The sequence below is a fragment of the Occallatibacter gabretensis genome (genome assembly GCF_001449115.1).
Lineage (GTDB): Bacteria > Acidobacteriota > Terriglobia > Terriglobales > Acidobacteriaceae > Telmatobacter > Telmatobacter gabretensis.
In genome coordinates, this window is the sequence record NZ_LAIJ01000009.1 from 518,285 (window position 1) to 633,627 (window position 115,343).

Genomic DNA, 115,343 nt, shown 5'->3' on the forward strand with positions numbered 1-115,343 from the left:
ATCGCTCCTGCCCGCATTCCCCGGCCTCGACGCACAACACCAGGCCTTCGACTACGGAGTAAAAATCGCCGGCTGCACAGTCCACTTCGTCGACGAGCATCTCGACCACGGCATCATCATCCTCCAGCGCGCCATCCCCGTCCTCGACAAAGACACAGCCGAATCCCTCTCCGCCCGCATCCTTATCGAAGAACACCTAGCCTACAGTGAAGCCATCGCCCGCGTAGCCAGCGGCCAATACGAAATCCAGAGCCGACGCTACATCAAAAAAATATAGGTTTGGCATCCTGAGCGAAGTTTGGCCACTCTGCGGCCAAACGAGTCGAAGCCGGGGTCCCCAACGACAGTTCTTCGTCGATGGGGTGGGAAGGACCTGAGGTTGTTCTTGCCTTTGCGTTTCGCCCACCCCGCCACCACAATTACTTGCAGGAGAAACCACGCTCCCAAGCCGAATCCGGAAGAAGGCACACAATGAACATACTGTTATGGGTCCTGCAAGCCCTCGCCGCGCTCCTGTACGGATCGTCGGGCGTCATGAAGGTCTTCATGTTCGACAAGATAAGCCACGACGTCCCATCCTTTGGCGCCTTGCCGCGAAAAGTCTGGATGACCCTGGGCATCCTGGAACTCGTATGCACAGTCGGACTCATCGTTCCTGACGCCTTCCATTGGCACCCGCCGCTGACCATCCTCGCTGCCACGCTCCTGGCGGTTGAAAGCCTCTTGTTCATCTGGGTGCACATCAAGTACCGCGAGGTCGCGCCGACAATCATGAGCGCCGTTCTCGGCCTCATCGTAGCGTTCATCGCCTATGGCCGATTGGTTCTGTACCCGATCCTCTAACCCGCTGGCTGTCTCCCAAAGGTCCTGTTCAGGCCTGACACGAAGTTGTCGAAAACGAGACTTTACGGGCGCTTCACAAAAGTTCGTCTGAAAGGGTAATTTCTATTTCATGAGTCGAGCGATCTGCATCGCGGCCTTATTTTCGTCCCTCCTTCTGTTAGCGCAGGAGAAGCCTGCGGGGCCAACCGCCATCAACCCGTTCCCCGATTCGGACTTCACACTCCGCGACCGCGGCGTGAAACCACAGAAAGGTAGGGTCGTGCTGGGCCCAATGGAAAGCGACGGCAAGGGAGGAACTAAAGGCTCCTTCGCGGTATATGGAGGCGCATCCATGATTCAAGTTTTAAGCCTGTCGTTCAGTGGCGACGGAAAGATGTTAGCGGTTGGAAGTACACCCGGGCATGTAGACGTGTGGGACATTGAAAAGCGAACAAAGCTCTTCTCATTAGACGGAGGCACTACGGTTGCATTGAGTCCGGATGGTCGCCTGCTTGCGAAGGATGGAAACGGAATCGAGATTTGCGACGCGGCGACGGGCAAACTGATCAGGAGAATTCCGTGGTCCATCACAACCTCAACTCCAGGCGTTCAGCGAATGATCAAGAAGCTGGAGTTCAATGCTGCGGGAAGCCAGTTGGAGGTCTCCTCAAACGGTGAAAATGATTTAGTTTTCGGTGTTTCTTCCGGCCAGTTGGTAGCCACTCTCACAAGCACTCAGCAGGGGCAGTTTTCACGGGACGGGACGGTCTTTGTTGGCGGCAACGGAAGACACTTAATTGCATGGAGTACGAACGATTGGAGCAAGGTTAGCGATGTGCCGAATGGCCCCGACTACGTCACGCAAATTGCTGCTTTCCCCGAGAAAGACCTCGCGATTGTAGGAGGCCCGAACAGTGCCCGCCTTGTCCATATCAGTTCGGGAGAAGACGTTGCACAGGTGGGATCGGGATACACGAATTTTGCCGCATTCAATCAAGACGGGACTTTGGTTTTCGCCTACACGGGTGGCGGCTTCGGTGTTTGGGATACCAGTGGAAAACAACATTGCCACAAGGAAGGTCTCGGCAATGGCACCGCCGCAATCAGTTCTGATGGTCGCTGGCTAGCCGCGGCAATGGTGGACGGTGGTACGAATGTAGCGATCTGGAATCTCAAAAACCTAACAGGTGTTTGTGGCAGCTCGGCTCCATGACGGACCCGTGACCGCAATTTCTTATATTGTCCGCTTGTCATGTCTCCGCAGATCCTGTGCCCTCACTCGAGGCTGTCTCGTTCAGTTCCACTGAGTGCTTCCACCCGGATGATCCGCGTTCGTGAAAAACGGCGTTTTCGGTAGCTCCGAAGAAGGATACTTTCCGCCCGCCTCGAAAGTGATCCTTTGTGAAACTGCACCTATCGAATATTCAATCGCTGACCGCAGAAAAATTACCTCTCCGACGCAGGCTTTTAGTTACCCTCATCCAAAGGAGGCACGCAATCATGAAAAACCTCTTCGATGCAACGGTGGCAAACGAAGTAAAGACCCGCCTGGGAAAATTGGAGCCGCAAACTGATAGGCTCTGGGGCCAGATGACGGTGGCGCAGATGCTGGCACATTGCGCAATGAGTATGCAGTGGGCAGTGGGAGAACTCGTGCCCGAAAAGGGACCGCTCCCCGCGCGTGTGATGGGGCGTCTGGTCAAGCCAATGGTATTGCGCAACGACGACCTGATGCGAAAGCATTCGCCGACGATCAAAAGCCTCATCGTGACTGGCGAACGGGACTTCAGCAAGGAACGCGAGCAGTTATCAGCGCTGATTGACAAGTTTGTGGCAGGCGGCGCAGCAGCTTGTACAAAGAATCCGCACAGTTTCTTTGGCAAGATGACGCCCGAGGAGTGGTCAATCTTAATGTACAAACACCTCGACCATCATCTGCGCCAGTTCGGCGTCTGACCATTACTAGGCGCGCTTCTCCACAACAACATGCACGCTGTCACCAATGTCCTTATATAACGAGTCGAGAAGTTCCCGCTTGATCGGCAGCTTGTGGCGGCCATCTCCCAACGCCATAAATGAACTCTGAAAGGCCACGCCATCCACGGTCCCAGTAACTTTCACCAGACCGCGAGTCCCGAACACTTCCACAGACAATGGCCAAATGACGTAGGTCCAGCCGCCAGGCTTCTCACTCTTCTGTACTGTGGCATCAAAAGTATGTTTCCCCATGATTTCATTCCTCCTCTGTCGTGCGCGGACGCCCCACTCATTCCCGCATGCAAGCTAAGAGTTAAAAGCTAACAGGCTCTTATCGAGAAACATCCGGGATAAGCGAGAACCTAGAGCGTTTGTCGAAAACGACACCAACAGTGAAAAGAATGTTGGCTAAGAACAAGGTCTGACCATGCCAGTCCGAAAGTGGACTCATCAGCTTTGGCGGCACGCCCACCGAACAAAAATCGATCCACTGAGCCACAAAGAAAATCCATAACAAAGACAACGCCACTTTTCGGTTCCAAAGAGCTAAAAGGAATATTGGATAGGACATGGTTAATGAAAGATCAACAAGCACAGCCCGCAATGTGTCGAATCCAATTCCCAGCACAGCAAAACAGCCAAAGAGGGTCTGTCCGAGAAAAATTATCGCCGCGAGCAAATACAAAAGCAGGCTCATGATGTAACGCGCCTTAGACATTCCTATCCCTTGAGTGACAACCATTCTCCCACCACCAAGCTAAAAGCTAGGAGCTGAAAGCTGCCCCTCCCTCTTCCCCACCACCGCACTCGCCAGACAATTCCCCAGCACATTCAGCATCGTCCGCCCCATATCAATCACCGTATCCACACCCAGGATCAGCAGAATCGGGCCACTCGGCAACCCAATACTCGCCGCAGTGGCCAGCAGCACCACCAGCACGGCTCGCGGAACCCCAGCCACACCCTTACTCGCCACCATCAGCACCAGCAGCATTTCAATCTGCCGCCCCACACTCAGATGAATCCCCGCCGCCTGCGCCACAAACACAGCCGCCATCGACAAATACAAACTCGATCCGGTCAAATTAAAGCTGTACCCCGTCGGAATCACAAACGACACAATCCATCGCGGAACCCCGAACTCCTCCATCCGCTCCATCGCCAGCGGCAGCGCAGCCTCGCTCGTCGTCGTTGCAAACCCAATCGCCGCCGGCTCACCCGCCGCCTGCAAAAACCTCCGCACCGGAATCCGGAAAATCCAAAGCGTCGGCAGCATCACCAGCAGCAGAAACACCGCCAGCCCCGCATAAAACGTGCCTACCAGCTTGGCCAGCGGCAGCAGCGTCCCCACGCCCATCTTCCCCACCGTATACGCAATCGCCGCACCCGCCGCCAGCGGAGCCAGGTACATAATGATCTTCGTCAGCCGGAACATCACCGCCGCCAGCCCCTCCAGCACACCCATCAGCGGCGCACGCTTCTCTTTACTCACCAGCGCCAGCGCCACACCAAACAGCAGCGCAAATACCGCCACCTGCAAAATCTGATCCTGTGCCACAGCCTGCGCAATATTCTCCGGAAAAATATGCAGCACAAACTCCTGCCACCCCTGCGGCACGGCAGCAGCCTGCACAGCCACTCCCGCCTCCGCAGGCACAGCCAACCCCCACCCAGCGCCGCTCAAATTCATCGCCACCGCGCCAATCAGCAGCCCCAGCGTCGTCACCACTTCGAAATAGATCAGCGCCTTCACCGCCACGCGCCCCACGGACTTCAGATCGCTATGCCCCGCAATTCCCGTCGTCATCGTGGCAAACAACAGCGGAGCCACAATCATCTTCACCAGCCGCAGAAACAGGTCCCCCGGCAGCCGCACCTGCGCCGCAACCGCAGGCGCATCCACTCCCAGCTCCACGCCGGCCACCATCGCCAGAAACGTCCACACCATCAGCGAAGGCCGCCGCACCGCAAACACAATCAGCGCCGCCACACCTACCCAGCGCACAGCCACGCCCGTCTCGTGCAACCCCATCAGCCCGCACGCCGCACCAGCCGCCAGCAGCAATACGCCGCCCACAAGCGCAACCCTCTCCAGATAAGCAATCTTCGCCATGCGTCCATCTTACTGAGCAAGGTTCATCCCTTCGGGAACATTCCCGCCCGTCCAAACGTAACAGGAGATATGAAGACCCTCCGGATCGCCGCCGGCCTCGCTATCTTCGCCTGTAACTGGGCTGCCTTTTCTCAGTCGAATGTCGAATGCGGCCAAACGCTGAATGGTCAACTCCAGTCAGGCGCGGTACTCACAATCGACTCACGGCCTGCGGGCATCGAGATAGTCGGCACAGACCAGGAGGGGATTCGTGTCTCATGCAAGGCCGACGACACCTATAGCGCCACTCACACCCATCTTCGCTTGTCTGGAACTCCCTCTCAATCCAAGCTCACCATCGACGGAGAACATCTCAACCACAACAACATCCAGATCCATATCGAGGTGCCTCGCAAGATCAATCTGCGCGCCCAGATGCCAGCCGGGCAAGTAACGGTAAACGAAATCGTCGGAGATAAAGACATCGAACTCTACGCCGGACAGATCACGATCACTGCTGCGCACAAGTGGGACTACAAAAATGTAGATGTCTCCGTCAATATCGGCCAGGTAAACGCACAGGTTTACGGCGAGGACAGCGGCGGATTTTTCCGCAGCATCAAAAAGCAAAACACAGACGGCGAGTACAAACTGCACGCGCACGTAACCACAGGGCAAATTGATCTGCTCGGCAAGAGCCCGCACGCACCGGGGCCACAATAGCACCCGTTCCAATAGCGATTACGTCACCTGCAACCTGTCACCTCTTCAACCCCATCGCCTCCGCAATCACATCCGTATACTTCAACCCCGTCCCCGTATTCAACAACACCACACGATCCGTCTGGGCCAGAAATCGTTCCCTCACCAGCCGCTCATAAGCCGGCATCATGCTCGCACCCTCGGGGCACAGCATCATTCCCTCTTCGCGAGCCCACTCGCCCAGCCCCGCAAAAATCTCCGGATCCGTCACCGCAACAGCCGTCCCGCCACTCTCGCGAAGTATCTTCAACATCACCGCATCGCCATACGGCTTCGGCACTCGCAGCCCCGCAGCCAGCGTCTCCGCGCCCTGCCACATCTGGCTCACATTCGCGCCTTCTTCAAACGCCTTCACCATCGGCGCGCAGCCCGCCGCCTGCACCGCAATCATCTTCGGTCGTTTGCTTCCAGCCTTAACCCACCCCAGCTGCTCCATCTCTTCAAACGCCTTCCATATCCCAATCAGTCCCACGCCCCCGCCCGTCGGGTAAAACACCGCATCGGGATACTCCCATCCAAGCTGCTCCACCAGCTCATATCCCATCGTCTTCTTGCCCTCTACGCGGAAAGGCTCCTTCATCGTCGAAACCTCAAACCATCCCTCGGCATCCTTGCGCTCAGCCACCATCCGCCCGCAGTCGGAAATCAACCCATCCACCAGCGTCACGTGCGCACCATACGCCACCGTCTCCACATAATTGGCAAACGGCACATCCTTCGGCATAAAGATATGCGCCTCCATCCCCGCCCGCGCCGCATACGCTGCCAGCGCGCTCCCCGCATTCCCCGCAGAAGGCGCAGCCAGCTTCTTGAGGCCATAATGCTTGGCCATCGTCACAGCCATAGCCATCCCGCGAGCCTTAAACGTCCCCGTAGGATTTACGCCCTCATCCTTCACCAGTACATTCGGATAGCGCCTGCTCGCCAGCATCGGCGTCCAGCCCTCGCCCAGCGTCACCGGCTCAGCATCCGGCAGGGCCACACTCGCATAGCGCCACATCCCCACCGCCTGCGGATTAATAGCCTCACGCGGCGTCGGCCCCAAATCATACTGCACAAACAGTGACCCCGCCGGCAAGTCACCCTTCTCCACACAAACCGGGCAAACCGTCTGCGGACTCTCCGCGCTCACATGCGCCCCGCAGCGCACGCATTCCAGATAAGCAATCTTCGCCATGCCTCCATCTTATTTTGTCCGCCGCCCCACGCTGCGCTTCTCCGCGCAATCGCATCCGCCGGACGTTGCCTGAGGCCGAAATCTCTCGCGGCCAGAACTAAAATTTCCTGGGCGGCTTGTAGAATCCAGGTCTGGCCGTTCGTCGTTATAGTGAAGGCCGGCCAGAAGCCGGCCGAAAAGATCATTTCAAGGAGAAGACATGCCGCTATATCTGAGTACTATTCAACTCCCCGACAACTTTGACCCTTCCACAGTGGACGAAGCGATGATGCGCGATATGGCCGCGCTCGGCCAGGAGATGGAGGCCGCCGGTGTTGTCACGAAGTTCGCCGGCGGCCTGAGCCCGGCGAGCAGCGCTAAGTCGCTGCGGTTCCAACCCGATGGCGACGTGCTCGTCACTGACGGGCCATATGTCGAGGCCAAAGAACATGTAGGCGGTATCTCGATCGTGGAATGCGCAGATCTCGACGAGGCGGTAGCCTGGGCGCTCAAAGGCGCCAAAGTGTGCCGTGCTTCGGGCGAGGTGCGAGAGATATTCTTCCAACCGTCAGCCGAGTAGCAACTGAGCAGCAGTCCTGAACGAACAGATGAAGGCCGGTGAGCAGCGACGGCGCTGGAACGCTACACGGGAAAGCGCTTCTTTGCGGAGGGAACCCCGCCACGTTCCTTCGAGCTCATCAGCACGCAAACAACGTCGACCGGCATTGTCCTCATTCACTACAAGGTCGCCGGGCCTTTGAAGAACCGACCATAAGGAGCAGCGCAATGCGTTTCATGATGATGGTGATACCGAAAGGATACGAGTCGGCCCCGCCGGATGCCGTTCCTACGGCAGCAGCGGTGGCAAAGATGATGGAGTACAACAAGGCCCTGCAGAAGGCGGGAGTTCTGCTCGCGCTCGACGGGCTGTTTCCGCCCTCGACCGGAGCACGTGTTTCGTATGCGGACGGCAAGGCGACGGTGACAGACGGCCCGTTTGCCGAGGCGAAAGAAGTCGTCGGTGGCTACTGGATTATTCAGGTCCGCTCGCGCGAAGAGGCCATTGAATGGGCCAGACGTGCTCCCATGTCCAACAACGAGGTAATCGAAGTTCGCCAGATTCACGAGATGACCGACTTCCCAAAGGACATTCAGAAGGCGGCTGAAGGCTTTGAAAACCTCACGCACTCGGGCTCGACGGAGTGAAGGACATTCATAAGACGATTGAGGCCGTGTGGAAGATCGAGTCCACACGGCTCATCGCCGCCATTGCTCGAGTCACCCGCGATATCGGCATCGCAGAAGAACTGGCCCAGGACGCGCTGGTGACTGCGCTCGAACTCTGGCCCGAAGAAGGCATCCCCGAAAATCCCGGCGCGTGGCTGATGACAGCGGCCAAACGGCGCGCCATCGATTTGTTGCGCCGTGGCCGCATGCTCGCACAAAAGCACGAAGACATCGCCCGCGAACTTGAAGGTCAACAGCAGCAGCTCGGAGATGCGTTGGAGCACTCACTGGATCAGGTGATCGATGATGACATCCTGCGGCTCATCTTCACCGCGTGTCATCCCGTGCTCACTGTGGAAGCACGCATCGCGCTCACATTGCGTCTCATCGGCGGCCTCACCACGCCGGAGATCGCCCGAGCCTGCCTTGTATCCGAGAAGACAATGGGGCAGCGCATCTTTCGCGCGAAGAAGATCCTCTCGGAAGCGCATGTTCCCTTTGAAACTCCGCGCGGCGACGAGTTGCGCGGCAGGGTAGAGTCGGTACTTCTAGTGGTCTACCTTATCTTCAACGAGGGATACACCGCGACATCAGGAGAGGAATGGATGCGGGCTGCGCTCGCGGAAGAGGCGCTGCGTCTCGGACGCATGCTGGCGCAGCTCTTATCCCGGGAATCGGAGGCCCATGCGTTGCTCGCGCTGATGGAGTTGCAGGCATCGCGTACTGCAGCCCGCCGGGGCAGAAACGGTGAGGCAGTCTTATTGCTGGACCAGAACCGGTCTTTGTGGGACTACGCGCAGATTCAGCGTGGAATGAGTTCGCTTGAAAACGCGCGGAGGCTTGGTGGCGGCGCCAGGCCCTACGCCTTGCAGGCAGCCATCGCTGCATGCCACATGCGCGCCCGCACAGCCCAGGAGACAGACTGGGGCGCGATCGTTCTTCTCTACGACGCCTTGATGCAGACCAGCCCGTCACCGATCGTGGCGCTGAATCGCGCGGTCGCGGTCGGTATGGCGGAAGGCCCGGCGGCTGGACTCGATGCGCTCGATGCAGTGGCCACGCTTGACGGTGGCTCTGCGTTGGCTGGATATCATCTGTTCCCCAGTGTTCGCGGAGACCTGCTGATGAAGATGGGCCGGTTCGCCGAGGCGCGTGAAGAAATCCAGCGCGCAATCACAATGACGCAAAATCTACGGGAGCAGGAGCTGCTGGCGAACAGGCTGAAGCAGATGGACGACGTTCGTGAGTAAGAGTTTCCGGACCAACGTTCGTCCTCGCCTGCCTGTGCGAGAATTGGCCACGAACGGAAACACGATGATCTTTCGTCCAGCTGAATTGTTGTTCGGCCAATCGACGGCTGGACTCGTTCCAGCCATCGCAGCCCCGCTCTCCGCGCCAGTGCAGCCTGCAAAATGATCGATCCAGCTGATCTCGCTTCAGTGGCCAGGGCGTGGTTTGGCGCCCCGATCACGCTCGCTAAAGATTCAGAGCTCAGACCGCTCGCGGGCTCATGCAGTTTTACAACGGACTCGCCCCAGCATATCGACATCACCATTTTCTAGGCCTGTTCTCGTCAGTCCTTACATGGAAGGTGCAATGGACGCAGCAACCGGCGACGCATCGACAAACTTGCGAATTAAGGCGACAGTGTACGCCGGACGTTCTTCCATCAGCCAATGACCGGAACCGGGAACAACTTCCTCCCGCACGTTGTTCGCTACATGGCGCATGATTACTGCCTGAAGCGGCCCGAAGGATTTTTCTCCTCCCACCGCCATGACAGGCATAGTCAGCTTCGTCTGCTCGAAAACCTTGTTATCTTTTGCGTCCTGGGCAAAGGCAGTAAATTGCGCGAACCCAGCCCGCATACCTCCGGGCTGCGCGTACGTGGCAGCAAAGAAATTTCTGGTTGCTTCGTCCGGCTTCCCCGGATCGCCTGTGAAGTCGTTCCATATGCGATCGAAATAGATGCGCTCGCGTCCGGCCACCAGGCGCTCCGCGTCTGGACCGTGAAAGTTGAAATGCCACACTCCGGGATTTTGCAGGATCTCGCTCCAGGGTTCGATTCCCGGGATGGGTGCGTCCATTACCACTAGTCGTTCCACCTTCGTTGGGTAGGTCGCGGCATAGGCATAGGCCACCATGTTGCCGATATCGTGTGCGACGACGAAGGTCTTGTCGTATCCAAGGGTCGTCACGACGGCGCGCATATCCGCGGCTTGCGTCTTTTTGTCATAGCCGCCATCCGGCTTGGAGGATCGGCCAATACCGCGCAGGTCTGGAACAATGACGGTGTGGTCCTTCATCAAGTCGTCTGCGAGAGGTGCCCAGGAATCGCTGTTCTCGGCATAGCCATGAATCAGCAACACAACAGGCCCCGTCCCTCCCCAGCGAACGAAGATATCCGCTCCGGCAGGGCTATGAATTGTCTTCGCCTGGAAGCTGGAGGGTAGCGATGGTTGGCCATGACATTTCATTACGACCACGATGCAGAGCATTGCTGCAAAGGCACGACATTTCATGAAAGCCTCCAGATGTTGCCAGAACGGGATTCCTTTGAAAACCAGAAATCATCTTCGTGGTCGTGCAACGATTACATGTGACCAAAAGATACTTTCGAACCAGCGCCGAGGGCGTCATCCGCTACATGCCCCAAAGACCACGGGTGTATTGACTATAGGACACAAGAAGCCCCTTCGCTGGTAGATTTGTGCTCAGCCTATTGGCTTGGTCCAGGATCATGTCGGAATAGCTCAGCCCACGAGTTTGATCTAAACTTACTCTATGACCGATCGGACGTCGTACATGGCAAACACGCGAGGAATAGCGGTGAGCGTTGAGCCAACTTACCTTGAGACGAGATCATCGCCGGACAGCTCGCAGTATTTTTGGGCTTATCGAGTGATCATCGAGAATCAGGGACGGGAAACGGTGCACCTGCTGAGCCGACACTGGATGATCACGAATGCGCGTGGAGAATTGACCGAGGTCAAAGGACCGGGTGTTGTCGGGGAGCAACCGTTCCTCAAGCCGGGAGAGAGCTTTGAATATATGAGTGGCGCGCCTCTTAACACGCCGTCGGGGATGATGGGCGGGGCTTATCAAATGGAGACTGATAGCGGAGAGCGTTTTGACATTGAAATACCGACGTTCTCGCTGGATCGTCCGAATCAAGACGTATTTCTGAACTGAGAAATAGATGTCGTAAGTTAAGCCGCAGCGGCTCTAGAAACGCAGTTTGGCCTGAAGGCAACAGTTGAGCCAGGGGTTATTCAGCCGGAAAGGCGACTATTAGGCCAGGCGGCGAGAAGCCCGTTCTAACCAGGCCCCCGCCGCCAGCCTCAGCTGTATCTCGTGCATGACGATCGTCAAAACGTCAACTTCCTATTTCGCCTGCACCAGCCCCGCAACAACTGCCGCAATTTTATCGAGTATCTGGTTCCAGCCTTCCAATTGACCGCTATTTTTCGCGCTCTCCATCGGTTCATTTCCAATGTGGGTAAGTTTCGTCTGGCCGTTTCCGAGATCCTCAAAGATGGTCACGTCGTACGCACCGTCTATGGCCTCATGTTCTATTCCTAATTCCGCAGGCTCGATCTTGTTTCCCTTCGAGTCCGAAAAGTACATGTCGGAAACGATCTTCTCGTGCAGAACAATCTCGTGGTATTCAACCGCATTCCAGAACTCCTGCCCATCCGGCGTCTTCATGCAGAAGAGAGATTTTCCCCCAACGCGAAAATCCATCTTGCAAACGGGCGCAGTAAAGCCCTTCGGTCCCCACCACTGCATCACGTACTTCGGGTCTGTCCACGCCTTCCAAACCAACTCGCGTGGGGCATCAAAAACTCGTGTGACAACCATCCGCTCAATTTCGCTAACCGTGTTTTCTGTCATCTCTGACCTCCTCTTTTTTCATTTGATTTACAACTATTTCCAGTTTGTCGAAGCTCTCTTCCCAGAATCGGCGATAGTTAAATGCCCAGTCGCTGACTGTCTTAATCGCCTCTGGCCTAAGCGTGCACACACTCTCTCGTCCACACTTCGTCTTGATCACAATCCGCGCCCGCACCAGGCAGGCGATATGTTTTGAAATCATCTGCTGCGAGAGTGCAAACGGCTCCGTCAACCCATGCACAGAGGCAGGCCCATGTGAGAGTCGTTCGATCATCGCTCTACGGGTGGGATCAGACAAAGCCGCAAATGTTGTATTTAACCTATCCACAACCAAATGGTAGTGGGTTTTCTGCCAATGTCAAGTATGAATTTTGCGATTCCTGTCTGATCGCGACGAATCGTAAATCGCGGAGTCACTCATCGAGGCCTATTGGTACCGATATGTCGCCTTATCATCGGCAACTCCCCGAATCGTCGAAGTATGGCACGCCATTTCGTAACAACATCGGACCTGCTTTTTGCGCGGGCGCCCCATCCTAGGCGCGCCTTTTGCGCCTGGGGTGGAATAGCACTCCCCTCAATCCACCACCACCGATGTCATCCTGAACGTAGCCGTTTTTCATGCGGAGTGAAGGATCTGCGGTTGTCCTTGCCTTTGCTTTTGTGAGTTCTACCACAACCCACGAGCGCCATGAGTAGTATCGAATCTTTTTCACTGATTAGGAATTCGATGAGCTTCCAGTTGTGCGCGCAGGCGATAGGCTCAATTGGTAAACGGAAGAGCGTTTCTCGGTATTAATCTGATTGATCGCCTGAAGTGCGACTTTGCAGGGGCGATAACTGCTGACCTCTTCAGATATGCTGATCGAGTGATCTCTATAAGGCCTTCCTGGCCGTTCTTCGCAATAGCGCTCTATGCATCGATTGGGCTGGCACCGGCACAGAACACGCCCATTAAGAAGGCCGCGATGGAGGTTTGCGCGGACTATTCGGGTGTTGGAGATTTGGTCCAAGCCACTGTCTTTAGCGATGGCTACCAAGTCGTTATCACTCGTCGCTCAGGTCAAACGATGGAACTTAGTGAACGACAATCTGCGTCGGCTACACGTGCAGTCTCCAAATGCCATCTCGCTATATCTGCCAATTCTGAGAAGGCTGGGATTGCTTTCGCGACGGCGTCGGGCATCTTTGTGCGGTTGATCGATCTATCCCGAGGCGAATTCGCACAAAGCGTCGAAGTTGCTCACGTATTTCCCATTCAGTTCGATATATATGGGCTGGGGTTCATCGGTCGCACCAGCCAGTTAGCCATCTCTCAAGCTCACTACCAGCCGACAGGCGAACCGGAAATCATCACTCAACAAGTTAACAGTTCAGGAATCCTGGAACAGGATAGACACCGCGCCACAGGCTATGCCTACAGCGAGATCTATGCGTCTTCCTATGATTACGGAAGAGACCGCGTATGGTTTTTGTGTCCCCCGGTATCCGCCAGAATTGATAGACAACCGCGATGCACACTCACTTCTGCTTCTCTTACTTCAAATGATGAGCCTGCTTTAGAGGTTCCACCACCGCCCGACGATAGAGTAATCGGCAGTGGTCAACCGAACCTTGGGTCACCGTCTGATGACTCTATTGCGATGCTCGCATGGCACCGACTTTGGGTTTACAGCTTTGCTTCTAAAGCATTCCGTCAGATGAATACCCCGGAGACGGCCCGTCACATTAGATGGTCTGAATTTCCTAGGGCACCGAAGTTCACAGCAGACGGTCGCTATGCAGCTATACCCGTCGACATGTCACATGGATTCTTATTTGAAGAGGGCGGAGTATCCCATGGCACGAAGATATTGTTGGTGGACATGAACGCTCTCTCGATCATTGAGACAGTCCAACCAGAGCACGAGCAATCTTTAGTGGACTTCGCAGTGCGCAATGACGGAGACTCGCTAACATTGGCTACCAATTGGGGCAAAGATTGGCAGGTATCGAGGACGCCACTTGCGCGCCCTCTAAAGTGACATGGCGCCGAGCTCGGCATATGCTCGACTTTGCGTCGCCAACTCGAGTTCAACCTCACCTCTTAGAGCGTCAACTTCGAAAACCATCCGAATCAGTAACGAGAAGTCGGGCTTGACGCCAGTGATCATTCCTGGCGGCAAGCCCGTTTACCGGCACCAAGCTCAAATTGTGCAAACGTAGTAGTGATCGATCAACCGCCGGACCTTGCCCGCACACTCTTCTCCAAAGCCGTTTTCTGAACTTGGTGGCTGCGTGTGTTGGGCCATTGGCAGTGCAATTTCATCGGACACGTCATGGATCAGGAATGTGTTTGGCCCCCCGGCGAGTCCGACGGACCAGTCATAAACGACGAAGCTTTCATCAGTCGACCTTGGCGAATTGCCAAGCTGACCGACTCCGAAGCCTGCTGTGAGCCCAAGATGTACAAAATCTGCGCCCCAGTTGATCGGTCGCCACAACAACACAGGGAGGACAAGTATCAAAAGGACCGAGGCTCCTCTTCGCGGGCGTTTCCTGATGACGCAATAAACAGCTAAGGCTAGGATTACGATTGCGGCTACCCCGTAACCTAGCACTGAAAGCGGGATTAGGACAAAGCTGACCGAACCCGGAAGCTGGCAGAGGATCGTCAGTACGGTAACCATCGTCAGAGACATGATCGCCGGTTTGAGCGACAAGCCATCCTGCCCCGTGAGGGTGCCTTTCAGATCCATGAAGTTAAAGATAACCGTTCTCGTGACCTTGCTCACCCAAACATGTTCAATCGGTATCGGTAAGTCAGCTTATCGTCAGCGACGCCCCGAATCGTCGAAGTATGGCACGCCATTTCGTAACAACATCGGACCTGCTTTTTGCCTTTTCCGTGGCCTCTTTTTTCCTCTTTCGCGTGATCTTTGTTTTCTTGTCAAGAGGCAAATCAAAAAATAATTTCTAACTCATTGATTCTAAAGCGCAAAAAACTTCGTCCAGTTTGCACATAATTAAATGCCGATTTCGTATCATTGAAATAAGCAGAAAAAACAGAAGCCTTGGACGCCTCTTCGTGGGGAACGGAGACGTGCGTCCGGGGCTTTCTGTTTTTCAGCTCCGCCGCGGCCACCCGTTGCCCGCAACCACGGTTCCTCGGGCTTGCACGGCGGACAAATTCTGATCCCGGCGCTTCTGATAGCCACAGGGCTTCGCGCCGGGACGAAAAGAGGAATCCTCGTCATGGCAAATATCTTCGTCAGCATAGAAAAAGGCATCGAAATCGGGGCACAGGACGCCCTCAAGTGGGTCTCCGGAGCCAGCAAAGCGCTCACCGTCGCACCCACCGTCGTTGCCGCTCTCGGCACCCTCTTCGGTCAGATTGAAGCGCCAATCGCCGACGTGGCCGCCGCAGCCGTCAACCCCCTCAATATCTCGCTCGACATCCAGACCGTCAACGACCTCAAGACCGTCTGGCCCGACATCAAGCAATTCCTGACCTCCATCGGCGTCAAGCTCTAGCCTAGGGCGGCACGAAATCGGGTGCCCCATTCATGCGCGGCTTTTCGCGCATGGGTTGGGGTGGCACTCCCGTCCGCTCTGCCATGAAGGCTTGTCATCCTGAACCAAGCCGTTTTTCAGGCGGATCGGGGTCCCCACGGACAGGTCTTCGTCCGTGGGGTGAGGGAGTCGAAGGACCTGCTTTTGTCTTTTCTGTCAGCTGCAACCTGTAACCCGGAGCATTCCAATGAATCCACTCATCACCAACATCTGGAACCACCCGCGCACCTCCGCCGCCGGCCTTCTCATCGCCGTCGTCAGCATCGGAGGCGTTCTCTCCCAGCAGGGCGTAACGCTGGGCCATGCCGGAACCGGCACCGTCGTCACCCTCGCCACAGCCATCGCCTCGGCCCTCCTCGGTCTGCTCGCCCGCGACCCCAATCAGACGTCGGGCCAGTCGTCCGTGAATCGCATCGCAACAACTTAGCCGCAATAAAGAGGGGGGAGGGGGACCCCTCCCCCACCCCCATTGCACTCAAAGTTGTGCAAAAGACAACTGCCCAGTTGCACAGTCCCGAAATGAAGATTGCATAAAGATTTCTATAAGAACTGTGCGGCTGGCCGTAATCAACACAAAATAAATACCTTCAGAATCAGAGTTGCACAGGATAACTGAGGCAATCGTCCAAAATCGAACAGCTATGTATTTTGACTCTTCGCCTCACCCAGCACCAGCTTCACCGTCATCTGCTTCCGTCCGCGCACCACCGTCACGCTCACCGTATCGCCGGCCTGGTGCTTATCCATAATCGCGTTGATGTCCTGCGGATTCGTCACCTGCTGCCCATCAATCGCCACAATCAGGTCGCCGCCAAGGATGATCGGCTGATTCCCCAGGTACCGCTGCTGCGTGCCGCCATGCAATCCGGCCTTCTCCGCTCCGCCGCCTGGAATTACTCTCTGAATCAGCACGCCGTAATCCGCCGAAAGGCCCATCGCCTCGGCCAGATCCGGCCCGATCGGGTAGCTCAAAATCCCCAGCTCCGGCCGCCGCACATGCCCGTACCGAGTTAAATCCGCCAGCACCGCTTTTGCCGTGTTGATCGGAATCGCAAACCCGATGCCCGAACTCTGCTCCGCGCCATTGGAAGCAATCATCGTGTTGATCCCAATCACCTCGCCCCGCGAGTTCAGCAGCGGCCCACCCGAGTTGCCCGGATTAATCGCCGCATCCGTCTGGATCGCATCCTCAATCGGCGCGCCCTCGCCGCCGCGTATGCTCCGGATGGAGCTGATGATTCCGCGCGTCATGGTTCCGCTCAACCCGAAGGGATTGCCAATGGCATAGACCTTCTGTCCCACAGCAAGATCCGTTGAATCCGCCAGCGTCACCGGCTGCAGATTCGGCGCATTGATCTGCAACAACGCCAGATCATGTGTCCGGTCAGAACCGATAACCGTCGCCGAATACTTGTGCTTGTTGCTCAGCTGCACTTCAATCCCGCGGTTCGCCTCCGCCACCACGTGATAGTTCGTCAGCACGTGCCCCGCGCGATCCAGAACGAAGCCCGAACCTTGACCCTGCTGCGGCACCGCACCGTAGAAAAAATTAAAGGTCAGGTTCGTCGCCGTAATATTCACCACGCTCGGCAACACCCGCTTATAAATGGCGATATTGTTCTGCTCTTCGGTGTCATACTCCGGCGCGGCATGCGCCTCAGTCAGCTCCAGCGGTGAATTACCGCCGCTCGTCTTCAGCAGTCCCAACGAACGCAGATCGCCCGAAACATGCGCCGTCACGTACCAGAAGCCGCCCACCAGCAGCAGAATCAAAAGAATTCGGCGCAATCTCATCCCTCGTACCTCGAAGCAGTCATTTGTAACTTCATCTAAATTGTAATGAACCCACTATATTGAACCCAGTTTTCATGAGCCAGATGCGCTCTCAGCTTTCAGCATCTGCCATACTTCCGCCACTCGCGATTCCAACGCCCCTTTATCGCCCGCATTCTCAATCACAAAATCCGCCCGCGCAATCTTTTCAACATCCGGAATCTGCCGGCTCATCCGCACCCGCGCATCAGCCTCAGCCCCAACGCGGCACGCATCATCTTTTCCAGAGCAAACCCGCTCCACATACCGCGCAATCTTCACCGCATCCGCCGCCGTCACCACAATCACGCGATCAAAGCGGTTGCGCCAATCCGCAAGCACGCCCTCTGATTCACCACGCGCCCGCGCATCGCGCTCCACCTCAAAGATCAGCGCCGACTCAACAATTGCCACAGCCTTCGCATCCCGCGCAAAGATTTCTTCTATCCACTTGCGCTGCGCCGCAATCGCCGCCGGATGCACAATCGCATTCAGTTCATTCAGCCGACCGCCACGAAACGCCATATCTGCCAGCTTCGCTCGATTCAGCCGCCCATCCGTGCCCACAACATCCGCACCGAAAACACGCACAATCTCTGCATACACTATCTGGCCCGGCTCCATCAGCGCGCGCCCCATCTCATCGGCCTCGATGACGTGGGCGCCCAGTTCGCGCAGCAGAGCCGCAACTGTTGTCTTACCGCTGCCCAGCCCGCCAGTCAGGCCCACACGCAACATGTGCTAGAGTCCTCGCCGCATCCGGGCCGCCCGCACCGTGTTCGACATCAGCATCGCAATCGTCAGCAATCCCACGCCACCCGGGACCGGCGTATACGCCCCCGACACCTCAAAGGCCGCTGGATGCACATCGCCTATCACCACGCTTCCACGCTTGGCAAACGCCGCCTCACGCTTCGCATTCCCTGCAAAGAACTTTTCAAACTCCGCCGGATCCGTGACGCGATTGATGCCCACATCAATAATCGTCGCACCAGGCTTCACCATCTCCAGCGTAACGAAGCCGGGCCGCCCGATCGCCGCCACAAGAATATCCGCCCCGCGTGTCACCGCAGCCAAGTCGCGCGTCTTCGAGTGGCAAATCGTAACCGTCGCATTCTCATGCAGCAGCAGCATCGCCGCCGGCTTGCCCACAATATCGCTGCGGCCCACCACCACAGCGTTCGCGCCAGCAATCGGAATTCCGCTGCGCTTCAAAATTTCAATCACTCCCGCAGGCGTGCACGGAGCCAGTGCCGGACGCCCCGCCTGCAGCCGTCCCGCATTCACAGGGTGGAATCCATCCACATCCTTCGCCGGGTCAACCGCATCCAGCAGCACCTTTGCATCCACCTGCTTAGGCAACGGAAGCTGCACGAGGATCCCATCAATATCGTCACGGGAATTCAACGCAGCAATCAAGTCCAGCATGTCTTCTGTCGTCACCGTCTCCGGCGGCGTAATCAGATCGCTGTATAACCCCAGCTCCTCGCAGGCCTGTACCTTGCTGCGGACATAAATTTCAGACGCCGGCACATGTCCCACCAGCACCGCCGCCAATCCAGGACGCACTCCGCGCCGCGCCAGCTCCTTTACTTCTTCCGCAACTTCCTGCTTGATCTGGGCCGCAATCGGGGCTCCATCGAGAATCTTCGGCATTGTTCAGGCTCCAGCACCCATCCTAAATCGCCGCATGAGCTCCAATCTTGAGGGGAAACACTCTCGCCCGTCTCAAGGCGTATCGGGCGCAACTCTGCTACACTAACCAAGGCGCGTCGAAGGGCCTTGTGGCATATACCAGGAGCCGCGGTTCTTAAGGCAGCGCAATCTGCAAAGCAAGTTCGGGGAGTGGCTCAGCCTGGTAGAGCACCTGGTTCGGGACCAGGGGGTCGGAGGTTCGAATCCTCTCTCCCCGACCATTCATATAAAGGGCTTGAGCCCGCCAGCAAATCTTTAAATTTTCACTTGCATTAGACTCGGCCGTACTGCGTCTCCTCCTTATCCTTCTGCTTAAGCAGCACACGGGCATTCATCTTCTTTACTTCCAACTTGGCATATGGGTTGTACGCCCCTCTTTCGGAGCGTTGGGATTGGCGTGAACACAAAGAATGCGGCATTGCCAGTTCCCTACTCTTGGCTATATCCGCTAGTGCATGCTTCACAACTCTCGCAGATTTGTTATCAGTGTGAGAGTACCCCCAGATATCCTCCAATTCGCGCTTTATTGCTCCCCGAACTCACCAACTGTATGAATGCGAGAGCATCATTACCCATTCGCCGGTTGAGGTAACTGTCGTAAATCGCAACGTTGAGATAAGCGAGGGATATCTGGCCCTTAGACGGTTGGTAGTTTACAAATGCCTTGACATTGTCGTTCAGATATCCAGAGCACTTGGCAAGCCGCAGGCGATTGTCAGAGATTGTCCCGAGCCGAAAAATTGGAGGGCCCGCGATTCATCGCGTTGTTTTTACTCGAGGGGAAGATTTCAGGATGGTCCGTGCCAAGCACAGAGTTTTGGAGGGCCCGTATCGCTTATGGTTCAGTGGAAACGCTAGGAACTCTGCGAGAAAACCTTTGGGCAACTTCCCATAGAAAATCTCATCGGCGTCTTTATATTTCGGCAGACATCAGCGGACATGCAACAAATCTATCTTGAAATTTAAAACAAGTGAAAACGGTTTCTCACCGGATTTCACATGCAATCATGCCTTGCAATTGATTGCTAGTTTTTCAAGAACAAAATGTCACCTTCCTGCGCGCCCCTATAAGTAAGTATAAAGCTAAATCTTTATTAATTTTTTAGTAATACGGCACGCAATAACTACTTCGGAACAACCGAGGAGCTAGTTCCTGCATCTCTAACCTCTCGCTCTTGTTTTTGATCATGTATGTCTATAATATGTATGAAAACAATACAGCGAGTCGGAGTTATCTGTATAAAGGATACGCTGATCCGCAATTTAAAAAAACTTCAAACTCAATGATGTATTTGGAAATGAAGTTGCATTCCATCAACGCTGGTATCTCTTTGTGTGTTGCATTTCTGCAAGTACGATTTAAGATCGATGTTTAAACAATTCTTTCCGGGCCATGTGGGATGAAAGGACCTTCTCCATCGTTCTGCGAAACAAAGAAAAGTGCAAGGGCAACATCGTGTTGGCAAGATAAACGGCAATCGGAAGTATGGCTCACCGGGTTCTTGTTTTGTGTGTAGCAACCGATGAAGTAAGAAAGCAGAACGTTTAAGAAGCTAAGGTTCATTTTAAGGAGAACTTGTGGCCACTGATCTTTCTTCCATGCATGTACGCATGCTTTTGTCAGAAGAAGGTAAGACTTATGCGGCATGGGAATTGCCTGAGCCGGTATATATACAGCACCCGGATGTTCCATGGGAGTCTTGGCGTTATCGTTACGCGAAACGAGCTGTCGATGTTCTAGGCGCGTCCGTAATGCTTATGTTTTGCGCACTCCCGTCAGTCGCAATTGCAGCCGGGGTCCGTCTCTCCTCAAAAGGACCTGTTTTTTATCGGGAAGAACGCATCGGCCGCGGAGGCCTCCCTTTCCGGATCTGGAAATTTCGCTCTATGCGGCCGAAAGGCACCGGGAATACGGCCTGCGACGTGGATGGTCAGTGGCGCATTTCCAAGGGCAAGTGCGGCCCGGCGGACCCGCGTATAACGCGTTTCGGCGAATTTCTGCGTAAGTGGAGCCTCGACGAACTGCCGCAGCTGATCAATGTACTGCGTGGCGAAATGTCGCTGGTGGGACCGCGGCCCATTATTCAATCTGAAACCGGCTTCTACCGCGACCTGCTCCCGTTTTATCTGGCGGCAACGCCGGGGCTGTCAGGACTGTGGCAAGTTTCCGGACGCAGCACGCTTGATTACGAAAAGCGAATCAAGCTGGATGCGTTCTATATGCAGACGTGGAGTCTGACTACGGACTTCTATCTGATCGCACGCACCGTATCCGCCGTATTGAGTCAGGCAGGAGCCTGCTGATCCGCATTTACGCGTGATATTGCGGTCCGATACCACATGCACGACAAAGACCTCCCGTTCCAGGAGGTCTTTTGTCGTGATGATCCGCCATCTCTATAGAACATTGATGGCAGCGGCGCCCAGCGCAAGCTGCGAAAAGATTTGCGTCCAGTCCATAAAGGTGCGCAATTTGGTCATACGCAGCGTCTTGTCTGGCACAACGATAGTATCCCCTGGGTTCAGCTGTAGTTGATCAAATGTACTTGCACTCAACGCGCCAAAGGTTTTCCTCACCGTGGGCCGGCTAACCACAGAGCCGTCGGCGCGGATGATGAAGCTGTAATGAGAATCTGCGTTGCGGTTCGGTCCACCGGCAAGCCGCAGATAATGTCCTACTGTCTGGCCTCCCTGATAGACAAAGGAGTTCTGGTTGTAAACCGCACCCACTATATTGATAGTCGCCGGAGTAGCAGGCACTGTAAACCGGTCGCCATTCTCCAGCGCTAATGCAGGAACATCCTCGATGGTCTGATTGACCGCTTTGAACTGCAGCACAATTCTGCCCGTGGCACGAATCTGGCTAAGACGCCCAATCAACTCCTGTGTCACTTCCCGCGAGGCCGCTACATCAAGAGAATTTGATGCGCCGCTCCCGGCAACAGCAAGCTGCTGCGTCCCGCGATTCGACTCCGTACTGACCGTCTGCACGTATTCATCCAGGCGCTGCTGCTGCAGCTTGCGTGTCGACTCGCGATCGAATTCCGAGCCATAGAGATAGGCGTTCTTGGTTAGACCTCCAGCGCGGCGGGCCACATCGCGCAGCGTTTCACCAGGCTTGACACTGTAAATGCCCGAGTGAACGAATTCGCCTTCAAGGTCTACATACTTGGTCTGCTCATCCAGAGGAACCTGAATGTCGCTCTGGGAAAAGATAGTGACCGTATCTCCCTGTTCGAGAGCCAGGTTCTGAGTGGCATCATGTTCCAGCACCAGCTTGCCCAGATCGAAGGCAACCAGACTCGTCCTCATCGTATTGGGATCTCTACGCTCAATCACCGCGTAGTCCCAATTGATCTCCTGCGGTGTCAGCCGTACGGTATTCCGCTTGATTGTGGGTTCCTCTACAGGCATGAGTCCGTGGCTGATCTGCGCGGCAACAGACCCAGAGCCCCCCATCGATCCTTGCCTGGCGCTCCCTGGCTGCTGGTTGTTCTGCAGGTCATCGGGTAAAACTCCCTGCGGATAATTCTGCGGAGAACTCTGTTGGTAATTCTGCGGATAATTCTGAGAATTACTTTGCAACCCGTACGGACCGTAGAGCCCATACGGAGAATTGATGGCATTCTGAGGATTCTGCACTCTCCCAGTTGAATCCCGTAGTGGAATAGGCTCAGTTCCTGTCGGGCTGCGTTGAGTGGAGATAAACGGCTCGAACTCAGGCGCGGGCAGGCCTAGAAGGCTCCGCTGCCACCAGTATTCGCGGCTCAGCAACGAGGCCCGGTCGGGAATCAAGTCACTTAAATGCATTCCCTCATGCCAACCGAAGCGTCCAGGATTAGCCACATTGCCGCGCAGTATCACTGTCTTCTGATAGGCGGGCACAATGGGATAGATGCGCACAATATCCCCCTCCGCCAGCGGAGTCGCTAGACCAGCCACATCGAAGCTTGCTTCCATAGCCTGGCGGTATTGGTGATTGTCCACACGTTCAATGGAGATGCGCGTCTGGGAAGCGGTAGTGCTGGTCTTCCCCGCTGCTTCAATCAATGCGCCCAGCGTATCTCCCTCGCGGAGTTCGTAAATGGCTGGCGCGCGGATGCTACCCGTAATCGCAGCCTGCGGTCCCGCCGGAGGAACATAGAGCACATCCTCTGGTAGAAGCCGCACATCCTGCGATTTATCGCCGTGAATCAGCAGCGCATATAGGTCGAAGTCCGCTACCGTCTTTCCGGCGCGCTTTAGTTCAATATGGCGCAGCGATCCTTGTGGAGCAGGTCCGCCACTGGCGAACAGCGCGTCCACCAGCGTGCTGACTGCGCTGATGGTATAGACACCGGGGCGTCGAGCCACGCCCGTCACATAGATCTGCATCTGGCGAATACGGCCAAGGTCGACGGAGAGATCAAAGTTGCGAAATATTTTACCGACTGCCTGGCGCAGATGCAGATCGAGAGCCGAGAAAGGCTGCCCCGCTACGTGCACCTGGCCTACCTGAGGAAGATAGATATTCCCCGAGCGGTCCACCAGAAGGTTACCGGTGTAATTGATCTGTCCCCAAATGCGCACACGCAGCTCATCATCCGGTTCAATGACATATTCAGGAGTGGCAGGCGCAAGGTCATTCGGAGAAAACGTTGTAGGAACATTGCGAAACAGATTGGCGCCATAAATCGGGAGCATCTGCCCGGTGGTGGCCGCCACAAAACGCTGGAACTCCGTTGGCTGATCCGGCGGCAACTGTTGGGTCTGCCGGTTGCGGTTTCCCTGCTGTCCGAGAAGATTTCCCTGCCCAGCACTCTCCTGCCCGGGAACACCTAGCGTCTGCGGACCCTGCAGGCCGGGCTGCTGACCCCGTATTTGCTGCTGCAGATTCGGTTGCTGCTGGCTCCCCTGCTGGTTTTGAGCGCAAGTGCCGTTGGCAATATCCGCTGGGTCAGCGCAGTCTGAGGAGGAGTAAGGCGACTGCTCGTCTGACGGATAGCCATTCGGATAGCCATTCGGAGTCGAATTTTGCGAAAACGATGCGGGTAAGCCGAGAAGCGGCAAAAGCGCTGCAAGTACATACAAATGCGGCTTTTTCAACATAGATATATCCTAATGCCCTATAGCGGGATTCGATCCGCCGCACCCATTGGTATGCCTTTCAAGGGGCTTTTTATCAAGTAAAGACACCCTGTACGCAAGCTGATCGTGCACGGTTGCTCGGATTCCGCAATAAACATTTAAAATATCTGCTTCGCATAGCTTCGCGCCAGATACATGGTGCCATTTTGGGATGCCCAGACTCATAGCTTGCAATAGCAGAACCGGGCGCTCACGCCGGAAGCGGCAAGCAGTTGCGGCCCTGTAAGATGCTCATAGATGCAGGTGGCACACCGATGGCAATCGGCGGTATGCATTCGCCTGGCCCTATGCTCGAAGACGCTAAAAAGGGATGACTTATACGACAGGAATGAATAGAAGTGCTACAAACGAGCCTGTTCTGGTTACCGGTGGCGCAGGTTTCATCGGATCCAACTTCGTTTTGCAGTGGGTGCGGGCGGGCGGCGCAGCCATCAACCTGGATCTTGAGACCTACGCGGGCAACCCAGCGAATCTGAATGAGCTGAATGGCAATCCTCGCCATCTTCTCATCCGCGGAGATATCTGCGACGCCATGCTTGTCCGGTCCCTGCTAGCTCAGCACCAGCCGTGCGCCGTGATTCATTTCGCTGCGGAAAGCCACGTGGACCGCTCCATCGTCTCGCCAGGCGAGTTTATCCGTACGAATGTTCAGGGAACCTTTACGCTACTGGAGGAGGCCAAGGCATACTGGCAGGCACTGGGCGAAAGCCGGCGCGATCAATTCCGCTTCCTGCATGTCTCCACCGACGAAGTATATGGATCGCTTGCGCCGGATGATCCTGCTTTTACTGAAACCACGCCCTACGCGCCGAATAGCCCCTACGCAGCCTCAAAAGCAGCTTCGGACCACCTTGTCCGCGCCTACTTTCACACCTACGGTCTGCCTGCGCTCACAACCAACTGCTCCAATAATTACGGTCCCCTGCAGTTCCCGGAGAAACTGATTCCGCTCGTGATTCTGCATGCGCTTGAGGGCAAGCCGCTGCCGGTTTACGGTGATGGCGCCAACGTGCGTGACTGGCTCTTTGTCGGCGACCATTGCTCCGCGATTCGTACGGTGCTCGAGCACGGCAGGCTGGGCGAGACCTACAACATCGGAGGCAACAGCGAGCGCAAAAATATTGAAGTGGTGCGCGCCATCTGCGCCTTGCTCGATGAATTGCAGCCAGCAGCCAGCAAGCACGAGGAATTAATCACCTTTGTAAAGGATCGCCCCGGGCACGATCGCCGCTACGCCATCAACGCCGAAAAAATCCGCAGTGAGCTCGGCTGGCAACCTTCCGTCAGCTTTGAACAGGGCCTGCGTCAAACCGTCGAGTGGTACCTTGCCAACCAAGCATGGGTCGAAAATATCCGTACCGGAGCATATCGGGAGTGGATTCAGCGCAACTACGAAAAGAGAGAAGGGAAATGAAAGGCATCATCCTCGCCGGCGGCTCCGGATCGCGTCTTTACCCGGTCACGCATGTGGTCTCCAAGCAGCTTTTGCCGGTCTATGACAAGCCGATGATTTATTACCCTCTCACCACGCTTATGCTTGCGGGTATTCGAGAGATTCTCATTATCTCCACTCCCGAAGACACAGGACGCTTTGCGCAGTTGCTCGGAAACGGAAGTCAATGGGGTCTAAGCCTGAGCTATGCAGTGCAACCAAGTCCCGATGGTCTGGCGCAAGCATTCGTGATCGGTAAGGACTTCATCGCCAACGACACGTGTGCGCTCGTGCTGGGCGACAACATCTTCTACGGTCAGTTCTTCTCCTCGCAGCTCAAAAATGCAGCCGCCATTGAAGACGGCGCCACTGTCTTTGCATATCGCGTGCAGGACCCTGAGCGCTACGGTGTCGTCGAGTTCGACGCAAACGGCCAAGCCGTCAGCATTGAGGAAAAGCCCGAGCATCCCAAGTCACACTACGCCGTCACCGGCCTCTACTTTTACGATCACCGGGTCGTTGAGATGGCCTCGGAGCTCCGGCCCTCGCCGCGCGGAGAGCTTGAGATTACCGACCTTAACCGTCTCTATCTCGAAGCGGGCAAGCTCAGTGTGCAGGTGATGGGTCGCGGCATGGCATGGCTCGACACCGGCACGCATGACTCGCTCTTTGAAGCAGCACTCTATGTACAGGCCATTCAGCACAGGCAGGGGCTCAAGATCGCCTGTCCGGAAGAAATAGCCTATCGGCTCGGCTACATCAGCGCAGAAGACCTGAAGCGCCTTGCGCACCCAATTCGCAAGAATGGTTATGGCCAGTACCTACTCTCGCTTTGTGACGAGATTTACCCCGCAGCGGAGGATAGCGGATTATGAAGATGGTCGAAACCGAGTTGCCTGGCGTTTGGCTTATTACACCGAGCATCTTCAGCGACAATCGCGGATCTTTTCTTGAAACATGGAACCTGAAGCGTTTTGAAGACTACGGCCTGCCCATCCACTGGGTGCAGGATAATTTTTCCGTTTCCAACCGCAACGTAATTCGCGGCATTCACTATCAGATCATTCAGCCACAGGCCAAACTGGTGCGTGTTACGCAAGGCGCCGTACTGGATATTGCCGTCGATCTTCGCCGCGGCTCGCCGTTTTTCGGTCGCCATGTCACTTTGGAGTTAAGTGCGGAAAATGGCCATATGGTCTATATCCCGATTGGCTTCGGACATGGCTTTGCCGCACTCACCGAGACTGTGGGCTTCGCCTACAAAGTCACCGATTACTACTGTCCGCAAGGCGAGCGCACGATCGTCTGGAATGACCCCCAACTGAATATTCCGTGGCCTGTCTCTGCCGATGACGCCATCGTCTCCGCCAAAGATCGGCTGGGCAGCGCGCTCACCGATGCCGAGGTCTTTCCATGAGCGGACCGCGCATCCTGCTACTGGGTGCAAATGGTCAGCTTGGCCATGAGCTCACGCACAGCTTCGCAAGCGCAGGAGAGCTCGTTGCACAGGATCGCCACACTACCGATCTCACCTCGGAAGAGCAGCTGCGTGCCGCCATCCGCGCTGCAGATCCGGATCTAATTCTGAATGCAGCGGCCTATACCGCTGTCGACCGCGCCGAATCCGAACCCGAACTCGCACATGCCATAAACGCGCACGCTCCCCGCGTTCTGGCTGAGGAAGCTGCGCGTTGCAATAGCCTTCTTGTGCATTACTCCACGGATTATGTCTTTGACGGCTCAAAAGCAGGCCCCTGGTCGGAGGAGGATGCGCCCCATCCGCTCAATATCTATGGCGCATCCAAGCTTGCCGGTGAAGAAGCCATTCGCCAGGTCGGCAGCAAGCATCTCATCTTTCGCACTAGCTGGGTCTATGCGCCGCACGGCCGCAATTTCCTGCTCACTATGCTTCGTCTCGGTCAGGACCGTGACCGCCTCAGCATCGTCAATGATCAGATCGGTGCTCCTACGACGGCGACAGCGCTCGCCCAGGCAACACGCTCTATCACTGACGGCATATTTGCATCGCAGTTCGGCACGGCTCAGCAATGGTCTGGTCTGTATCACATGAGCTGTGGCGGCCACACCTCCTGGCACGGCTTTGCAGAGGCCATCTTCACCCATGCTGAAGAGTTGGAGCTTCTCCATAAAGCAAAGCCGCAGGTTATTCCCATTCCATCTTCGGAATATCCCACCCCCGCCCGACGCCCAAAAAATTCAATTCTCTCGAATCGCAAGTTGCAGCAGACCTTCGGAATCGAGTTGCCGGATTGGCACTCTGCGTTGCAGACAACGCTGCTCAGTATGCAGGATAAAAGCAGTTTTACCGCAGGCCGGTAAGCCACTGAGGATCGTTAAAACATTCAACGTGAATGGAGTTCATTCTCATGCAGATGATTCGCAAAGCCTCCTTTATCTTTCTTCTGATGCTTTCTCCTACGCTTTTTGCTCAGGCGCCACAGGCTCTCACGCTGCAAGGAGATTATGAGTTCACTCACGATCCCTCCATCGCACGCGAGGGTGACACCTACTATGTCTTTGCCACGGGGCATGCTCCGGGCGGTGGTCAGTTCGCCGTTCGCTGCTCGCACAATCTCACGGAATGGAAGCTGTGCGGCCATATCTTCAATGAGATTCCGGAGTGGATTCGTAATGTCAGTCCAAAGACAAAAGAGCTATGGGCACCTGACGTCTCCTACTTCAATGGAAAATTCCATCTGTACTATGCTTATTCCGCCTTCGGTGTAAACACCTCTGGTATCGCGCTCGCAACAAACGAAACCCTAGACCCCACAAGCCCGAAATATGCGTGGAAGGATGAGGGTCTGGTTCTGAAGTCCATAGAAAACGATGATTTCAACGCTATCGATCCCAATATTGTGCTCGATAGCAAAGGGCAACCATGGCTGAGCCTGGGAAGTTTCTGGGGCGGAATCAAGATGCGGCGGATCGATCCTGCCACAGGGAAGCTCGATCCTGCCGATAGCACTGTCTATTCGCTGGCTTCTCGCGTGCGCCCCGCAAACCCTGAGCCAGCCAGGCCCGGCCTGCCTTCCGATTGGCAGGCCATTGAAGCGCCATTCATCGTGCATCATGGAGACTTCTATTACCTCTTTGTCTCCTTCGATCTCTGCTGCCGGGGAACAAAGAGCACCTATCGCACCATGGTCGGACGTGCAAAAAAAGTGACCGGCCCGTATCTCGACGCGAATGGCACACCCATGCTGCAGGGAGGCGGAACGGAACTACTCAAGGCCAATGGGCGCTGGCTCGGGCCCGGCGGAGAATCCGTCTTGCAGCGTCCGGAGGGTGACATCATCGTCTTTCACGCCTATGACGCAGTCACAGGTAGACCCGCCCTGCAGATCTCCACTCTCACCTGGGATCTTGGCTGGCCGCATGCCGCTCTTCAGGAGCCGTCAAAATAACGGTCCAGCAGTGCGTACCTCTACCAGAGAAAGGTGCCGACAGAGTCACCACTCAACGTAGCGGTAAGGCTGTCTCCGTGAGAGCGGATCTGAAACGTCTGCGAACGGCGCCCCGGATTGGCCACGATCAGCACATGCTTTCCATCCGGAGTCTTGAAGGCAACATCAGGAAGTCCCGAAGTTGAAGTCGACCAAATGCGCACCGATCCCGGGCGTACAAACTTGGAGGCGTGCGCAATCACATACCAGGCAACATTCTTCGTAACGTTGTTTCCATCCAACGTGACCGCGCCTTCACACATCGGGCAGCCGCCGTTGTCCGTATGCGGACCGAACTTTGGATCCGCCGCCAGGTTCCAAAGCAATACATTGCTGCTCCAATTCCTGGGTGCAGCAATCACCAATCGCGCCACTGCCTCCGCAACCGGCAAAGGCGCGGCCTCACCCTTATCAATGACCATCTGCTCGGTAAAGTAGAGGTGTTTCTCCGGGTATGCCTCATGCACCTGCGATAGCGCACCCATCTCGCCGCCGTAGAGATGAAACGCAGAACCGTCTACATATTGCCGGGCCTCCGGATCATTCAAAATCGTCAACGGATAATCCGGCCTGTCGCAGTTATGGTCATACACTTGAATCTTTGTCGCAATTCCTGCCTTGTGGAAAGCCGGACCCAGCGACTCTTTGATGAATACGGCTGCATCTGCCGCATCCAAAACCATGCTCGGAGTATTGTTGGGATTCAGCGGCTCATTTTGAAGCGTGATCGCATCCAGGTGTATGCCAAGGCTGGCCATGGCGTGCAGATACGTTACAAAGTATTGCGCGTATGTCTTGTAGTATTCGCGCCGCAGGCTGCCTCCCTTCAGCGCGTCGCTTGTCTTCATCCACGCAGGCGCTGACCACGGCGAACCCAGTATTTTGATCTTCGGATTGATGGCCAGAATCTCTTTCAGCACCGGTACAACCGTCGTGCTATCGGGGCCGAGATCAAATTTTGCAAGATTCGGGTCTGTATCGCCGGCCGCAAGGTCGTCATATGTAAACGCATGGTCGTTCATGTCGGATGAGCCGATGCTGATGCGAAGGTAGCTGACGGCAATGTCATCCGCGCCAGTGCCGACCAGCTGCTGCAGAAACTCCTTGCGCTCCTGCGGTCCCATCTTCATCAGAAGCTGCGCACTGCCGCCTGTCAGTGAGAATCCGAAACCATCCATCGACTGATAACTGCGAGCATCATCGATCAGAATTGCCGGAAGATTGCTATCCGATTTCTCAAAGCGCAAAGGAGTGTTCTGCCGCACCAACAGAGACGATCGATCTGCCGTGGTGAGCCAGAGTGTAACGCCCTTGGACTCCTGAGCAGGTAACGGAAGGACAATTAACACAAGAAGCAGAAAGGCTGGACAAGACCAGAACATGAATCGCCTCATGCTGACAAACTGGCACATGAACAAGGTAGCTGTCTCATTGGATAGCTTCTGCGATCCGGAATATTTCATCAATGCATCTCTTCTCATTTAAGAAATAAGCAACACGAAGACTTCATTTTATTCTTAGACATACTTTAGATATTCCTTGTACACAGCACAACCGAATTTAGAGTCAGCAGCAAATTGCCCGCCAATTCAGCCGTCATCTCCCCTCCACAAGAAAAACAATGGTCATAACCACGCCGTCCGTGTTCTAGTGAATTACACGCTCGCCAGTCACCTTTCGAGAGAGTCAATCATCATGCCGAATCTTTACGCCCTGCTTGTCGCCATCGACGTTTATCCTGCCGGTATTCCGCCACTAAATGGATGCATCAATGACGCCGATGCCATGGAGCAACTGCTTCGCACACGCTTCTCCGATGCAACTCTGCATCTGGTCCGCCTTAACAATGCCGATGCCAAACGGCAAAATATCATCGACTCATTCCGCAGCCACCTCGGCCAGGCTTCCGGGAATGACATCGCGCTCTTCTTCTATGCGGGTCATGGCTCGCAGGTCCCAACCGGCGGCCTCTTTGCCGCCATTGAGCCCAGCGGCATGAACTCCTCCATCGTCTGCTTTGACAGCCGCACCAACGGCGTTCCCGATCTGGTCGATAAGGACATGGGCGTGCTCATCTCGGAGGTCACAGCCAAAGGCGTCCATCTCACCACCATCTTTGACTCTTGCCATTCCGGCTCCATGGACCGCGACCTGCCTTCCACTGAGATTCAGGCCGACGCTCAAGCCACGACCATGGGCTTTGGTCCGTCCAAGAAAAAGGCCGCCGTGCGAAAAGTCCCTCGGCGTGCAGACCCGCAGGCTATCAACGACTACCTCGTCAACCCTTCCACCCTGGAAACCGCCATCCGTGACTCTCCCACTCCGCCACAGCCTGTAAGCTCGATCACGCTGGCTTCCACCGTGAATTATGTCCCGGATCAGTGCGGACTTCACATTCTCCTCGCGGCCTGCGAGACAGACGAAACCGCAAACGAGTACTACGACATTGAAGCCAACAAGCTCCACGGAGCTTTCACCTTTTTCCTTACCCAAACGCTCACCAACGCCAAAGACGCCTTGAGCTACCGCGAGCTGGTTCACCTGGTTCGCGCCACAATGGACGGCAAAGTCGCGCCGCAAACTCCCAAGCTGGAGTCTTCCGGCAACGACGCGATGTTCAGCAATCTCTTTCTCAGCCTCACGCCCACTGTGTGGACGGACTACGCCATCGCCGGCCTCTCCAATCTCACCAACCAGTGGCAGCTTGATCGCGGCGCATTGATGAGCGTTTCGATCGGCGCCCGCTACGCCCTTTATCCCACCACCGCACCCAATTCCGATCTCGCCGACGCCGGAAAGGCTGTCGGACTGGCCACCGTCACATCTGTTACTCCCGCCACATCCATACTTCAGCTTGATCCCGGCGTGCAACTCGATTCAGAGGCCCAATACAAGGCCGTTCCCACCTCATCGTCCGCGCTCAGCCACATCGACACATGGAAGCAGCGCCTCACGCTCACCAATCCCAATACGCAAATTCCCGCAACCGCACTCGATTTCCTGGTTATCGCTTATCCCGGCACGCCGGACCAGCAGGAGCTGCACTGCCCGCCCCACAAGCGAGTCGAACTGACTTACCGCAACGTCCCAGCCGGCCAGGATAATCGCCCGTTTTACTCCGGAAGCATTACAAATAAGCACAATGTTCCGCTCACCGTCGCGCTCCTCGCATTTTCGGGCGACTACAGCATATCCACCGCGCTTCTCGATGCCGAAACGCAACGCCTCGATCCCGGCCAGACCGTTTACCTTCACTCCGGCACGCCGCTCCACTGCTCTGTTCCGGGCACCGCGAAAGACACCACTGACGAGATGCTTCTCGTTATCTCCACGGACTGGTTTGACGCGACCGTCTTCAAGCTCGACTCTCTCAACACCGCGGCACCGCCCAGTCCCACGCGCTCCATGTATTCCAATCCGCTGCCGCAGCAAGACTTTACCACCTGGCGCGTCACATTTCACACCACACGGAGCTGACGCCGATGAGTAGTACCACGCCTCCTGTCTTCTTCTTTACTTTTGCCGATCCCGATCAGCAGTCGGATGTCGCGCTGCCCTCGCTTCAAAGTGAAGAAGCGGGCATCCGCAGCGCGCTGGCTTCCGGGGAACAGGCCGGTAGCTGGGAGTTCGTCTCCGGCTTTCACGCTTGCCGCAAGAACCTGTTTGAGACCTTCCGCAATAACCGTGTCGCCATCTTCCATTTCGGAGGTCACTCCAATCAGCAGAGCCTCTGGCTTCCCGCTGAAACTCCTGGCAATCAGATCGTCGACGGCGTTCTGCTCGAAGAGTTTCTCGTTTCGCAGCCCAGCCTGCAGCTTGCCTTCTTTAATTCCTGTGAGAACCAGGAATGGGCCGCCAAAGTCGCTACCCGCGTCCCCTTCGTCATTGCTTCCGTCGCCAAGCTCGATGACGTCATCGCCGGCCACTTCGCCGCTGCCTTCTATGGCTACCTCGCCACCGGAAGCACCTTGGACGACGCTTTCTCTCAAGCCGCCGGCGATGTCATGGGTACGCACCAGACAAGCCTCGGCAACTGGGTGGACAAATACAAACAGCACCCTCCGCAGTTCCGCACATTTGACGAGGCGGAGGCATTCCCTACCCCCGCACAGGCCACATTCCCCTGGGTCGCAGTCAAACGTCCCGGCGCTTCCTCCTCCGGTTCCTGGCGCCTCGCAGACGTTGCGCATGATCCACTCGTCGGCCTGCCACCGCTCGCACCCGGCTATTACAAGGATCTTCCGAAACAGCCCTATGTCACCATCAAGGGCCACACCAAAGAGAATGCGCCGCTTTTCTTCGGCCGTTCCACAGAGATTCGCGCCATAGCCGACTGGGCGCTCGGCGCTTGCGATCCCGCGCGCCCCATTAGCCTCTTTTACGGGCAATCTGGTGTCGGCAAATCCTCTCTCCTCAATGCCGGCCTGCTTCCGCGCCTCCCCGCCGATTGCCGCTACGCCTATCGCCGCCGCAATCGCAACCTCATCGACGATCTCTACAGCGCCATCGCAGAAGTCATCGCCTCTCAGCCGCCTGCTCCGGGCGCGCCCGCGCCCGAAGCAACGCAAGACCCGGCCGTACGCGAAACCCAGGTCCGCACGTGGCTCAGTCCTCCCCAACGCTCCCTCATCATTCTCGATCAGGTGGAAGAAGCCATCACACACGCCACCACCTCGGGCAATTCTATCGATAGCGAATTGCGCGCCTTCGCCAATCACGTCCGTCAGCTCTTCTCTCAAGCCCCATCCAACTCATCTGCTCGCCTGCTGCTGAGCTTCCGCAAGGAATATCTCGCTGAAATCCGTGGCTACTTTGCCGAAGGCAGCACGGACAACTCGCCCGATCTTCTCGATCACTTCTGGCTCGATCGTCTAGATCACGATGCCATCGTTCAGGTCGTCACCGGCCCGGCTTATCTCCGCTTCGCGGACGATCAAAACAAGACCATCTTCCCGTATAAAATCGTCTTCCCCGAAGGCGACCGTGTCCCAAACCTGATTGCCGATGATCTTCTTAAGGGCGATTCTTCCATCGCCACCGTGCTGCAGATCGTGCTCAATCAGCTCTGGGACGCCACGCAGCCAGATGCAAACGGTATACACAGCTATACCGTCGAGCTCTACGAGAATCTCGCCATCCGTCAGAATCCTCTTCTGGGTTTCTACGAGCAACAGCTCGCCGAGCTCTACGGCCCGGCTGAAACCAAAGCTGCCCCGCAGAGCAAAATCAAAACAGAGCCGGGTGAAATCAAAGCCGCCTCGCAGGGACTCGAGCTTGATCTCCTTTACGCGCATACCTCGGAGCTTGGAACCTCGCGCCGTCGCTCGCTGGATGATCTCAAAAACGATTACGCGAATCTCGGCGAACTTGGCCTCAGCCTCGACCAACTCCTAACCGCGAACATCGATAAATATCTGCTCACGCAGCCGGCGCGCGATCCCGGCGGTATGCAGACCGCAATCGACAATCACTCAACCGCCCTTACCCACGACACGCTTGCCCCGCTTATCCGCCGCGACTTCGCGCTCTCCGAGCTTCCTGGCGCACGCGCACGACGACTACTCGAAAACCGTGGGCGTGAGTGGTCCGGCGGCAGAAAAGGAATTGTCCTCGACCGCGCCGATCTGCGTACGGTCACACGCGGTCTGCCTCACATGCGGGCCGTAACTCCAGACGAGCAGCGTCTTATTGGCCACAGCCGTACCGCCCGCCGCCGAGCCTTCCTTCGATCCTTCCTTCTTCTCCTGCTGCTGCCGGTGCTTGCCGTAGGAACGCTTGCCATATACGTCACCCGAGTGCACCAACAGGAGCAGGACACCATAAACCTGGCCTCCAATTACGCGAGCAATAGCAGTAACCAGGTTCTCGCTATCGCAGAAGGCATGGAATCCGTACGGCTCCAGCAAGGTGGCGCCTTTTGGCTGCGCCTTAACTTCCTGGGGGCCATCAAAGATACAAATAAGGAGATCATTTCCAATCTGCAACAGGCGCTCCAGTTCCGCGAGGTCTATCGTGCGCAGATCGATACCTCAATGGTCGATCTCGATCAGTGCGCCGTCGCGCTCGACCAGCATGATCGCCCGCTTGTGACCAGCCGCAATGGCACAACGTTGTTGGGTGGCAATCCCGTGTCAGCGCTCCAGGATCAGTCCGTTTGCGATCCTGCCAGCGGTGTCATTGCTCAAATCAGTGCAGACGGCTGGAATCTCTCAGTCTGGCGCGCAGGAAAGACGCAGACTTTCCGTCTCGCAGATGAGCTGGCAGGTCCGATGGCTATCCAGCCCGGAGGAACGACGATTGTCTATGGTTCCGGAGCGGGCAGCAATCCAGCAGACAAGTCAATTATTCTCGTCGATCTCTCTACCGGCCAGAAAATTCACCAGATTCAAGGAGTCGACACAGGAAACCGTGTCATGCTCAGCCCCAGCGGACAGTATCTGGTACAGGACAGCAACGGCACGGGCCTCGATTATGTGAACCTTTCGCAACCCTCGCCTCGGGCTGCCTCTCTTACCGGCAAGAACGCGATGGGAAGATTCGTCGGCGTTGTTGGTGGGCAGCAAGTTGTAGCTTTCGGCGGCAAAGGTTTCAGTCCTTCCGAAAAGATGAACCCTGAGTTCAATGATCTGCAGGTCTACCGCCTCAGTGACGGAAAGCTCCTTAACTATGAGACCGGGATCTATGAGGGCAATTCCAGTTGGAGCGGCTATGAAGCCGTCACGCTCTCGCCCGATGGCCGCATGCTTGCTTCTTATAGCAGCATTTCTCTCGGACAGATCGATCTCTGGGCCGTACCCTCCACGCTTGACGCTGCCGAGTCCGGCGGCATGGCGTCCGTCGATCCCGAGCTAAAGCACATGCGCGAAGACCCTGAAAACGAAGGCTCACCAGCGCATCTGGCAAGCTTCAGTGTTCCTCAGGGCATCTGGAACATCATCGGAATTTCGCCCGATCTGCGGTATGTGACCACGGCGGAACTCGAACAAATTCCTGCCGATCAAAACCAGTCGGACTCGAAACAGGCTAAGCAGGCCGCCTTCGTTCATGTCTGGGCTATTCACTCCTATACAAAGAAAGAGCTCCAGCAGATCAAATTTCCTGTGCCGCTCTTCGACATCGGCTGCAAGCTTATCGGCACCTTTATCGATGACATGGCTGCCAACCCAACCATGGTCAGCGGCACCGAGAATATTGACTACCACGCCCTCAGCGCATCCTGTAAGCAAAGGATTAAACAAGAGGGCGTCATGACGAAGGCTACAAAGGCCGGCGACAGTATATCTGCTCCTGAAAAACCGAAATCAACTCCTGCTCCATCCAAGCCTCAGACAAATTCGGCTCCATCCAAGCCCGAATCGGTTACAGATGCGCAGCGGCAGTTGAAAACCGCTCGGCAAGAGGCACGGAAAGCGGCCCGACAAGCTGCTCAACAAAAATAGGAGCTTTGCAACTGAATATGCGAGTTATCCTGTGCTGCTGTGCTTCCGAAGTTATTTTCTTTGTGCAGGTTGCGGACGTCTGCACAGTTTCTACGCAAATCTTTATGTGATCTTCATTTGGGAACTGTGCAGCTTATTCAGTCACGAATATGCCTTACGACCCAGAAATGCACACATTATGGTGCAGCAGGGATGGGGGAGGGGTACCGTACCGTCCCCCAACAAAACGGCCCGAATCCGCGATGGGTTCGGGCCGTTTCTTCCTGCTGATTATGAGTGTGACAGAAAACCCCTTAATGGTACGCAAACTTTCTTGGGGCGGAGGACGGTACGAAAGGACAATGGACGAAAGTAATGTATTGCCGAGGGACAAAGATAAGACAAATGCAGCAAGTTAGCGCTGCGCGTGGCGGGTTAGCTGGTTGGCGAAAATCAGGTCCTTCGACTCACCAACCCAAGCTCAGGATGACACGGCATTTGGAACGTTGAAGGGAGGGGACACCCAGCCTTAGCCACCGGTCCTGTTACGGGGATCGCGGTTGACTGATGGCTCAATCGTCAGTACGGGCCCATCCGCACCTTGTTCGTCCAATGGATAAATGGGCGATCCTTCAGGCAGCACCTGCGCCAGGTAACCGCTGCCTGCCGGCTGCAAAAACGTATACGTCACTGTTGCTCCACCAGCGAGGGTCACCGGCGAGGTCGGCTTTGGCGAAAGGATGCTCTCGGTTGCCGGCGTCAGCACCAGCAGGGTACCTGCGCTGCCTGCATTCACAAACTCGATCTCGTTCCCCGCGGCAACACCAACCTGCGGCGGCTGCGCCCCGCGGTAATCACCGTCCTGCACAATCTCCACAACTATCTTGATCATTTTTTCCCTCCGGTTATCTTCATGGAATAGTTGTCCCCCATCACAAGCGGAGCATTCGGATCGCTGCGAAGCGAGTGGAACGTTGGACTCGCCCTAGCGTAGTTGACCGGGTAGCCAAGCTGCAACGCCTTAGTAAGGAATTCCAAGGCCTCCTTCCGCATACCCAGCACCTCGTAGGCCTCTGCAACGCTTTCCGCCGTGTCCGGGTCCTTTGGCGCAAGCGCAATCGACTTCCGCAGCAGCGGCAAAGCGCGCTCTGTCTCGTGCAGGCTTGCGTAGTACTTACCCAGCATAGAGATCGTATACGCGTCATCCGGGGTGCGCTTCTTCTCTTCTTCCGCCAGCACTACAGCTTTCTTGAACGCCTCCGCTGCCTCGGTCTCATGCTTTCCGTCTGCCGCATAGGCCTCCGCCAGGTTGCCCCATGAGTCGAACTGGTTCGGCGCAACGTCCGTTGCACGCTTATACGTGGCAATCGCACTCGCAAAATCGCTCTTCCGGTAAAATACCTGTCCCAGCGCCATGATCGGATCGGCTCGTGGATCGAGATCGACTGACTTCTGCAGCGCTTTCTGCGCCTCGTCGAGCCGGGCTTCCTTCAGATAAACCAGCCCAAGGTTGTAAAGCACCCGCGCATTCTCCGACGTCTTTTCGAGCGCGTCCTTCAAACTCTTCTCCGCACCGGTGAAATCCCCTGTATCAATCTGCATCGCGCCCATCAGATAGGGCCAGCGCCAGTTTTCATCGTCCAGGTCCATCGCCTGCTGGAACTCTTTCCTCGCATCCTCTGTGCGCCCCTGCTTCCGATATGCGTTCGCCAGCAATCCATGCGCATCCGCGCTTTTCGGGTCCAGATTCGCCGCCTTCTCGAGCTCCTCTATTCCGATATCAGACTTTCCCTGGGCTGCATGAATCATTCCTGAGGTCATCTGCACGGCCGCCAGGCTTGCATTCATCGTCATGGCCTTCGCGCTGGCTGCGTTTGCCTCATCGGCCCACCTGGCTTCGCTCGTGTCCTCATACTTTCGCCAGTAAGCCCGCGCCAGTCCGGCCTCCGCCAGAGCGTCCTTCGGCTCGCTCTTCAGAGCGGACAAATACAAGTCGATCGCCTTCTCCGTATACCCTGGCTTGTCATATCGCGCCAGTGCTTCGTTCGCATCCAGGTAATCCTGGTAGCCGGGATGCACTACTGAAACGCCCACTTGCTTTACCTTGGTCCACATCTGGGTTCCGAAGACAAAAGTGAGTCCAATCGCAACCCAGACCCACTTCCGCGCGAATCCCCAGAAGCCTTTTTCTTTTTCCTCTTTCTCCTTCTTCGCCTTCTTGTCTCGCTTATCCGGCTCTGGCTTTATTTGAAGCACCGCAGCCAACTCTGCGCCCATCTGCGCCGCGCTTGCGTATCGCAGCCGCGCATCGGTTTCCGTGGCTCGCTTCACAATTCCCGCCAACTGCTGCGGCACAGCCGTGACCGGAGCCACCGATCCTGTTGTCAGAAATCTGAGCAGCACGCCCATCGAATAGAGATCGCTCTGCGCCGTTGCCGCATTTCCCGCCGCGACCTCGGGAGCCATATATGCCGGCGTCCCGCTCCATCCCGTCCCCGCCAGCAGATTCTGGCTCAGCCCAAAGTCCATCAGCAGCACGCGCCCGCTCTGATCCCGCATCGCATTGCCCGGCTTGATGTCTCTGTGCAGCAGCCCCGCCGCGTGAACCGCGCCCAGCGCATCGCACAACGCTCCAACTGTCGCCGCCGCATTGCGCTCATCCATCACGCCCTGCGCCGCAATCAGCGCATTGAGCGTTTGCCCGCGCACAAACTCGCTCCAGAAGCCCACGCGTCCCTCGCGCCGATCCACTCCATACACCGGGACAATATTTGGATGATGCACCTTTGCCATGGCGCGGGCTTCGGCCACCATGGTCGTGAACTCCAGCTCCGGGTCCATTCCGCGCGGCAGCAGCAGCTTCAGCGCCACTTCCCGCTCCAGAACCGGGTCCCATGCGCGATACACCTCGCCGAACCCGCCCCGCCCCAGCACCTGCAGAAGCTGAAAATCTCCCCATGCCTTCAGTTGTCCGGAAATTTGTCCAGCATCAGGGCCACCGAGCTTCTCCGTCGTTCCGCCTTGCGCGCCACCCACCAGCACCGAATCTGGCGCGCGGGTCGCATCCGGGTCCGGCGCACGCGTAGCATCCGCGTCGCGCGACACATCCTGCGACTGCGTCACTTCCGGCGAAGGAACCTCGGCCATCAGCGCCTTTCCACAACGGTCTTGCTCAGAAATTCCCGCCTTATGTTCCTAGAAAAAGAAGGATTAGATAAACAGCAGGATGAAATGTAGAATACACCCGACTCGCATTCATCCTCACCGGAGACGTCTAATGCCCACCACCCTGACTCTGCACTTTGAAACCGCGCCTGGAACAGACGCCGCCGCTCTCGCCGCCCAGCTTCAATCCGGTCTCGCCGCGCTGCCCGATGTCGAGCGCGCCGGCGCGCAACCAGTCGCCACCCGCGACCTTGGCGCAACGGAAATGGCCATCATGGGCTTCCTCACCGTCGCGCCCATTGTTCTCACCAAAGCCGCCACCATCATCGACGCCCTCAAGCAGGTGGTGCAGTCTTCTGAGGGTCTGCGCAACGCCATCGTTGAAATCCACGGCCGCAAGATCCCCGTCGCCGAGCTTCAGCCATCTGATATCGCCACCGCTGCCCCTGCAGCTTCCGCCTCATAATAGGGATACGATCTTTTCATGGCGTCTTCCACACACAGGCCCGTTCTCACGTACTCGAACACCGAGGGCTCGCATTCCTTTCCGCTCAACCGGCATACCGTCACCATCGGCCGCCATGCCGATCAGGATCTCGTTCTCGCCGACACTTTCGTCTCCCGCCGCCATGCTGTCATCCGCGAAACCTCCGCCGGCTATGAGATCGAAGATCTAGACAGTTCTCACGGCACCTATCTCAACGGCACGCGCATTCAATCCGTCGTGCTGCGCTCCGGGGACGTTCTGCAGTTCGGCTCGCCCGGAGCCATGAAGATTCGATTCCACGCCTTTGCCTCCAACACCGAGCCCTTTCACCTCGCCATCGCAAGCGATCTCCTTACAACTCTCGGGCAGATCTCCACGCGCGAGCGCACCCCCGCGCAGGAGATGGGCCAGCTCAACTTCCTGCTCAACGCGGCACGCAAGCTTAACGCCGGCTCCGCCACACAGGACATTCTCCACGCGCTGCTTCAGATCTCTATCCAACTCACCAACGTCGAGCGCGGCTTCGCCTTTCTTCTCGATCCCGATTCCGGCGCGGCTCACCACGCATCGCTTCACCTCGCCCTCGGCCTCAGCTCCACCGGCGAGTTTCTGCACGAAGACTCCACCATCTCCCGCTCCGCGATCCAGCAGGCCGTCGAAAGCTCTTCCAAATTCACCATCAGCGATACCTGGGCCGCCATGCAGGCCGCGGCCTCGGATAGCATCCTTGCCAATTCCATCCGCTGCATCTACTGCATCCCACTCCGCCGTCGTGCCACCGGCTCGGAAGTACCGCAGCTGCTCGGCGTCCTTTATCTCGACAGCCGCGCTTCGGCAGGCCGCCTGGACACTCTCGATCACGAGCTCCTCGACGCCATCTCCACTGAGGCCGCCAACCTGCTCAACAATGCTCTGCTGGTGGAAAATGAGCTCAAAGCCCGCAAAGCCGCGGAAGAGCTGGCCATCGCCGCGCGCATTCATGCCGGCCTTATGCCCGCCAATCTGCCGAGCATCCAGTACGCGTCACTGCAGGCCCGCACCATTCCCTGCCGCGATATCGGCGGCGACTTCTACGACGCGATCCCGCTGCCGGATTCACTTGGCCTGGTCATTGCGGATGTCTCCGGCAAAGGCGTGCCGGCGTCCATCGTAGCTGCGACACTCCAGGGCATTATTCATGCGCAGATGCTCACTGGACAGCCGCTCGCTGAGATCGCAGCTTTGGTCAACCGCTTCCTTACCGCGCGCAGCCTGGAAAAATACGCCACGCTGGTCCTGATGAAGCTTTATCCCGACGGCCTGCTGGAATACATCAACTGCGGCCACATTCCGCCGCTGCACATCACGGCCACGGGCGCGCAGCCGCTGCCGGAAAGCAATCTCGTCGTCGGCCTCATCGCCGAGGCAAGCTACTCCTCCGGTCAGATTCGTCTCGCGCCCAATGAGCGGATTCTGCTCTCTACAGACGGCATCGTCGAAGCAGAAAACGGCGTCGAGGAGCAGTTCGGAGATGCGCGCTTTCATAGCGCCGCCCATCTCGAACGCATCGATGCCATTCTTCACCTGGTCTTTGAATTTCAGGGCTCCTCGCCCGCGCAGGACGATTGCACTTTGCTCGACGTCCGCTATCTCGGCTAGTTCCTACTCCGTCCGCAGCGCCTTCGACGGGTCGATACTCGCTGCGCGCCGTGCTGGAACAAATGCCGCCACCGCAGCCACCACGCAAATCGCAAGCACGCCGGAGACATACACCACGGGATCGACAATGGAGACGCCGAAAAGCTGGCTCCTCACTGCGCGCGCGGTCAGCAGTGCAATGGGGATCGTGACGCCCACTGCGCACCCGGCCAGGATCAGCGTCTCGCGCAAAATCAGCTGCACCACTGTTCCACGCTGCGCACCCAGAGCCATCCGAATGCCAATTTCTCGCGTGCGCTGTGCTGTCGAATAAGCCAGGATGCCATAGAGCCCAATCCCCGTCAGCAGCGCGGCAATTCCTCCAAAGATCGCAGCCAGCCACGCCATTGCACGCTGGTCCTGAATGCTCCCGTCAATCGCCTGCGTCATCGGCTTGATGTCATTCACAATCAGCTTGGGATCGATATTCGCCACAGCTGCGCGAATCCCGTTTGCAGCCGTCTGCGGCGCCTGCCACGTTCGCACATAGTAGGTAAGCCCCGCGGCTCTGCTCTGCTGCAGATAGTGCATATAGCAGGTCGGAGCTGCAGGATCGCGCACGCTGGCATGCTTCACGTCTCCCACCACGCCCACAACCACTGTATCCACAGACGCGCGGTTTTTGTTGCCGGGGCGATTCACATGTTGTCCCAGCGCGGCCTGCGCATTCGCAAAGTAATGCTTCACAAAACTTTCATTCACTACGGAAACCTTTTGCGATGTCGCCGTATCGCCGGCATTCAACATGCGCCCGGCAATCAGCGGAACACCCAGCGACTCGAGGTACCCGCTGCTGACCCACGGCAGCTCCACGTCATACTCCTCGTTCGGCTTCGCCTTATAACCGCTCACCTCTACGTCGCCCTCGACACCGTCGCCGACCAGATCCTCGTCGTTCGTGGCGCCCACTGCGCGTACGCCCGGCAGTGCGGCAATCGCATCCAGCGCGCGCTGCTCCACAGGCGCTACGCCCGAAGCCGGATAGCCTGCTATCGCCGGAGCCAGGTTGAATGCAAGCAGGTGCTCGGTCTCATAGCCCGGGTTCACGCTGCGCAGATTCTGAATCGTCCGCACAAACATCCCCGCGCCCACAAGCAGCAGCAGGCTGAATCCAATCTGCAGCGCCACACAGGTCTTGCCGAATCGCAGTGAACTTCCCTTGCCCGTTCCGGCCTGTTGCTTCAGTGAGTCTACGAGCCGCGGATTCCAGAACTGGATTGCAGGCGCAAGGCTGAACACAAGGCTGCCAATCAATGTTGCTGCCGCCGTAAACGCAAAGACGCGCCAATCCAGCGTCGCCGTAAATATCTGCTCGCCGTCGCTGCCATGTGCGAGCCAGCGGATCAGCATCGCGAGTGCTGCCGGAGCAGACGCTAATCCTAGCCCCGCTCCAAAGATGCCCAGCAGCAGCCCCTCGCACAAAAGCTGCCGCAGAATCTGCCCGTTCGTCGCACCGAGCGCATAGCGAACGCTGAACTCGCGCACGCGGTTCGCCGCGCGCACCAGCAGGAGGCTCGCCACATTCACCACTGCCATCACGATCACCAGGAGAACCATCCCCATGATGATCGTCAGAGGCGTCTTCAGATCGTCGCGCATTGGCGAAAATCCTCGCGCTCCGGCGTCCACATTCAGATGCGCTGCATCGATAAACGCCTTTCGAGTACTCTCGGTTGTATCCGCAAGCGTCGGAAACTCTATTCTGCGCTCCGATAGAAAAAGCGCATTCAATGAAGCCGTCGCCTGCTGCAACGTAATCCCTGGCCGCAGCCGGCCCGCCAGCGTGATCCAGTATGACTTGCGATCATTCAACATGTCCCACTCTGGCTGCACCGTGCGCTGCATCGTGATGGGCACATAGACATCCGGCATGCGGCCCCACACCGCGCTGTGAAAGCCTGGCGCGGCCACGCCGACAATCGTGAATGGCGTTCCATTCACCAGCAGCGTCTGGCCTTCCACCGGTGCTTCTGCCAGATGAGTCTTCCAGTAATCAAAATTCAGCACAGCAACGGGATTCGCGCCCGGCGCGCTCTCATCGCTCGCCACAAACAGGCGTCCCAACGCAGGCCGCACGCCCAACGTCTCAAAATAATTCCCACTCACCATCTCAGAGGAGACAGCCTCAGAGCGGTTGTTCCATGTAACACCTACACCCGCAGGCACAGAAGCAATCAATCCGCTCAGCGCCGTGTTCTTGTCGCTCAGGTCGCGATACATCGGATACGAAAACTCGTGCACATGGCCTTCGTCGCTGCCGCCCTCGGAGTGGTGATGGCCGTAGAACGACCCCGCAAAGCTCAACACCACCAACTCATCCGGTCTGCTCACAGGCAGCGCACGCAGCAGCGCCTGGTTCAACAGGCTGAAGATCGTCGTGTTCGCGCAGATCGCAATCGCCAGCGTCAGAATCGCAATCAAGCTCAGCCCGTAATTGCGCGCCAGTCCGCGAAACGCAAAGCGCACATCGCGCAGAAGCAGTTCCAGTGACCATGAGGGACGCTCTTCGCGGCACCGCTCACGCGCGCGCTCGCGCCCGCCGAAGGCAATCGCCGCCTGCCGCCGCGCCTCTTCCGTGCTCATGCCTGCGGCAAGATTCGCCTCCACTTCCCGCTCCATGTGGAAGCCGATCTCTTCATCCACTTCCTCGCGCTGCTTGCTACCAAAGAAAAATCGCACTCGGGACCAAAGCTCGTTCAACATACGTACTCCTTATATCTCCGCCAACACCAGGTTCACCGCGCCGGCCAGTCGCTGCCAGTTTTCCAGCTCCGCTACCAGCTGCTTCTTGCCCGCAATCGTCAGGGAGTAAAACCGCGCCTTGCGATTGTTCTCACTAGCGCCCCACTGCGCCTTGATCCACCCTCGATACTCCAGCCGGTGCAGCGCGGGATACAACGACCCCTGCCCCACTTGCAATACGTTCTTCGAGACCTGTTGGATCCGCAATGCAATCGCCCACCCATGCTGCGGCTCATTCACAATAGCCTTCAAAATCAGCATGTCCAGCGTTCCCTGTAATAGATCAGCAGTCTGCGGCATTCTCTCCCCTTGACGTTCGACAAAAGAATACGTGTCTCTCTTGTCGAACGTCAAGGGGGAAACATGCGGACCATTCTCCTTATTTCCTTCCATCCTTCACTTTTTACGGAACCTGCGCCCGCGTCCATTCGTATCCCTCCACGACAGCGGAAAATTGCGCTTCAAGGGGGAATCATGACTGCTGACCTGCGGCTCGCCCTGCGTCAACTGCGGAAATCGCCCGGCTTTGCCCTCACCGCCATCTTCACGCTCGCTCTTGCCATCGGCGCCAACGCCATCGTCTTCAGCGTGCTCAATGCGCTCATTCTGCGCCCGCTCAATGTGCCGCATGCCGAAAACCTATATATGGTGGAGCGCGGAACCGGCTCCGACAGCTCGCCCTCGCAGTCTTATCCCGATTACCGCGACCTTCGAGACCAGAACCACGGCTTCGAGCAGCTCGCAACCTACGACATCATGGGCGGCGTTGGCCTGGACACCGGCAGCGGAAAGCCCGCCGTGGTATGGCCATACATGGTCAGCGCCAATTACTTTGATGCTCTCGGCATTCAGCCCTATCTTGGCCGCTTCATCCACGCATCTGAGGAGCACGGCAAGAACAGCGTGCAGGAAGTGGTGCTCAGCTACTCCCTTTGGCACAGCTACTTTAACGGCGATCCCTCCATCATCGGCCGCACTGTGCAGCTCAACAAGCATCCATTCGCCGTCGTCGGCGTTGCTCCAAAGGATTTTCGCGGTACAGAGCTGTTTTTCGCGCCCGATCTTTGGGCGCCTATCGTGAACAAGGGCCAGATCACCGACTGGAATAGCTTTGAAGAGCGCGGCAGTCACTCCTCCTGGGTCATGGGCCATCTCAAACCCGGCGTCACGCCCGAAGCCGCAACATCCGATCTCAACACCATTGCCGCTTCGCTGGCTAAGGCATACCCCAAGGCGGACGACGGCCTCAAGTTCATCCTCACGCATCCGGGTCTCGCCGGAAACACCCTGGGCAAGCCTACGCGCGCGTTCATGGCGGGACTTATGCTTCTCGCAGGCCTTATTCTGCTCGCCGCCTGCGCCAATCTCGGCAGCCTCTTCACCGCGCGTGCGGCTGACCGCTCGCGTGAAATCGCCATCCGCATGGCTCTTGGATCGCGCCGCAAGCTTATCTTCCGTCAGCTGCTCACGGAGGCCGTTCTTGTTTCACTCGCTGGAGGCGCGCTGGGCATGGCCGCTGCCGTCGCCATTCTGCGCCTTCTCAGCACCTGGCGGCCCATCCCGAACATACCCATCAATGTTCCGGTCAATCCCGACGCCACCACTTACGCGCTCGCTGTCTTCCTCGCCATCTTTAGCGGCTTGCTGTTCGGCATCGTTCCTATCCGCCAGATCCTCCGCAGCGATCCATGGCAAATCATCCGCGCAGGCGGAGCCACCACCGGCGCAGCGCGCCGCATCAGCCTGCGCGACATCCTCCTCGTTCTGCAAATCGCTATTTGCGCTGTTCTCGTCACGGCATCGCTCGTCGCCGTGCGCGGGCTGGCCCGCTCGCTTGAAAGCAGCTATGGCATTCAGCCCGCCGGCGTTGTGCTCGCTAGAACGGATTTGAAAATGGCCGGCTATGAGCGCGAGCAGTGGACTACCATGCAGAAAAAGATGCTCGATGCCGCCGCAGCCGTTCCCGGTGTCACCTCGGTCGGATTCGCAGACAGGCTACCGCTCAGCATTGGAGGCAACGACTCCGACATCTACGCTGACTCCACAAGCGACTTTCGACCCACAAATTCCGTTGCCGATGCACAGCAATTCGATGTCTCTCCCGATTATTTCTCCGCCGCCGGCACGGCGCTGCTGGCAGGCCGCAGCTTCACAATGAATGACATCGATCCCAACCCACTCGTCGGCGTCATTAACAAGCAATTCGCCATCAAGGTCTTCGGCTCCGTCGATAAGGCCATCGGCAGTCACTTCAAAATGTGGGGAGGAAGCGCGCGCGTCCTCATCGTCGGCGTTGTTGAAGACGGCAAGTACCAGACCCTCACTGAAGATCCCAAGCCGGCAATGTTCTTCTCTTTCCTGCAGCAGCGCGGCCCGGACACCTGGCTTGTTGTTCGCTCGCAGCACTCGTCCGGTGAGATCGCGCCTGCACTTGCGCGCGCCATGCACAGCCTCGATCCCACCATGCCGATCGAAATCGAGACATGGAATAACGAGCTCGATTCCGCACTTTTCGCCGCTCGCGTCGCTACCGTTTCTCTCGGTGTGCTCGGCGTGCTCGGAGCTATGCTTGCCATCACTGGCATCTTTGGCATGGCCTCTTACACCGTCTCCAAGCGCCTTCGCGAGTTCGGCATCCGCATCGCACTCGGAGCGAATCAGCGCAAGGTGCTTGGCGCAGCGCTCGGCCGCGCCTTCCGTCTTCTCGCCATCGGCTCCATCGCGGGGATCGTCCTCGGCCTACTCGCTACACGCGTGCTCGCCTTTATCGTGTATCAGGCCACGCCGCGCGACCCCTTCATCCTTGGCGGCGTCGTCCTCGCCATGCTTGGCATCGGCCTTCTGGCCGCGTTCATCCCCGCTCGCCGCGCTCTCGCCGTCGATCCTATGATTCTTCTACGCGAAGAATGAGCCTGTTCACTTGGTCGTGCTCACGTTGAACCCGCTCACCACCACGCGAGGCCGCTCGCCGCGCGTGTCCGCATCCTCAAGTTCAATGTGAATGGTCCGGCTCTCGCCCGGCATCAGCGCAATGTAGTTGTCGTCATAAATCGCCGGAGCAATCACGTCGCCGGTCTTTGCGCGCACTGCCTTCACACGAACCATCAATGCCGGTGTCTGGGATGCATTCCGCAGTTCCGTGTCAATTGTCCACATCTGTCGAGCTTGTGTTATGCGCGTGCGCTCACTCAGCTGCGCGGGCGCTAATGTGCGAATGCCGGTGAAGTCCTCCTCCACTCCGCCATAGAGATAGAAATTGCTGCTCACCGTTTTACCGCCGCGCATTAGCGTCAAGCGGATGAACCGCAGCGTGCCTTGCGAAGCTGCCAGATATTGCATCTTTATCGGCGCAGATGTTGAGTCTTCCGCGCTGTCCAGTGTTGCTGAACTCTGCCATAGCACGCCGCCATCCGGTCCAAGTATCTCGGCATGGGCCGTGAGGCCCGTCTGAGCACCCGCGTTGTAATTCACTACTTCCACTGTGTCGTCGTTTGCATTCCACTGGATGTGCAGAGGTTCAGCAGCTTTCTTCGCGGCATAATAGGCGGCATCGGTGTCAAAGAAGTAGTCGTACGTCTGCCACAAAATCGACGGCCATGCCGGATGGCTCATCCAGATCAACAGTCCGTAGCGATGATTGCTCTGACTCTCGAACATTCCGCGGTAACTGTTGTAGTCGACAAACTGCGCCAGGCTCGTCCATTCTTCAAGCGTCTTTGCGCCGCCGTAGTTCTTCGTAATCTGCGCGGCAAAGGGGTTTTCGTCATGAAAATCATGCAGCGGCCACTCTCTGCTCTGTGGCCATAATCCTTCTTCTGAGATCGTGTGCCGCAGTATCTCCAGCTCCGGCACATTCGGCGACCCAATCTCGCTGTGCATCTTCTTCGGCGCATTGGCAAAGTACATCCTCAGCGGTTCCACGCGATACGGCCCATGCCCACTCACCGGACCATCGGCAGAGCTTGAGATGTAATGCGAACCCGGGGACAGTTCTGCAGTCATGCTGCGCAATCCATCATCGATCTGCTGTGGAGGAAAACCTTCATTACGCCCGCAGAACAGGCCCAACGAAGCATGGTTGCGAATCCGCAGCAGGTAATCGCGCGCCACAGTCAGAAAGAAATCGTTATGATCCGGGTTCGGGCCATCCCACGGATTCGCCAGCCAGAAGTCCTGCCACACTACGATGCCGAACCTGTCCGCAGCATCGTAAAAAGCCTCATCGCCGGTCTGCCCCACCCAGTTGCGTACCATGTTGAAGTGCTGATCGCGGTGATAACGCATTGCCGTGTCATACTCGCGTGCGCGGTAGCGCAGCATTGACTCTGGAAATCCCCAGTTGCCGCCTCGCGCAATAAAGCGCCTTCCGTTGATCCAGATGCGCAGGATTTCTCCATCTTCAGAGTAGGCGAACTGCCGGATGCCCGCCTTGAACGATTTCGTGTCGGAGATTTTTCCGCCTTCGATAAACGTGAGCTTGACGGGATAGAGATTTGGATCGCCATACCCCACCGGCCACCAAAGCTTCGGATTCGCAATATGCAGCGCTGGGTACGCTGCAGGATTCAGCTCAACATTTTTCGCAGAAGAAGCATCAAGCGTCACAGGCGAATCAACCGTAATCGCTCCAAACTGCGCGCGCAGCGTGCCGCTCACCGAATGCGCCTCCAGGTTGCGCACAGTTGCCTGAATCGTCACATCGGCCTGCGATATATCGGGCAGCGGCAGCTTGCTCGTCACGAGCGGATTTTCAATCGTCACACCTCCCGATGTCGTCAGCGTCACGTCGCTCCAGATGCCCGTGTCGCGTCCGCGAATTGTCGATATCCAGTCCCATCCCGCCGATGCGTGATACGTCGGATTGTCGCGTCCGAGTGCCCCGCCGTTCAGCGTGCGCCCCGCTTTGTCTTTCGTGCTGCCTGGGTTGTCGACATGCAGAATCCGCACTGCCAGCGCATTCTCCGCTCCGGGATGAATCAACGCAGTCACATCAAAGCGTCCGCGCATGTAGCCGCCATCGATGCGTCCCACGTGCTGTCCGTTCAGATATACCTCGGCTTTCCAGTTGATGCCGTCGAAGTTCAGCCAGTAATGTTTTCCAGCCTGCTTAGCGCCCGCGACGGTAAATTCATCGCGATACCAGAAGTCCGCACAGAAGTACGAATCCGAGATTGCGTATTGATTGCTGCCAAAATCAGGATTCGGAATCGCGCCATCGTTCAGATAGCTGGTCAGCACCGTACCGGGAACCGTGGCAACCATCCACTCCTTGTCCGTGAAGCCTGCCTTCGAAAGCTGCTCGCCGCTCTCGCTCAACTGCGAAGCGCGCTGCAAGCGCCACCTTCCAGCTGCGAGCCGCAGTGTGCCGTCCTGCTGGACGACAGCAGACTGCTTGGCCGCAGGCACAACACCGCCGTGTCCCCATACTTCCAGTTCACTCAAGATGTAGCGGTCATTTGGCTCAGCCGGTCTTGTCATGTGTACGCGAACCCATCGCGCATGGGCCGCATTGGCAAGATGCATGTCGTCGCTCGTCAACGCCTGTAACGTACGCCACTCTTTCCCATCATCGGAGATCTGGATCTCGCCCTCAGCCGCGCGGCGAATCCAGTCAAGCTTGATGCGGTCAAAGGCGCAAACCGCGCCAAGATCCACGCTCACCCATTCCTCACCGCTGCCCGCGCTCATCCATGCGCTTGAAAAAACATCCGGACCCGCAACACGCACTTCGCTTCCGTTATGGAAGAGCGTAATTTCCGCAACGCCAACGGAAGCGACTCCGGGAATAGAAACCGCTACGCGATATGAACGAAAATTCACCGCTGCCTGGAATGGAACCGTCTTCTGGAAGCTGGCAAAGGAATCCTTCTCACCGAAATCCGTTCCGTGATACGCAGCTACCTTCTCCCATGTGGTCTTGTCGTTGGACCCGGTAATCGTGATATCCCATCCCGCCGCAGGCACAGGCGCATTGATCTTGCGCAGAGATACGTCAGCGCGATCAATCGTCGGTGCTGCACCGGCACCTTCAAGATCAAACTCCACCCACGGCGACGAACCAGAGACCGTAACGGAGGAAACCGGATTGCCATCCAGGAAAAGTTCGCGCTCGCTCTTGGGCAGCTCGCCCGCCCTGCTGGTGGAAGCGGTGATCCAGCTCGGCAATGCAGTTTCCTTGATGCCGTCCGTCACAAGCTGCGCCGTCAGGTTGTAATCGTAGGCGCTCGACTGATACGCGGGCCTGTGCAGCGCAAGATTCCGGTACGCGCCAACCGGCGCAGCCACAAGCGCCGGGCCGTCATACTGCTTGGGATCCCCGGGATACACCCCGAGACCGCGTGTATAGGCGTGCGTCGAAGCTTGCTGGGCAGCCAGAAAAGAGGCGGAACAAACCACAAAGGAGGCAAAGCGCAGAACAGCGGCAACTCTCAACGGAATCTCCAGATACAGCGCAGTCATCACTAACAAGAGCCACACCAGTCTCTATTGGAGATCCCACAGCGGTCAATTCCAGGCCGGATTTCGATCACACGCGGACCTGCACTGGCGGCGTCTAAACCCGATGTTTCTTGCAGGTGCAGTTCAGGCAGCCGTGCTCCGCGCAGGTCGCGCATGTTTGCATAAGCTGCTTACGCAGCGCCGCACGCGCACGGTGGATACGCACCCCGGCGTTGGACGTAGAAAGTTTGTGCTGCTGCGCAAAATCCTGCAGACGCTGCTCTCCCAGATCGACAGCATGCAAGACCTCAGAATACTCAGGCTTGAGGCCGTTGAGGATTCCATGCAGGCAGGCGCAGACCTCGTTATGAAGGTCCGGGGATGGCTGGGCCGCCGTCTCCAGCTCGCGTGTCCAGGCCTCAAGAGCTTTGTTCGTAGACACCCGCCGCCGGTAACTATCAATCACAGCATTGCGAAGTAAGCGGTAGAACCAGCCGATAGCCGATTCGCTCGGCTCAAAGTCATCCTGGTGCTCAAAGGCGCGGAGATACGCTGTCTGGAGAATGTCCTCTGCAAGCTCCGAGTCCAGAACACGGCGCTGCACGAACGCGAGAAATTGTCTCCGCTGGGCGAGTAACTGATCGAGAGTTGTCTCAGGCATAAAGATATTAAGGCGGGAGGTCTCAGCCTCCCACCCGGTTTGATGTAGAAACGACTAGCTACGCTTCTTGCAGGCGCAGATCACGCATTCGCAGTTGGGACCACAAGGGCAGTTCAGGCATTTCATGATGTTTCTCCTTGGACGCCGATAAGCGTCTGTCTTATAAACGCAGCACCCCGTGATTTCTTACACCCCACCGTGCCCAGTGCAGATTTTTACGAGGAAACAGGTTGCTCCACCACCATAACCTGCTTCGGGTGCAAAAACAGGTGGTAAGTTTTTGAATCACTAGACCGACTGGTCTACTCTCATAAATATGCCGCCGTTGAGGCGCCATTCAAAAGGAGATCAGCATGTCCAACAGCAAAGGTACCGCCCTTATCACCGGCGCTTCCACGGGAATTGGAGCCGTTTACGCCAACCGTCTTGCCAAACGTGGTTATGACCTTATTCTCGTTGCGCGCAGCAAAGACAAACTTGACGAAGTTGCAAAACAGATCGAATCAAGCACTGGCCGCAAGGCAGAGACTGTGCAAGCGGATCTCTCCGTCACCGCTGACGTCAAGCGAATCGCAGACCGCCTCACTTCAGACACTTCCATCACCGCGTTTGTGAACAATGCAGGAGTGGCCGCCGCCACTCCATTGCTGGCGACTGACCCGGATGTCCACGATCAGATCATCCAGATCAACGTAACAGCCTTTACCCGGCTCGCGGTTGCGGCTGCATCCAGCTTTGTGAAGCGCTCCAGCGGCCTCATCATCAACATCGGCTCTGTTGTGGCGCTTGCGCCGGAGCAACTAAACGGTGTGTACAGCGCCAGCAAGGGCTATGTACAGAACCTCAGCATCGCGCTGAAGAAAGAGCTCGCAGGTAAGGGTGTTACTCTCCAGCTCGTGCTGCCTGGAGCAACTGCAACCCCACTCTGGGATAAAGCCGGCGTGCCCGCACACACGCTTCCGGCGCACATTGTGATGACCACGGACGACATGGTCGACGCCTCTCTCTCCGGGCTTGATCAGGGTGAGTTTGTCACAATCCCGGCACTGCCCGAGTCTGCGGATTTCGATGCCTATGAGAAGGCGCGTCTCGCTCTTGCGCCAAACCTATCGCGCAACACGCCAGCCGCACGCTATGGCGTGGGAGCCCGCAAATAAGAGCAGCCGCACATCGCGCCATTACGATAAGAATGCTGGCCTTCACGCGCATGCGTGAGGGCCGCACTCTTCCACAAGAAGGAGAGGCCAGTCATGCAGCCCACGGAGACAACAGCCGCCAGCCCCACACGCGCCCACCTGATCAAGGTAGGGCTCGAACTGATGCGCAAGCATGGCTACGGCGCTACCGGCCTCCAGGAGATTCTGCATTCGGCAGGAGTGCCCAAAGGCTCGTTTTACCATCACTTCAGCAGCAAAGAAGAGTTTGCTGCCGCAGTGCTGGAACTTTACGGCACGCTCAACGCGGAACACTGCCACGCGGTATTGGGGAACACACGCCAGGCGCCGCTCAAGCGGCTGCGACGCTACTTCGAAGACCTCATTCGAATGGCAGGGCAATCGTCGGCAACTCCAGGATGCCTCGTCGGTAACCTCAGCCTGGAGGTCGCAGCAGTCAGCCCGCTATTGCAAGGGCGGTTGAGTTCCGGCTTCGCGCGCTGGCAGTCCGATGTCTCAGCTGTACTGCGGGAAGCTATTGAGAAAGGCGATCTGCCAAGATCCTCAAAGCCGGAGCCTCTTGCCGGCTTTGTACTTAACAGCTGGGAAGGCGCGCTGCTTCGTTCTCAAGCCGACAAGAGCGATGCTCCGCTGAAGGATTTTCTGCATTTCGTGTTCAACGATCTGCTCGCGAAGTAAGAACGAACTCGTCCGTTCTCACTCGCGGTCAAATCCCCTTGACCTCACCGCCATCCATACGAACTGAGCTCCCCGTCATCCACTTTGCAGCGGGTGACACCATGAATGCCAGCAGTTCCGCAATCTCTTCCGGCTCTCCATAGCGGCTTATACCCGCATCTTCAGGAAACTTTTTCGTGGCCTCGGCAACGCTCATGTTGTGCGCGGGAGCCCACTTTTCGAGAAAAGACTTCCGCCGTCCCGTCATCACGGCTCCCGGCACAATGCTGTTCACCTGCACGCCATCCGTAATGCCCTGTTCCGCAAAGGCCTTGGCCATCGCGATAATCGCTGCATTCGTTGCTGCCACAGCGGCGAATGCCGGCTTGGGATCGAGTGCTGCACTACCGGACATGAAGACAACGGACCCGCGATTCGCCTTGAGCGCATCCCACGCGCGAATTGTCAGCCGGCGCGCCCCATGCAGCTTCAGTTCCATGCCCGCATACCATTGCTCATCGCTCATCTCAAAGAGATCAATTTGAGGCACAGCCCCGGCTATGTTGAGAAGCGCATCAACACGGCCATACGCATTGAGCGTCGTTTTGATCACCGTCTCGGGAGCTTCCACTCCGCTCAGGTCCAGCACTATGCTGTGCGGGTCAGCGCCGGCTCTCCGCACTTCATCCGATACCTCGATCAGCGCATCCGCGTTCCTTGCAACAAGCACCACCTTGCCAAAATCCCTGGCAAGCCGGATTGCAGTCGAGCGGCCAATGCCCTGGCTTGCTCCCGTAACAATCGCAACCGTGTTGTTCATTGTCCTTCCTCCTGCAATGCCGTCTTGGCCGCTTCAAGAATGATGGCCGCAACCTTGTCCGGCGCGGTAAGCAGCGGTGTATGGTCCACGGCAAACGAGCGGATCGTTGCCTTCATGCGCTCAGCCATAAAGCGCTGCGTCTTTGGGTTGATCATCCGGTCCTCTTCCGCAAGCAGATACCACGATGGCTTGTTCTTCCATGCCGGAGCAGTCACAGGCTGCTGAATGCACTTCACGGAGATGGGCCGCTGAACGGCACGGCAGAGCGCAATCTGCTCCACCGTTGCATTTTGCGCAAAGGCCTCGGCAAAGCTCTCATCGGGCATCCAGATAAATCCATCTGCATCCGGGGCAAGCTTCGGGGCCTTCGCATGCGGCTCATCTCGATAGAAAACCTCTGCAACGGTCTCCCCCTCATCCGGAGCCAGCGCCGCAATGTATACCAGCGCCTTCACGCGCTCGTCGTGCGCGGTTCCCACCACAGCGCCGGCATAGGCGTGGCCGGCCACAATCACGGGACCATTCGTGCGGGCAATTGTCCGCCGCAATGCTGCAGCATCATCGCTTAGCGATGTAAGAGGTATTGGTGCAGCCACAACACGCAGCCCCTCCTTCTCAAGCCTGCGAATCACCGGCTCCCAGCTTGATCCATCGGCCCATGCGCCGTGGATCATGACCACGGTCGCGTTCTGGAATGCTGACATCATGCTTCTCCTCTCATCTTCTCTTCTTGAATTTCAGCGCAAATGCTGCGGCGCTCAGCTAAAGAAACTCACAATCTTCTTTGCGATGACGTCGCCGAGCTCTTCCAGCGCAAAATGACCGGTGTCGAACAGGTTCAGCTCCGCCTTCGGAATGTCGCGCAGATAGGCCTGCGCACCTTCGACGGTGAAGAATGGGTCATTCTTTCCCCAGACAATCAGCGTCTTCGGCTGCTTATTCCGGAAGAAGGTATGCCACTCGTCATAGTGGGTCAGGTTGGCCTGGTAGTTATGCAGCAGACTCAACTGGATGGCGTCATTCCCCGCGCGGTCCATAAAGTGCTGATCCACCGTATAGGAATCCGGGCTGATGCGGCTCGCGTCCTTTACTCCGTGCGTGTACTGGAAGATCGTTGTCTCCAGCGTCAACAAAGTGCGCACCGGCTTTTCTGTCTCCGGCGTCCGATTGGCCCAGAACGGCTTCATTGCGTCAAAGCCTGCGCCGATTCCTTCCGCATAAGCGTTCCCGTTCTGCACAATGATGCCTTCGATTGCATCCTGATGCTTGAAAGCAATGCGATACCCAATGGGCGCGCCATAGTCCTGCACGTAGATGCTGAACTTCTTCAGCCCCAGCGCGCTGAACAAAAACTCATCCACATACTCCGCAAGATTGTCGAAGGTGTACTCAAAGTCACTCACGCTCGGCGCGTCGCTGTAGCCGAATCCGATGTAATCGGGAGCAATGATGTGGAACTTTTCTGCAAGCTGCGGAATCAGGTCGCGGAACATATGCGACGAACTGGGGAAGCCGTGCAAAAGCACGATCGTTGGAAGATCCTTCGATCCAGCCTCACGGTAGAACATCTTGAGGCCGCGAACAGTAGCGTGTTGGAATGTTTGCATGATCTCTCTTCCTTTCTATGGCGAATCTTGCGCCGATTCAGGCACCGATGAAATGAGCGTAGTGGACACCGTTAAAAATGTCAACAGAGGTGTTATGATTTTCATACAGTATTTTTGAAGAGGGGGCACATTGAGCACTGTTCTTCAGGAACCCGGCGAGTGGGTGGATGGCTTTTTGTTCGTTGCGAACAAGCCGATTCTCGATTTTTTGAACACGCGTCCGGTGTTGGCGCAGGGGCCCACGGAGCTTCTTACGGATTTCCATGCATTGGAGCGTTGGTTCATCGCTTCAGAAATCGTGAGTTCCGCTCGGGTGAAGAACCTGCTGCGGAGCTGGCGGCCATCTCCCGAGGCGGCGGCTTTCCTCAAGGGCCTGCGTGAGTTCCGCGAACGGCTGCGAGACGCGGTGCTGCGCATGGAAGGTGGCTCGGCCCCTTCGGACGAGTTCATTCGAGAGTTGAATGCAGGCCTGTTGCAACATCCGCTAACTGCGGTGCTTCGCAAGAGGGAAAAGCGAATCGTTCGCGAATCACACTTCGATCCGCAGCAGCTTGCAGACCTGTGGACGCCGTTCCTGGATGCGGCAGCGGAACTTGTGAGCGATCCGGACACACACCGCCTGCGTCAATGCGAGGCCTGCGTCGTTCACTTCTTTGATACCAGCAAGAAAGGCTCACGCCGCTGGTGCAGTATGAATATCTGCGGCAACAAGCTCAAGGTTGCGGCGTATCAGCGCAGAAAGCGGAATAACGACGCGTCCAGCTGAAGGCCGGCGTGAGTCTATGACAGCCGCACACATCACACCATTTCGTAGTTACTCCTGTAGGGAGTAACTCGAACAAGTTCTCTCAATAACTCGCGACAAAAGTAAAGCAGGCCGGAGCAATGCTCTGGCCTGCTTGTTGTTCGCCTTGCAGCGGGTTAGAAGTTGATCTTTGCGCCGATCTGGATGCGGCGGGGTGAGTGTCCGCCTGTAACCGAGCCGAAGGCACCGTCAGCCAGGCTGGAGTCAACCGTGCTGAAGCTCTCGTGATTGAAGGCGTTGAAGAATTCGCCGCGGAGCTGGAAGTTGACGTTTTCCCAGATACGGACGTTCTTGATGGCCGCGAGATCCCAGTTGTTGTATCCGGGACCGACGAGGCTTCCATTGCTCTCCGAGCCGAAGTGGTTTACCGCCTCCGCAAACGAGCTGGTGGAGAACCACTGGGCTACGCTCTTGGTGTTCTGAACCTTGGCAACCTGGTCAGGGCGATAGGTACCGAGGCCGAGGCCCGCGTTGATTCCGAGGGGATCGAACGGGTCGCGGATGTTCGAGAGCGAGAAGTTCTGGCCAGAGAGGAATTGCGTGATGCCGGAGACTTCCCACCCGCCCGCAACGTGGCCGACGATACCGTGCTGACCCTTGAACCAGGGCAGGTCGTAGACATAGTTGGCGGTGAAGGTGTGCTTCTGGTTGTAGTTGGCGGGACCGTAGTCGAGCGTGAAGTCGTAGCTATTGGTGGCCGTGTTCGAACGGTCTGAGGTGTTGGTCGTCAGGTCCTTCGAGAAGGTGTAGGAGATACCCGTCTGGAAGCCGTGCGAATGATGGTTGGCGCTGAACTGCAGCGAGTTGTAGTTGTTGGTGAAGAGCGGCGCGCGCGACGTGATGCCTGCGTAGCCCGCGTAGGGACGGATGTAGTTGACGCTGGAGTTGGTTGGAGCCGTGAGACGCGCGGCCACGGTGGGCTGGTTCTCATCGAACTCGCCGAGGAGGTGACGCGCCTGGTTGCCGAAGTAAGCCAGCTCGAGCACGGTGCTGGGCAGGAGCTGGTGCTGCACCGAGAGGTTGTAGTTGGCATAGTTAGGCACCTTGAATGCCGGCGTGCCGGTTGCCGTGATGCCGTTGGGGCCGTAGGAGATGGCCGCGGCTCCATTGAAGATGTTGTCGAAGGGAACGTTGTTGATGGTGGTGCGCTGCGCCAGTGGCGGGTTGGCAAAGGCGTTCTGTTCCCAGATGCCGTCGAGCAGGCGGTCATAGAAGATGCCGAAGCCGCCGCGAACCACCGTCTTGCCGGTGCCGAAGAGGTCATAAGCAAAGCCGATGCGCGGTGCGAAGTTGGCGTTTGAGTTGGGGTTGACATACTTGCCGAAGGGCGAGCAGGAGACGAACGGCGAGACTGCCTGGGCGTTCGAGCATGCCGCGCCCTTGGGGAAGATCAGGCCGTTGGTGTAAGTGGACGGCAGCAGCTCAGTCTGGTCGGCGTACTGACCGGGTATGAAGTTGCCTGCATTGGAATCGGTGACCGCGTTGCCAGCATCGATCTGCGGAGTCAACTGCGGGGCATAGTACTTGGGATCGAAGTTGGACAGCGTGTTATTTACATCCGTCGAGGAGGGGAAGCGGCTCCAGCGCACGCCGAGATTGAGCGTGAGGCGGCGCGCGATCTTCCAGTCGTCCTGCGCATACGCTTCGCTGTTGGCGAAGTGCAGGTCTGGGATGATGTCGGGCAACGTCTGGCTGAAGCTGGCTACATTGCCGACCAGGAAGTCGCCCCAGGAATTGAAGTTGAAACTGGGGTTGCCGTTGATGGCGTTTTCGGTTTTGATCATCCACTGCGTCTGGAAGCCAAAGCGCAGCGTGTGCTTACCGAAGTTGAAAGATAGGTTGTCAAAGATGGTGCGGTCCAGGTTGCGCTCAGTGTATGGTGTGGAGCCCGCGGTGAAACCGGTGACGCCGGTGATGGCGATGGAGGGAAGCTTACCGTAAGGGTCCGGCTTCCACTGGTTGGTGAGCTGGCTGATGACGGAGGAGTCCTGAGCAAGCGCGCCCGGGTTGTAACCGCTGGAGTAGCCGCCCTGGGCCCATACGAATTCAAATTCGTTGACGGCCCTGGGGCTGATGGTCCAGGTCAGGTTGGCCACGACATTCTTGCCGGGTGAGTTGACGAGCGCGGCAGCGAGCCCGGGATAGTTGGAGCCTGCCCAGAGACCTTCAGGATCTTCGACGGGCATGTCATCGGCCAGATACCGGGCGTAGAAGTGAAGCTTATCGCTGAAGTACTGATCGACGCGGACGATGTCGTTGCGGAAGTTGTTCTGCGCCGAGTAGGAGAAGGTGTAGTTGGAGCCATCATTGGCCGGAAACTTGTCGAAGACATTGGTGAGGTAGACCTGCGAATTCTGGCTGTAGCAGGAAGGAGAGATAGTCGTGGTGTTCGACTCTGCATTGTAGGTGGCGCAGCCCGCTGGCGCACCGGTGTAGTTGCCTGCGACCTGGCCGGCAAGATTGGCCTGCGTTGCCGCAGCGAAGGAGTCGCCGCCGGGCGTGCTCTGCTTGCGCCACTCTTCAGCCCAGAAGAAGAAGGTCTTCTTTTTGTCGGTGTTGTAGAACTTGGGAATGTAAACCGGGCCGCCAATAGTGAAGCCATAGACATTGTGGTGGTTGACGGCGTTCTGGTTGGGCTCGTCGTTGATGGCCTGGGCGCGCTTGTTGAACCACTCGTTCGAATCCAGAGCTGTGTTGCGGAGGAACTCGTATGCGTTGCCGTGGAAGCCGCTGGTACCGGCCTTGGTAGCAACGAGAACCTGGCCGCCGCCGGAGCGTCCGTAGCCCGCGTCGTAGTTGCCGCGCTGGAGGGTGAACTCCTGAATGGCATCGACGTTGGGCGTGTTGACAATGGTGGTGTTGGAGCCGGAGTCGTTGATGTCGGCTCCGTCCACGGTCCAGTTGTTGGCTCCGGTACGGGCGCCGTTGACGGACATGGCGGTATTGCTGGCGACGGTTTCGTCGCCCATCTGACTGACTACGCCGGGCTGAAGGGTGACGAGCTGCTGGAAATTACGTCCAGCGAGCTCGAGTCCCACAATCTGCTGGCTGCTGAGGGTGCCGGACTGTGCTGAGCTCTCGGTATCGACGGTGACGGCGGCGGCTTCAACGGTGACCGTGGTGGAAGCGGCGCCTGCCTTGAGCTGGATGTTGAAGCCACGATTTTGGGCAACCGTGAGGACCACGTTCTTGGCGAGGTAAGACTCAAAGCCGGCCGATGCGACTGCAACCGTGTAGGTTCCGGCGGGCAGGGTAGTAACTACATAGTTGCCGGAGGCGTCGGACTGCACGGTATGAACAGCCTTGGTTGCATTCTCCGTGACATTGATGGTGGCGTTAGGAATGACTGCGCCGGTTGTATCGGTCACAATGCCGGTAAGCGTGGCAGTGAGTTCCTGCGCGCGCGCAAACTGCGGCACAACGAGCAGCGCCGTAAGCAACAGACCCAACAGCAGGCCCGCGGGTTTCCTGAGATGCCTGATCGGCAGCCTGGTACAGATGGCCGATAGGCGGGCATGTGTCATCTGCCTCAAATTGATTTGTGACATAAGCACGTCTCCTTTTTTCTTTTTCTTGCGATCCGGAAGCGACTTCGCGCGACGCGGACCTGATGCCGGTTCAAACTTCTGGGAGATCGTCAGGCCGGAAAGTCTCCCAGCGGGAGCCCGGACCGAGTTGGAGGTTGAAAGAGCTGAATCGAGGGGTTGGCGTTTCCTGTTTTTGCTCCCACGTCGAGATGCAGCACGGCTTTCGGTAGCTTGTGGATACGACGATAGGATGAATTTTCAGAAAACACAAGAGCAATTTTGAACAAATCAGCCTTAAATGATCATTCCTTATGCCGATCTTATGATCAACTACGACGCAAATACTTGATTTTGCTCAAAGTATAAGATTTGGCGACTTTGGGCCGCATAGAGCATGAGACAAGAAAATGGGGTGGAAATCGTAGTGATTCCCACCCCAAAGCTCGAGCCGCATGCCTCTGAATTTGGGAACGCTTAGGCCAGGATGACCTTAATCCCCTGCTTTTGTAATGGCGCCAGCGCCTCGGGAGAAGCGCCCGTATCGGTAATTAAAATATGTATGTCGCTGAGGGGGCACAGAAATGCCGGGCCCACGCGTCCCAGCTTGCTCGAATCCGTAACTACGATCACCTGCTTGGACTGCTTGAGCATCTTGCGATAGACCAGCGCCTCTTCCGGCTCCAGTTGGGTCACTCCACGCTCCGCGTCGAGACCCGTGATCGAGACAAAGAGCCGGTCCATATACACATCATTCAGATAGGTGAGCGCCGCATTGCCGGTAAGTGAGAATGACCATGTCCAGGGCACCACGCCGCCGGTGAGATAGGTGCGGATTCCGGGCTGATTGCACAGCTCCATCCCGATGTTGATCGCGTTGGTAATGACTTTAAGGTTGTCACGATGGCGAAGGCTGCGGCCGACATAGGTTGTGGTAGTTCCGGCGGTGAGCCCAATGGTCTCGTTGGCCTGCACCAGCTCCGCGCCGGCTAGACCGATTCGGCGCTTTTCCGCGGCGAAGCGTTGCTCGCGAGCCAAAAAAGAGGAATCGAAGCGAAAAGGCTCATAGAGCAGCGGTTCCACAAGCGTGGCGCCACCGTGTGTGCGGCGGATAAGGCCGCGATTTTCCAGGCGAGCCAGGTCACGGCGGATGGAAGGCGCGGACGAACCGGCCACGGCAAGCAGCTCCTCAATGGTGGCTGTGCCAGTGCGGAGGAGATGTTTCAAGAGCTGCTCGGCACGCGGGCTTAGGGCGTCAGACATTGTTCTCCAAAGGGTTCGGGCGCAGTGTACGGGAAACCGAGCACCCTGATCAATCAAATTTACGCGATTTGCTCAAAATTTGCTTGTTGGCATGATTGATTACGCGAGATATGATCATGAAACAGTTTTTTGACATATATCCGGGCCTGAGGCGCGGTGAGAGCTTTTTGAGGGCAAAGGCATGATTCCAGACAACAGCAGATGTGTGCGCAAGTCGAGAGTTTTGCAGGGAGCGCTGACTATTGCCGCGCTAACGATTGTGATTGTGCAGCCGGGCAACGCTCTGCAGGCGCCGAAGCTGTCGGTGATGCCTTGGCCCAAGTCCGTGGAAACGGGCCAGGGTGAGTACAAGCTGGATGGATATTTCCGCGCGGGATTTTCCGGCGCGCATGACGCACGGCTGGATAAGGCGCTGAACCGGTTCATCGTGCGGCTGAACTTGCAGTGCGGGGGTGTCCGGCGTACGCAATACGATGCCAAGGATAGCGATCCGCTCTCGCTGACATTGTCTGTGGCGGGCCCGGGCGGAGCGGTGCAAGGCATTGATGAAGACGAGAGCTACAAGCTGAATGTGACTTCAAGTGGTGTGGCGCTGCGGGCGGCGACCGATGTGGGCGCGATGCATGGGCTTGAAAGCTTTCTGCAGCTTGTGACGATGCGGGATGGCGCTTGCAGCCTGCCTGCGGTCACGATTGACGATGCGCCCCGCTTCGTCTGGCGCGGATTCGAACTCGATGTGGTTCGCCACTTTGAGCCGATCAGCGTGATTGAACGGACGCTGGATGGGATGGCGGTGGCCAAGCTCAATGTCTTTCACTGGCACCTGAGTGACGACCAGGGTTTCCGCGCAGAGAGCAAAAAATTCCCTCGGCTCACAGAAAATGCGTCCCTGGGGCAGTTCTATACGCAGGATGAATTGCGGCATATTGTGGCGTATGCGCGGGCGCGGGGTATTCGCGTGATGCCGGAGTTTGATGTGCCGGGACATACTGCGAGCTGGGTTTACGCTTATCCGGAGCTGGGCGATGGGCGGACTGTGAGGCGGATTCCGCAGGAGTTTCAGGAATACGAGACGAACCAGGGGGAGCTCGATCCGACGAAGGAGTCCACGTACAAGTTTTTGGATACGTTTATTGGGGAGATGGGGGAGATCTTTCCGGATGCGTACTTCCATATTGGCGGCGACGAAGTGGATGGTTCGGGATGGAAGACAAGCGCATCCATCCAGGAGTTCATGCAGAAGAAGGGATTCAAGACCAAGGACGATCTGCAGGCGTATTTCAATCAGCGTCTGCTGCCCATTCTTCAGAAGCACGGCAAGAAGATGGTTGGGTGGGATGAGGTGCTGAATCCCGCGCTGCCGAAGGACATTATGGTGCAGAGCTGGCGCGGCGAAGAGTCGCTCTCCGCCGGCGCGGCACAGGGCTATACGGGGATTCTCTCGGCTCCTTATTATCTCGACGGGCAGAAGACGAGCGAGGAGATGTTTCTTGCCGATCCGATACCGGCGGATACGAAGCTGACGCCCGAGCAGCAGAGCAAGATCATTGGCGGCGAAGTCTGCATGTGGGCGGAACAGATTTTTCCGGGAACCGCTGACTCGCGCATCTGGCCGCGCACGGTGGCTGTTGCGGAGCGGTTCTGGTCGCCGCAGAGTGATCGCGATGTGGCCGATATGTATCGGCGTCTGCGTGTTGTTTCGCTGGAGCTTGAAGATGCTGGTTTGACGCATATCTCCGGGCCTGCCAAATTGCGCCGCAGCATTGTTGGGTCAACGCATACCGGGGCTATCGATGCGATGGCGTCGGTAACAGAGCCGGTCAGCTTTGGTGATCGCGAGGACGCGCAGCATACGGATGCGCTCACTCCGCTGAATGGTTTGGCGGATGCGGTTGTGGCTGATCCGCCGGCGCGGCAGGAGATTGCTGCTGAGGTGGATGCGGTGATGAATGAGCACTCGAAGGCTGCTGAGGCTGCATTGCGCGAGAGGTTCCTTGCATGGCAGCAGGCTGCGCCGGAGCTTCTTGCGCTTGCGCAGAAGTCGGGACGATTCTCGAATGCCGGTCCGCGTGTGGAACAGCTTGCGGCACTTGCCGCGGTGGGGCTTGAGTCGCTGGCATATATTGATGCGCATACGGCTCCGCCTGCCGGATGGCTGAATAAACAGAAGGCATTGCTCAAGAATGTCGAGCAGCCTGGGGCCTATGTGCGATTTGTGTTTCTGCCGGCGCTGGGTAAGCTGGCGGAGAGTGCGGCCACGAGCCGTTAGGCTTTGTCCGTTAGTCCCACCCCTGGCGCGAGAAACAAAACGCGCCAAGGATGGGGTGCCCGAATATCGTAGTCAACGACCGAAAGGCAACCGTGTCATCCTTCGACTCGTCCCACGATCCCCGTGAAACGAGTCGAAGGATGACACGGTTTTCTTTGTGCTAACTCTTCGGTAATCCGGGTGCAGGTTTAGGCTTTGGTTTAGGCTTTTTCTTCTCTTCGCGTTTTCCCGTATCTTTGTTTCCCATGCCAGGATTTTAACGTCGAGTTGATGCTTGTGGAAGTTCAAACTGCACCACCTGCTTTTGTGGTACCTGGGTCCTTAACTGCAAGGACCCGGGCTAGCCGGCGAATGGGAGTGCTGTCCTACTCATGGCGTAAAGCGCGCCATCGATGGGGGCACCCAAAAGTGTTTTAAGAATAAGCAAAAACAGCGGCGGCTCGGATTGAGCCGCCGCTGTTTTGCGTTGAATGGAGGTCTAGAAGTTGAAGCGTCCGTTGAACTGGAGGGATCTTGCTCCTGAGGTGGGCGAGTAGGGCTGGCCGAAGGTGGTGATGTTGCCCAGGTTGGCGTTGCCTACAGTATTGACCGGAACATTGGAGTTGGTGCCGTAGAGGAGGGCGTGGTTGAAGACGTTGAAGGCTTCCATACCGACCTGGAACTCGGTCTCGTGGAAGATGTGGAAGGCGCGGAAGATGCTGGTGTTAAAGTCGGATGCTCCAGGCCCGCGGAACTGGTTGCGCCCGGTATTGGGGAACGGCGGCGTGACGTTGTCAACAGTGGAGGCGATGCTGGGATTGGCGAAGGAGGTCGGGTCGAACCATCCTTTGCCGCCGCTGAGGGCGGCACCGCCGGCAGTGCCGCGGTTATGTCCGCCGAGCTGGTGATAGGGCTTGACGAGCTGGGCGTAAGTTGTGCCGATGCCGGGTGCAATGTTGCCGAGGAGGTTGCTGCTGGCCACCACGCCGAAGGGAGTGCCGCTCTGGTGGCTGAACTGGCCGTTCAACTTGAAGCCGCCGGCGATCAAAGCAGCTGCGCCATGGTTTGCCCAGCGCTGACCGTAACCGAAGGGCAGACTATAGACCGCATAGACCTGCACGTTGTGCTTGATGTCGTATCCGGCCAGACCACGGTTGAGATAGTAGTAGGCGGGATAGTTGAACTTGGTGCCCTCGGAGCCGGAGCCTGCGCCATTGTCTTCAAAGTCAATGGACTTGGCGAAGGTATACGTAAGGCCAAGAGAAGTGTTCCTGGCGTTCTTGCGCAGCTGCGACTGAAATCCGTTGTAAAAGGACCGGAACTGCGGTTTGTTCAGGTTGATGCCGCCGGTGTTATAGCAGGCAAGGTTCGTGGTTCCTGTGCACCACTGCTGATTGATGATGGTGTTGTCCTGGAAGCTGCAGTTTCCGCTGAGGCCGGTGGAAGGATTGTACTTGCCGTTTGCCATGCAGGGTGTGCTTGAGGACGGCAGGGGCGCCGAGTTATAGGGAGTAACTGTGGCGGGCTGGCGAACATATTCCGTTCCGACGTAGCCGATGTTGCCGATCCAGCCGCCGGGCAGCTCGCGCTCCACGATGAGATTCCAGCTCATAATGTAGCCGCGGTCGTAATTGAGCGGGACAGTCTGAGTGCTGGCCGCCACAGGCAGCGAAACAAAACCGGTGGCGAAGCTGGGATAGGCGATTCCCGGGATGCCGTAAGAGAGCGTCATGGGAGCGTTGCCGTTGGCCGGATCCACGGGGAGTGTTCCGTTGCCTGACCCGGAGTAACTGACGGTGATGGAACCGGGATAGGCATCGCGCATGACGCGGTAACTGTCAGGGTCCGTAGTCATGCCGAAGCCGGTGCGGACGACGGTCTTGGGCGTCATGCGATAGTTCAAACCGAAGCGCGGGACGAAGTTGCCCCAGCCGACCTTGAGGCCTGCTGCCTCTGGATTGCCGTTGACGCCTCCGATTTCGACGTTGCCGGTCTGTGGCAGTTCAGGATGCACGAGGTAGATGCCGGTGTGGTCCTTATATGGAGTGGGGTAGTACTCATAGCGGACGCCGTACACCATGGTGAGCTTTGGCGTGACCTGCCACTGGTCCTGGGCATAGAAGCCAATGGTGGTCCAGCGGAGGCTGTTGGGATCGCGGGACTGCTCTGCTTTTGAGACCGCGGACCCGGTACCGTTGTTGGGCAAACCGAGGAGGAAGTCTGCCAATGCGTTGTAGGCGTTGACGGGATTGGTGCCGGTATTGGTCAACTGGCCGTTGAACTGGAAGCCTCCGCGAGGATTGGAGACGCCTGAGCCGAGGTTGGGCTGGAAGTGGTTGAGATCGAAGTGGTAGTAGGTAAAGCCGTACTTGGTGGAGTGATGGCCCTTGACCAAGCTCAGGTTGACGTCTCCGGTGAACTGGTTGTCACGGAAGTGGAAGGGGTTGGCGGTCTGTGCGTTGCCCAGTGTGGTGAACAGATTATTGAAGGAGAAGATGGGCTGACCGACGTAATCCGTGCTGCTGGCGCCGCTGGCTGGCTGGTTGGTGCCGGGAATTTTGAGGACGTCTGTGCCGAAGTCACCGTCTTTGATATCGAGAGTAGACTGCGCACCGGAGTTCTGGCGGGTGAAACCGAAATCGGCATCAAGAACGAGGTTGGACCCGAAGACGCGGCTGTAGCCGAGACCAACATTCTGGACGCGTCCGCCGGTGTTGCCAGGCTGGCCGCCATCCATGGTAGTTCCTCCGGCATCCCCGAGCGCTTGGGGATCGAGGATGCTGAAGGGCTCAATGGAGTACTTACCGAAGAGATGGCTGTTCTCGTTGGGGTTGAAGTCGATTTTGGAGTCTGAAGAAGTCTTGGTGTAAGCGTAGGTGCCAACGGCGTCGAAGTTGTTCTGCAACTGCCCCTGCAACAGGCTGGTAGTGGGAGTGCCAAGACTGCTGGAGATGGGCTGTAAGAGCGCCAGCATGGTGGCGGCGGCATAGGATTGGCGCGAGGCCGGAATGCAGTTGCAGCCATACTCGTCAAGAAATGTAGTGGTGCGATTTGCGGGAGCGAGATAGGGGCCGGTGCCTCCGGGCTGCGGGTCATAGAGAATCGGCGAGCCGGAGTTTCCGGTGAGGGCGAGGTCAGCGATTTGGGAGAAGTCGCCGCCGAGCATGTTGGTATCAGGCACGGAGAAGGTGGCGGTGATGAGCTTGCGCTGCGTGGTGCGCTCAAAGTTCTCAAAGAAGAAAAGCTTCTTTTTGCTGGTAAGAATGTGGGGAATGTAGACCGGACCGCCAATGTTAAAGCCAAACTCGTGGAAGACGAATTTGGGCGGCGTTGTGGGCAGGATATAGGTGTAGGGCTTGGCGTTGATGGCTGCGTCCTGGTAGAACTCCCATGCGCTGCCGTGGAAGTGCGCGGTGCCGCTCTTGGTAGTGATTTTGATGGCTGCGCCGCCAGCCTGGCCCTGTTCCGGATTGAAAGCATTGGTGGTGAAGCTGACGTTTTCAATATCGTCCGCGGGCGGAACGTAGGCAATGATGTAGGGCAGCCATCCGTAGTAGTTGACGGCTCCGTCAATGCGGGTGGTGTTGCCGTTGTAGGAGTTGCCGTTGATGTTGACGCTCATGGAGCGGGACGGGTTGGCTGAGGTGGAGTTCTTCTCCTGCACGGCGGATGCGCCGGGAATGATGGTGTAAAGCGCCTGGTAATTGCGGCCGGCGCTGGAAGTAATGGGCAGCGATCCTATCTGGGTCTGCGTGAGCTCGGAGTTGACCTCAGCGGATTCCGTCTGCATGGAAGCGGCGGCCGAACTGGTGACTGTGACTTCTGTTGTAACGGAGCCAGTCTGGAGAGTCACATCGACGCGGACCTTGCTGTTGACTTCTACCTTGATGTCGCGGACGCGGTATGCAGCAAAACCCGTGGTCTGCGCGGCTAGCGAGTAGTTTCCGGGGAGAACATCGAGAAGGTTATAGGAACCGTCGCCGCTGGCCTGCGTGACGCGCTTGTCACCGGTATCCTGGTTCGTGAGTGTAATGGCCACGTTCGGCACGACTGCGCCGGTTTTGTCTGTGACCGTGCCGCTGATGGAACCGTAGAGAATCTGGGCATGTGCTCTGCTCCCAATGGAGAGCAGTAACACCAGCGCCACCAATGCAGCGAAACGGAACACACGAATATTGCGAATGCTGGCCTGTATCTTTCCCTTCATAGAGCCTCCCTGAAATTGCCCAACTTGCCTTACGACTGCGCTGTCCCGCGCCTATAGCTACTTGCGCTTATGCGATAAAAACCCACTCTCCGGGCATATCTGCGCGTTAACGCAGACGGCGGCGGAAGGAGGGCTTTAATTTGCGACCCGAACTATAGGCCCGACTCAATTCGCTTGTCAAGCAACAAATAGATCAGTTTCCAGCAAATCAATATCGTCGCCGGTACCCGGAAAATTCGGCATTCCACAGCAAATTCCGCAAGAGGGTTGGTTTTTGGTTCGGCTCCTGCGTAAATATGGAACTGAGGCGGCAACCTGTACAAGTTCGATCCGTGGTGAAATGCATTTTTTCACCAAAATCTCGTTTTCAACCACGCAAACAGACGTTACAATCGGGCGCAAAGACGATTTATTGATTCTTCAGAAGTGGTTTCACCTCAGGCGGGTTTTGCGTCTATTTTTAGTGCGTTGCAATTGCCAGATTGAACCGGAGAAATAGGAACACGTATCAGAAACTATGGCCACCGTATGCAAGCATCCTAGAGTTCGCGTCGTATCGCGGCACGAAGACACGGAATTTGTCGAGTGCCTGGAATGCGGCGAGGTTTTTGATTCAGAAGAGTTTCAGGATATGGCAATCGAGGAAAGCGCGGAAGCCGAAGAGGCAGAGGCTGAGTCCTGACCGAGTGGGCCTGGCGGGCTAACTCGAGCTTTTCCCCGGCGCGCCGGTGCCGTTTGCCGCAAAATGCTGCGTTTTGCGGCTCACCACCCAGGCATAGTGCAGGCCGGAGAGAATGGTCAGCGCCATCGTCGCATCGAGCGCCAATTGCCTGAGCTGCCACACCCATTTTGCGCCGTCTACCTGCACCAGAAGCACGGTTGCAATCGCCACAATCTGCGCCACTGTGTTGGCTTTGCCCAGAATGCTTGGCCCGAAATCACGCCGGCCAACTGCATAAAGAATTGCCGCAACAACCAGGATGCCGACATCGCGGCTGAAGACCAGCACCGTAACGCGCACGGGAATCAGGTTCTTATGCGTGAGTACGAGGAAGAGCGTGCTCAAGAGCAGCTTGTCGGCTACCGGATCGAGATACTGACCGAGCGCTGTTCGCTGTTTGAGCAGGCGAGCGAGCAGGCCGTCGAATGCATCCGTCAGGCCGGCTACGATAAAAAGCGCCAGGCCCGCGACAAAATGCCCCTCCAGCACAGCCATCACCAGAAAGGGCGCCAGGCATATGCGAGTCAGCGTCAGCAGGTTCGGCGCTGCACGCAGCGGGTTTGTTATGGATGCGCTTGCTTGATCGGGCATTGCTGGCGGCTCGGCAACGATCATATTACATCCCGCGCCCCGCCTGGTCGCAGCCGCATTTTGCTCTCCGCGGCAATACTGTTAAACTATTCCTCAGGCCGTTTCCCACCCTTATTGATGGCCGCATGGTATGTACAGGCGCGTAGCTCAGTTGGTTAGAGCGCTTCCTTGACACGGAAGAGGTCGCTGGTTCGAGTCCAGTCGTGCCTACCATTTCAAAGACATCCCAAATAGTCCAATCGTGAAGGCGACTTATGCCTCACTCAGGCCGGCCACGCTTAATGCATTCCCTGAAATGTTTTTGGAGCGAGAGCATATCCGCAGTAACTTTAAGCTGCGCGTCCACGATCACTGATAGACCTCCCAGGGCTTAAGCAAATATTCGAACCGCTCCATATCGACTCGTTTTCCGTTAAACTTCACACCCTCTAATTTCAAACGCGCTCGTTGCTCGTGCGCAGCAGCACCGCGTAGCTTGATCTCGCCGCCTGCGCCCAATACGCGATGCCATGGCAACTGATCGACCGGGTCCGTACGCAGGAGTCGAGCAACGGCACGATGGTAGCGTGGGTAACCAGCAGCAGCAGCAACATGACCATAAGTGCTTACTTTGCCGACCGGAATCGAGAGGACGATGTGACGAAATGCAAGATCGCGCTGCTCGTTTGGCCGCAATGCATCTCGTAACAGGCTTCGCTTGGCCTTTTCGACGGAGAGCTGATCGAATGAGAAGCCCTTCGGCAGCGCTGCTCGCTTCGTCCTAGACGCTTCCGCCGGCTGCTTCTTCTGCACCTTATCTTCTCCATAGACCTATGGATCGCATCAACTCACTAAGCCCTAACAACAATAATCTCCCCGCGCTGCTGATTGCAGTGGGAGACCTGAGACGGGATATATAAGGATGTGTAACGAGGAGGTGGAGGCCAGAGACGGGATTGAACCGCCGACGCCGGCCTTTTCAGAACTTAAACGACAAGTAATTTCAACAACTTAGACGACACGGATGGCACCGTAAGTCTCTGCAAAACAGTATAAGAGATCGTTCGCTTGGGTTAGATTTTGGGTTGCAAAGTTTACCCTGACCGTCCCGATTAACGCTGGGATGCCCGGTTTTCTGTGCTAATTTGCTGTCGATGAGCGCCTTGGCGATAATGCGCTCATCGAGAAAGTGATAACGAGCCAATCGGCACCAATCACTTGTCCGATCCGCCGGTTACACGGCAACTTACCGAAGACACAGATCGATCTGAATAGGTCAATGAGCGCGTTGGCCTGCAGGCGTCAATTGACCATTTAGACGGCAGAAGCTCACCGGATCTTAGTTGGCTTACGAGGGCCAACCCGTCGGCAGTAGAAGCTGCGTCTCATCAAAGCCGCTTTCACGCCGCTGACAATCCGGACATTCCTCAGCAGGTAGAAGACATAGCTCCTTCACCACCTGGGCGCGGGCGAAACGCTCTGACTCCAACGCATTGACAAATGAAAATCAAACAACGATCTTCCAAAGTTCTCGATCACGAAGGGTCAGACAATGACTTCGTAGGGTCTCATCATATCGTTTGCCTCATGCTCCAAGAGATGACAATGCCATAGATATCGCCCAGCGTATCCCTGAAAGGGGATGATGATGCGGGTGACTGACTCCGGCGGGCACTGCACGACATCTTTCCAGCCCATCTCGTGGGCTCCAGGCTGCCTTGCAGCATCCGTATAGTCCAAGGGTAAGGTGTTGCTGGCAAGGTAATCGTCGACCGAAAAGGTTCTGCGATCAAGAACCTGAAATCGAACCATGTGAAGGTGAATTGGATGTGTATCCTGCGTGAGATTGGCGAGACTCCAAATCTCAATGGAGTTCAGCTTGACCTGCTCCGTCACCGGATCGGCCCAGTGTTTTCGATTCAGCAGCATGGTCATCGCCATACCACTGTCATCGTCGAACTCATTTAATGTCATCATGCGGGTTCGCTCAGCCTGTTGATCAGTGAGACGCTCGATGGTGCGCAAGCTCTTTGGAAGCTGGCTGGTGTCATCCGTTGGAGCTTTGCCAACACGGAACTGCATCAGTTCAAGATCATCGCTCTTAAGAACGACGTTTTGGCCTCGTAGGCCACTGAAATCCACGATCAAATCTGTGCGCTCCGCAGGCGCAAGAACGATCCGCGCCATTTCGACCGGTGCGGCAAGCAGCCCTTGGTCGCTGCCGATGACGTGGAAGCTCTGACCGGTTGACAACGACAAGGAGAAGAATCGTGAGTTGGCGGTGTTCACAATTCGCAAGCGATATCGTCGCGGCTCGACATTCTGATAAGGCCGCACTTTGCCATTGACTACCATCGCATCGCCTAGGAACTCTTGAGACCATGCGCCCTCGTCTGGCGGATTGGGATAGTACAGTTGTCCCTGCTGATCGAAACTGCGGTCATAGATCATCAGTGGAAGCTCGTATTTTCCGGATGGCAGGTTAAGGCTCCTCTCAACCTCGTCTCGGATCAGATACCAGCCCATCAATCCGGCGAAGACATTGAAGCGGCTCACCCCCATGGCATGGTCATGCATCCAAAGCGCGGTTGCGTCCTGATGATTTGGGTAATAGCAGAGCTTATTCTTCCCGGGTGAAAACCAATCCTCCGGATAACCGTCGCTGACCGAAGGAACGCGCGCACCGTGCAGATGTGTCACCACGCGCGTTGGGGGATCCGATGTCATTCCCGGCATCGGAGGATCTAGAGGAAGGAAGTGTCGCGGCGGCAGATCATTGATCCAGTCGACTAGAACGCCTTCGCCACTCTGCACCTCGAACAGTATGGGAGCTGATGTCGAGCCATAGCCCCAGAGACGTGAAGTCGGAAGGTCACGATGAAACCTGCATTCCACCTCACGGATGTGGACAGCATAATATGGCACGTCGACTGCACCGTGAATCGAAGACGATCTCCGGCCTTGGATCTTCTGCAATATAGGCAATGGCAATGGATCAACGAACGAGGTCAAGTTCATCGCGTCGAGTGTTATCGCTCGTTTGCCGGACATCGGCATTGGCCGAGGAGAAATATGCCCCCAACTACTACGCGCAAATATGGCCGGCGCGGCAATCCCGGCCTGCTGCAGAAGTCTTCTACGTGTCCAACGTTTCACCGTGCTCCCTATTTTCCCGCCTGCACCAGGCCTGTGTCTGGATCAAGAAGCAGCTTGCCCGCATTCTGAGGCATTTTCTTGCTGAAGTCGAACATCCCAAGCAACGATCCTGACTGCGCATCGAAAGACCCTCCGCCGAGGCGTTTGCCGTCGAGGTAGAGGTCTTCGATGAAACGGATGATCGAGGCCTGATCCGTTACGGTGTGGTCGACATAATTTGCCTTCGCCCAGGGAGAGATGACCAATAACGGCAAGCGCGGCCCTGGCCCGCAGCGGCCCTGAGCATGCTTCGTCTCTGGTTTGACTCCCGGAAGGGCCCCCGCACCATCGCCACACTTACCGGGCTCATCCAGGCTATCTGTCGCTGTCGCTGAGCCATTTGCGGTCTTCGCCTTCAGGTGGTCGTACCAACCGTCTGAGTCGTCATAGGCAATGATGACCACAGTGTGATCCCATTCCGGCTGCTGCTCCAGGAAATTGATCACGCTCACGATCCATTGCTGCTCATCGAGCGGGCTGGAATTGCCGGCATGGCCGTTCTGGTAGGCTGCAGCTTTTAGATAACTGATCGTCGGAAAGTTACCAGCCTTAACTGCATCGAAGAAGTCGTGGGTATCGTATTGATGATTGGCCCCTCCGTCATGATTGGTGCCCACCGCCTGTGGTGATGAGGGCCTCATATGTTTCGGATTTGCAGTCGACTGGTAGTACTGGAAGGGCTCGTGGTGTGGAACATAATCCCTGGCGCGCACTTTGGTCCAAGCAGACGTTGAATTTCTTCGACATCCGGTGCTGCCGTCTGGATTGACCACACGGAGGTCGAATCCGCCCTGAAAGAAACCCCAGGAGATGTTTGCTTCCGTAAGAAGATCGCCGATATTGCGGCCGGTCATGTGAACCAGCGCGTCGGAGGTGCTGGAGCAAAGATCGTTGATTGGATTGGGATCGGAAATCATAGTGAATCCTCCGTTCCCATCTGGGAGCATGCCACCCTCGGCGTTTTGATCATTGACCACACCATTCGTCTGGCCCGAGGCCAAATTGATGGCTCCCGGTGTCGATGGTCCGAAGATTACGTCGAAGTGGTGGTCGCTCATTGCGTAGTGCTGTGCATAGTTCCAATAAGCGGTAACCGTGTTGCCGTCAAAATAGCCCATGGTTAGACCGCTCGTTGCAAGAACCCCGGGATGCTCTCCGACAACGCGGGGGCCGTCGGGATGACCGACCGAGGCAGGAAACAAGTCCATCTTCCCGCCATCAAACGCCTGCTGCTCCGCGCCGTAGCCGTGATCCTGATCAGCTGTTGCTGCCTGCTCGCGGCTCAAGCGGAAAGGATTGGAACGCCCGGCCCCGTTCTTGGGATTGAGGTAGTTTGGGTTCCTGGTCAGCAACTCATCGTCATATCCTGCCACCGTCGGCGTTCCTGGCAAAGCCATGAACGCGGGCTCTCCTTGAAGATTGAGCGCGTGCGGATAGGTCCCGAAGTAATGGTCGAAGGAAACATTTTCTTGAAAGAGAATGACAACATGGCGGATTTGTTTCTTTGCTACATTCGTGTCCCACGCATGTAAAGGGGCTATCACAATGGCGGTAGCCAGTACCGCTCCAATGGAACGCTCGATCGAAGTCCTCAACTTCATTCTTGATCCTCACCCATGAAAGTGTACCCACGCCATATCGGCCAGCATCCCCGCCGAACCCGCTGCTGCCGTGCCGATGAGGCTTAAGGTTAGCCTGGTACGATAAGCTCCCGCGCCAGGAACTCGTCGCAACAGTGGAATATTGATCAGGATACTGGTCAGGCTGGCAACCACGACACCGTTCACGCCTGTAAGAGGCGACAATTCTCCGTGATGAATAAGCGTTGCGGCTGCAGCGATCGATGAACCACTCGATAGCAATCCTCCCGCCGCACTCACGAAGTAAAAGCTGGCCGATCCGAAATACCGCTGCGCAAGGGCCCCAACGACGTTGAGGGTAAGGAACACCGCCCCAAATTTCAGGGCGGCGGAAAGGCTGAAGGGCGAGTCAAGTGTGAGCGGCTTGGCTGACGCCGCTTCGGCTACAACTGGGTGTATACGCCAAAGCACGACACCGGCCAGGAGCATAAGTCCCATTGGCGGGAGGGTGAGAAGGATCGCTTCTGTTGAGTGAGCCAATGCAGCAACGATGATTGTATTGCGGATCGCCATCGCGCTCGTTGCCAATATGACGCCACGATAAATAATCGGAAGCAGGACCTCACTATTGCTTCCAGCGCGCATGATGAATTCAACGATGACTTTGCGGCTATTGATAAGGCCGCCAAAGAACGCGGTCAATTCCATGCCCTTTGGTCCAAGCACTTTCAACAACACATAATTGACGAACGCGATACCCGCGATCAAAATCACACTTGCCCAATTCGATCGCGGATCGACCAGATGACCGGGACCGACCGGATGGGCGGGAAGAACCGGCATCACTATGAAAGAGAGTGCGGCAAGAAGGATCGCGGAGCGAACTTCCTGTTGCGAGAGACTTGAGGTAAACGCGTGGATTGGCTGCTTCCAGGCAAGAAACGAATTGCACAAGATCGCAGCAAGCACTGGAGTATAGAGGTGTCCCATGCCGCAGAGGATCGCGCAAAAGGCAACGATACTCAGGCTCAAAGTCGTTGTCGTGGCTAGGTGGTCGTGTGCCGAGAGCCTGCGCCAGTTGATGAACGTCAGTACAAGCAAGATGATAGGAGCGGCGATCCAGATGAACTGCGTTCCGGCCACCCCGGCCAGACATCCCAGGATGGCAATCAGTCCGAATGTTCGAGTACCAAGTTTGCCGCTGTATTCCCGCTCGATACCGACAAAAAGGCCGATAGAAATCGCAACGCCGAATCGTTCCAGGATCGGGAGAAATGGCCACTGGTCGGCAAACGCCCCTTGCGGCATGTCTGGCATCATAACCACGCCTCGATGATATTCGCTTCGAGAGTCACGGTATTCTCCGAGTAGGCATGATATTCCGGATTCCCTCGTTTATCGACATCTCATAAAGTTTTTGGGGCCATATGTAGTGCGCTTATGCTAATTGTGGCTTGTTGCGATACGCGAGATAGAATCCCGCCGGGACGAGAAAAATCGTAAACAGTACGGATAGTGTTAGACCGCCGATAAGAGCCTGGGCGAGCGGAGCGTACGCTTCACTTCCTTCCCCTAATTTGACTGCCATGGGTAAAAGACCAATCAGAGTCGCGAGAGAAGTCATCAGAATCGGCCGGAGGCGAACTCGGCATGAAGTGATAATAGCTTCCCGCACGGTCGCGCCCTCCTTCAAGAGATGGTGCGCGAACTCGACGATGAGAATGCTGTTCGACAGAGCGATACCCGCAAGCATGACCACTCCCATCAGAGACATCACATTGAGGGTTGTTCCCCACAGAAGGAGCGCCACCAGAACACCGGTAATACCCGGAGGCAGCGCGAGCAGGATGATGAAGGGATCAAGGAACGAGCGGAATTGAGCAACAAGGATGAGATAGAGCAGGAGCACAGAAAGGGTGAGACCGATTGCGAAACTGCGAAAGGACTCATTCATTGAGTTGACACTTCCGGTGAGCTTGACGTCTATTCCAATTGGCGGGTGGGTGGATGCAACAATAGCGTTGATTTCACGGGTGATTCGATCGAGGCTTTCCTGCTGGGGTCTGACATAGATATCGATGAAGCGACGAATCTGTGTGTGGTCCACTTCTGTTGGCGCTTTGAATTGTTCGATGTTGGCGACCATGTCCAGACGCGTCGGTTGTGTGATATTTGCACCATGCAATGGAATAGCCTTGAGATCTTCGAGAGTCTTTACCTGACCTTCCTTGTACATGACGGTCAGAAAGTAATTGTTGCCGCTCTTTGGATCAATCCAGATACTTGGTGCGATCATCACGTTCGAGGTGAGTGCCGTGATGACATTTGAGACAACTTCTTTTTCCGTGAGACCAAGCTCGCTGGAGCGAGTGCGGTCGACGGAGATGCGAAGCGATGGGTAGTCGATGTCTTGAGGAATATAGACGTCGGCTATCCCGCGGATGCCCCGGATGCGTGCGGCGATGTTCTGCGCGGTATCGTAATCAGCTGTGATGTCGTTCCCTGCGACACGTACATCAATCGGAGCTGGAGCCCCCATGTTGAGCACACCATCGACGAGGCTTCCGCTCGAAAAGAAAGTCTGAAGCTCCGGCATTTGTTGACCGACGGCTCGCTTGACCTCATCGATGTAGGTGTAGCTGCTGGTTTTGTGATCCTCAGAAAGCGCAACCTGGGTAAAGCCCGTATGCATAGCTGAATTGGGGGTGAAAAGAGCCGAAAAGCCGGGATCGACACCGATGTTGGTCACGGTCAGACCCATATCGTGCCTGGAGACGATATGCCGCACGATATCTTCAAGCTTTGCTGCTTCCGCTTCCGTATCGATCAGTCTCGTTCCAGAGGGCGCCTTGAAATTGACCACAAACTGGCCTGCATCGGTACGCGGAAAGAAGGAAAGCCCAAGAAACGGAAATAGTGAGAGGCTCAACACAAAGAAAACTCCAAAGACTACGAGTGTCGTGCGGGGCGCGTCGAGAATCTTCTGGACCAGTCCGTCATAACGGCGAAGCAGTCCTTCAAAGCCGGCACTGAATCGAATGTTGAACCGATACCACAGCCCCGGGTTCTTCGGCTCATGTGCCGGGTCAATCGCATGCTCACTCTCGGCGGATTCATGAACTACATCTCCATGCGGGCTCTTGATGAAGCGAGCGCAGAAGAGTGGAACAACTGTAAGCGCAACGAAGTAGGATGCGAATAGAGAGACGACTACCGCGAGCGCCAGTGCGGAGAAGAGGAAGCGGCTCACACCGTAGAGCATTGTCACTGGAAAGAAGACGACGACGGTGGTCAGCGTTCCGGCGAGAACAGGTAGAGCCACCTCCTGGCCACCCTTTTCTGCGGCTACAAGCGGAGACTCGCCCCCTTCGAGATGCCGAAAGATATTCTCGAGTACGACAACTGAGTTATCGATGAGGCGTGATAGCGCCAGTGCGAGACCGCCAAGCACCATGCTGTTAATGGAGCTTCCGGTCAATTTCAGCACGAAGAAGGTTGCCAGAAGAGAGAGCGGGATCGAGAAAAACACTGCAAGCGTAGCTCTCACACTGCCCAAGAAAATTAGGATCATCAGGCAGGTGAGAAATAGTCCAATCCCGCCCTCGTGAACGAGAGTTTCGATCGCGGTCTTTACAAACCGTGACTGATCAAAAACCACGTCGGTCTTGAGCGAGGATGGCACATCGTAGAGCTTCTTGAGTGTATCGCGCACTCCATTCACGATGGCGATGGTGTTTGAGTCAGAACCAGCCTTGAAAATAGGCAGATATACAGCGCGCTGGCCGTTGACGCGAACAACGTTGTACTGAAGGCTGAAGGAGTCCTTAGGAACCGCAACATCTCCAACACGAACTGGCGACTGACCGACCATCTTGATGGGTACATGACCGATGTCGTCTGCGCCCTTCAGCATGGAGTTTGTATAGAGGTCATAGTCCAGGCGTCCGATTTGAACATCGCCGGCAGGAAGGATTACGTTGGCGTCATTGATGGAACGCACGACGTCCATGGGGCTAAGTTGGTTTGCCTCAAGCTTGTAGGGATCTGCATAGAGCATGATCTGACGCCAGCGGCCACCAAAAGGCTGCGGTACAGAAGCTCCTTCAACGCTCGCAAGTTGATTGCGGACAAAGTTCTGACCGAAATCTTTGAGCTTGCTCTCGTCGAGGCCTGAACCCGCTAGGGTAACGAGCGAAACCGGGATACTGGCGGCGTCCTGTTTAAGTATGACGGGAGGATATGTGCCAGGCGGCATGTCTCGCAGATCGCTCATGGCTAGTGAGGAGATGGTGGCTGCATCCGCATCCGGATCTGTCCCGGTCCGGAAGTAGACACGGATGAGACTGACGCCGGGCAGGGAACGAGACTCCATATGATCAATGCCACTCGCGAGCGTGAACTGGCGCTCAAGGTGGTAGGTGATATTGGTTTCGATCTGTGCCGGCGGCATACCGGAGTAGAAAGTTGCAACCGCAACTACAGGCAGCTTGACGGCAGGGAACATATCGACGGGCATGTCAGAGGCGCTGACGGTGCCAAGAATCATCACGACAAGGCAAAGCACAACAATCAGATAGGGGTTACGAATTGAAAATCCCGACATCGTTCCTCGCTCTTGTTAGGTTGTGGCGAATCTCAGCTTCGGTTGGACTCGTTCTCGTAACTGGCTTGCTTTGCCTCTACCTTTTCACCATCCGAGAGACCGCTATGCCTTCCGACAACTACTGCATCACCTACTTGCAGCCCGGAGAGGACTTCAATCCTTGATGGCGTCTGAAGTCCTGTGGCGACCTGGACAACATGAACTACTCCGGAGCGAACGACGTAAGCCTGCTCTACGCTGGTTCCAAGTCCATCGATAGCATCCACGGGTACGCTCAGAGCGTTGGGGCGATCGGCTAAGTGAAGATGGACCTCGGCATACATGCCGGGGACGAGGCTTCCATCTTTATTGGGCACGTCGATCTGTGTATCCATGGTCCTTGTAGCCATGAGGACCGAGTCGGCATAGCGCGCTATTTTGCCGTGAATGGTGCGAGGAGGATTGGAGATATTGATATCGACGAGTTGGCCGTCCTTGACTTCCGCCACGTCGGTGACTGGAACTGGCAGCGTAAGGCGGAGAAGATCATTTTGTGCGAGACGGACGACGGGCATCGATTGGGTCTGAGAAGAAATACCGGCTTGAATCATGGAGCCGGTGTTTGCGTAGCGCTTAGTAACCACCCCCGTGAACGGGGCACGAATTGTTGCATACTGCATCATCGCCTGAGTGCGGGCATACTCGGAATCTGCTGCGAGCTTCGACTGTTGCGCAGCCTTGAGAGCCGAGCGGGCGCTTGCCAGCTGAGCAACCGCTTCCATGTCACGGGATTGAGCCACGTCAACATCCTGCTGCGGGACCAGACCTTTGTTCTTGGTGGAGACATCATTGATACGCTGATAGGAGAGATGTGCAATATTAGCGCCAGCCTCTGCCCGCTGGATCGCGGCTTGTGCGGTGACGACGTTTGCTTCTGCTGCAGCAACGCCGGCATTCGCCTTGGCGACATCATCGGCAATCTCTGGAACTTCCAGGATCGCAAGAATTTCTCCCTGCTTTACATGAGACCCAATATCAACCCGTATCTCCTTGACGTAACCGGCAATCTTCGCCATCACATCGACATCCTGAAATGCTTCGAACTCCGCTGAAAGAACAAGATTGTTCTGGAGTGTGGCGGGGCCTACGACCGCCACCGGAACTGTCGGCAACTCAGCCGGAGGGGGCGTACTTGATTTGCAGGATGTCAGAACCAAGGTGCTCGATATACTGATCAGCCCAAACGCCACTGCACGTCTCGATAAAGCCATGGAAAGAAATCCTTTCAATTGAGCAGCCCCGCTGCGTAATCCAGTTCGGTACGACGCGAGAGATAGGTGTAGGTGGCGTCTGCGGCAGTGATCTCTGCCGATGTCTCATTGAGTTGTGCCTCATTCAGTTCAACGATGCTGCCAAGGCCGGCATCGTAGCGCGCTTGTGCCAGACGCAGAGCTTCTTTGCTTTGCGCAACCAGGCGTGTTGTTACATCCAGGCTCTTGTACGCTTCGTCCGCCTGGTACCAGCTATCACGGACCTCTTCAGAGACCTGCAATTTGAGCTGCTGCACGTCCCGCGTGCGTGCACTCGCTTCGAGCTCGGCTTCAGCTCGGCGTCCTGCGAAGAGGCCACCCGTGAAGATGGGAATATTGAGATTGAAACCCGCTGCAGCATAATCGCCCTGCAGACTGCGATCGTGGTATGGCACTTGGCCTGCTGCTCCGAGCACATTGAGCGTCGGATAGCTCAGCCGTTTTTCGGCCGTTGCAAACTGCGATGCTGCTCTTTGTTGTGCTTCTACCGCGCTCAAGTCCGCTCTCTTGGCTTGGGCTTGCTTCAGAAACGATTCGGCGTCCAGCGGCAACGTCTCGGGCAACTCTACCTCGACCAGCGGCGATGTGATGGATTGAGAAGTTCCCATTGCGGTCGCCAGCGCCGCGCGCTGTTGAGCTACGACGCTTTGCGCCCTGACTACAGCCAAATCGGCCTCGCTTGCGAGCACCTCGGCGAAGTTTACATCCACCGTCGACCGCAATTGACTCTGCGCAAGGGCCGTCAATTGTCGCGCTATGAGATGGCGATTGGCTTGAGCGGCTTGAGCGGCTCGCAACACGGCATCCGCTCCCAGAACCCTAAAGTAGGCGTTGCGGACATTGAGGCGAACTTGTGCGCGTGTCAAAGTAGCGAGATCATTTTGCGCCTCAGCCGTAGAGCGCGCACTACCGACAAGAGCGCTCGTTCTGCCGAAGTCTGTAACAAGTTGGGTGAGGTTACCACCGTACGCGAAGCGGTCTGAGATCGATGACGTTGTCAGGGCGCCGGCCGCCGTCGAAGTTCCGACATCCGCGACGCGAACGCCGGTGGCATTAAATCCTACCGTTGGGAAGAATCCGGATCGAGCTTCGCGAATTCGCTGAGCGGATTCACGAGCACGCAGCTGTGCGGCAAGCATGCGAGGCTGATTTGCCAAAGCGGTTGTTTCTGCCGTGGCAAGTGTCAAAGGTTCGGGCGGGAACGCCGGCGACGGAACACCCTGGGCAGACGAAATGATTGGGAGCAGGCAAAATATCGCGACCACAATGCATGTGGCGGTTGTCTTGCAAAGAGACATCAGGAAATGACCCTCTCGCTCGTTGAGATATTTTTGAGAATCTCAGTCGGGTGGGCTTCTACCAGACCATCTGTGACCATTGCAAGCAGGGCGGGGAGTACGGAATCAACCTTCTCGCCTGTGTCGACAAAATAGATGACGACAGGGAGATGGAGGCCCGCTACATCTCCCGCGCCGCTCGTATGGAGACGAGCATGTAGCCCAAATCCAGCATGAGGACGGTAGACCGTAGCCCCGTTGACACCGTTGGTCAGGAGGTAGCGCAGAATTTCGTCATGCAGAAACCCGTGTTCCGCGCCAGTATCCTGATTCAGATATACGGTCACCTTGACGGCCGGTCCTACTGGCAACATGCGGTCTTCTCCAATCAACAAACGTGATTTCCCTATTGCTGCATAGAGGCGGATGTGGAATCTGGAAGAACCTCAAGTAGAGCGGTGCTGTACTTCCAAATCTTCGGAGATCGATGCGCCGAGGAGAGAGCCATGTGGGAAGGATCAGCAAGAGAGCCCGCGGAATCCAAAGACGTACTCGCGAATCCGTATTTGCCGCAGGCAGAGGCCGAGAAGATAGAAACCGGCTGCTCACTGTTGCTTCCGTCGCACTGCACACTGCCAGCATTGTTTGCGATCAGATGAGCGTACGCGCCTCCACGTTTGTTGTACCCGACAACATCCCCATCACTCGAACGGATCTCTCTTTCAGAAGGATTGAGCTGGTCGCCACCTATTTGTGTCCAAGTGGTAGGAAGTCCTTCGAACCCCGTTGATGTGCGTGCGTCCGAACTTGTAACAGGGTCAGCTATCGCCCGTACGTAGACATGCAATGGGAGCGTTGCGGTTTGAACAGAAAGCGCTTCAAACTTAATTTCTAAAACAGACTCCTTCTGCTTTGCGTAAGGCGTCTTGTCATATGAAAATGGTATCGCCACAATGACGTGCCCGGTCACAAGAGCTCCTGGCCGAACTTCGCTGCCATCGGAAAGCTTGATCACCTGAGTTGTCTTGGCAATGACGAGATCACCAGGTTTGGAGTGATCTGCGCTCACACTGTTTGCAAAGACTATAGGTAATGTCGTTTGCGGAAACAGTGTTGCACCGGTTGTGACACCGCTTTGAGCTACGAGTGCTGTGGAAGACAGTAGCGCGAAGGCAAATATAATTCGAGGGTTTCGCATGGTGACTCCTTTGGCAGGTCCCAACACCTCCAAGTGAACCACTTTATTTCCTTACAGAATTCTGACAATTTCTGACATTTTCCTGTAAGGCCTTGTTCTCCATCGAAATTTGCTGAATGATTTGAATTGGGAGAAATGCGTGTCAACTGTACAAGTAAAATCGAAGATCCTCATTATCGAAGACGATAAGAAGCTGGCAGGCGCGTTGGCTGAAGGTCTCGCGAGTGAAGGCTATGATGTGAACTCGGCGTCAACAGCCGAAGAGGGTTTCTTCCTGATTCACAGCGAACACCCCGACCTCCTCATCTTGGATCTCTCTCTTCCGTACAGAAATGGCCTCGAGATCCTTCGGCAGGTACGCCGCGAGGGCCTGGATGTGCGCGTGGTCGTGTTGACATCTCACAATACGGTTGGGGATAGGGTGGAAGGATTGCAATCCGGGGCAGACGACTATCTTGGGAAGCCTTTTTCCTTCCCCGAATTGAGCGCCCGGGTACAGGCGCTATTGAGGCGAATTGTTGCACCAACTACGAGCGACACCTTGAAAATCGATGATCTTGTGCTGAACACAAGAATCCGCACGGCGTCGCGAGGGCAGGTCGAGATCGACCTCACTGGGCGCGAGTTCGATCTACTGCTTTATCTCGCGGAAAATCGTGGTCGTACCGTTTCTCGCGAGATGCTGGCGAAGGATGTGTGGAAAGAAAGTTCACGTTACACGCCTCTAGATAATGTGATTGACGTGCAGGTAGCGAGGCTGCGCAGGAAGATCGATGATTCCTTTCCAATCAAGCTTCTACATACGGTCCGCGGCATGGGCTTTATTCTTCGAGATCCTGAGGCATGAAGGCGCTTTGGCTGAAACAACTACGAGGACGGCTGACGCTTTGGTATGTCACCGTTCTAGCGCTTATAGTTTCGATTTACATTGTTCTGGTCTTTGCGTTCCAATATGCCATAATCACTCGCCAAATCTATCACGACGAAATGCAAGATGTAGTTACTGTCGAAGGACTTCTTTTCTTCGATTCTCATGGCGTACTGCATCTCCAACAGGATTACTTCTCTCGTCCTCATTCCCATCTATTAATCGATCGTTTAATGGAGATTCGAGATCAATCCGGGCCTGTTCTCTACAGGAGCCCAACGCTTAACGGGATGGCGCTGGGTGGGCCGCCATTACCAAAAGAGGGAGATGAAAGTTTCAACGAACATGTCGCCAAGTTGGCTGACGGTTCACACGTCTTCCTTATAAGCCACTTGCACTCCATGCAAGGGCGTACGGTGCTCATACGGCTGGGTTACAGCTTAGCCCCGTTTAGGGAGCGTATGACGCAGTTTCTAGGCACGCTGCTAATCGCATTTCCAATCACGTTGCTCATCGCCGGTTTCGCGGGCTACGAAGTCGTTAAACGGGCACTCACGCCGCTGCAACAGATGGCTGCGAGGGCAGAAAGGATTACAGCCAGCAATCTTCAGGACAGGCTCGAAATCCAAAATCCCGACGACGAACTAGGCCATCTCGCCAAGGTTTTCAACCATCTGTTGGAGCGCCTTGAGCAGGCGTTCGTCCAGCTACAGCATTTCACCGCTGATGCGGCGCATGAACTTCGTACCCCACTGGCCTCACTTCGCACCGTTGCCGAAATAGCGCTTCGAGGAGAGAGCGAACTAGAAGTCCATCGCGAGGCCCTTGGAAGTGTCCTTGAAGAGACAAGCAAGCTGAATCAAACCATTGACGGACTCCTATTACTCACAAAGGCAGAGATATTCCAACCCCAAGAAGCAAGCAGCTCGTTCTCTCTCATCGAACTTACTAGCGAAGTACTTTCAGTGCTTGAAATCATCGTCGAAGAACGACAGGTGCGTGTAATAGAGCGAGCGCACGGATCAATGAGAGCTATAGTCCGTGCTGATCGGGGCTTGATTCGCGCAGCCATTATGAACATCGTGCACAATGCATTGAAGTTCTCTCCGCCTCAGTCAACGATTAGCATCGACTATTCCTTCGTCGACTCTACGTCGCCGCTCGTTGAACTGAGCGTGCAAGACCAAGGACCTGGAATCAATGCTTTGGAACTCGACAAGGTATTTGACCGGTTCTTTACAAGTACGTCGCGAGAGACTGCGGCAAAGAGCGGCGCTGGGATAGGGCTCTCGATCGCAAAACTGGTAGTCGAGCGAAGTGGGGGGCAGATCTTTTTCGACCCGTCGATTGCTGAGGGAGCCCGCTGTGTAATCCGCTTGCCGGCCGTCACGACGCAATCAGCCGGTCTCACTTCCAATGGATGGGGACATGTCAAGCCAAGGATTCAGAACGGGCCATAAAGCCTCCAGGTCGACCCATACATTCAGGGTATATAGGACTTGATAGCGATCGTTCGTCGTGCACACATCGGTCTCTTCGTTTGAGCAAGACATGGACTGCCAGATAGGGTCTGCCTGTAGTTGTAGTCACGGACGGTTCCAAGCCGAACAGGAGATAGCGACAGCCGGTCTCTCTGAGACCGAGGAGTAGTTGTCGACAGAACGCAACGATCTCAGAAGGTGCTTGCAAATAGGCGGAAAACAGCAGCAGAGAAAGCCGGAGTAAATGGACCTGTTGGTTGGCACACGTTTCGCCGGTCTATTGCAACATGGCTTATCGAGAACGACGAGAACGTGAAGGTGACCCAGGAGCTGCTTAGGCACAGTCATCCAGGCATCACGCTGGGCTTGTATGCGAAGGCCGTAACCCGGACGAAGCGGCAGGCGCAAGAGAAGGTAGTGAACCAGTTGTTGGCCGCTCAACAGCCAGCTTCTTCGCTGGAGCAATTGCAATGAACTGGAGTTCTTTGGGTGACGTTTGGGGTACGTTTTTCCGAGAGAATCCCGTAAGCACTTTAAAATGTGGTGGCCAGAGACGGGATTGAACCGCCGACGCCGGCCTTTTCAGGGCCGCGCTCTACCACTGAGCTATCTGGCCTCAGTGCAAACTTGAGTTGCAATTCCTGTGCGGGAGTCCGGCCAATATTGAAAATCCTAGCCGGATCAGGAGGGGATTCCTCGAACAGCGCTGCAACAACTTGATTAGTATACCAAGCCTTCGCCCGGCGGCCAAACCCGGTCCATCCCGCTCATATATCGAATTTTGCGGTGATAGCCGCACATCTGTCCTACACTGGAGTGCGATGCGCCTCCTTACAGTCAGCTTCTCGCTTCTTTGCCTGATCCCTGCGTCCGTGCATGCGGCTCCGCCTGCGGCGAAAACCAGCCCCGCCGCGGAACAACGCGCCGCCCGCGCCTATGAATCCGCCGTAAAGGAAGGCCCGCTGTCCGCGCTTGCCTTTCTTGCGCAGTTTCCCAAGGGCGCTGATCTGCATGTGCACCTCTCCGGCGCGATCTATGCCGAAACCTTCATTCGCGACGCTGCCGAAGATGGTATCTGCGTTGATCCGGCAGCGCTGCAGTTTGCGAAGCCGCCATGCACCGCACCGCTTGTGCCTGCCACGCGCCTCAGCGGAAACATCGCCTCCGCTGATCAGGACTTATATGATCGGCTCATCAACTCTTTCTCCATGCGGAGCTTTGTGCCGACACCCGGCTTCAGCGGGCATGACCAGTTCTTTGCCACCTTTGCGCGCTTTGGCGGGCTGGACAAGCGCCACGGCGGCGAGTGGGTGGATGAGGTAGCCAGCCGCGCTGCCGCGCAGAACCAGCAATACCTCGAATTGATGGATACGCCACCCTTTGGCCACGCGGCGCAGATCTCGCAGCAGATCACCATCGATCCCGTGCATCCGGACTTTGCCGCGTATCGCGAAACACTGCTCAAAGCAAATTTGCGCGACGAAGTGGCTCCCGACATGGAGCGCCCGCGCACAATGCAGGCGAGCCGCCGCGAGCTGGAGCATTGCGGCACGCCCCAGGCGTTGCCCGCATGCAACGTCGAGGTCCGCTATATCTACCAGGTCCTGCGCGGTTTTGCGCCGGAGCAGGTTTTTGCGCAGACGCTGCTCGGCTTTGAGACCATACAGGCGACCATCAATGCTGGCGAGCCCGGCTTCATCGGCATCAACTTTGTGCAGCCTGAGGATGGCTTCATCTCCATGCGCGATTACACGCTGCAGATGAAGATGATTGAGTATCTGCACTCGGTTTATCCAACCGTGCACATCAGTTTGCACGCGGGCGAACTCAATCCGGGCCAGGTTCCGCCGGAGGGAATGCGTTTTCACATCCGTCAGGCCGTTGAGTTGGCCCACGCCGAGCGCATCGGCCACGGCGTCGATGTCTTTTTCGAGGACAATGCGCAAGAGTTGCTCAAAGAGATGGCTGCAAAGCACATCATGGTTGAGATCAACCTCAGCTCAAACGATGGCATTCTCGGCATCGTCGGCGCACAGCATCCCTTTCCGTACTATCGCGCCGCGCACGTGCCCGTTGCGCTTTCTACGGATGATGAGGGTGTGAGCCGCATCGACCTCACGAATGAATATGTGCGCGCCGCGCTTGACTACCGCCTGACCTATGCCGACCTGAAGCAGCTTGCGCGCACCGGCATGGAGCACAACTTTCTGCCGGGCGCCAGCCTCTGGGCTTCGCAGGATGTCTTCACCGCGCCGACATCAGCGTGCAAAGGCCAGACGCTCGGCAGCGACACTCCATCCGCAGCATGCAAGACATTTCTCGCAGGCAGTCAGAAGGCCGCTGCGCAGTGGGAGCAGGAGCGCCGCTTCCGCACCTTTGAAGCAAAGTTCTAAACTGCTTGGTCGTCGTTCCGCGGTGATAAATTGAGTGGGCATATGAACCGGCGCTCATTCCTCCTCCGAAGTGGCGCAGCCGCAGCAACCGCGGCCGCATGGCCTACGGACAGTTTCGCTTCCAGCGCAGCATCCTCTGAGTTGCGTCTTACCGAGCGATCAGTCGAAGCTCGCATTCCGCTCACCTACACAGGCCTCAGCTTTGAGCTCGCGCAGCTCAGCGAGCCCGAGTTCTTCTCAGCCGCAAGCTCGGGCCTCATCGCGCATTGCCGCACTCTCAGCACAAACGGCGTGCTGCGCCTCGGCGGCAACAGCAGCGAGTTCTGCTGGTTCCAGGCAGACGCCTCGACACCTGAACCAAAGCTTCACGTACCGCCCGGCGACCTCAGCGCTAACTGGATGCCGCACCGGCTCTTTCGCATCACGCCGCACGCCATCGACAATCTTGCCGCCTTTCTCAAAGCCACCGGCTGGCGCATCATCTACGGAATTAATTTCGGCAACAACACGCCGGAGCGCGCCGCCGCAGAAGCCGCATACGTCGCTTCAAAGCTCTTCGGCCATCTCGAATACTTCCAGATTGGCAATGAGCCCGATCTCTATCGCACTGCCTCAAACGGCACGCGGCCGCCGGGATGGGACTTTGACGACTACGCGCGTGAGTGGGCAGGCTTTGCACGCGCGATTCTGGCGAAGGTTCCGAATGCAAAATTTGCCGGGCCGGATGTGGCCGGCTCGTCTGACTGGGTCACTCGCTTTGGCGAGCGCATGACTGCCGAGCTGCCGGGAAAAATCTCTGCGGTCACCGGGCACTACTACGCCTCCGGGCCGCCCAACGATCCCCGCGTTACCATCGAACACCTGCTGCACGGCAACCCCAAGATCGCCGACGACATGAAGCGCATTCAAGCCGTCACGTACCCACGCGGGATTGTCTATCGCATGACGGAAGGCAACTCCTGCTACCGCGGCGGCAAACCCGGCATGAGCGACGCCTTTGCCAGCGCACTCTGGGCCGGCGATTACATGCTGGAGCTGGCATCATTCGGCTGCAGCGGCGTCAACTTCCACGGCGGAAGCGGAGCCTTTCTGAGTGCGAGCCTTGGGGATCACACTCCCGGTATGGACGTGGCCAAAAAGCCGCAAACCATGCGCGCAGGCTACTACACGCCCATCCGCGTGGAACCAGGCACGCCGGTCAAAGCCATGCCCATCTTCTACGGCATGATGATGGCAAACCAGCTCGCCGGCTGCACGCTGCTCGACGTCAGCCTGGATGTCGGCAACATAAACGCCACAGCCTACGCCGCCAGGACAGGAAAAAACATCAAGATCGCCATCTTCAATAAGGACGCCGCCCAGCCGCTCGACCTGGCCATCCAGTCGCCGCACAGCATCCGCTCCGCCAGCGCCTGGCGGTTGCTGGCCTCAGCGCTTGACGCCACAGAAGGCGTAACCCTCGCAGGCTCTGAAGTCGATCCGCAAGCTAACTGGAGCCCGCGCACCACCGAACGACTCGAAGCGCACGGCTCATCCGCTCAGATTCACATCCCCGCCGCAAGCGGAGCTCTGGTGCTGGTGGAGGTATGAGGGCATGACAATGGCGTCTTTGAATACTTCATCACGCGGTCCACTTGAAGCGGAGCTACTGAAGGCTCTGGAGACAAAGCAGATCGTTATTTCGCCGCAAGAATTGCAGGCGGGCAGTCTGGTTTCAGTCTTAAGGAAGAAGCTCGCGCGCCATTGATTAAACTATGGATTTCAGAAACTGCTGTGCTCGCGATCAACGGGACGTCAATCTCATTTGAGGCACTTATGCGGGAGAGAGTTCGTAGTTTTCAGGAGCTTGTAATCTCGCTGAGGGGGCCGAGATGTCGGCGAATAATTCGGCCATCTTGGCTCTCCCCGTAAGCCGTCCTTTGAACACTTTCTTTCCGCCAAGCTGCAACAGTTTTTCGTTGCCTGGTGCCCGTTCTGGCATGTTCTCGTAAACGGCAACGTATAGCGGTTTTCCTGCCTTGAGCGTCGAAAGTCCTGCAGCTACTGTACCGCCAGATTCACCTGCCTCGACAACAATCATGGCTCTGCTCAAGGCAATAATGACGCGATTTCGGTCCATTGCTCGATACACGCTCCAGGGAGCATCCGGCTCGAACTGGCTAACTACTAGAACTCGGCTCCAATCCCACACATCGTAGAGTTCTTTACGTATGCGGAAATGATGGATACCCTCAGGCAGCACCAGAATTGTGCTTCCACCTGCCTCTAATGCAGCACGATGGGCCGCCACATCAATTCCAGCAGCATTTCCGGAGACGACTGGCTTTGCGCTCTTTGCGATCTGTTCGGCACAGTCCTTGACTGTCTCGATTCCCTTCTCGCTGGACTTCCGCGATCCGCAAATGCCAATCCCTAGCACATTGATAAGGGATAAGTTACCTGCACAATATAAAGTCGGGGCACCTTTTGGCGCATACATTTCAATCACGGATGCGGGATATTCTGGCTCATCCGGCTTGATCGTGTGAACTGAGGGAAGGCATTTCTGCGATTTAGGCATGTCGTCACTCCCTGTGTTCAAGATTACGATGCATTATCGGTGTCACGGAGTGTTTTGACTAGTGAAATTCCGAATACGTATCTAGCACCGGCCTCTTGAAGTTTCATTGCGACAAATTGCATTGTTGTCCCGGATTGATATTTGTCGTCGATGAGAATGACATCTGAATTCGCTGGTAATTGGTCATTTAAGCGGAGCCCCGTCGCTTCCAAGAGGTTCCATTTTTGCTCAATTGCAGCATCTTTAAGGGGTATCGCTTTGGGGCTGTTGTATTCAAAATTTGCCGTTAAATCCTTAATTCCCAAAGTTGTAGCAACTGCCTGGGAAATCTGAGAAGGCAGATCGAACTCCTTGGCAGACATAGGAGGGACCGAAGTGACGAGTTGTGTGTCTCGGTAGTAAGGAAGATTGGATATTGTATCGATGCAAATACGGCAAAGTCGAGCGATGGCACCAGATTCCTTTTCTAACTTGGCTGAACGTTCAAGGGCGCCTAGTTCTGTGTACTTTCCATTTGTTGCATCAAAATTGGTGTCAAGGGCAATCGAAAGGTTCAGGCAGTCTCGCAGATAGATTCTCGATCCCTGCGCCACAATCCATTCTGCAATCTTTGCAAACTCTTCTTCGTCTTGCACGGAGCGCCAGAAATTACCAAATTCATTGTTGGGAAAATAGAGTGAGCCCAGTAGCCTTTTCAAAGATTGGCCTAATTGTCTCCTTGAAAGGCACAGAAAACTTACCAACGATAGATGGCTTGCCAGGCACGATCTGACGCTGAAGGCTTTCTGTATGGGTTCTCTCAAAGTCAATCCGTTTAGGGACTTGGTTTCGACACTCAATTATTCGCTCCAACGTGATTGGAACGTGAGAAAACGGCGTTTGAGCCTGCTTGCCTGGCCAGTGGAGTTGCACTAATAAAAGCATAATCCTACAAACAAAAATCCGAAGAGATAAATGCCACCGCGCGCCTAGTCTTCCAATAGTCCTTGCAATACTTAGAGATCGATGGTGGAAAATTCGGCATCCTAAGCCATTTAAACTGGATACAGTATGAGCACACTGAAAGCGGTGCGCGGAACGCGCGATCTTTTGCCGCCCGAGACCGCACTCTGGAACCGCATCGAGGCCACAGCACGTCGGGTCTTCGCCCGCTACAACTTCGGCGAGATCCGCACGCCGGTCTTTGAAGATACTTCGCTCTTTGCCCGCGGCGTGGGCGAAGAAACCGATATCGTCTCCAAGGAAATGTACACCTGGGAAGACCGCGAGCGATTCAACCATCAGTCTATGCAGAAAGCGTGGGTGAGTAATCGCAATTACAAAAGTTTCAAGACGAATGTCTGGGTCAATGAGAAGAGAATTGACCTGGTCGGAATATTTTCAGGAATTCCTGGCGCTGAGACTATAGGCGCAATCGAGATCGTAAACTTCAGACCCACAGCACAAGATTTTGAATTAGAGGAACTAAAGAACGCTGTAGATAGCTACGTGCCGGATGGGCTTACAGCACTCAAGCATGGATTTCTAGTAGTGCCCGAAGATCGAAATGCCGAATCTGTCGAGGAAAAGTCCTTCCTTTTTGCGAACGTCTTCATTAAAGAACTGAAAGGTGATTTTTTTCAGACCGCCCAGCGCCTCACTCTGCGCCCCGAAAACACCGCCGGCGTGGTCCGCGCCTACATCGAGCACAAGCTCGGTGAAACCGGCCAGCTTCAAAAGCTCTACTACATAGGCCCGCAGTTCCGCCGCGAGCGCCCGCAGAAAGGCCGCTACCGCCAGTTCTCGCAAATCGGCGCCGAAGTCATCGGCCCACCATCCTCCGGCAGCGAGTCGCCCCTGCGCGACGCCGAAGTTCTCGAAATGCTCGCCACGCTGCTCGACGAGCTCGGCATTACCGGCTGGACGCTCCACATCAACTCCGTCGGCTCCAGCGCCGAACGCGCCAGCTATAACGAAGTTCTCCGCGCCGCACTCGTAGACGTAGCGCCGAAGATGTGCGTCGATTGCCAGCGCCGCGCCGTCACCAACCCGCTGCGCGTGCTCGATTGCAAGGTGCCCGAAGATCAGCCGTACATCGAAGCGCTGCCCAAAATTTCCGACAACCTGAACGAAGAAACCAAGGCGCACTTCGCGCAGGTCATCGCCGCGCTCGATGCTGCCGGTGTTCCTTACACGCGCAATCACCGCCTCGTGCGCGGCCTCGATTACTACACCCGCACCACTTTCGAGTTCACCCACGGCGGCCTCGGCGCACAGAACGCGCTGCTCGGCGGCGGCCGTTATGACGGCCTCAGTGAAGCCATTGGCGGACCCAAGGCTCCCGGCATCGGCTTCGCCATGGGCGAAGACCGCCTCGTGCTCACTCTGCAATCGCAGGAAACCGCACAAGCCGAAAAGATGGACGCCTACATCGCCCCACTCGGCGAATCCCTCAACGCCGCAGCTCTAGCCCTCGCCCGCGAGCTGCGCCGCGCAAATCCGGGACCGGCCCTCAGTGTCGAATTGGGCGACGGCTCGTTCCGGCTCAAAAAGAGCTTTGAAGCCGCCGACAAGGTAGCCCGCAGCATCATCATCCTCGGCGAAGACGAGCTCCAATCCGGTATCCTGACAGTCAAGAACTTCGCAACCGGCACACAAATCAAGGTTCCGCGCGCCGAACTCGCCACGCATCTTCGCAAGCCCGTCAGCGAATAACACAAGGAAAAAGCAGTGCTCGACTTTTTAGGCAATCTCGAACGGACGCATCTCTGCGGCACTCTGCGCGCCTCGGATGCAGGCAAAAACGTCGTCGTCATGGGCTGGGTTAACCGCCGCCGCGACCACGGCAACCTCATCTTCCTCGATCTCCGCGACCGCACCGGCATCTGCCAGGTGGTGCTCGATCACGACCTCGTTCCAGAAGGCCACAAGAAGGGTGAGGCCGTCCGTCCCGAATACGTCGTCGCCGCCGTGGGCAAGGTGCGCCTGCGCGCGCCGGACGCCATCAACCCCAAGATGGTCACCGGCGAAATCGAAATTGAAGCCACCGAGCTGCGCATACTCAATGACACGCGCCTCGCGCCTTTTTCGCCCGCTGACGATGCCATTGTCAACGAGGAAACTCGACTCAAGTATCGCTACGTAGACCTGCGCCGCACCGAGATGCAGCGCAACTTCTGGCTGCGCCATGAGATCACCCGCGCCATCCGCGAGAGCCTCAGCGCCGAGGGCTTCCTCGAAATCGAAACGCCTATCCTCAACAAGTCCACCCCGGAGGGCGCGCGTGATTTTCTCGTTCCCAGCCGCGTGAACCCGGGCAGCTTCTATGCGCTGCCGCAGTCGCCGCAGATCTTCAAGCAGATCCTCATGATCTCCGGCTTCGACCGCTACTTCCAGGTCGCGCGCTGCTTCCGTGATGAAGACCTGCGCGCCGACCGCCAGCTTGAGTTCACGCAGATCGATCTCGAGATGAGCTTCCCGCGGCAGGAGCATGTCTTCGCCGTCGTCGAGCACTTTCTCAAGGCCGCCTTCGCCGCCGCAGGCGTTGATCTGCCCACGCCGTTCCGAAAGATCACTTACGACGAGTCAATGCGTCAGTTCGGCTCCGACAAGCCGGACATGCGCCTGCCCGGCCTCACCGACGTGCGCTCCGCCTTCACAGATGAGCAGCTTGCCACGCTTCAGATCGATCCGGCTCTGCCCGTCGTTGCGCTGCGCATTCCCAATGTGGGCGAGCTCTCGCGCAAGGAACGCGAAGATAATCATCCTTCCTTCGATTTGAAGAAGGGCGCAAAATTCATCGATGACTTCAAGCGCCTCGCAAAGGGTTTTCCCGAGTCCGCGGCCAGGGTGCGCGAACTTGCGGGTGCGTCTGACGCAGACTTCGTCATCATCGTCGCCGGAGACCCGACGCATCACATCAATGCCAGCGACACCAAGTTTGAAGGCCGTCTCTCTGAGCGCGAGATCAACGTCTACGCAGCCGCAGGCAACTTCCGGTCGGAGCTCGCGAAGAAGTACGCGGAGAGACACAAAGCCTTTCAAGTCACCGAAGAGATCGTCCAGAACGCAGACCCGAAGAGCGGAAAGATCATCGACGGCTCAAAGGCCTTCCAGCCCATCTGGATCGTTGACTTCCCCATGTTCGAGTATGAGCTTGCCAGCGGCAAATGGGTTCCCGCGCATCATCCCTTCACCGCGCCGCATGAGCATGACATGCCGAACCTCGTCACCGATCCGGCCTCTGTCCGCGCCAACTGCTATGACCTTGCCATGAATGGCCTTGAGCTTGGCTCAGGCTCCATCCGTATTCATCGCAAGGACGTGCAACAGCAGATTTTCGCCTCGCTCGGCATGAGTGAAGAAGAAGCCAAGGCCCGCTTCGGCTTCTTCCTCGATGCGCTTGAGTACGGCACGCCTCCGCACGGCGGCATCGCGCTCGGCCTCGACCGCATTGTGATGCTGCTGACCGGCGCGCCCAGCTTGCGCGAGGTCATCGCCTTCCCCAAAACAGCAAGGGCGCTCGACCTGATGTCCGAAGCGCCCACAACCGTCACCGAGCAGCAGCTGAAAGAGCTGCATATCAAAGTTGTACTGAAGAGCTGAATGGCACAATTTTACTGAGTGTTTGTCTCAAGCCGTTTCAGCATTGACAGAACCTCAGGCAACGCAAAAAGCAACGTTCCTGCGACCCAAAAGTAGTGCCCGACGAGTGGCCTGAACTCAAAGTGCGCAAACAGGGTCCAAGTTGCAACAAAGCAAGGCAGCGTTGCAGCTACAAGAATCAACTGTATTCTGTGGGAGCGTGACCAGATGCAAAGCGAGAGGAACGCTACAACCAACAGGTTGGCACAGCCACTCAAAATCGTCAGGATCGCATCCACGTCTAACCCAGTTCCGCGCTGTTCTATGAGGCTTCCTGGAACAACCAGATTAGCCCAATAAGCGCAGACCCAACCAGGCATCGCGGGATTTGCCCGAAATTCCGGACTCGTGATTGCGGGTAGAGCAAAGCTGGCGGCAAAAACAATGAATGCAGGAAGGCGAAGATGCCAAGCTTTCACGCCCGATCCAGCTCGGCAAACATCTCGCTCAGCACAACACAGATCGGCGTACCTGCAACAACCAGCTCCCCGGTCTTAACCTCTTCCAGCGCCGAGCCGTTGTCTGTGTAAACAATCCGCCGTTCCGGATCGATCACCCAGATGTTTTGCACGCCAAATTCGCGGTACTCGGCAGCCTTGGCATGGAAATCTGAAAGCCGGTCCTCCGGCGAAAGAATCTCAATAGCAATCAACGGCGGCTGCGTCACATAGCGCTCGAATTTGTCCTCCGCCAACGTGACAAGCACATCAGGAACGCGGAACCGCCGCTTCTGCGTCTGCGTCCGAAGTTCAGGAAAGATTCCCACGCCCCATTCGGCCCGCTTCATCCAAAAAAGTGCCGTCAGATAACCCTGAATAAGAGAGTGCTCTTTCTCGCCCAAGTTCCGTTCCTCGATGCGCCCATCGACAAACTCGCGGTCGGGACTCCAGGCGGTGTGCAGATACTCCCGCACCGTCCAGAGCTCTTCCGTTTCGTCAAACGTTTTGGGCAGAGTCGCCATGTGTTGATTATGCTCCCAATCGGGCCTTCGGAGCCAACAACGGGCTCATGACAAAGGTCATAGAAACAGATTGCTAGCCCTCGATCGTATCGCCCTCATCCTCGCCCTCAACGGCAATGCGCAGCCGCTTCAACCAGTCGCGATCGTTCTTTGTAAACGCCGTGCCCTCTTCCGTTTCATCGGTCTCTTCGGAGTCGCCTTCGATGACCTCGTTGAGGCCGATTGTGGCCTCAAGCATCAGCAACACATCAAAGCCATGCTTGCGGATGTCCTGCACAACGCCGGCGATCTGTTCGCTCTCAATGACCGACTCGTGAATTGCTTCCCCGAGTTGCTGAATCAGTTCGCGCAGGCGGGATGTCAAGGTTACCTCCAGAACGGCGGCCGGTTTCTGGTGCAGTTCGGCTTGGATTTATCTACCTTACTGCCAGCAAGGCCCGAGAGCAACAGCGGGCAGCGAGGAATTCCGCAAATCCAGCCGCCCGAATATTGCCAGCACCATGCTGATACCATTTTAAAGGAATGAGACCGCAGACCATCGGCCGGGTTCTCGGCGTCGGCGTGCGTGTAGCCGGGCGATTGGCAAACGAACGCCTCTCCGGCCAGCGCCAGGGCCAACCCTTTCAGATCCAGCCATCCGGAGCGCCCGCAACTCCAGCTCCGTCAAGAGGATCCGGGCGCAAATCAGGCAGCCTCAGACGCGGGGCAGCAGGCTTTTTCAAGCCCTTCACGCGCGTTGGCGGAATCGTCTTCCTCGAAGTGACCGGCGCTTTCTTTCTGCTCTTTGTGCTGATCTTCGGTCAGATGGCCTGGCGCATGCGGTCGAACTACGCCGTCGGACCTGACCACTGGAAATTTCTCGCCGCAATCGCACTCTCACTTCTCTTTGTCTATCTGAGCGTCAGTTCCTTCTGGCGCGCGCGGAAGCGGTAGGGTGTATTGAACCGGCTACGCTGAATTCCGCCCGGAGCGTGTCACCGCCCATATAAACACCGCGATTCCAACCATGACAAGAAGCAGAAAAGCAAAGCCGCCGCCGCCGTGAAAACCGAAGCGGAGCATAGCAAGAGAGTTGGGCGTGATCATGGTGTTTCTCCTCAATAGATGAAGCATGAGCGGCTATGCGCATCGATCGGGCGCGCATAGCCGCATCGGTAGAGACACACATTTTCAACCGCAGTTGTTGTGTTACGAAGGGGCTTGGCCAGTTTCCTTCTTCCGGCCCAGCCTCGGCGCAATCGCATAATTCAACTGCAACACCACAATCACCGCAATGCTCAGCCACACGCGCACAAAGCAGAGCGCCGCTCCCGCAGCATACAGCGACTGCGCGATCAAAATGCGCCGGCATACGCTCAGCTGCACATCCTTCGGGACGTCGGCCTTGATCAGGCCCTGGCGCGCGGCATACATCCAGCTCCAGTAGAGCATCGCGCCCAGCGCCAGAATATTCAGCCAGTAGATGCCCAGCGCCAGCCGGTAGGTAATGAACTCCGCCAGCAGCCGCGTTGAAAACGGCACCAGCGTTGTGACAAACAGAAACCCCAGGTGAATCCACGTCAGGTCGCGGTTGCCTTCGCTGATATTGTTCAGCTGCGTCTGCTGGCCCGCCCAGAAGATGCCCAGCGTCAGAAAGCTCATGCCGTAGGTAATCCACTGCGGGGCCATCCCCGCAAGCGCAGCCAGCAGGTCATGCTCTGAGTGCACCTGCGCCGCCACGGGCACATGCAGGTCCAGCACCAGCAGCGTCATCGCAACGGCAAAGATGCCGTCGCTCAGCGCCGCCAGCCGCTCCAGATTGCGGCCCTGAATGCGGTTGTAAAGAAGTGGCAGTGGCATCGTCCGGCTTACTCCGCGTCCATTAAACCAGCGGCTTGGGTGGCTTTTTTATCAGCCGCCAAACGCCCAGCCCAATCGCCAGCAGGCCCAGAATGTAAAACGGCCAGGCATTCATGTGCGTGTGGACCACCCAGCCCCGATAGATCACAAATACCCCGGCGGCCATAAGAAGAATGCCGCGAAAGAGATTCATCCCTGCTTCTCCTGATTCATAATTCTCTCTATCCTACCTCGCAACCCGCATTGACCCGGCAGCATGTAGCTCCCTATCGTTGGGAAAGAGGATATTGCATGACCACCCCCGCCACTCCCGCCGCGCCCACGCTTAAAAAGACCGCACTCAACGCCACGCACCGCGCCCTCAAGGCCAAAATGGTGGACTTCGGCGGCTGGGACATGCCAGTCGAATACCCCGGCAATGGCGGCGGCCTCATCGCTGAGCACCTGGCCGTGCGCACCGGCGTCGGTCTCTTTGACGTCAGCCACATGGGCGAGATTCAGTTCCGCGGCCCCGGCGCGCTGGCCGCCGTGCAGCACATCACCATGAATGACGCTTCGAAGCTCAAAGACGGCCAGGCGCACTACTCCGCGCTGCTCACGCCCTCCGGCGCATTCGTCGATGACATCCTCGTCCATCGCCTTGGCGAAAACGACTATCTTCTCGTCGTCAACGCCGGCACCACGGAAAAAGATTACGCCTGGATTCGCAAGCAGGTCGGTGGTTTCCCCGGCGTCCACATCAGTGACTACTCGCCTCACTATTCGCAGCTCGCCGTGCAAGGGCCACGCGCGCTAGAGACGCTCAAGAAGCTCACAAAAGTCGATCTCGCCGTCATCAAAAACTACTGGTTCACATGGGGCACCGTCGCCAACATTCCTAACGTGCTCATCGCCCGCACCGGCTACTCCGGTGAAGATGGTTTCGAAGTCTACATCCCCTCTGATGAAGCAACCACGGTAAAAATGTGGGACGCACTCATGGATGCCGGCTCCGAGTTCGCCATCCGTCCCTGCGGCCTGGGCGCGCGCAACACGCTGCGGCTTGAAGCCGGCATGAGCCTCTACGGCCACGAGATCAGCGAAGAGATCAACGCCTTCGAAGGCGGCCTCGACCGCTGGCTCAAGCTCGACAAGGGCTATTTCATTGGCCGCGACGCTTTGCTCGCCGTGCAGTCTGCAGGAGGCCCAAAGCGTAAAGTCATCGGACTCGAAATGATTGACCGCGGCATCGCCCGCGACGGCTACTCCGTGTTCGACCTCGAAGGCAAAGAGATCGGCGTCGTCACATCCGGCTCACCAGCGCCCTTCCTCAAAACCAACATCGCGCTCGCGCTCGTCCCAACGGAAGTCGCCGCCAGTGGCAGCGATCTATTCGTTCAGTGCCGCGCCAACCCAGTCCGCGCTAAGCAGGTTCCAATTCCGTTCTACAAGCGGCCAAAAGCAAAACCAGAGACACTGTAACCCGAAGCCACAACGTCTGAATTGACGCGACCATCAGGGAGCGGCAGCCTCGTACAAAATTCAACGGGACACATCTTCTCTGTTTTTTGCTCTAAGAAGTAGTAATCTATCTATCTTCAGAATGCGAAAAACTATCCCGCTCTCGCCAACGCGAATGCTCTATCTCGTCGACCTGGCGGGCACGCTGCTCTTTGCCATCGAGGGCGCAACCACTGCCGTTGCGAATCACCTCGATCTGCTCGGCATACTCATTCTTGGCTTCGCCACTGCCGTTGGCGGCGGAATCATCCGCGACGTTCTTCTCGGCGCGACCCCGCCCAGCGCATTGCGTAACTGGCACTATCCAGCTGTGGCCTTCATTGGCGCAGGCATTGCCTTCCTGTTTCACACGTATGTTCAGGAAATTCCGCCTCAGCTCCTGATGATGCTCGACGCAGCCGGCTTGGCGCTCTTTGCCGTCTCCGGAACAGAAGAAGCGCTGCTGCGCAAAATGTCTCCACTTGTAGCGATTATGCTCGGTGGCATCACTGGCGTAGGCGGCGGCACCATCCGCGACATATTCCTCGGGCACGTACCCCGCGTCCTCCAGACCGATATCTACGCAACCGCAGCCCTGGCCGGATCGGCAATCATGATTCTCTGCCGCAGGCTTGGCATGAAAGATACATACTCGGCGCTTGTGGGCGGCGCAGCCTGCTTCCTGCTGCGCGTCGTCAGCTCGTGGTATCACTGGCAGCTTCCGGCCAAACTCTAGCCGCTGTGCCCGTCGCACTTCAACACGCCGAGATATGCGGAGAACGGCCCACACGCCTCGCGATATTGAACCGCCAGAATGCGCGAAACCTGATGCAGATGCGTCATGTCATGCACCGTCCACGCGGCCAGTAGTTCAGCAAGCGTAAGCGAGCCCAAAGCCGGATGCTTCCCTTTCAACCCAAGCTCCTCTGGCCCCAGCCGCATCCCACGCAGCGCTTCCAGATTCGAAGCACGCAGCCGCGCAAACTCATCCAAAAGCTCAGGCAGCGGCGCATCGGAATTTGTCTTGAGATGTGCCGCGCGGTCCAGCGGATCAAAGGCTTTGCTCTCGCCAAATTCAAGAATCCGTTTCGCCCTCGCCAGCCAATCCACGCGCTCGCAGTGAATCAGATGAGCAACCACTTGCTTCGCGCTCCAGGTGCCATCGCCTTCGTTGCTCTCGGTCCACTCCGCAGATAGGTCACGCAACAATGTATTGAACACAGCGGGTGTGCGTCCCAGCAATGCCATTGTCTGATCAAGATTATGTTCCATGAAAGCCTCATGAGCTGACGGGGCGCTAAAGTGGCAATAAATTACTGGCGCAGCCGAATCGACGCAGGCGGCACAGAATCAAAGTAAAAAGCCTGCACAGCCTCGCGGACATTGGCCTTCAACTCATCCCACGTGTCAGCCTGCGTAAAGATGCTTTCGCCCAGAGCCTCGGCAGTAAAGTCGCCGTCAGCCTCTTGCATAATCTCAAAGACCAGTTTGCTCGCCATTGATTTGCCTCCCGGCAACGGTCACACCTGCATCACTTCAGCCTCTTTGCGCGTGGCCATCTCTTCCATGCGCTGGATCTCTTCATCCGTCAGCTTCTGAATCTCTTCGAGAGCGCGCTTCTCCTCGTCCGCGCTGATCTTCTTATCCTTGGCCAGCTTCTTGAGAGTGTCGTTGCCGTCGCGGCGCACATTGCGAACCGCCGTGCGCTGCTCTTCGAGAACCTTATTGAGGTGCTTCACCACATCGCGCCGACGCTCTTCAGTCATTGGCGGAATCGGCACGCGGATCACCTTGCCGTCGCTCTGCGGATTGAACCCAAAATCCGAGGTCTGCAGCGCTTTCTCAATCTCCTTGATCACACTTGGATCCCAGGGCTGAATCAGGATCAGCTGCGCCTCAGGCGTAGAGATCTGCGCCATCTGGCTCACCGGTGTCGGTGTGCCGTAGTAGTCAATCTTCACCTGCTCCAGCATGTGCGCGCTGGCGCGGCCGGTGCGTACAGAGGCAAGGTTCGACTGAAAGCCTGTAACCGCCTGGTCCATGCGGCGCTTCACGTCCGCCGAAAGATCTTTAAGCGCCGGAATGCCGGCCATTGCTGAGACTGCCATGGTTCTTTCCTCGCAAAGTTCGTTGTGCCAACGGCTATTTTACAACCGGAGCGGCAGATTTCCGTCTCCCACATGCCACGCGCGCAATTCCCTGCAGATCGGGCACAAAATAAATCCCCTCAAAGCCGCTGCCAGCCAGCAGCGCACGCACGCTCTCGGCCTGCCCATATCCAATCTCGAGCAGCATGCTTCCCCCCGGCGCCAGAGCGGCATACCCAGCCGGAATCAGCCGCCGATACACACCGAGGCCGTCTTCACCCGCAAACAGCGCCTGCGCAGGCTCATGCTCGCGCACCTCCACGCTTAGCGATTCGCGATCCCTGTCCGCCACATACGGAGGATTCGAAACAACCAGGTCAAACTCTTCGCCAGCCACTGGCTCCAGCAGATCGCCCGCCAGAAACCGCACCTGCTCGCTCACAGCATTCCGTGCTGCATTCTCACGCGCAACGGCAAGCGCACCCGGTGATACATCGATCGTCGTAATCCGCGCGTCCGCCAAATGCACAGCCAGCGCCACCGCAATCGCACCCGACCCCGCACCCACCTCCACAATGCGCGGCTCCGCTAACTCGCGCGCCAGCGCAATAGCCTGCTCCACAAGATGTTCCGTTTCAGGCCGCGGAATCAGCACATCCGGAGTCACACGAAACGGCAACCCATAGAACTCCGTCTCGCCAGTGATGTACTGGATCGGCTCGCCGCGGTAGCGCCTCTCCACCAATTCCGCATAGCGGCTCGCGCTTTCTTCACCAATCTCGTCGTCGCCATTCGCAATCAGCCATGCCCGGTTTGCGCCGAGCAGGTACAACAGCAGAGCCTCGGCATCCAGCCGTGCGCGCTCGCTATGCGGACCCTCCGCAAGCCGCGCCGTTGCCTTCTGAACCGTATCTGCAACTGTCACGGTTACGCCGCCTGGCTTGTCTCAGCCTTTAGCTGCTCTGCCTGGTAATGCGCAGTCAGCGCATCCACAATCGATTGCAGCCTGCCTTCCATAATCAGGTCCAGCTGGTGCAGCGTCAGCCCAATGCGGTGATCCGTCAGCCGGTTTTGCGGAAAGTTATACGTGCGAATCTTCTCGCTTCTGTCGCCCGATCCCACCTGCGACTTACGCGCCGCAGCCAGCTCCGCATTCTGCCGGTCCTGCTCCACTTCATACAGCCGCGAACGAAGCACGCGCATTCCCTTCTCGCGGTTTTTGATCTGCGACTTCTCGTCCTGGCAGCTCACCACCGTGTTCGTCGGAAGATGCGTAATGCGCACCGCGGAGTACGTAGTATTCACGCTCTGCCCGCCCGGTCCCGAAGAACAGAACGTATCGATGCGAATATCCTTCGCCTCAATCTTGATGTCCACATCCTCGGCCTCCGGCAGCACAGCCACAGTGATGGCAGACGTATGCACGCGCCCCTGTGTCTCTGTGGCCGGCACGCGCTGCACGCGATGCACGCCGCTCTCATACTTCAGCTGCGAGTAGACGCGGGCGCCTTCAATAATCGCAATCACTTCCTTGTAGCCGCCCACGCCGCTTTCAGAAAGCGACATCACTTCCACCTTCCACCGGTGCTGTTCGGCAAAGCGCGTATACATGCGGAAGACCTCTGCCGCAAACAACGAAGCCTCATCGCCGCCCGTGCCCGCGCGAATTTCCAGAATCACGTTCTTCTCGTCATTCGGGTCTCTCGGCAGCAGCAGAATCTTAATCTCTTCTTCGAGCGCCGCTGCCTTCGGCTCAAGCGCGGCAATCTCTTCTTCCGCCATCGCGCGCAAGTCAGCGTCCGTCTCCTCAAGCATCAGCTTCGCGTCAGCCAACCCCGTCCGCGCTGCTTTCAACTCGCGATACTTCTCCACCGTCTCTTCCATCTCGCGAATCGACTTCGCCATCTTTTGAAATTTCTCGTGGTCGTTCAAGACCTCCGGCAGCGCAAACTGGGCCTGTAGCTCCATGTACCGCTGCTCCATCTGTTCCAAACGATCCAGCATGGCAATTCCTCTCACGCACATCCGTGCGGCTCTCAATCAAATATTGTCGAAAAGGGAAAAAGGCGCAAAAGCAGTATGGCGGCGGGAGCCGCTAGAGGAGCGCCGAGATGGGCTGGTGGAGAACCATACCTGCTTTTATTTTACCGCGATTGGCAAATTACAGAAACGGATTCACGATACGCACCCCATCAAGCACTTGGCCGTGATGCATGTCCTCACTAAAAAATATGCGACAGCCCGCACGCTGCGCACAACGAAGATGGAGCGAATCAAAATACGAGAATCCGTGCAGGCGATGCATATCAACAGCGGCAAGAACATCCGTAATAGAGAGTTCTACCAGTGGAAGCCGTGCATAAAACTCGATTTGGCTGCGCGCAATCTCGGCATCCAGACGCAGCTTCCTGACGGCAGCCGTAAAATACTCCCCCAGCACTGGAATGGAAACCACGGCAGCCTGCTGGCGAACATGCGCTTCTACAAGGTCTGCCGCAATCGCCTGCTTGCGTGAGTCAGCGCCGTCGTCCACGTAAATGAGCACATTGGCGTCAAAAAAAGCTCTTGGGAGCGCGAGCGTTACGGCCGTGGCCACTTCATGCGCTCCTCATAAAGTTCTTCCCGGTTCCACTTCCAGCCTAGTGAATTGCCCTGTCCTGCGCGCTTCCGAAAGGCCGCAATTTCTGCCTCGAGGTGTATGTCTGCGCCCGCAATTCTAGCCATGTGCTCGCGGAATTCCTGGTTCACCGTCTTACCCGTCGCGCGCAGCTTCTCCCGTGCCTTTTCCAGAAGCTCTTCGTCTATCGACAGAGTTACATTCTTCATATACACATAATACGTGCACACATATTATGTGTCAAACTGCTATGGAGTAACTATCATTATGCTGGTTCATCGATAGAATCTACTTGCCGACGCCTCGCCCCTAACCTGCGTAGCGTGCCTACCCCGCGGAGAATCGGCAAATCCAACCCCGCACATATTTCGCCCCGCCTTCCGGCACAAATCAGCGAAAATGACATGGAACATTACAGTCAGTCGGAGGAAACATTGAAATCACGCCGGAAGTCTGCCGCACTCACCGCAATCATTGCCATCGCCCTTGGCGCATCCGCGCAGCAGCCCGGGCTGAAAGGCATCGAAGTTGCGGATATGGACCGCTCGGTCAAGCCCTGCGACGACTTTTACGATTACGCCAACGGAGCCTGGCGCGCGAAGAACCCCATCCCGTCTTACATGGACCGCTGGAGCCGCCGCTGGCAGGCCGGCGAGGTCAACAAGGATCAGCTTCGCAATATCCTCGACGAGATTTCTTCCCGGCCCGCGCAGCCCAAAGGCAGTCCCGCGCAGTTAACCGGCGACTTCTACGCCGCCTGCACCAACACAAAAGCAATAGATGACGCCGGCATCACGCCACTCAAGCCGTATCTGGACGCCATCGAAGCAATTCACGACCTGCCGGGCCTGCAGAAAGAACTTGAGAATCTGAATGCGAATGCCATCATGGCTCCCTTCTTTTTCGGCTCAGCTCAGAACCCTCATGACCCAACACAAATGATTGCGGATGTCGGCGCCTCTGGCCTCGGCCTGCCCGACCGCGACTATTACCTGAAGCCGGAAACGCGCTTCGTCAAAGCCCGCGCCGAATACCTCGTATACGTCGCAAAAATCTTCACCCTGGCCGGAGCCAGCGACGCCCAAGCCAAAGCAGCCGCCCAGACCGTGATGACCTTTGAGACAGCGCTCGCCAAGGCCTCACTCGATAACGTTGCCCTCCGCGATCCGCACGCCACTGACCACATCGGCAAGCTTGACGCACTCCAGGCCATGACGCCCCACTTCGACTGGAAGGCATATTTCGCCGGGACCGGAGCCGCTGCAAACGACATCAATGTCGATCAGCCCGCATTCATGGCGGAGTTCGAGCACCAGCTCGCATCCACTCCCCTGGCAGACTGGAAGACCTATCTCCGCTGGCATGTGCTCAACGACGCCACGATGTCTCTTTCGCAACCGTTTGTCGACGCCAGCTTTGGCTTCTATCAGAAAGATCTCGCCGGCGTAGGCGAATTAAAGCCACGCGGCACACGCTGCGCTGAACAGACTGATGCGCTGCTGGGCGAAGCACTCGGTCAGGAATACGTCAAACGCTACTTCCCGCCAGAAGCCAAGCGCCGCGCCCAGGCGCTCGTCACCAACATCCTCTCCGCCATGCATGACACCATCGAAGGCGTCGACTGGATGACGCCCGCCACAAAGCAAAAGGCTCTCGAAAAACTTTCATCCGTCCAGGTCAAGGTTGGCTATCCCGATAAGTGGAAGGATTACTCATCGGTCAAAATCGACCGCAGCAGTTACTTTGCCGATCACACCGCCGGCACACGTTTCGCCATTGCCGACGACTGGTCGCAGATTGGCAAACCCGTCGATCGCACCCGCTGGGGAATGACTCCGCCCACCTCCAACGCCTACTACAACCCCCTGATGAACGAGATCGTCTTTCCCGCCGGAATCCTGCAGCCGCCCAACTTCAGCGTGAGCGCCTCTGACGCAGTCAACTACGGTGGAATCGGTGTGATCATCGGCCATGAAATCTCCCACGGCTTTGACGATCAGGGTGCGCAGTTCGACGCCCACGGCCGGCTGGCCGACTGGTGGACACCCGAGGACAAGAAAAAGTTCCAGGCGAAAACCGCATGCGTCGTCCGTCAGTTTGACGGATACCGCATCGACGGCCCCGAAGACATCCATATCAACGGCAAGCTCGTTCTCGGCGAATCCATCGGTGACCTCGGCGGCCTCAAGATCGCATATCTTGCCTTCAAGAAAACCGCGCAGGGCCAGTCCAGCGAGAAGATTGACGGCTTCACTCCCGATCAGCTCTTCTTCATTTCGTGGGGCCAGGTCCGCGGAGACGCAACACGCATCGAAACCGAGAAGCTGATGGTGCAGGGCGACCCACATCCCGTGGCAAAGTATCGCGTCATCGGGCCCATGTCGAATTTCGCGCCGTTTGCCGAAGCATTCCAATGCAAGGCCGGCTCTCCTATGGTCCGCTCCGACGCTGACAAATGCGTAGTCTGGTAAGCCTGGTCTGGTAGGAACTTCATCGAACTCGCGCATTCGCAGAAAAAGCCGCAGGTCCTTGCAAGGGACCCGCGGCTTTTCAATTGCTCATATGTACCAACGCCTCAGAAGCAATCAATCACATCGCACTGATTCATCAGCGGAATCTGCAGATTCGAATCATGCTCCGTATCCGAGTACACCGTAATCGTCGCCGGCTTATAATCATCCGGCTTCGCCGTCATGATGTTCGTCACAAAGGTCTGCGGATTCCTGTCATACAGTGGGAACCACGTACTCTGAACCTCCACCACCACCGTGTGCCCCGCCTTGAACACGTGGTCCACGTCATGGAGCGAAAACTTGTACTCCCGCACCGCGCCAGCCTTGATCGCCCGCGGCTTGTCGAACCCGTCCAGATATCGTCCGCGATAAATCTCCATATTCGTCATCAGCTGGTAGCCGTGCATCTTCGCATCCGCATCGTCATCGGGATACTGGTCGATCAGCTTCACCACAAAATCCCCGTCCGTACCCGTAGTCGAAGCAAAAATCTCTGCCAGCACCTCGCCCGTCACCACCATGTCTTTCTTCAACACAGGCAGCTTCCACACCGCCACATCCTTGCGGTCCGTCACAAATCGCTGGTCTTCGGTCATCCAGTTGTACCACTGCGATCCATCGCCATACGTCGGCTGAATCGGCCTGTGCCGGTACGGAACCGGATTCGCCGGATCGCTCGTATAGCTCGTCTTCTCTGCGCTCTTCGCATCGCCCCAGCTCAGCTTGCCGTTTCCTCGCAAATGCAGCGCCGTCGGCTGCGCTTCCTCCGGCGGAAAGTGCACATAGCGCTTCCACTTATTCGATCCCGTCTGGAAGCTAGCCGTATCTTCGAGATCAAATCCGGCCTTGTTTTCACCCGCCGCATCCTTCAGATAATGCGCAAAGAACTTCGCCTCAATCTCGCGCCGAAACTCCTGCCCAATCGGCTCGCCATACTGCACATTTCCCAGATGCCGCGTCGTTGCTGCCCACGAACCATGCCGCCACGGCCCCAGCACCAGGAAATTCTCATGCTTGTCATCATGCGGCTCCAGACTCGCGTACTCCTCCTGCGGCCCCCACATATCTTCCTGGTCGTAGTAGCCGCCCACACTCAGCGTCGGCACTGTCACCTTCGTCAGCCAGTACTCCACGCCACGGCTCTTCCAATACGAGTCATACGCCGGATGCTCCAGAAATAGCTTCCACGTCGGCAGCACAGGGCTGCCGGACTGTTTCACATCCTGCTCCAGGCTGCCCCGCTCCAGAAAGTACTCAAATCCGTCACGCGGCTTGCCTGCAGCATCCTTGCCGTAGCTGACTTCCGTGTTCTCCTTGCTCGACTCCATCATCAGCGCATAGTCGTATCCATAAGTCTGCCGGAAGGCGCCATTATGGAAGAAGTCATCGCCCATCCAGACGTCAATCATCGGAGCCTGCGGAGAAATCGCCTTCACCGCCGGGTGCGGATCAATCCCCGCCGCCATCGCCAGAAATCCCGGATAGCTCGTTCCCACAAATCCCGCGCGCCCGTTGTTGCCCGCCACATTTTTCAGCAGCCACTCCACGGAGTCATAGGTATCGGTGCTCTCATCCACACTCTTCGGATCTTTGTGATCGGCCACCATTGGCCGGCTCATCACAAACTGCCCCTCGCTTTTATAACGCCCGCGAATATCGCCGCACACATAGATGTAGCCCTCGCGCGCCAGCTCTGGCCGCCCTCCGTGAAATGAAGCCCGGTTCGTCCCATCGCAGCCATAAGGCGTCCGCTGAATCAAAAACGGCAGCGGCGTCGTAATATCCGCCGGCTTCAGAATCACCACATGCAGCTTTACGCCATCGCGCGCGGGAATCATTGCCTCCGTACGCTGATAATCGTGAAACACGCGCTTCACCGGCTCGCCCACGCGGTGAAAGGTCTGCGCCGCCTCTCCCTTTTCGTCCAAAACGGCTAGTGTCGCATCCGCTCCACTGCCCGCAAAACGAAACCGGTACTTCTCCTTCTCCATCCCGAACTCAGTCGCAGAAAACGCCTTCAGCTTCTCCGGCACCGCGCGATCTGACTCCATCACCAGCGCGCCGTCCTGCACATAAAAGGTCAGAAAGTTGTCCGGATCAGCCACGTCCTTGTACTCACCCGCCACGCTGGCCGCCGGAGCAGGCGCCTGATTCGAGCTTTGGCTAACTGCCATCCGTACTCCACCGCACACCGGCAGAACAGCTCCAAACAGAACAAGACAGAAAACGGCAAACGCAGCACGATTACGCATCCGAAGGGACCTTTCGATTAAGGAATTCATGCGGATTTCTTTCCTGAGCAATAAAAACGGGCGAGAAAAACTGGTTCGATTGTACATTTCACTCGGCAGATTTCCCGCAGCGGCTCGTTTGCACAGCTCATCGGGTCCGGTTCGCCGCCAGCAGGCATTTTGAGTAGAGTAACGACATCATTGATCTCCCCCATCCCGCTCCGCCTGGTCCCGAGCTGCCTCCTCGCGTCCGGGTCTATCTCGATGCCATTGCCCAGGCGTGCACTCGGGACGGCCGGGGATTGGTGTCCATCGTTCTGTTCGGCAGCGCCGCAAAAGGCGGTTTCGCTCAGCAGGCTTCCGACGTGGACCTTATCGTTGTCATTCCGGATGGCGCCTCGCGGGAGGAGCGCGCGCGAGTACGCGGTGAGGTTGTCCGTCTGGAGATCGAACATGGCTTCAAGCAGCCGGTCGAACCTCGCAGTTGGCTGCAAGCCTTCGCCGAGAGCGCGGGCGGCCAGGATCACTCATGCTTTGTCTGCACGCAGAGCGATCTGGTCTCCGGAGACGTGGCCCGGGTATTCGACTTGAATGCGGTACAGGCGTTCCTCGTCGACCGCATCGTGTTCGCCACCGTCACAGCCTCCCTGGTGACGGTGTGGGGCGAGGACCTGCGGCCCTTGGTGCGGCCGCCGCCCGTGCGTCGGCTGGATGTGTTCAAGGCGTGTTTTATCTTCACAAACCAGGTGCTGTCGAGCCTGGCGGCGTACCCTCTGCTGCCGAACGCGACCTGCTATGCCATGGGAGCGCTCAAGCACTCGCTGCACAGCTGCTACTTCTGCTACCACCTCAAGACAACGGCCCTGGACGAAGAAGTGGCCTTCTTCCAGCAACGATTGGGAGTGAGTCATACGATGAAGCAGCTGCTGGATTTGCGCAAGCGGTACCGCAAGTCGTTTGGATTCGTAGTGCGCTGCCTGCCGGCGCTGCTCCGGCTGCACCTTGGCACGGCCCTGGACAACTCCTTCCCGCTCGATGGGCCGCGTTAAGGTCAAATTGCCCCGTTAAGCCGTGCCGAAAGCATAAAAATCCGTTATTATGTAGGTTGCCCCTTGGCAGGTTTGGAGGTGTGAATACTTTGGCAGAAGTTCGTATACAAGAAGGCGAGCCGCTCGAAAATGCGCTGCGCCGTTTCAAGCGTAAGGTTCAGCAGGAAGACATCATCAAGGAAGTCAAGCGTCACTCCTACTACCTGAAGCCGGGCGAGAAGAAGCGCGTCAAGGCCGCACTGGCCCGCAAGCGTAATCGCAAAAAGGCTCGTAAGGAACAGGACTAACGTATCCATCGCCGCCGGAACAGCACGGAATCCCCCTCCGGCTCATTCCGGCGGCGAATGAAAAAATAAAGCAGTACCTTTTCTCCATCGCCTCATTTTGGATTGCAACCTGCTCATTGCTCGTTTTAAGTTTTCACTGCCGCACAGTTAGTACATGTCACAAATTTGCGGCAGAAAAATGCAGTTTCGCAACACTTGCATCACTCTCCTCCGAACAGCGATTTTCTCGCTGAATTCCGGTCTTCCTTTCGGAAGACTCTCATCTGCCGCTTCCTCTTTTGCGGCTGGGCCCCTTTTGCATCTCGAGAGAAGTTGTTATCCAAAGCGCTGACGCTCTGTCGACGCGATCCAGGATTCTCCGCAAGCGATCTTTCAATCGCTGACGCGGAATCATGCGGAATCGGCGGCCCTGAGCTACGTTTCGGATCCGAACTTTCTCCGGAATGCCCGTTGCAGTCCAGACGTAAACAAGACAGAGAAACGGAACCCGGCCCGCGCGTGTGGATGGCCGAGTCGCTGGATTTCTCTGCATACGGAAGACCGGCCATGGAATATACGGATCGAGTGCTCAAGTGTGTCGATTGCGGGGAAGAATTTGTCTTTACCGCAGGCGAACAGCTCTTTTTTCACGGTAAACAATTCCAGAACGACCCCAAGCGCTGTAAGCCGTGCAAGTCCAAACGCAGCAATGGCGCTGCTGCCCGCGTGCGCTCAGAAACGCGAACCAGTTGCTCGCAATGCGGCTCGGAGACAACGGTGCCCTTCCGGCCTACACAGGGCCGCCCGGTACTCTGCCGATCATGTTTTCAAACCGTGCGCGTATAACGGAACTGCTCACATGAAACGGATCTGACCGCCCATCCTTTCTCGCATATTTGCGGGAAAGGATGGGCAACGGACCCCTATTCACTATCCACGAATCACTGTTTCTTCAGCGCCCGATGCCCGATATCGCGCCGGAAGTACATTCCCTCGAAGCGCACCTCGTCCATCGCCTGGTAGGCCCGCTCCAGCGCCTGCGGGAGCGAGTCGCCGATTGCGCTAACCGCCAGCACGCGTCCTCCGCTGGTCACAATCTGCCCATTCTTGAGAGCGGTCCCCGAGTGAAACACCTCCACACCTGGCACACGCCCCGCGGCATCGAGGCCCGAGATCGGAAAGCCCGTCTCGTATTTACCCGGATACCCCGCCGAGCTCGCAATCACGCACGCCGAAGCCCCCGGCGTCCAGCGCAACGCCGCATCGCATAGTCGCCCATCGACGCAAGCCTCCATGGCCTCCACCAGATCCGATTCCAGCCGCAACAGAATCGCCTGCGTCTCGGGATCGCCAAACCGCACATTGAACTCCAGCACCTGCGGCCCCCGCGCCGTCATCATCAATCCGCAATACAGCACGCCTTTGAACGGCGACTCCTCATCCGCCATGCCACGCACAGCAGGCTCGGCAATATGCCGCAGAATCCACTCCGTCATCGGCTCATCCAGCAACTCGTCAGTCGAATACACTCCCATGCCGCCCGTATTCGGCCCCGTATCTCCCTCGCCAATCCGCTTGTGATCCTGCGCCGGCACAAGCGGAACCACATGCTTTCCATCGCTCAGGCAAAGAAAGCTGATCTCCTCGCCTTCCAGAAACTCCTCAATCACCACCTGCGTCGCTGGCTCGCCCAGCAACTCACCGGAAAACAACCCCTCCACGGCGTGCAGCGCCTCTTCCCGCGACTGGCAGATCAACACGCCCTTGCCCGCAGCCAACCCGTCGGCCTTCACCACCATTGGCGCGTGAAAATTCTCCACCTCCGCGCGCGCCTCTTCCACATTTGCGCACAACGCATAGGCCGCCGTGGGAATCTGGTGCCGCTGCAGAAAGCGCTTCGCAAAACCCTTGCTGCTCTCCAGCATCGCCGCACCCTTCGTCGGCCCAAACGCGCGAAACCCCTTCTCGGTCAGCACATCCACAATCCCCAGAGAAAGCGGCACCTCCGGCCCCACAATCGTCAGCTCCGGCCGCTCAGCCTCGATAAGCGCAACCATCGAATCCAGGTCATTCACATTCACCGGCAAGCAACGCGCAATCTGCGCCATCCCACCATTCCCCGGCGCACAAACAACCTCCGTCACGCGCTCGGACTTCTTAACAGCCCAAGCCAGCGCATGCTCGCGCCCACCCGCGCCAAGAATCAAAACTTTCATCTCTCAGTTTCCCTTCGCAAAAACCTATGGTCAGCAATCCGGCAACCAGAAGTCAAACGATGAGTCGCCAAGTGTTCCCACACTCCACATCCCCAGGACAGCCTCAAATTTTAAAGCGGTGTCATCCTGACCGTAGCCGTTCTTCAGGCGGAGGGAAGGATCTGCGGTTGTCTTTGCTGTTGCTCTTCGCCGACGTCACCACAATCAACGGGTGCCACAGATCCCTTGCATTTGGGGACCTGAGATAGCACTCCCGCCAACCTTGAGCTTCGTAGCAGGGCACGGCTTCAGCCGTGCCAAATGAAATTAGAACAACGAATCGGGCTTCAGCCCCTGCGCTATCATGAGCCACACACCCTGTATATGAAGAAGCCTCTCGTCATCGCCATTCTCTTAGCAGCCGCTGCTGCCTGCCACGCCGCCCCGCGCTGGTGCTCCATCACAAGCAAAGGACCAAATGACAAGCTCTTCTATCCGCCAATCGCAAAAGCAGCGCGAGTTGGAGGAGATGTTTTAAGCCATATCGTCTACAAGCCGAACGGCAAGGTAGAAAATATCGAAACCATATCTGGACCGCCTATGCTTTCCAAATATTTGGCTGGACAAATGTCGGATTGGACTGTGATGACCAATGCAAAAGGCGAAGACTTATGTCAGACGCTCGTCATCGCAACGTTTCATCTAAATTAGTCGGACTCATGCGAACCCTCTGTGGAGCAACCTCCGTTGATGGATGTGGAAACACCGAGCATCCTTCGCCTTGAACTGAACGCGTCTCCAGTTCCACTATGCGACCCAGGTGCCGATATTACATATCGAAATCCATTCCGGCGATTCGCACACGCAATGAAACGCGCATTCTCCGCACTGTCCCGCTCCAAACAGTAGGATTATCGATAAGGTTCCATGCCCGACCGACCCCAGCCACAATTCGACCCCAGCGAAGCCGAAGCCCGCCGCGCCTCCCATCTCCGCGCCTTCCGCCGCAATCAGATCCTCGGCCTCGTCCTTTTCGCCGCTGCCATCCTGGCTTGGTGGTACTTCCACGCCAATAAATCCTGGATCTGGACCCCAGGATGGTGGCGACCGTGAACTTAGACCCCCTGGCCGTCCTCCTCCTGGGCCCCACCGGCAGCGGCAAAACCGCCCTCTCGCTCCGCCTCGCCGAATCCTTCCACGGCGAAATCGTCTCCTGCGACTCAGTAGCCGTCTACCGTGGCATGGACCTCGGCTCCGCCAAGCCCACCCCCACCGAGCGCCAGCAAGCCCCACATCACCTCATCGACGTAGCCAACCCCGACGAACCCTACACCGCCGGAGCCTACAGCCGCGCCGCCCGCGCCACCCTCCGCGAAATCGCATCCCGCAGCCATCTCCCCATCGTCACCGGCGGAACCGGCCTTTACCTCCGCGCCCTCACCGAAGGCCTCTTCGCCGGCCCAGCACGCCATGAAGACCTGCGCGACCGCCTCCGCACCAGCGCCGAAAAGCACGGCCCAGCATGGCTCCATCGCATTCTCACCCGCCTCGACCCACCAACAGCCGCCCGCATCCACGCCAACGACACCCCAAAACTCATCCGCGCAATCGAAGTCTCACTAGCCGGAAAGAAGCCAATGAGCGAACAGCTAGCCCGCGACCCCCTCACCGGCTTCCGTCTCCTCCGCATCGGCCTCAACCCGCCCCGCCCCACGCTCTACGACCGCCTCAACCGTCGCTGCGCCGAAATGTTCGCCAGCGGCCTCGTCGAAGAGACCCGCACCCTCCTCACCCGCTACGGCCGCGTCAAAGCCCTCGATTCCCTCGGCTACCGCCAGGCCCTCGCCGTTCTCGACGGCAACCTGACCGAGTCCCAAGCCCTAACCGCCGCCCAGCAGGGCCACCGCAACTACGCCAAGCGCCAGCTCACCTGGTTTCGCCGCGAGCCCGGCGTCCACTGGCTCCCTTCCTTCGGCGACGACCCCGCCACCGCCGATGAAGCCATTGCCCTCGTCCGTAATCAAATGCAATAGGCCCATCCGATAAACTGAACCGTTCAAGCCCGATCCGTTCCAAGTAAGGAGCAAACCCTTGGCAACCACCGCCCCCGCACAGACCCCGGCATCCAGCACGGACACCCTCTACGACGTAGCCATCATCGGCAGCGGCCCCGCCGGTTACACAGCCGCCATTCGCGGAGGCCAGCTCGGCCTCAAAGTTGCCCTCATTGAAGCGGACAATGTCCTCGGCGGCACCTGCCTCCACGTCGGCTGCATCCCCACCAAGGCCCTGCTCTTCAACGCCGAAATCTGGGATCACCTCAAGCATGCCGCCGAATACGGCATCGCCGGCATCGGCACGCCGCAGCTCGACTGGACCGCCGTCCTCAAGCGCAAAACCGCCATCGTCGACAAGCACACCAAGGGCCTTGGCTTCCTCATGAAGAAGAACAAGGTCACCGTCGTCTCCGGCTTCGGTCGCCTCACCGGCCCGGCAAAAGACGGCATCCACACCGTCGAGCTCACCGCCACCGACAACACCAAATCTCAGCTCAAAGCCAAAAACATCATCGTCGCCACCGGCTCTGAAGCCCGCACCATCTTCGGCCTCAAGCCAGACGACCGCATCCTCACCAACATCGAAATCCTCGACATCCCTCAGCCGCCCAAATCGCTCATCATCGTCGGCGCAGGCGCTGTCGGCGTCGAATTCGGCTCCATCTTCGCCAGCTTCGGCACAGAAGTCACCATCGTCGAATTCCTTCCTCGCGCCATCCCCGTTGAAGACGAAGACCTGTCCAAAGAGCTCACCCGCCTCTTCAAAAAGCGCGGCATCGACGTCAATACAAGTTGCAAAGTCGAGTCCATCGAGAAGACCGAATCCGGCGTCAAGGTCAAGTGGACCACCGCCGCCGGCAAGCTCATTGAAAAGGAAGCCGACAAGGTCCTCGTCGCCGTAGGCCGCGCCCCGCGCACCTCCGGCATCAACATCGAATCCACCAGGATCGAAGTCAATCGCGGCTTCATCAAGGTCAATGAGGCCCAGCAGACCGCCGAGCCCGGCATCTACGCCATCGGAGACATCGTCCTCGGCCTGCCGCAGCTCGCCCACGTGGGCTCCATGAGCGGCATCGTCGCCGTCTCCGCCATCGCCGGCCGCAAGTATCGCCCCGTCCGTCACGACCGCATCCCAAGCTGCACTTACACTGATCCGCAGGTCGGCTCAGCCGGATTAACAGAAGCGCAGGCCAAAGAAAAAGGCTACGAGATTAAGATCGGCAAATTTCCCTTCGCCGGCAACTCCAAAGCCAGCATCGTCGACTCGCATGATGGCTTCGTGAAGATCATCGCCGACGCCAAATACGGCGAAATCCTCGGCGTACACATCATCGGCCCGCAAGCTACTGAGCTAATCGCAGAAGCAGTAGCCGTCATGGAACTCGAAGGCACCATAGACGAGCTGATGTTCACCATCCACGCCCACCCCACGTTGTCAGAGGCCATGCTGGACGCCTACGCCGCCGTCGAAGGCGAAGCCATCAACGCCTGAGTAAGCTTTGGTTACTGCCGAGAAGCCAACTCATCGTTACCAATCCAGCTCGATGAGTGATTCGGCGATTTATCGCTCGTCGAGGATGGGAGTCGATAACGTGAAGCCCGTTTTGTATGAGCAGGTCGCCGCCGCTAAGACTCGCGGCTGATGAGCGTCATGAACTTTGTCACACACTCGCTGGCCAAATCGCTGTTCGAAACGCGGACAACCGCCTGATGATGGCGCTTCAGCTTAGTCAGGGCTAGGTCACTGCCGCTGAGAAGATGCAGTCCTTCATGTGCGGCATC

96 protein-coding genes, 3 tRNA genes and 1 pseudogene (2 of these 100 running past the window's edge) are annotated in these 115,343 nt (G+C 57.0%); 48 read left to right on the top strand and 52 right to left on the bottom strand.

The window, feature by feature from the left end:
* The 4 genes from purN to VO84_RS08475 all read left to right on the top strand — a co-directional run.
* Positions 1 to 277, top strand: partial view of a phosphoribosylglycinamide formyltransferase gene (gene purN, locus VO84_RS08460; protein ID WP_058187226.1) — the 3' end only. It extends 353 nt beyond the left edge of the window; 277 of the gene's 630 nt are visible here — the last part of the coding sequence; its start codon lies off the left edge, out of view; the stop codon is at positions 275 to 277.
* A 194-nt stretch (positions 278 to 471) separates the two neighbouring features.
* Positions 472 to 843: a DoxX family protein gene (locus VO84_RS08465; RefSeq protein WP_058187227.1), complete on the top strand. Its 372-nt coding sequence runs from the start codon at positions 472 to 474 to the stop codon at positions 841 to 843.
* A 271-nt stretch (positions 844 to 1,114) separates the two neighbouring features.
* Complete coding sequence (locus VO84_RS08470) at positions 1,115 to 2,035, top strand: WD40 repeat domain-containing protein (protein WP_157439801.1); 921 nt, start codon at positions 1,115 to 1,117, stop codon at positions 2,033 to 2,035.
* Positions 2,036 to 2,322: 287 nt separating this feature from the next.
* Entirely contained in the window at positions 2,323 to 2,778 is a 456-nt protein-coding gene (locus tag VO84_RS08475; RefSeq protein WP_058187229.1) for a DUF1569 domain-containing protein, read from the top strand.
* 6 nt (positions 2,779 to 2,784) lie between these two features.
* On the opposite strand, the gene VO84_RS08480 is transcribed toward VO84_RS08475, so the two are convergent.
* From VO84_RS08480 to VO84_RS08490, 3 genes are all read right to left on the bottom strand, one after another.
* Entirely contained in the window at positions 2,785 to 3,051 is a 267-nt protein-coding gene (locus tag VO84_RS08480; RefSeq protein ID WP_058187230.1) for a DUF1905 domain-containing protein, read from the bottom strand.
* 79 nt (positions 3,052 to 3,130) lie between these two features.
* Positions 3,131 to 3,541, bottom strand: a complete 411-nt coding sequence (locus VO84_RS08485) for a hypothetical protein (protein WP_197413961.1) — start codon at positions 3,539 to 3,541, stop codon at positions 3,131 to 3,133.
* Positions 3,542 to 3,556: 15 nt separating this feature from the next.
* The gene (locus VO84_RS08490; RefSeq protein ID WP_058187232.1) at positions 3,557 to 4,912 is read right to left on the bottom strand and encodes a dicarboxylate/amino acid:cation symporter; all 1,356 of its coding nucleotides are present in this window, start codon (positions 4,910 to 4,912) and stop codon (positions 3,557 to 3,559) included.
* A gap of 69 nt (positions 4,913 to 4,981) precedes the next feature.
* On the opposite strand from VO84_RS08490, the gene VO84_RS08495 reads away from it, so the two are divergent.
* The gene (locus VO84_RS08495) at positions 4,982 to 5,614 is read left to right on the top strand and encodes a hypothetical protein (RefSeq protein WP_058187233.1); all 633 of its coding nucleotides are present in this window, start codon (positions 4,982 to 4,984) and stop codon (positions 5,612 to 5,614) included.
* A 37-nt stretch (positions 5,615 to 5,651) separates the two neighbouring features.
* On the opposite strand, the gene VO84_RS08500 is transcribed toward VO84_RS08495, so the two are convergent.
* Entirely contained in the window at positions 5,652 to 6,830 is a 1,179-nt protein-coding gene (locus tag VO84_RS08500; protein WP_058187234.1) for a threonine synthase, read from the bottom strand.
* Between the two features lie 199 nt (positions 6,831 to 7,029).
* Between VO84_RS08500 and VO84_RS08505 the strand changes: the two genes are divergently transcribed.
* The 3 genes from VO84_RS08505 (at position 7,030) to VO84_RS08515 (ending at position 9,286) form a co-directional block, all read left to right on the top strand.
* The gene (locus tag VO84_RS08505; RefSeq protein ID WP_058187235.1) at positions 7,030 to 7,389 is read left to right on the top strand and encodes a YciI family protein; all 360 of its coding nucleotides are present in this window, start codon (positions 7,030 to 7,032) and stop codon (positions 7,387 to 7,389) included.
* A gap of 206 nt (positions 7,390 to 7,595) precedes the next feature.
* The gene (locus VO84_RS08510) at positions 7,596 to 8,015 is read left to right on the top strand and encodes a YciI family protein (protein WP_058187236.1); all 420 of its coding nucleotides are present in this window, start codon (positions 7,596 to 7,598) and stop codon (positions 8,013 to 8,015) included.
* Positions 8,012 to 9,286 carry an RNA polymerase sigma factor gene (locus VO84_RS08515; RefSeq protein ID WP_058187237.1) on the top strand — a complete coding sequence of 425 codons (1,275 nt, stop codon included), beginning with the start codon at positions 8,012 to 8,014 and terminating at the stop codon, positions 9,284 to 9,286. The genes VO84_RS08510 and VO84_RS08515 overlap by 4 nt, the downstream gene beginning before the upstream one ends.
* Positions 9,287 to 9,616: 330 nt before the next feature.
* Here the strand turns inward: VO84_RS08515 and VO84_RS08520 are convergent, their stop codons facing one another.
* The gene (locus tag VO84_RS08520) at positions 9,617 to 10,558 is read right to left on the bottom strand and encodes an alpha/beta fold hydrolase (protein WP_058187238.1); all 942 of its coding nucleotides are present in this window, start codon (positions 10,556 to 10,558) and stop codon (positions 9,617 to 9,619) included.
* A gap of 262 nt (positions 10,559 to 10,820) precedes the next feature.
* Between VO84_RS08520 and apaG the strand changes: the two genes are divergently transcribed.
* A complete protein-coding gene (gene apaG, locus VO84_RS08525; RefSeq protein ID WP_058187239.1) occupies positions 10,821 to 11,228 on the top strand; it encodes a Co2+/Mg2+ efflux protein ApaG in 408 nt (135 codons plus the stop codon).
* A gap of 192 nt (positions 11,229 to 11,420) precedes the next feature.
* On the opposite strand, the gene VO84_RS08530 is transcribed toward apaG, so the two are convergent.
* Both VO84_RS08530 and VO84_RS08535 read right to left on the bottom strand, forming a co-directional pair.
* Positions 11,421 to 11,930 carry an SRPBCC family protein gene (locus VO84_RS08530; protein ID WP_058187240.1) on the bottom strand — a complete coding sequence of 170 codons (510 nt, stop codon included), beginning with the start codon at positions 11,928 to 11,930 and terminating at the stop codon, positions 11,421 to 11,423.
* Positions 11,911 to 12,258 (bottom strand): ArsR/SmtB family transcription factor, encoded by a 348-nt coding sequence (locus VO84_RS08535; protein WP_231737839.1) that lies wholly within the window; start codon positions 12,256 to 12,258, stop codon positions 11,911 to 11,913. The genes VO84_RS08530 and VO84_RS08535 overlap by 20 nt, the downstream gene beginning before the upstream one ends.
* 439 nt (positions 12,259 to 12,697) lie before the next feature.
* Between VO84_RS08535 and VO84_RS08540 the strand changes: the two genes are divergently transcribed.
* Entirely contained in the window at positions 12,698 to 13,954 is a 1,257-nt protein-coding gene (locus VO84_RS08540; protein WP_058187242.1) for a hypothetical protein, read from the top strand.
* A gap of 162 nt (positions 13,955 to 14,116) precedes the next feature.
* Here the strand turns inward: VO84_RS08540 and VO84_RS08545 are convergent, their stop codons facing one another.
* Entirely contained in the window at positions 14,117 to 14,704 is a 588-nt protein-coding gene (locus VO84_RS08545; protein ID WP_058187243.1) for a hypothetical protein, read from the bottom strand.
* Between the two features lie 460 nt (positions 14,705 to 15,164).
* Here VO84_RS08545 and VO84_RS08550 point away from each other — a divergent pair, with 460 nt between their 5' ends.
* Entirely contained in the window at positions 15,165 to 15,443 is a 279-nt protein-coding gene (locus tag VO84_RS08550) for a hypothetical protein (RefSeq protein ID WP_058187244.1), read from the top strand.
* A gap of 226 nt (positions 15,444 to 15,669) precedes the next feature.
* Complete coding sequence (locus tag VO84_RS08555) at positions 15,670 to 15,909, top strand: hypothetical protein (protein WP_058187245.1); 240 nt, start codon at positions 15,670 to 15,672, stop codon at positions 15,907 to 15,909.
* Positions 15,910 to 16,121: 212 nt separating this feature from the next.
* On the opposite strand, the gene VO84_RS08560 is transcribed toward VO84_RS08555, so the two are convergent.
* The 3 genes from VO84_RS08560 to VO84_RS08570 form a co-directional block, all read right to left on the bottom strand.
* Positions 16,122 to 17,276: a S1C family serine protease gene (locus tag VO84_RS08560; protein WP_058187246.1), complete on the bottom strand. Its 1,155-nt coding sequence runs from the start codon at positions 17,274 to 17,276 to the stop codon at positions 16,122 to 16,124.
* 72 nt (positions 17,277 to 17,348) lie between these two features.
* Complete coding sequence (gene coaE, locus VO84_RS08565; RefSeq protein WP_058187247.1) at positions 17,349 to 18,032, bottom strand: dephospho-CoA kinase; 684 nt, start codon at positions 18,030 to 18,032, stop codon at positions 17,349 to 17,351.
* Positions 18,033 to 18,035: 3 nt separating this feature from the next.
* On the bottom strand, positions 18,036 to 18,950 hold the full coding sequence (locus VO84_RS08570) for a bifunctional 5,10-methylenetetrahydrofolate dehydrogenase/5,10-methenyltetrahydrofolate cyclohydrolase (protein WP_058187248.1): 915 nt from the start codon (positions 18,948 to 18,950) through the stop codon (positions 18,036 to 18,038).
* Between the two features lie 183 nt (positions 18,951 to 19,133).
* Between VO84_RS08570 and VO84_RS08575 the strand changes: the two genes are divergently transcribed.
* Positions 19,134 to 19,210 (top strand) — tRNA-Pro (locus VO84_RS08575).
* Between the two features lie 1,390 nt (positions 19,211 to 20,600).
* Entirely contained in the window at positions 20,601 to 21,293 is a 693-nt protein-coding gene (locus VO84_RS22120; protein WP_269431420.1) for a sugar transferase, read from the top strand.
* Positions 21,294 to 21,386: 93 nt separating this feature from the next.
* Here the strand turns inward: VO84_RS22120 and VO84_RS08590 are convergent, their stop codons facing one another.
* Positions 21,387 to 24,077 (bottom strand): polysaccharide biosynthesis/export family protein, encoded by a 2,691-nt coding sequence (locus tag VO84_RS08590; RefSeq protein WP_058187251.1) that lies wholly within the window; start codon positions 24,075 to 24,077, stop codon positions 21,387 to 21,389.
* A gap of 367 nt (positions 24,078 to 24,444) precedes the next feature.
* Between VO84_RS08590 and rfbB the strand changes: the two genes are divergently transcribed.
* From rfbB to VO84_RS08615, 5 genes are read left to right on the top strand one after another with little or no spacing between them, the layout of a single operon-like run.
* Positions 24,445 to 25,530, top strand: coding sequence for a dTDP-glucose 4,6-dehydratase (gene rfbB, locus VO84_RS08595; protein ID WP_058187252.1), 1,086 nt, complete (start codon positions 24,445 to 24,447; stop codon positions 25,528 to 25,530).
* Positions 25,527 to 26,423 (top strand): glucose-1-phosphate thymidylyltransferase RfbA, encoded by an 897-nt coding sequence (gene rfbA / locus VO84_RS08600; protein WP_058187253.1) that lies wholly within the window; start codon positions 25,527 to 25,529, stop codon positions 26,421 to 26,423. The genes rfbB and rfbA overlap by 4 nt, the downstream gene beginning before the upstream one ends.
* Positions 26,420 to 26,965: a dTDP-4-dehydrorhamnose 3,5-epimerase gene (gene rfbC, locus VO84_RS08605; protein WP_058187254.1), complete on the top strand. Its 546-nt coding sequence runs from the start codon at positions 26,420 to 26,422 to the stop codon at positions 26,963 to 26,965. Before rfbA ends, rfbC begins: the two co-directional genes overlap by 4 nt.
* A complete protein-coding gene (gene rfbD, locus VO84_RS08610) occupies positions 26,962 to 27,888 on the top strand; it encodes a dTDP-4-dehydrorhamnose reductase (RefSeq protein WP_058187255.1) in 927 nt (308 codons plus the stop codon). The genes rfbC and rfbD overlap by 4 nt, the downstream gene beginning before the upstream one ends.
* A 47-nt stretch (positions 27,889 to 27,935) precedes the next feature.
* Entirely contained in the window at positions 27,936 to 28,976 is a 1,041-nt protein-coding gene (locus VO84_RS08615; protein ID WP_231737840.1) for an arabinan endo-1,5-alpha-L-arabinosidase, read from the top strand.
* A 20-nt stretch (positions 28,977 to 28,996) separates the two neighbouring features.
* Here the strand turns inward: VO84_RS08615 and VO84_RS08620 are convergent, their stop codons facing one another.
* Complete coding sequence (locus tag VO84_RS08620) at positions 28,997 to 30,397, bottom strand: glycoside hydrolase family 30 protein (RefSeq protein ID WP_231737841.1); 1,401 nt, start codon at positions 30,395 to 30,397, stop codon at positions 28,997 to 28,999.
* A 313-nt stretch (positions 30,398 to 30,710) separates the two neighbouring features.
* Between VO84_RS08620 and VO84_RS08625 the strand changes: the two genes are divergently transcribed.
* Positions 30,711 to 32,492 carry a caspase family protein gene (locus VO84_RS08625; RefSeq protein ID WP_058187256.1) on the top strand — a complete coding sequence of 594 codons (1,782 nt, stop codon included), beginning with the start codon at positions 30,711 to 30,713 and terminating at the stop codon, positions 32,490 to 32,492.
* A gap of 5 nt (positions 32,493 to 32,497) precedes the next feature.
* Positions 32,498 to 36,454: an nSTAND1 domain-containing NTPase gene (locus VO84_RS08630; protein ID WP_058187257.1), complete on the top strand. Its 3,957-nt coding sequence runs from the start codon at positions 32,498 to 32,500 to the stop codon at positions 36,452 to 36,454.
* Between the two features lie 508 nt (positions 36,455 to 36,962).
* Here the strand turns inward: VO84_RS08630 and VO84_RS08635 are convergent.
* Complete coding sequence (locus VO84_RS08635; protein WP_058187258.1) at positions 36,963 to 37,325, bottom strand: hypothetical protein; 363 nt, start codon at positions 37,323 to 37,325, stop codon at positions 36,963 to 36,965.
* Entirely contained in the window at positions 37,322 to 39,580 is a 2,259-nt protein-coding gene (locus VO84_RS08640) for a serine/threonine-protein kinase (protein ID WP_058187259.1), read from the bottom strand. The genes VO84_RS08635 and VO84_RS08640 overlap by 4 nt, the downstream gene beginning before the upstream one ends.
* Positions 39,581 to 39,710: 130 nt before the next feature.
* Between VO84_RS08640 and VO84_RS08645 the strand changes: the two genes are divergently transcribed.
* Both VO84_RS08645 and VO84_RS08650 read left to right on the top strand, forming a co-directional pair.
* Positions 39,711 to 40,064: a hypothetical protein gene (locus VO84_RS08645; RefSeq protein ID WP_058187260.1), complete on the top strand. Its 354-nt coding sequence runs from the start codon at positions 39,711 to 39,713 to the stop codon at positions 40,062 to 40,064.
* 18 nt (positions 40,065 to 40,082) lie between these two features.
* Positions 40,083 to 41,723, top strand: a complete 1,641-nt coding sequence (locus VO84_RS08650) for a SpoIIE family protein phosphatase (RefSeq protein WP_058187261.1) — start codon at positions 40,083 to 40,085, stop codon at positions 41,721 to 41,723.
* Between the two features lie 3 nt (positions 41,724 to 41,726).
* Here VO84_RS08650 and VO84_RS08655 read toward each other — a convergent pair whose 3' ends face one another.
* Together VO84_RS08655 and VO84_RS08660 are read right to left on the bottom strand one after the other, a co-directional pair.
* Positions 41,727 to 44,465 (bottom strand): ABC transporter permease, encoded by a 2,739-nt coding sequence (locus VO84_RS08655; protein ID WP_058187262.1) that lies wholly within the window; start codon positions 44,463 to 44,465, stop codon positions 41,727 to 41,729.
* Between the two features lie 9 nt (positions 44,466 to 44,474).
* Positions 44,475 to 44,804, bottom strand: coding sequence for a PadR family transcriptional regulator (locus VO84_RS08660; RefSeq protein ID WP_058188666.1), 330 nt, complete (start codon positions 44,802 to 44,804; stop codon positions 44,475 to 44,477).
* A gap of 174 nt (positions 44,805 to 44,978) precedes the next feature.
* On the opposite strand from VO84_RS08660, the gene VO84_RS08665 reads away from it, so the two are divergent.
* Positions 44,979 to 47,414: an ABC transporter permease gene (locus VO84_RS08665; protein ID WP_058187263.1), complete on the top strand. Its 2,436-nt coding sequence runs from the start codon at positions 44,979 to 44,981 to the stop codon at positions 47,412 to 47,414.
* A 6-nt stretch (positions 47,415 to 47,420) separates the two neighbouring features.
* On the opposite strand, the gene VO84_RS08670 is transcribed toward VO84_RS08665, so the two are convergent.
* Both VO84_RS08670 and VO84_RS08675 read right to left on the bottom strand, forming a co-directional pair.
* A complete protein-coding gene (locus VO84_RS08670) occupies positions 47,421 to 50,963 on the bottom strand; it encodes a glycosyl hydrolase 2 galactose-binding domain-containing protein (RefSeq protein ID WP_058187264.1) in 3,543 nt (1,180 codons plus the stop codon).
* 94 nt (positions 50,964 to 51,057) lie between these two features.
* Positions 51,058 to 51,603 (bottom strand): RNA polymerase sigma factor, encoded by a 546-nt coding sequence (locus tag VO84_RS08675; RefSeq protein ID WP_058187265.1) that lies wholly within the window; start codon positions 51,601 to 51,603, stop codon positions 51,058 to 51,060.
* Positions 51,604 to 51,956: 353 nt separating this feature from the next.
* Here VO84_RS08675 and VO84_RS08680 point away from each other — a divergent pair, with 353 nt between their 5' ends.
* Both VO84_RS08680 and VO84_RS08685 read left to right on the top strand, forming a co-directional pair.
* Positions 51,957 to 52,760 (top strand): SDR family NAD(P)-dependent oxidoreductase, encoded by an 804-nt coding sequence (locus tag VO84_RS08680; RefSeq protein WP_269431407.1) that lies wholly within the window; start codon positions 51,957 to 51,959, stop codon positions 52,758 to 52,760.
* 93 nt (positions 52,761 to 52,853) lie between these two features.
* Positions 52,854 to 53,456, top strand: coding sequence for a TetR/AcrR family transcriptional regulator (locus VO84_RS08685; RefSeq protein WP_058187267.1), 603 nt, complete (start codon positions 52,854 to 52,856; stop codon positions 53,454 to 53,456).
* 28 nt (positions 53,457 to 53,484) lie between these two features.
* Here VO84_RS08685 and VO84_RS08690 read toward each other — a convergent pair whose 3' ends face one another.
* From VO84_RS08690 to VO84_RS08700, 3 genes are read right to left on the bottom strand one after another with little or no spacing between them, the layout of a single operon-like run.
* Entirely contained in the window at positions 53,485 to 54,255 is a 771-nt protein-coding gene (locus VO84_RS08690) for an SDR family oxidoreductase (protein WP_058187268.1), read from the bottom strand.
* Positions 54,252 to 54,962 (bottom strand): alpha/beta fold hydrolase, encoded by a 711-nt coding sequence (locus tag VO84_RS08695; RefSeq protein ID WP_231737842.1) that lies wholly within the window; start codon positions 54,960 to 54,962, stop codon positions 54,252 to 54,254. The genes VO84_RS08690 and VO84_RS08695 overlap by 4 nt, the downstream gene beginning before the upstream one ends.
* Before the next feature lie 51 nt (positions 54,963 to 55,013).
* On the bottom strand, positions 55,014 to 55,862 hold the full coding sequence (locus VO84_RS08700) for an alpha/beta fold hydrolase (protein ID WP_058187270.1): 849 nt from the start codon (positions 55,860 to 55,862) through the stop codon (positions 55,014 to 55,016).
* Between the two features lie 130 nt (positions 55,863 to 55,992).
* On the opposite strand from VO84_RS08700, the gene VO84_RS08705 reads away from it, so the two are divergent.
* Positions 55,993 to 56,628, top strand: a complete 636-nt coding sequence (locus VO84_RS08705) for a CGNR zinc finger domain-containing protein (RefSeq protein WP_058187271.1) — start codon at positions 55,993 to 55,995, stop codon at positions 56,626 to 56,628.
* Between the two features lie 155 nt (positions 56,629 to 56,783).
* Here the strand turns inward: VO84_RS08705 and VO84_RS08710 are convergent, their stop codons facing one another.
* Complete coding sequence (locus tag VO84_RS08710; RefSeq protein WP_058187272.1) at positions 56,784 to 60,215, bottom strand: outer membrane beta-barrel protein; 3,432 nt, start codon at positions 60,213 to 60,215, stop codon at positions 56,784 to 56,786.
* 453 nt (positions 60,216 to 60,668) lie between these two features.
* On the bottom strand, positions 60,669 to 61,454 hold the full coding sequence (locus tag VO84_RS08715) for a DeoR/GlpR family DNA-binding transcription regulator (RefSeq protein ID WP_058187273.1): 786 nt from the start codon (positions 61,452 to 61,454) through the stop codon (positions 60,669 to 60,671).
* A 181-nt stretch (positions 61,455 to 61,635) separates the two neighbouring features.
* On the opposite strand from VO84_RS08715, the gene VO84_RS08720 reads away from it, so the two are divergent.
* A complete protein-coding gene (locus VO84_RS08720) occupies positions 61,636 to 63,723 on the top strand; it encodes a beta-N-acetylhexosaminidase (RefSeq protein WP_058187274.1) in 2,088 nt (695 codons plus the stop codon).
* Between the two features lie 478 nt (positions 63,724 to 64,201).
* Here the strand turns inward: VO84_RS08720 and VO84_RS08725 are convergent, their stop codons facing one another.
* Both VO84_RS08725 and pgsA read right to left on the bottom strand, forming a co-directional pair.
* Positions 64,202 to 67,909: a TonB-dependent receptor gene (locus VO84_RS08725; RefSeq protein ID WP_058187275.1), complete on the bottom strand. Its 3,708-nt coding sequence runs from the start codon at positions 67,907 to 67,909 to the stop codon at positions 64,202 to 64,204.
* Between the two features lie 700 nt (positions 67,910 to 68,609).
* Positions 68,610 to 69,245 carry a CDP-diacylglycerol--glycerol-3-phosphate 3-phosphatidyltransferase gene (gene pgsA / locus VO84_RS08730; protein ID WP_231737843.1) on the bottom strand — a complete coding sequence of 212 codons (636 nt, stop codon included), beginning with the start codon at positions 69,243 to 69,245 and terminating at the stop codon, positions 68,610 to 68,612.
* Between the two features lie 112 nt (positions 69,246 to 69,357).
* Here pgsA and VO84_RS08735 point away from each other — a divergent pair.
* Positions 69,358 to 69,434: transfer RNA gene (locus VO84_RS08735), tRNA-Val, on the top strand.
* 135 nt (positions 69,435 to 69,569) lie between these two features.
* On the opposite strand, the gene VO84_RS08740 is transcribed toward VO84_RS08735, so the two are convergent.
* From VO84_RS08740 to VO84_RS08780, 9 genes are all read right to left on the bottom strand, one after another.
* Positions 69,570 to 70,013, bottom strand: coding sequence for an MGMT family protein (locus VO84_RS08740; RefSeq protein ID WP_231737844.1), 444 nt, complete (start codon positions 70,011 to 70,013; stop codon positions 69,570 to 69,572).
* Positions 70,014 to 70,745: 732 nt separating this feature from the next.
* Positions 70,746 to 72,014 carry a multicopper oxidase family protein gene (locus tag VO84_RS08745; RefSeq protein WP_231737845.1) on the bottom strand — a complete coding sequence of 423 codons (1,269 nt, stop codon included), beginning with the start codon at positions 72,012 to 72,014 and terminating at the stop codon, positions 70,746 to 70,748.
* Between the two features lie 350 nt (positions 72,015 to 72,364).
* Positions 72,365 to 73,996 (bottom strand): phospholipase C, encoded by a 1,632-nt coding sequence (locus tag VO84_RS08750; RefSeq protein WP_082661851.1) that lies wholly within the window; start codon positions 73,994 to 73,996, stop codon positions 72,365 to 72,367.
* A 9-nt stretch (positions 73,997 to 74,005) separates the two neighbouring features.
* The gene (locus tag VO84_RS08755) at positions 74,006 to 75,295 is read right to left on the bottom strand and encodes an MgtC/SapB family protein (protein WP_157439804.1); all 1,290 of its coding nucleotides are present in this window, start codon (positions 75,293 to 75,295) and stop codon (positions 74,006 to 74,008) included.
* Positions 75,296 to 75,413: 118 nt separating this feature from the next.
* Positions 75,414 to 78,578: an efflux RND transporter permease subunit gene (locus VO84_RS08760; protein WP_058187277.1), complete on the bottom strand. Its 3,165-nt coding sequence runs from the start codon at positions 78,576 to 78,578 to the stop codon at positions 75,414 to 75,416.
* 32 nt (positions 78,579 to 78,610) lie between these two features.
* Entirely contained in the window at positions 78,611 to 79,729 is a 1,119-nt protein-coding gene (locus VO84_RS08765; protein WP_231737846.1) for an efflux RND transporter periplasmic adaptor subunit, read from the bottom strand.
* Positions 79,730 to 79,842: 113 nt separating this feature from the next.
* Positions 79,843 to 81,024 carry a TolC family protein gene (locus VO84_RS08770; RefSeq protein ID WP_231737847.1) on the bottom strand — a complete coding sequence of 394 codons (1,182 nt, stop codon included), beginning with the start codon at positions 81,022 to 81,024 and terminating at the stop codon, positions 79,843 to 79,845.
* A gap of 140 nt (positions 81,025 to 81,164) precedes the next feature.
* On the bottom strand, positions 81,165 to 81,518 hold the full coding sequence (locus VO84_RS08775) for a DUF190 domain-containing protein (RefSeq protein ID WP_058187280.1): 354 nt from the start codon (positions 81,516 to 81,518) through the stop codon (positions 81,165 to 81,167).
* A gap of 32 nt (positions 81,519 to 81,550) precedes the next feature.
* Positions 81,551 to 82,342: a hypothetical protein gene (locus tag VO84_RS08780; RefSeq protein WP_058187281.1), complete on the bottom strand. Its 792-nt coding sequence runs from the start codon at positions 82,340 to 82,342 to the stop codon at positions 81,551 to 81,553.
* Between the two features lie 139 nt (positions 82,343 to 82,481).
* Here VO84_RS08780 and VO84_RS08785 point away from each other — a divergent pair, with 139 nt between their 5' ends.
* The 3 genes and pseudogenes from VO84_RS08785 to VO84_RS23305 form a co-directional block, all read left to right on the top strand.
* A complete protein-coding gene (locus VO84_RS08785) occupies positions 82,482 to 83,189 on the top strand; it encodes a response regulator transcription factor (RefSeq protein WP_058187282.1) in 708 nt (235 codons plus the stop codon).
* The gene (locus tag VO84_RS08790; protein WP_082661852.1) at positions 83,186 to 84,670 is read left to right on the top strand and encodes an ATP-binding protein; all 1,485 of its coding nucleotides are present in this window, start codon (positions 83,186 to 83,188) and stop codon (positions 84,668 to 84,670) included. The genes VO84_RS08785 and VO84_RS08790 overlap by 4 nt, the downstream gene beginning before the upstream one ends.
* 213 nt (positions 84,671 to 84,883) lie before the next feature.
* Positions 84,884 to 85,165 (top strand): annotated as a pseudogene (locus tag VO84_RS23305) (tyrosine-type recombinase/integrase); the annotation flags it as partial.
* A gap of 67 nt (positions 85,166 to 85,232) precedes the next feature.
* Here VO84_RS23305 and VO84_RS08800 read toward each other — a convergent pair.
* A tRNA-Phe gene (locus VO84_RS08800) sits at positions 85,233 to 85,307 on the bottom strand.
* 205 nt (positions 85,308 to 85,512) lie between these two features.
* Between VO84_RS08800 and VO84_RS08805 the strand changes: the two genes are divergently transcribed.
* Together VO84_RS08805 and VO84_RS08810 are read left to right on the top strand one after the other, a co-directional pair.
* Positions 85,513 to 87,084, top strand: coding sequence for an adenosine deaminase family protein (locus tag VO84_RS08805; protein ID WP_058187284.1), 1,572 nt, complete (start codon positions 85,513 to 85,515; stop codon positions 87,082 to 87,084).
* A 42-nt stretch (positions 87,085 to 87,126) separates the two neighbouring features.
* Complete coding sequence (locus VO84_RS08810) at positions 87,127 to 88,674, top strand: hypothetical protein (protein WP_058187285.1); 1,548 nt, start codon at positions 87,127 to 87,129, stop codon at positions 88,672 to 88,674.
* Between the two features lie 223 nt (positions 88,675 to 88,897).
* Here the strand turns inward: VO84_RS08810 and VO84_RS08815 are convergent, their stop codons facing one another.
* Together VO84_RS08815 and VO84_RS08820 are read right to left on the bottom strand one after the other, a co-directional pair.
* The gene (locus VO84_RS08815; protein WP_058187286.1) at positions 88,898 to 89,644 is read right to left on the bottom strand and encodes a DNA-processing protein DprA; all 747 of its coding nucleotides are present in this window, start codon (positions 89,642 to 89,644) and stop codon (positions 88,898 to 88,900) included.
* 23 nt (positions 89,645 to 89,667) lie between these two features.
* Entirely contained in the window at positions 89,668 to 90,483 is an 816-nt protein-coding gene (locus VO84_RS08820) for a hypothetical protein (protein ID WP_197413964.1), read from the bottom strand.
* A 211-nt stretch (positions 90,484 to 90,694) separates the two neighbouring features.
* On the opposite strand from VO84_RS08820, the gene hisS reads away from it, so the two are divergent.
* Both hisS and aspS read left to right on the top strand, forming a co-directional pair.
* Positions 90,695 to 92,338: a histidine--tRNA ligase gene (gene hisS / locus VO84_RS08825; protein WP_231737848.1), complete on the top strand. Its 1,644-nt coding sequence runs from the start codon at positions 90,695 to 90,697 to the stop codon at positions 92,336 to 92,338.
* Positions 92,339 to 92,353: 15 nt separating this feature from the next.
* Positions 92,354 to 94,228 (top strand): aspartate--tRNA ligase, encoded by a 1,875-nt coding sequence (aspS, locus tag VO84_RS08830; RefSeq protein ID WP_058187288.1) that lies wholly within the window; start codon positions 92,354 to 92,356, stop codon positions 94,226 to 94,228.
* Positions 94,229 to 94,682: 454 nt separating this feature from the next.
* Here aspS and VO84_RS08840 read toward each other — a convergent pair whose 3' ends face one another.
* Together VO84_RS08840 and VO84_RS08845 are read right to left on the bottom strand one after the other, a co-directional pair.
* Positions 94,683 to 95,228, bottom strand: coding sequence for a Uma2 family endonuclease (locus VO84_RS08840; protein WP_058187290.1), 546 nt, complete (start codon positions 95,226 to 95,228; stop codon positions 94,683 to 94,685).
* A 73-nt stretch (positions 95,229 to 95,301) separates the two neighbouring features.
* Positions 95,302 to 95,592 carry a hypothetical protein gene (locus VO84_RS08845; protein WP_058187291.1) on the bottom strand — a complete coding sequence of 97 codons (291 nt, stop codon included), beginning with the start codon at positions 95,590 to 95,592 and terminating at the stop codon, positions 95,302 to 95,304.
* Positions 95,593 to 95,750: 158 nt separating this feature from the next.
* On the opposite strand from VO84_RS08845, the gene VO84_RS08850 reads away from it, so the two are divergent.
* Positions 95,751 to 96,161, top strand: a complete 411-nt coding sequence (locus VO84_RS08850) for a hypothetical protein (RefSeq protein WP_058187292.1) — start codon at positions 95,751 to 95,753, stop codon at positions 96,159 to 96,161.
* 15 nt (positions 96,162 to 96,176) lie between these two features.
* On the opposite strand, the gene VO84_RS22490 is transcribed toward VO84_RS08850, so the two are convergent.
* The 3 genes from VO84_RS22490 to VO84_RS22495 form a co-directional block, all read right to left on the bottom strand.
* Positions 96,177 to 96,314 carry a hypothetical protein gene (locus tag VO84_RS22490; RefSeq protein ID WP_157439805.1) on the bottom strand — a complete coding sequence of 46 codons (138 nt, stop codon included), beginning with the start codon at positions 96,312 to 96,314 and terminating at the stop codon, positions 96,177 to 96,179.
* 102 nt (positions 96,315 to 96,416) lie between these two features.
* A complete protein-coding gene (locus VO84_RS08855; protein ID WP_058187293.1) occupies positions 96,417 to 97,067 on the bottom strand; it encodes a TMEM175 family protein in 651 nt (216 codons plus the stop codon).
* A gap of 22 nt (positions 97,068 to 97,089) precedes the next feature.
* Positions 97,090 to 97,260, bottom strand: coding sequence for a hypothetical protein (locus VO84_RS22495; RefSeq protein ID WP_157439806.1), 171 nt, complete (start codon positions 97,258 to 97,260; stop codon positions 97,090 to 97,092).
* A 98-nt stretch (positions 97,261 to 97,358) separates the two neighbouring features.
* Here VO84_RS22495 and gcvT point away from each other — a divergent pair, with 98 nt between their 5' ends.
* Together gcvT and VO84_RS08865 are read left to right on the top strand one after the other, a co-directional pair.
* Positions 97,359 to 98,528, top strand: a complete 1,170-nt coding sequence (gene gcvT / locus VO84_RS08860; RefSeq protein WP_058187294.1) for a glycine cleavage system aminomethyltransferase GcvT — start codon at positions 97,359 to 97,361, stop codon at positions 98,526 to 98,528.
* A 121-nt stretch (positions 98,529 to 98,649) separates the two neighbouring features.
* Positions 98,650 to 99,282, top strand: coding sequence for a trimeric intracellular cation channel family protein (locus tag VO84_RS08865; protein WP_197413965.1), 633 nt, complete (start codon positions 98,650 to 98,652; stop codon positions 99,280 to 99,282).
* Here the strand turns inward: VO84_RS08865 and VO84_RS08870 are convergent.
* From VO84_RS08870 to VO84_RS08900, 7 genes are all read right to left on the bottom strand, one after another.
* Positions 99,279 to 99,818 (bottom strand): DinB family protein, encoded by a 540-nt coding sequence (locus VO84_RS08870; protein WP_058187296.1) that lies wholly within the window; start codon positions 99,816 to 99,818, stop codon positions 99,279 to 99,281. The two genes, VO84_RS08865 and VO84_RS08870, sit on opposite strands and share 4 nt — an antisense overlap.
* Positions 99,819 to 99,859: 41 nt before the next feature.
* On the bottom strand, positions 99,860 to 100,045 hold the full coding sequence (locus VO84_RS08875) for a hypothetical protein (RefSeq protein WP_058187297.1): 186 nt from the start codon (positions 100,043 to 100,045) through the stop codon (positions 99,860 to 99,862).
* A 21-nt stretch (positions 100,046 to 100,066) separates the two neighbouring features.
* Positions 100,067 to 100,654: a ribosome recycling factor gene (gene frr, locus VO84_RS08880; RefSeq protein ID WP_058187298.1), complete on the bottom strand. Its 588-nt coding sequence runs from the start codon at positions 100,652 to 100,654 to the stop codon at positions 100,067 to 100,069.
* A 34-nt stretch (positions 100,655 to 100,688) separates the two neighbouring features.
* Positions 100,689 to 101,558: a peptide chain release factor N(5)-glutamine methyltransferase gene (gene prmC, locus VO84_RS08885; protein WP_058187299.1), complete on the bottom strand. Its 870-nt coding sequence runs from the start codon at positions 101,556 to 101,558 to the stop codon at positions 100,689 to 100,691.
* Positions 101,559 to 101,560: 2 nt separating this feature from the next.
* Positions 101,561 to 102,637 (bottom strand): peptide chain release factor 1, encoded by a 1,077-nt coding sequence (gene prfA / locus VO84_RS08890; RefSeq protein ID WP_058187300.1) that lies wholly within the window; start codon positions 102,635 to 102,637, stop codon positions 101,561 to 101,563.
* Positions 102,638 to 102,794: 157 nt separating this feature from the next.
* Positions 102,795 to 103,229 carry a PIN domain-containing protein gene (locus VO84_RS23310; RefSeq protein WP_058187301.1) on the bottom strand — a complete coding sequence of 145 codons (435 nt, stop codon included), beginning with the start codon at positions 103,227 to 103,229 and terminating at the stop codon, positions 102,795 to 102,797.
* Entirely contained in the window at positions 103,214 to 103,459 is a 246-nt protein-coding gene (locus VO84_RS08900) for a hypothetical protein (RefSeq protein ID WP_058187302.1), read from the bottom strand. The genes VO84_RS23310 and VO84_RS08900 overlap by 16 nt, the downstream gene beginning before the upstream one ends.
* A gap of 225 nt (positions 103,460 to 103,684) precedes the next feature.
* Here VO84_RS08900 and VO84_RS08905 point away from each other — a divergent pair, with 225 nt between their 5' ends.
* Positions 103,685 to 105,721 carry a M13 family metallopeptidase gene (locus VO84_RS08905; RefSeq protein ID WP_197413966.1) on the top strand — a complete coding sequence of 679 codons (2,037 nt, stop codon included), beginning with the start codon at positions 103,685 to 103,687 and terminating at the stop codon, positions 105,719 to 105,721.
* A gap of 104 nt (positions 105,722 to 105,825) precedes the next feature.
* Here VO84_RS08905 and VO84_RS08910 read toward each other — a convergent pair whose 3' ends face one another.
* Positions 105,826 to 107,937, bottom strand: a complete 2,112-nt coding sequence (locus tag VO84_RS08910) for a CocE/NonD family hydrolase (protein ID WP_058187304.1) — start codon at positions 107,935 to 107,937, stop codon at positions 105,826 to 105,828.
* 326 nt (positions 107,938 to 108,263) lie between these two features.
* On the opposite strand from VO84_RS08910, the gene VO84_RS08915 reads away from it, so the two are divergent.
* From VO84_RS08915 to VO84_RS22125, 3 genes are all read left to right on the top strand, one after another.
* Positions 108,264 to 109,043, top strand: a complete 780-nt coding sequence (locus VO84_RS08915; protein WP_269431421.1) for a nucleotidyltransferase domain-containing protein — start codon at positions 108,264 to 108,266, stop codon at positions 109,041 to 109,043.
* Between the two features lie 89 nt (positions 109,044 to 109,132).
* Positions 109,133 to 109,330, top strand: a complete 198-nt coding sequence (gene rpsU, locus VO84_RS08920) for a 30S ribosomal protein S21 (RefSeq protein WP_058187306.1) — start codon at positions 109,133 to 109,135, stop codon at positions 109,328 to 109,330.
* Positions 109,331 to 109,876: 546 nt separating this feature from the next.
* Positions 109,877 to 110,155, top strand: a complete 279-nt coding sequence (locus tag VO84_RS22125) for a zinc-ribbon domain containing protein (RefSeq protein WP_082661855.1) — start codon at positions 109,877 to 109,879, stop codon at positions 110,153 to 110,155.
* A 95-nt stretch (positions 110,156 to 110,250) separates the two neighbouring features.
* Here VO84_RS22125 and purD read toward each other — a convergent pair whose 3' ends face one another.
* Complete coding sequence (purD, locus tag VO84_RS08925) at positions 110,251 to 111,525, bottom strand: phosphoribosylamine--glycine ligase (RefSeq protein WP_058187307.1); 1,275 nt, start codon at positions 111,523 to 111,525, stop codon at positions 110,251 to 110,253.
* Between the two features lie 300 nt (positions 111,526 to 111,825).
* Between purD and VO84_RS08930 the strand changes: the two genes are divergently transcribed.
* From VO84_RS08930 to VO84_RS08950, 5 genes are all read left to right on the top strand, one after another.
* Positions 111,826 to 112,215, top strand: a complete 390-nt coding sequence (locus tag VO84_RS08930; protein ID WP_157439807.1) for an energy transducer TonB — start codon at positions 111,826 to 111,828, stop codon at positions 112,213 to 112,215.
* A gap of 216 nt (positions 112,216 to 112,431) precedes the next feature.
* The gene (locus VO84_RS22500) at positions 112,432 to 112,617 is read left to right on the top strand and encodes a hypothetical protein (protein ID WP_157439808.1); all 186 of its coding nucleotides are present in this window, start codon (positions 112,432 to 112,434) and stop codon (positions 112,615 to 112,617) included.
* Positions 112,614 to 113,537, top strand: a complete 924-nt coding sequence (gene miaA, locus VO84_RS08940) for a tRNA (adenosine(37)-N6)-dimethylallyltransferase MiaA (RefSeq protein WP_231737850.1) — start codon at positions 112,614 to 112,616, stop codon at positions 113,535 to 113,537. Before VO84_RS22500 ends, miaA begins: the two co-directional genes overlap by 4 nt.
* Before the next feature lie 58 nt (positions 113,538 to 113,595).
* On the top strand, positions 113,596 to 115,053 hold the full coding sequence (lpdA, locus tag VO84_RS08945; RefSeq protein WP_058187311.1) for a dihydrolipoyl dehydrogenase: 1,458 nt from the start codon (positions 113,596 to 113,598) through the stop codon (positions 115,051 to 115,053).
* A gap of 278 nt (positions 115,054 to 115,331) precedes the next feature.
* Positions 115,332 to 115,343, top strand: the beginning of a protein-coding gene (locus VO84_RS08950) for a hypothetical protein (RefSeq protein ID WP_058187312.1). The gene runs 291 nt beyond the window's last position; the window shows 12 of its 303 coding nt (coding positions 1-12); the start codon lies at positions 115,332 to 115,334; its stop codon lies beyond the right edge, outside the window.

Coding starts and splice junctions, on each gene's coding strand:
- VO84_RS08625 (WP_058187256.1), top strand. CDS start 30,711: ATGCCGAATCTTTACGCCCTGCTTGTCGCCATCGACGTTTATCCTGCC.
- apaG (WP_058187239.1), top strand. CDS start 10,821: ATGACCGATCGGACGTCGTACATGGCAAACACGCGAGGAATAGCGGTG.
- VO84_RS08850 (WP_058187292.1), top strand. CDS start 95,751: ATGAGACCGCAGACCATCGGCCGGGTTCTCGGCGTCGGCGTGCGTGTA.
- VO84_RS08700 (WP_058187270.1), bottom strand. CDS start 55,862: ATGCAAACATTCCAACACGCTACTGTTCGCGGCCTCAAGATGTTCTAC.
- VO84_RS08680 (WP_269431407.1), top strand. CDS start 51,957: ATGTCCAACAGCAAAGGTACCGCCCTTATCACCGGCGCTTCCACGGGA.
- VO84_RS08810 (WP_058187285.1), top strand. CDS start 87,127: ATGAACCGGCGCTCATTCCTCCTCCGAAGTGGCGCAGCCGCAGCAACC.
- VO84_RS08630 (WP_058187257.1), top strand. CDS start 32,498: ATGAGTAGTACCACGCCTCCTGTCTTCTTCTTTACTTTTGCCGATCCC.
- VO84_RS08775 (WP_058187280.1), bottom strand. CDS start 81,518: ATGTTGCCAGTAGGACCGGCCGTCAAGGTGACCGTATATCTGAATCAG.
- VO84_RS08695 (WP_231737842.1), bottom strand. CDS start 54,962: ATGATGTCAGCATTCCAGAACGCGACCGTGGTCATGATCCACGGCGCA.
- VO84_RS08790 (WP_082661852.1), top strand. CDS start 83,186: ATGAAGGCGCTTTGGCTGAAACAACTACGAGGACGGCTGACGCTTTGG.
- VO84_RS22490 (WP_157439805.1), bottom strand. CDS start 96,314: ATGATCACGCCCAACTCTCTTGCTATGCTCCGCTTCGGTTTTCACGGC.
- VO84_RS08670 (WP_058187264.1), bottom strand. CDS start 50,963: ATGACTGCGCTGTATCTGGAGATTCCGTTGAGAGTTGCCGCTGTTCTG.
- VO84_RS08635 (WP_058187258.1), bottom strand. CDS start 37,325: ATGATCAAGATAGTTGTGGAGATTGTGCAGGACGGTGATTACCGCGGG.
- frr (WP_058187298.1), bottom strand. CDS start 100,654: ATGGCAGTCTCAGCAATGGCCGGCATTCCGGCGCTTAAAGATCTTTCG.
- VO84_RS08665 (WP_058187263.1), top strand. CDS start 44,979: ATGACTGCTGACCTGCGGCTCGCCCTGCGTCAACTGCGGAAATCGCCC.
- VO84_RS08490 (WP_058187232.1), bottom strand. CDS start 4,912: ATGGCGAAGATTGCTTATCTGGAGAGGGTTGCGCTTGTGGGCGGCGTA.
- VO84_RS08510 (WP_058187236.1), top strand. CDS start 7,596: ATGCGTTTCATGATGATGGTGATACCGAAAGGATACGAGTCGGCCCCG.
- VO84_RS08640 (WP_058187259.1), bottom strand. CDS start 39,580: ATGGCCGAGGTTCCTTCGCCGGAAGTGACGCAGTCGCAGGATGTGTCG.
- VO84_RS08530 (WP_058187240.1), bottom strand. CDS start 11,930: ATGACAGAAAACACGGTTAGCGAAATTGAGCGGATGGTTGTCACACGA.
- VO84_RS08620 (WP_231737841.1), bottom strand. CDS start 30,397: ATGTTCTGGTCTTGTCCAGCCTTTCTGCTTCTTGTGTTAATTGTCCTT.
- VO84_RS08720 (WP_058187274.1), top strand. CDS start 61,636: ATGATTCCAGACAACAGCAGATGTGTGCGCAAGTCGAGAGTTTTGCAG.
- prfA (WP_058187300.1), bottom strand. CDS start 102,637: ATGCTGGATCGTTTGGAACAGATGGAGCAGCGGTACATGGAGCTACAG.
- VO84_RS08475 (WP_058187229.1), top strand. CDS start 2,323: ATGAAAAACCTCTTCGATGCAACGGTGGCAAACGAAGTAAAGACCCGC.
- VO84_RS08755 (WP_157439804.1), bottom strand. CDS start 75,295: ATGATGCCAGACATGCCGCAAGGGGCGTTTGCCGACCAGTGGCCATTT.
- VO84_RS22125 (WP_082661855.1), top strand. CDS start 109,877: ATGGAATATACGGATCGAGTGCTCAAGTGTGTCGATTGCGGGGAAGAA.
- VO84_RS08505 (WP_058187235.1), top strand. CDS start 7,030: ATGCCGCTATATCTGAGTACTATTCAACTCCCCGACAACTTTGACCCT.
- VO84_RS08900 (WP_058187302.1), bottom strand. CDS start 103,459: ATGAAGAATGTAACTCTGTCGATAGACGAAGAGCTTCTGGAAAAGGCA.
- VO84_RS08615 (WP_231737840.1), top strand. CDS start 27,936: ATGCAGATGATTCGCAAAGCCTCCTTTATCTTTCTTCTGATGCTTTCT.
- VO84_RS22500 (WP_157439808.1), top strand. CDS start 112,432: ATGCCCGACCGACCCCAGCCACAATTCGACCCCAGCGAAGCCGAAGCC.
- VO84_RS08760 (WP_058187277.1), bottom strand. CDS start 78,578: ATGTCGGGATTTTCAATTCGTAACCCCTATCTGATTGTTGTGCTTTGC.
- VO84_RS08660 (WP_058188666.1), bottom strand. CDS start 44,804: ATGCCGCAGACTGCTGATCTATTACAGGGAACGCTGGACATGCTGATT.
- VO84_RS08855 (WP_058187293.1), bottom strand. CDS start 97,067: ATGCCACTGCCACTTCTTTACAACCGCATTCAGGGCCGCAATCTGGAG.
- hisS (WP_231737848.1), top strand. CDS start 90,695: ATGAGCACACTGAAAGCGGTGCGCGGAACGCGCGATCTTTTGCCGCCC.
- VO84_RS08465 (WP_058187227.1), top strand. CDS start 472: ATGAACATACTGTTATGGGTCCTGCAAGCCCTCGCCGCGCTCCTGTAC.
- VO84_RS08685 (WP_058187267.1), top strand. CDS start 52,854: ATGCAGCCCACGGAGACAACAGCCGCCAGCCCCACACGCGCCCACCTG.
- VO84_RS08780 (WP_058187281.1), bottom strand. CDS start 82,342: ATGCGAAACCCTCGAATTATATTTGCCTTCGCGCTACTGTCTTCCACA.
- rfbD (WP_058187255.1), top strand. CDS start 26,962: ATGAGCGGACCGCGCATCCTGCTACTGGGTGCAAATGGTCAGCTTGGC.
- VO84_RS08655 (WP_058187262.1), bottom strand. CDS start 44,465: ATGTTGAACGAGCTTTGGTCCCGAGTGCGATTTTTCTTTGGTAGCAAG.
- VO84_RS08645 (WP_058187260.1), top strand. CDS start 39,711: ATGCCCACCACCCTGACTCTGCACTTTGAAACCGCGCCTGGAACAGAC.
- VO84_RS08555 (WP_058187245.1), top strand. CDS start 15,670: ATGAATCCACTCATCACCAACATCTGGAACCACCCGCGCACCTCCGCC.
- VO84_RS08710 (WP_058187272.1), bottom strand. CDS start 60,215: ATGTCACAAATCAATTTGAGGCAGATGACACATGCCCGCCTATCGGCC.
- VO84_RS08930 (WP_157439807.1), top strand. CDS start 111,826: ATGAAATTAGAACAACGAATCGGGCTTCAGCCCCTGCGCTATCATGAG.
- VO84_RS08500 (WP_058187234.1), bottom strand. CDS start 6,830: ATGGCGAAGATTGCTTATCTGGAATGCGTGCGCTGCGGGGCGCATGTG.
- VO84_RS08675 (WP_058187265.1), bottom strand. CDS start 51,603: ATGCCTGAGACAACTCTCGATCAGTTACTCGCCCAGCGGAGACAATTT.
- VO84_RS22495 (WP_157439806.1), bottom strand. CDS start 97,260: ATGAATCTCTTTCGCGGCATTCTTCTTATGGCCGCCGGGGTATTTGTG.
- VO84_RS08690 (WP_058187268.1), bottom strand. CDS start 54,255: ATGAACAACACGGTTGCGATTGTTACGGGAGCAAGCCAGGGCATTGGC.
- VO84_RS08470 (WP_157439801.1), top strand. CDS start 1,115: ATGGAAAGCGACGGCAAGGGAGGAACTAAAGGCTCCTTCGCGGTATAT.
- VO84_RS22120 (WP_269431420.1), top strand. CDS start 20,601: ATGCTTTTGTCAGAAGAAGGTAAGACTTATGCGGCATGGGAATTGCCT.
- rfbC (WP_058187254.1), top strand. CDS start 26,420: ATGAAGATGGTCGAAACCGAGTTGCCTGGCGTTTGGCTTATTACACCG.
- VO84_RS08550 (WP_058187244.1), top strand. CDS start 15,165: ATGGCAAATATCTTCGTCAGCATAGAAAAAGGCATCGAAATCGGGGCA.
- coaE (WP_058187247.1), bottom strand. CDS start 18,032: ATGTTGCGTGTGGGCCTGACTGGCGGGCTGGGCAGCGGTAAGACAACA.
- VO84_RS08725 (WP_058187275.1), bottom strand. CDS start 67,909: ATGAAGGGAAAGATACAGGCCAGCATTCGCAATATTCGTGTGTTCCGT.
- VO84_RS08650 (WP_058187261.1), top strand. CDS start 40,083: ATGGCGTCTTCCACACACAGGCCCGTTCTCACGTACTCGAACACCGAG.
- VO84_RS08495 (WP_058187233.1), top strand. CDS start 4,982: ATGAAGACCCTCCGGATCGCCGCCGGCCTCGCTATCTTCGCCTGTAAC.
- VO84_RS08805 (WP_058187284.1), top strand. CDS start 85,513: ATGCGCCTCCTTACAGTCAGCTTCTCGCTTCTTTGCCTGATCCCTGCG.
- purD (WP_058187307.1), bottom strand. CDS start 111,525: ATGAAAGTTTTGATTCTTGGCGCGGGTGGGCGCGAGCATGCGCTGGCT.
- rfbA (WP_058187253.1), top strand. CDS start 25,527: ATGAAAGGCATCATCCTCGCCGGCGGCTCCGGATCGCGTCTTTACCCG.
- VO84_RS08840 (WP_058187290.1), bottom strand. CDS start 95,228: ATGGCGACTCTGCCCAAAACGTTTGACGAAACGGAAGAGCTCTGGACG.
- VO84_RS08865 (WP_197413965.1), top strand. CDS start 98,650: ATGCGAAAAACTATCCCGCTCTCGCCAACGCGAATGCTCTATCTCGTC.
- VO84_RS08480 (WP_058187230.1), bottom strand. CDS start 3,051: ATGGGGAAACATACTTTTGATGCCACAGTACAGAAGAGTGAGAAGCCT.
- VO84_RS08875 (WP_058187297.1), bottom strand. CDS start 100,045: ATGGCGAGCAAACTGGTCTTTGAGATTATGCAAGAGGCTGACGGCGAC.
- VO84_RS08520 (WP_058187238.1), bottom strand. CDS start 10,558: ATGAAATGTCGTGCCTTTGCAGCAATGCTCTGCATCGTGGTCGTAATG.
- pgsA (WP_231737843.1), bottom strand. CDS start 69,245: ATGATCGTTGCCGAGCCGCCAGCAATGCCCGATCAAGCAAGCGCATCC.
- VO84_RS08590 (WP_058187251.1), bottom strand. CDS start 24,077: ATGTTGAAAAAGCCGCATTTGTATGTACTTGCAGCGCTTTTGCCGCTT.
- VO84_RS08560 (WP_058187246.1), bottom strand. CDS start 17,276: ATGAGATTGCGCCGAATTCTTTTGATTCTGCTGCTGGTGGGCGGCTTC.
- VO84_RS08815 (WP_058187286.1), bottom strand. CDS start 89,644: ATGCCTAAATCGCAGAAATGCCTTCCCTCAGTTCACACGATCAAGCCG.
- VO84_RS08715 (WP_058187273.1), bottom strand. CDS start 61,454: ATGTCTGACGCCCTAAGCCCGCGTGCCGAGCAGCTCTTGAAACATCTC.
- rfbB (WP_058187252.1), top strand. CDS start 24,445: ATGAATAGAAGTGCTACAAACGAGCCTGTTCTGGTTACCGGTGGCGCA.
- gcvT (WP_058187294.1), top strand. CDS start 97,359: ATGACCACCCCCGCCACTCCCGCCGCGCCCACGCTTAAAAAGACCGCA.
- VO84_RS08750 (WP_082661851.1), bottom strand. CDS start 73,996: ATGAAGTTGAGGACTTCGATCGAGCGTTCCATTGGAGCGGTACTGGCT.
- VO84_RS08570 (WP_058187248.1), bottom strand. CDS start 18,950: ATGCCGAAGATTCTCGATGGAGCCCCGATTGCGGCCCAGATCAAGCAG.
- VO84_RS08485 (WP_197413961.1), bottom strand. CDS start 3,541: ATGGTTGTCACTCAAGGGATAGGAATGTCTAAGGCGCGTTACATCATG.
- VO84_RS08870 (WP_058187296.1), bottom strand. CDS start 99,818: ATGGAACATAATCTTGATCAGACAATGGCATTGCTGGGACGCACACCC.
- VO84_RS08910 (WP_058187304.1), bottom strand. CDS start 107,937: ATGGCAGTTAGCCAAAGCTCGAATCAGGCGCCTGCTCCGGCGGCCAGC.